We start from the raw sequence: 115343 nt of genomic DNA on the forward strand, positions 1-115343 counted from the left end.
AGCTCTTCTGGCGTCCGGAAGCGATTCGCAAAAAATCTGGCGAACTGACTGAAATGCGTATGGAAATTACCGCCAACGCGAAAGGGCTCACGGTCCACAACCCTACGCCGTACTACATCACGCTGGCGTGGCTGAGCAAAAATGCCAAAACCATGCTGCCGGGTTTTGACAGTCTGATGATTGCGCCTTTCGCCACGGCAACTGCCTCTACCGGCGATTACCACGGTAGTTATTACAGCATCGGCTACATCGACGATTACGGCGCACTGAAAAAAGTCGACGTACAGTGCACCGGAACGGCGCAATGTAAGCTTAACGAACGGAAAATCGATAAAGATGCGAAAGCTCACTAGTTTCCTGCTTACATTGCTGCTTACAGCGCTGCCTTTGAAAGAAGCGCTGGCGCTCAACTGCTATCTGGGTGGATCTGGCGGCCCCGTCGAGGAGACAAAAACGATCTCCCCTTTTGCCATACCCAGCAACGCTCAGGTTGGCCAAAAAATATGGGAGTCTGATGACATTAAAATTCCGGTGACGTGTGACAATAACGTCACAAGCGGTTTCAAGCCGGAAGATGTTTTTGCCTGGGTAAACCCTTATCCTGCCGCAACCGATCCCTATTATGAACTGGGCGTCACCTATGAAGGCATAGATTACGATGCCACAGGCCAGCCCAACGGCGTGGATACCCGCCAGTGCCTGGACAACGATAACATCACCATTTACACCCCGGATCAAATCCGCCAGATGGGTTGGGAGAATCGCATCTGCTCTGGCAATCCGGATGATATCCACATTACGCGCACGTTCGTCGCCCGTTTACGACTTTTCGTGAGAATTAAGGCTATGCCGCCACATGGCTATGTCGCTCGCTCAGCGATTACATCGTTGTGCAGTTTGACGGTAAGGGCGGCGTTAATCAGATGGCCGATGCGAAGAACCTTAAGTATCACATCAACGGACTGCAAAACATTACGGTGCTTGATTGCGGGGCGACGTTTACCATTTACCCTGAGAATCAGGAGATCGACTTTGGCACCTTCAGCGCGCGCGACATCGTGAATCAGCAGACGCGTTTGCGCACGTTTTCAATACGAACCACCAAAGTCCAGGATGCCCAGTGCTCGGATGGATTTAAGATGGACTCGTCGTTTTACACAACCGAAACGCTCAGCGCAGACGACACTGCGGTGCTGATAGGGAATGGGTTAAAACTGCGTATTCTTAACGGAACGGCCCCTTACACCTTCAACCAGTACAAAGAGTACGCCGATTTTACGGGCGATAAGATGAATGTTGAGCAAAACTACACAGCTGAACTTTCACGGGAAGAAGGAAAAGCGATTCAGTCCGGGCCGTTCGAAACCGTGGTACTGTTCAAAATTAACTACCACTAGAAACAAAAAAACCGGGTTTCCCCGGCTTTTTTACATCAGCATGTTCAGCTGGCTTTGCGCTCGTGCGCGCGGCGGTACTCAACCAGATCTTCAATCGTCACCACTGGCATATTGTGCAGACGCGCAAAGGTGATGCACTCCGGCGCACGCGCCATGGTGCCATCATCGTTGGTCAGTTCGCACAGCACGCCTGCGGGTTTGAAGCCAGCCAGCGTCACCAGATCGATGGTCGCTTCGGTATGACCACCACGGGTCAGCACGCCGCCCGGCTGCGCGCGCAGCGGGAAGACGTGACCAGGGCGGTGCAGATCGGAAGGTTTCGCACCATCAGCAATCGCTGCACGCACGGTGGTCAGACGGTCAGCCGCCGACACTCCGGTGGTTACGCCATGCGCCGCTTCAATGGTCACAGTGAAGCCGGTACCAAAGGCGCTGGTGTTGTTTTCAACCATCATCGGCAGATCAAGCTGCTGGCGACGGTCTTCGGTGATGCACAGGCATACGATGCCGCTACCGTGACGGATGGTCAGCGCCATCTGCTCAACGGTCATGTTCTCGGCGGCAAAAATCATGTCGCCTTCGTTTTCACGGTTTTCATCGTCAAGCACCATCACACCGCGGCCTTCGCGCAGGGCATCCAGTGCATGTTCAACACGTTGAATTGAAGTGCCAAAAGAGGAAAGTAGCGTCTGATTCATGGTAAAAAAACCTCATTAACTTTATGGTTACCAGAATCAGGGCAGTCTTAGGAGCGCCGTACAAGCGGCAAAAAAATAACGTGAGCGGGCTTTGCCCGACTGGATCGTTACTCTCTCCCATCCGGACTCTAACCGTCGGCCCCGGAATTACACCGGATCTGCTGACCTTTGAGAATTCACCCAAAGCGCTCGCGGGCTTTCAGCGTTAAGCTGATTTACCGCCGGTGGGGAATTTCGCCCCGCCCTGAGAATAAGCGAGATAACTATAACGCTATTGATTACCCTGGGCAATGCATAAGCTTCAAACAATTTTGTTTAACCCGCGGCATGACACGCTACAATAGGCACTAACACCTTTTCATCAAGGGAAACGACAATGATTGACCCAAAGAAAATTGAGCAGATCGCGCGTCAGGTTCATGAGTCCATGCCGAAAGGTATTCGTGAGTTTGGTGATGACGTTGAGAAGAAAATCCGCCAGACGTTGCAGGCACAGTTGGTTCGCCTTGATTTAGTCAGCCGCGAAGAGTTTGACGTGCAGACGCAGGTGCTGCTGCGCACCCGCGAGAAGCTGGCGCTGCTGGAACAACGTTTGACCGAGCTGGAAAACCGCAATGCGCCGGAAGAAGTGAAGCCAGCGCCAGCTATTCCACCGGTGGATGACCAGGCATAAGTGCGGCCTGATGCCCTCACCCCAGCCCTCTCCCACAGGGAGAGGGTGAAAAACGAACGGGCCAACAGGCCCGTTTTTTACTGACTGCCTTTCTGGATCTTCTTAATGATGTTGGTGGTTGAACACCCGTCCTCAAAGTTGAGCACCATTACTTCACCACCATTCGCCCAGACCTCTTCGCTACCTGCGATTTGCTCTGGTTTGTAATCACCGCCCTTCACCAGCAGGTCAGGCAAAATTCCGGCAATCAGGCGCTGCGGGGTGTCTTCTTCAAATGAGACCACCCAGTCCACCGCTTCCAGCGCGCCGAGCACTATCATGCGCTGCTCCAGCGGGTTAACCGGACGCGTTTCACCCTTCAGACGTTTGGTTGAGGCATCGCTGTTGACCGCCACAATCAGGCGGTCGCCCAGCTTGCGCGCATTCGCCAGATACGACACGTGGCCCGCATGCAGGATGTCGAACACGCCGTTCGTCATCACCACTTTTTCACCGCGTTTGCGCGCGGCGGCAACGGCCACTTTCAGCTCGTCTTCGGTCATGACGCCAAAGCCGGTATCCGCACGCCCACGCACCGCGTTTTCCAGCTCAATTGGCGAAACGGTGGAGGTCCCGAGTTTACCGACGACCACGCCCGCCGCGGCGTTCGCGAAGTAGCATGCTTCTTCCAGGGAGTTACCCGCCGCCAGCGTCGCCGCCAGCACGCCAATCACCGTATCACCGGCACCGGTCACGTCGTACACTTCCTGCGCCTGGGTTGGCATATGCAGCGGCGCCTTGCCCGGTTGCAGCAGCGTCATGCCCTGCTCGGAACGGGTCACCAGCAGCGCAGACAGCTCGAAATCAGCGATGATTTTCATGCCGCGCTCAACCAGCTCTTCTTCAGTTTTGCACTTGCCCGCCACCGCTTCGAACTCAGAGAGGTTGGGCGTCAGCAGGGTTGCGCCGCGATAGCGCTCGAAATCGGTGCCTTTCGGGTCGATCAGCACCGGAACGCTGGCTTTGCGCGCCAGCTGGATCATGGTCTGCACGCTCGCCAGCGCGCCTTTGGCATAATCAGACAGCACCAGCGCGCCAATATTGCCCAACGCCTGGTTAATGCGCTCGTGCAGCGGCTCGGGATCAACGCCTTCGAACCCTTCTTCAAAGTCGAGGCGGATTAGCTGCTGGTTACGCGACAGCACGCGAAGCTTGGTGATGGTTGGGTGGGTCGGAACAGAAACGAAGTCACACTTCACATTCACGTCCGCCAGCGACTTGCTCAGCGCACGCGCCGCATCGTCAATGCCGGTCAGGCCAACCAGACGCGAATGTGCGCCCAGAGAGGCTATGTTCATCGCCACGTTTGCCGCGCCACCGGGACGCTCTTCAATGGTGTCGACCTTTACCACCGGTACCGGTGCTTCCGGAGAGATGCGGCTGGTCGGCCCATACCAGTAGCGATCCAGCATCACATCACCGACAACCATAACTCCAGCACGTTCAAACTCTGGCAGTGTTACTTTCATTCCTGACTCCAGAAAGATTCACAATTTGCGCGCGATAATATCACACTTGTTTTGTTACGCACGGTTCCACTAGCCACTTCTGCCAGCTTGTAGTCACCTGCGCGCGTTCGTCGGCGAAACAGTCCAGCGCCACATGGCCCGGCTGTTCCTGTAATGCCAGATGGTGCAACTCATCACGCAGTGTGGTGTAGGCGCGGGTTAAGGCCTGCGCCTCCTGCTCATCCATAATGTCGTTCTGCGCCAGCAGTTCCAGTATGCGCACGTTATCCGACCAGCGGGTCAGCTTCGGCTTATCGTGCGCGTGCAGCAGCACCAGGTACTGAGTGATAAACTCAATATCGGTAATCCCGCCTTCATCGGCTTTGATATCAAAGCGATCGCGATGTTTGTTGCCAAGGTGCGCGCGCATCTTCTCCCGCATTTCCCGCACTTCGGTTTGCAGCGTACTGCCCTCGCGCGGGGTCGTCATGACCGCCTTGCGGATCGCATCGAACTGCGTTTTGAGCTGCGGATCGCCATACACCACGCGGGCGCGCACCAGCGCCTGATGCTCCCACGTCCAGGCTTCGTTCTTCTGATAGTCGGCGAAAGCCACCGTCGAGGTGACCAGCATGCCTGCCGCGCCGGACGGGCGCAGACGCGCATCCACTTCATACAGAATGCCGGATGAGGTGCGAGTGCTGAACAGGTGCATGATGCGCTGGGCCAGGCGCAGGTAGAACTGCCGTCCGTCAATCTCACGTTCGCCGTCGGTCATGACGTCTGCCGGACAGTCGTGGAGGAAAATCAGATCCAGATCGGAGCTGTAGCCCAGTTCCCAGCCGCCCAGCTTGCCGTACCCCACCACCGCAAAACCGCGGCCTTCACGGTCAGCAAGGTGCTTCGGCTGGCCGTAGCGGGCTACCATTTGCACCCACGCCTGGTGGACAACCGCGTCGATGATCGCTTCCGCCAGCCAGGTTAAGTGATCGCTCACTTTCATTACCGGCAGGGTACCGGCGATATCTGCCGCCGCCACGCGCAGCATCTGTGCCTGCTTAAACTGACGCAGCGCCTCAAGCTGTTGCTCTTCGTCCTCTTCCGGCACGCGCAGCAGATACTGACGCAGCTCGTCGCGGTAGGCATCCGTCGCCGTCGGCTGATAGAGGGTATTCGGGTCGAGCAGTTCGTCCAGCAGCAGCGGATAACGCGCCAGCTTGTTCGCCACCATCGGCGAGGCGGCGCAGAGGGAAATCAGGTGCTTCAGCGCACCGGGAAACTCGCTTAACAGCTCAAGGTAAGTGGTACGCGTGACGATCCCACTCAGCAGCGGCATCATGCGCGACAGCGGCACCGGCGCATCGTCGCGGGAGCAGACATCGCTCAGCAGATGCGGCATCAGATGATCCAGCACCTGACGACCGCGTGGGCCGATAGCGCGTTTGTTCAGTTCGAGGCGGAAATCGGCAATCAACGCCACCACGCGATGGCGGGCATCGTCGCTTAAGTGCGCCAGCACCGGCGTGGTGTCATCTTCCTGAAGCGCGTCCTGCCACAGTTCGCGCCAGTGCTCGGAGAGCGCATCGTCCTGCGATTCAGTTTCGTCGTCGCCGATCAGATCGTTAAAGATGCGGCGCACGCCCGCCATATGCGCTTCCAGCCGTTGCGTCAGCGCCGCCCAGTCATCCACCCGCATCCCCCAGGCCAGACGCGCCCGGTTCAGCTCATCGCCCGGCAACGTCTGGGTCTGTTCGTCGTTGATACTTTGCAGCAAATTTTCCAGACGACGCAGGAAGAGATAAGAGTCACGCAGCGTTTGCGCGTCGCCTTCCGGCAGCAGATGCAGCTGATCGATAGCGCTTAGCGTCGGCAGCAGCGAGCGGGATTGCAGAGAAGGTTCACGCCCGCCGCGTATCAGCTGGAAGACCTGGACGATAAATTCGATCTCACGAATACCGCCAGCACCGAGCTTGATGTTGTCTTTCAGGCCACGGCGACGCACCTCGCGGGCAATCATCCCTTTCATATTTCGCAGGGACTGGATAACGCTGAAGTCGATGTAGCGGCGGAACACGAACGGGCGCAGCATGGCGCGCAGCTCGTTGGCGTAGGCATCGTCGCTGTCGCCCATGATCCGCGCTTTGACCATCGCGTAACGCTCCCAGTCGCGACCCTGCTCCTGGTAGTAATCTTCCAGCGCGGCAAAGCTCAGCACCAGTGGCCCGCTGTCGCCAAACGGACGCAGGCGCATGTCCACGCGGTAAACAAAACCATCCTGCGTGGGCTGATCCAGCGCCTTAATCAGCCGCTGCCCCAGACGAGTAAAGAACTGGGCATTGTCCAGCTCGCGACGGCCGCCGCGCGTGGAGCCGTTCTCGGGCCAGGCAAAAATCAGATCGATGTCTGAGGAGAAGTTCAGCTCGCAGCCGCCCAGCTTGCCCATCCCCAGGATCAACAGTGGCTGAGGAACCCCTTCCTCGCTGCACGGCGTGCCCCACTCTTTACAGCAGGCGGCGTAGAGCCAGTCCCGCGCGGCGACAATCAGCGTCTGCGCCAGCTCGCTCAACTGCTGCAAGGTGCTCTCTTCACTCACCAGCTCCAGCGCCTGCGCCCAGGCAATGCGTACCATCACCCGGCGGCGGAACTGACGCAGAACGCGCATCAGCGTGGCTTCGTCTGCCACCTCTGCCAGCGCGGTTTGCAGCCAGCCAGCATAATGCCGCCACTCGTCAGCCTGCGGCGGCGCGCTTTCCAGCTCTGCCAGCCAGTCCGGGTTAGCGCTGACGCTCTCCTGTACAAAATCACTGAACGTGAGCACGCTTTTCGCCTGCTCGCTTAACGACGACGCGGGTAACGACTCAGGCAGGCGTTCACAAACGGTCTGCCAGTGCTGCTGTAACTGCGAAGAAAGCGGCATATCAGGGGTTCCTTGCCAGAATTAACGTTTTCCGCTGTGCAGCCAGTACGGATCCTGCGAAATGGCCTCGTTGCGGAAATGCTCGATCTCAATCTGCTGACGGGTCTCGATGGCATGCTTAAGCCCCTGCCAGTTCTCCAGCCAGGCCTGCGCCTTCACGCCCTCATACGCACCCGACAGCAGCAACATGCTGTCGATGTTACGCGCCAGGCGGGGAAGCTGATCGCCATACTGGTCACCCAGCGGATGCGCAAAGGTGGTTCTCAGTTCGGCCGCGTGACGGGAGAGGTGGATATCCGCAAAACGTTTGAAGTTTTCCGCAATTTTGGCCTGCCCTTTCGCATCGAGGAAGGTGCGCCAGCCGCGCGTCACCAGAAATTCGGTCAGCGCCAGTTTCGCGCTGGCGTTTTGCGGGCTGTAGATCGCCGTTTGTGCCGACACGTCGGAAAGCATCAGCGTTTCGGTTTGAGTGAGCAAATCACGTAAGTGAGTGCTGGCTTTACGCGGTACAATGCCGCCAAAGAGCGTCAGGGTATGACGTACCAGCCCCATAGCGGCCAGCACCTGTTTTTTGGCATTTTTCACGTTACGCGCCCACAGCTCCTCGTGGTACTGCCACTGAGAGAGCGCCAGCTCCAGCGCCGCTTCCATGCCCTGCTCAACGGAGGCTTTCGGCACAACGCGCAGAATCGGGGTTTCTCGCAGCACGCGCGGCGCATTCCCGGCGGCCAGGTGATAGCCGCGCGCCGCTTTACTCAGGCTGCCCTGACGCAGCCCAGGCTGGTTCACCAGCTTGCGCGCCAGCTTCAGCACATCGCTCGCGTCGCCATCAAGCAGTTCGAGTTCCAATTCGCAGATCGGCTCCTGCTCTTCACCAGCCTTAATTTCACCCCGATCAAACGCGATCTCAATGCGGCTCTTGCCTTCCGTCACCAGCCATTTCTCGCGCCAGAAATCGGTGCTGAACAGCGGTTGCGCCTCTGCCGACAGCGTTGCGGGCAGCGTTCCTTCCGGCCACACTTCCGCCGGAAAGCGATCCAGCTCAAGTTCTGGCTTACTGATGTCGATATTGTATTCCGGACGCTGGTGTAAACCGCCCACCACGCGACCGGCGATTTTCATCGTCATCTCGTAGCGCCCGTTCGCACCCCGGATGCGCAGGCCCATATCATGGTTGCGCAGCCAGTTGTCCGGCGTTTCGTAATAGATGTTGAGCAGCTGTACGGGTTCATGGTGCTCGCCGGACAGCGTATTCAGATGCTGGCGGAGCGCGTCAGCGCTGTCTTTTTCGACGATAAACTTTAATTCGAACTCTTGTGCCATAGCCTTGTACTTTTGCGTGCGTCACAGACGCGTCGATGAAGGCGAACTTCCTCGCCATTTGTTTGTCAGTACATAGTATTTTGCGCCAAATTGCCACGCAATGAGCAATTTGACGGGCGTAAAAGTTTAAAGCGGTGGAAATCATGACACAGATGATTCCGATTGATGATGAATCCTTTGCGTAGCGACACTGATACCACTACTATCGTTCCACTTTTTATGAAAATAACGACTGATATGCTTAAATTACGCCTGATTGGACTTACTTTACTCGCTTTTAGCGCCGCAACCGCGGTCCACGCTGAAGAGAAACGTTACGTTTCTGATGAACTGAATACCTGGGTACGCAGCGGCCCTGGAGACAATTATCGCCTCGTGGGTACGGTAAATGCCGGCGAGGAAGTGACTCTGCTGCAAACCAATGCAGACACCAATTACGGTCAGGTTCGTGACAGCTCTGGCCGCACCTCATGGATCCCGCTGAAAGAGCTGAGCACGGTGCCAAGCCTGCGCACCCGCGTGCCGGATCTGGAAAATCAGGTGAAAACCCTGACTGACAAGCTGAACAACATCGACGGCACCTGGAACCAGCGCACCGCAGAGATGCAGCAGAAAGTGGCGCAAAGCGACAGCGTGATCGCCGGTCTGAAAGATGAAAATCAGAAGCTGAAAAATGAGCTGATCGTCGCGCAGAAGAAAGTGAACGCCGCGAATCTACAGCTGGATGACAAACAACGCACCATCATCATGCAGTGGTTTATGTATGGCGGCGGAGTGCTGGGCGTCGGTCTGGTGCTGGGTCTGGTGCTTCCTCACCTTATCCCAAGCCGTAAACGTAAAGACCGCTGGATGAACTAACTCGTCTTCTCTGCCACACTTACGTATCATCTTGCGAAAAGAGAAAACGGGAGTGTTGGCGTGAAGAGTTATCTGGTCGGTGGTGCGGTACGTGATGCGTTATTAGGTCTGCCGGTCAAAGATAAAGACTGGGTCGTGGTCGGTGCCACGCCCGAAGCGATGATTGACGCGGGCTACCAGCAGGTAGGCCGCGATTTTCCTGTGTTCCTCCATCCGAAAAGCCGGGAAGAGTACGCCCTGGCGCGAACCGAACGGAAATCCGGTTCCGGTTATACCGGCTTCACCTGCTATGCCGCGCCGGATGTGACGCTGGAGCAGGACTTACTGCGCCGCGATCTCACCATTAATGCCCTGGCGCAGGACGAAAACGGCCATATTATCGACGTCTACGGCGGCCAGAACGATCTGCGCGACCGTCTTTTACGCCATATTTCCCCCGCCTTTTCTGAAGATCCGTTACGCGTACTGCGCGTGGCGCGTTTTGCCGCCCGTTATGCCCATCTCAGCTTCCGCATCGCCGACGAGACGATGGCGCTGATGACGGCCATGACCGACGCGGGCGAGCTGGAACACCTGACGCCAGAACGCGTCTGGAAAGAGACCGAAAACGCCCTGACTACCCGTAATCCGCAGATCTTTTTCCAGGTTCTGCGCGACTGCGGGGCGCTGAAAGTGCTGTTCCCGGAAATAGATGCGCTGTTTGGCGTGCCCGCCCCGGCGAAATGGCACCCTGAAATTGATACCGGCATTCACACCCTGATGACGCTGAGCATGGCCGCTATGCTCAGTCCTGAAGTGGACGTGCGCTTTTCCACTCTCTGCCATGACCTCGGCAAAGGGTTAACGCCAAAGGAATTGTGGCCACGCCATCACGGGCACGGTCCGGCTGGCGTAAAGCTGGTTGAAGGGCTTTGCCAGCGCCTGCGCGTGCCGAATGACATTCGCGATCTGGCAAAGCTGGTCGCCGAGTTCCACGACCTGATCCACACCTTCCCGATCCTGAAACCCGCCACCATCGTCAGGCTGTTTGATAACATCGACGCCTGGCGCAAGCCGCAGCGCGTGGAGCAGATCGCGCTCACCAGCGAGGCTGACGTGCGCGGGCGTACCGGGTTTGAAGCGTCCGATTATCCGCAGGGTCGTTTGCTGCGTGAGGCGTGGGACGTAGCGAAAGCGGTGCCAACGAAAGAGGTGGTGGAGGCAGGGTTTAAAGGCCCGGAGATCCGCGAAGAGCTGACGAAGCGGCGGATTGATGCGGTTGCGGCGTGGAAGGAAAAACGTTGCCCTCAGCCGAAAGACTGAGGGCGGTCGGTCATCAGAAGAAGACCACGTACACGGCAGCCGCGACGATAAAGCGGTAGATCGCGAACGGAATAAACGAAATACGCTTAATCAGTTGCAGGAAGGTTTTGATGGCGATCAGCGCCACAATGAAGGCGGTGATAAAGCCCACGGCGAACATCGGAATGTCACCCACGGTCAGGAAGCCGATGCTTTTGTAGAGATCCAGCGCGGTGGCGCCCATCATCATCGGCACCGCCAGCAGGAACGAGAACTCAGACGCCGCGTAACGGCTCACGCCCATCAGCATCCCGCCGGAAATGGTTGCCCCTGAACGGGAGAAGCCCGGCCACAGCGCCAGACACTGGAAGCAGCCAATCATAAACGCCTGACGATACGTCATATCGTCCAGACCTTCCGCACGCGGGGTTTTTGGCTTCAGCACTTCGGCGGCAATCAGCAGGAAGCCGCCGACAACCAGCGCGTACATCACGTTAATCGGGTTGAAGAGCGATTTAATGGTGTCGTGGAACACCAGCCCCAGCACCACTGCCGGGATCATCCCGAGCAGAATATGAATCAGCGTCAGACGCCCCTTGCCCTCTCCTTCACGCTGCGGCAAACGCCCGAAGTGGATGCCGATCAGACCAAACAGACGACGCCAGAACATCACAACCACCGCCAGGATAGAGCCCAGCTGAATCACCACCTCAAACGTCTTTGCGGTATCGCCTTCAAAGCCCAACAGATGGCCAACGATAATCATATGGCCCGTACTGGACACCGGCAAAAACTCCGTCAATCCTTCGACCACACCCAGTATTGCCGCCACCAGCAGCGAGTGCATATCGCTCATCTATAAACCCCTAAAAAGATATAAAAAAACGGTTGCCGCAACGGCTACCGTGAAACATACAGCTCTAAGACCGATATAACCTAAAATGGTTTAGCTATTATGACGTTAAATCTTTCCTTTCAGATTTGTGCCACGCTCGATAATCACGCCCACGTTGGCGGCGCGCGCCACCGCGCCCGGCTTGCTTAGCTTAATGCGCACCCACGGGGAGTTAAATTTGCTCAGCAGCAGGTCTGCCACCTCTTCCGCCACGCGTTCTACCAGCGCAAATCGTTGCCCTTCCACATGGCCGATGACCGTTTCACTGATGTCGGCGTAGCTCAGACAATCATTCACATCATCGCTTTTCGCTGACTTGCGGTTATCCCAGCCCATTTCGATATCGAACACCAGTTTCTGCTCGATGGTCTGTTCCCAGTCGTAAACACCAATTGTGGTGATTACCGAAAGTTGCTCTATAAATACAATATCCATCACGACCTGCCTGCTTTTTGGCTAAACCGGATACCACTTCCGGCGAATTATGCGTATTATCCACAGATGCTGAGAATACAGATACATTTTCAAAACGGAACAGCGTTATGAGTGCAATCGCGCCTGGAATGATTATCCTCGCCTACCTTTGCGGCTCAATCTCCAGCGCCATTCTGGTCTGCCGCATCGCCGGGTTGCCTGACCCGCGTGAAAGTGGTTCCGGGAATCCGGGGGCGACCAATGTACTACGAATTGGCGGCAAGGGAGCAGCCGTAGCGGTTTTGATTTTTGACGTTCTGAAAGGAATGCTTCCCGTCTGGGGCGCGTATGCGCTCGGCGTCACACCCTTCTGGCTGGGGCTGATAGCCATCGCCGCCTGCGTCGGCCACATCTGGCCTGTTTTCTTTGGTTTTAAAGGCGGTAAAGGCGTGGCCACTGCGTTTGGCGCGATTGCGCCGATCGGCTGGGATCTCACCGGCGTGATGGCGGGCACCTGGCTGCTGACCATCCTGCTGAGCGGTTATTCGTCGCTGGGCGCCATCGTCAGCGCACTGATCGCCCCGTTCTATGTCTGGTGGTTTAAACCGCAGTTTACCTTCCCGGTGTCGATGCTCTCGTGTCTGATCCTGTTGCGCCATCACGACAACATTCAACGCCTGTGGCGTCGTCAGGAAACGAAGATCTGGACGAAGCTCAGACGTAAAAAGAAAGACGCTCAGTAAACCGTTCGTTATGCCTTATAACCAAATGTGATTTTTGTCACCTTCTGCCTGTGGTAACTGTTAGAGACACAACACAACCACACAAAAAGAAAATGGCAGAAATCACAGATTCAACTCCCCTTCCAGCGGCAGCAAACACCCCGGATGGCGATATCAAGTGGGTACGCAGCGCATCGGACGTTTCACGTCTCGTTAATGACGGCTCTCAGGGCCGGGCCAATGCCCGCATCGTGGTCGGTATCGCGCTCGGGGGAATTTTTCTCGATGCCTACGATCTCGGCGCGCTGGCATTCGGCATCAAAGACATCACCCGCGAATTTAACCTGACGCCCGCCGGTACCGGCATGGTGGCTTCAGCCATTACGTTTGGCGCGATTGTCGGGGCGCTGCTCGGCGGCTATCTTACGGATAAAATCGGGCGCTACCGCGTCTTTATGGCCGACATGGTATTCTTTGTCGTTGCCGCTATCGCCTGTGCGCTGGCCCCGAACGAATATGTGCTGGCGGGCGCGCGCTTTGTGATGGGTCTTGGCGTTGGGATCGACCTTCCCGTCGCGATGGCGTTTCTCAGCGAGTTCGCCAGACTGAAAGGCCCGGGGAATAAAGCCTCCAGCGTCGCGATGTGGTGTCCCACCTGGTATGCGGCCATCAGCATCTCTTATCTTCTGGTGCTCTTCTTTTACGCCGTGCTGCCGGAAAGCCACAGCGACTGGCTCTGGCGTCTGATCCTTGGCTTTGGCGCGGTGCCCGCGCTGGTGATTATCGCCATCCGTAGCCGCTATATGAGCGAATCCCCGGTCTGGGCGGCGAATCAGGGCAATCTGAAGGAGGCGGCGTCTATCCTGCGGCAGTCTTACAACATTAATGCCCACGTACCGCAGGATGCGCTCGACCAGCCCGCGCCTGTTGTGAACAAGGCAAAATGGTCGAACTACCTGAACCTGTTCCGCGGTATCTATCTGCGGCGTACCACGCTCGCCACGCTGCTGTCAGTCGTCTCCTCGTTCGCCTATAACGCCGTAGCCTTTGGCCTGCCGGTGATCATCTCCAGCTTCTTTGTGCAGTCGATGCTGACCACCATTCTGATCTCGCTGGCGCTTAATCTGCTGTTCGCGTTTGTCGGCGGGCTGCTGGCGGTGCGCTATGTTCCGCGCTTCGGCGCATGGCGGATGTCACTGGCGGGTTATGCGTGCCAGCTGGCGGCGCTGCTCGGCCTGGCGCTGATTGGCCGCCCTGACGGGGCCACGGAAGGCGTGGTCGCCGTCGCGATGCTGGCGCTGTTCCTGTTTGGCCAGGGTTTTGGTCCGGGTGCGCACACCATGACGTTTGCCTCTCTGAGCTACCCGACCTCGCTGCGCGGCGTGGGTGTGGGGCTTAACCAGACGCTGATGCGCAGCAGTTCAACGCTATCACTGTTTCTGTTCCCGCTGCTGGTCGCCTCGCTGGATACCGCCGTGTTCTGGGTGATTGCGCTGGCGCCGTTTATCGGCCTGGCCTCGCTGCTGGCGATCCGCTGGGAGCCGTCGGGGTATGATGTGGATGCAGAGGATTATCGCTAGCCTTTCTTGCCGGGTGGCGCTGCGCTTACCCGGCCTACATTACTGAAACCGGCTCACATGAGCCGGTTTTTTTATCCATAAGCGACTCATATGACAGCCTTCATTTCCGCCAGGGCATACTGAAACGTATCCCGATAGTGCGGAAGTGGAAGCACCATGTTAGCAACTCAGGTCACTGATAATTCATACAAAGGCTGGCAGGCCTCGCTTGCCCTCCAGTTTTGTCATACCCCTGAGAAAACCCTCCTCCATTCCGCGCGTCACACCGGGCCACTTACCGTTCAGCGTCCGTTTTATCCCGAAGGGGAAACCTGCCACCTTTACCTGCTGCACCCGCCAGGCGGAATTGTGGGCGGGGATACGCTGGATATTTCCGTGCGGCTCGACGCCAAAAGCCATGCCCTCATCACCATGCCCGGCGCCAGCAAGTTCTATCGCAGCAGCGGCCCGCTGGCCTGCCTCAGTCAGCATTTTTACCTCGACGAAGAGGCCACGCTGGAGTGGCTGCCGCAGGACACCATTATTTTCCCCGGCGCTAACGCCGCGCTGCGTTCCGTCTTTCACCTGCACGCCACCAGCACGCTGCTGGCGTGGGAGCTGTACTGTCTGGGCCGTCCGGTGATAAACGAAACCTTCAGCCAAGGCACGCTGGAGAGCCGCCTTGAGGTGTGGGTGGATGGCGAGCCGCGTCTGATTGAGCGACTGCATCTCAGCGGTGGCGATCTGACGCCCGTCGCGGACCATCCGTGGGTCGGCACGCTGCTGTTCTATCCGGCCCGGGAAGCACATCTCGACACGGTGCGCGAGCGGCTCGCCCCGCTGGAAAACTTTGGCGGGGCGACGCTCACCGACGATCTGCTGTCGGTGCGTTTTCTCTCGCACGACAACCTGATTTGTCAGCGGGTGATGCGCGATATCTGGCAGTCGCTTCGCCCGCTTTTAACCCCCAAAACCGCCTGTTCGCCGCGCATCTGGCAGACATAAGAGAAACGCTATGGAACTGACTCCCAGAGAAAAAGACAAGCTGTTGCTGTTCACCGCCGCGCTGGTTGCCGAACGCCGCCTCGCGCGCGGGGTAAAGCTCAACTATCCGGAATCGGTCGCGCTGATCAGCGCCTTTATTATGGAAGGCGCGCGCGATGGCGAAACCGTCGCCTCGCTGATGGAAGCCGGCCGCCACGTCCTGACGCGCGATCAGGTGATGGAGGGCGTACCGGAGATGATCCCGGATATTCAGGTGGAAGCCACCTTCCCGGACGGATCCAAGCTCGTCACCGTCCACAACCCGATCGTGTAAGGAGCGCGTGATGATCCCAGGTGAATACCGGATCCAGTCCGGCAACATTGCTCTCAACGTCGGGCGCGAAACCCGAAGTGTGATAGTGGAAAACCACGGCGACAGGCCGATCCAGGTGGGATCGCACTATCACTTTTACGAGGTCAACCCGGCGCTGAAGTTCGATCGCGAGGCCACCCGAGGCTACCGGCTGAACATCCCGGCGGGCACCGCTGTGCGCTTCGAGCCCGGCCAGAAGCGGGAAGTGACGCTGGTGCAGGTGACGGGCGCACAGCGCATTTTCGGTTTTCGCGGCGAGATCATGGGCGAGGTGAAACATGGCTGAGATTTCACGCCAGGCGTATGCCGATATGTTCGGCCCCACGACCGGGGATAAAGTGCGGCTGGCCGACAGCGAACTGTGGATCGAAGTAGAAGACGATCTCACGATCTACGGAGAAGAGGTTAAATTCGGCGGCGGAAAAGTGATCCGCGACGGCATGGGACAGGGGCAGATGACCGCCGACGACTGCGTGGATCTGGTGCTCACCAACGCGCTGATCGTCGATCACTGGGGGATCGTGAAAGCGGATATCGGCGTAAAAAATGGGCGGATCTTCGCCGTCGGCAAAGCCGGAAACCCGGACATTCAGCCCGGCGTGACGATCCCGATTGGCGCAGCAACGGAAGTGATCGCCGCCGAAGGCAAGATTGTCACCGCTGGCGGGATCGACACCCATATCCACTGGATCTGTCCGCAGCAAGCGGAAGAGGCGCTGGTCTCTGGCGTCACCACCATGATCGGCGGCGGCACCGGGCCCGCGGCAGGTACAAACGCCACCACCTGCACGCCGGGGCCATGGTATATCGCCCGCATGTTGCAGGCTGCCGATACGCTGCCGGTGAATATTGGCCTGCTGGGCAAAGGGAACGGTTCAAACCCGGACGCGCTGCGCGAGCAGATCGCGGCAGGTGCCATCGGGCTTAAGATCCACGAAGACTGGGGTGCGACGCCTGCGGCCATCAACTGCTCGCTGGAGGTCGCTGAAGAGATGGATATCCAGGTGGCGCTGCACAGCGACACGCTGAACGAGTCCGGTTTTGTCGAAGATACTCTGGCCGCCATCGCCGGGCGCACCATCCACACCTTCCACACCGAAGGGGCGGGCGGCGGCCATGCGCCAGATATCATCATCGCCTGCGCGCACCCGAATATTCTGCCCTCCTCCACCAACCCGACGCTGCCCTACACGGTCAACACCATCGACGAGCACCTGGACATGCTGATGGTTTGCCATCACCTCGACCCGGATATCGCCGAGGACGTGGCGTTTGCCGAATCCCGCATTCGCCGGGAGACCATCGCCGCCGAAGACGTGCTGCACGATATCGGCGCGTTCTCACTCACCTCGTCAGATTCACAGGCAATGGGCCGCGTGGGGGAAGTGATTATTCGCACCTGGCAGGTCGCGCACCGCATGAAGGTTCAGCGCGGCGCGCTGCCGGAAGAGACCGGCGATAACGACAACTTCCGGGTGAAGCGCTATGTCGCCAAATACACCATTAACCCGGCGCTGACCCACGGCATCGCCCATGAAGTGGGCTCGATTGAGGGGGGCAAGCTGGCGGACCTGGTGGTCTGGTCCCCGGCGTTCTTCGGCGTCAAGCCCGCCACCATCGTCAAAGGTGGGATGATCGCCTGCGCACCGATGGGCGATATCAACGCCTCGATCCCCACGCCGCAGCCGGTGCATTACCGCCCGATGTTTGGATCGCTGGGCGCCGCGCGCCACGCCACGCGGCTGACGTTTATCTCGCAGGCCGCCAGTGCGAACGGCATCCCGCAGCAGCTCAACTTGCAGAGCGCCACGGCGGTGGTGAAAGGTTGCCGGACGGTGAAAAAGGCGGACATGATCCACAACGCTCTGCAACCGAACATCACCGTCGACTCGCAAACCTACGAGGTGCGCGTCGACGGCGAACTGATTACCAGCGAACCGGCTGACGTTCTGCCGATGGCACAACGCTATTTCCTGTTTTGAGGAGTGATGATGATTTATCTGACCCAACGCCTGGACCACGCACACCCGACTACCGCCAGCGTCACGCTGCCGATTGACGTGCGGGTGAAAAGCCGCGCCCGCGTGGCCCTGAACGACGGTCGCGAAGCCGGGCTGATGCTGCCGCGCGGTTTGCTGCTGCGCGGCGGCGATCTGCTGACCACCGACGACGGCAGCGAGGTGATCGAAGTGATCGCGGCCCCGGAGTCGGTTTCCGTGGTGCGCTGCGCCGATCCGTTCCTGCTCGCCCGCGCCTGTTACCACCTGGGCAACCGTCACGTGCCGCTGCAAATTATGCCCGGCGAGCTGCGCTACCACCACGACCACGTTCTTGACGATATGCTGCGTCAGTTCGGGCTGGAGGTGACCTTCGCCAGCCTGCCGTTTGAACCGGAAGCGGGGGCTTACACCAGCGATGCCCACAGCCATGGCCACTCCCACTCTCATTCACATTAAGGACTCATCATGCGCAAGTATTTACCGCTGTTTCTGCTGGCCTTTTCCGTTCCGGCGCTTGCCCATCCGGGCCACGGGACCGACAGCTTCCAGGCCGGATTTCTCCATCCGCTGACTGGGCTGGATCACCTGCTGATGCTGACGGGGGCTGGCGTGCTGTCCGCCCTGAGCGGCCGCAAGCTGCTGCTGCCGTTAGCAACGCTCGGCATGATGCTTGCTGGCGCCGTTGCGGGCAGCCTGCTCGGCGGTTTTAGCGGCATGGAGATGCTGATTATCGCCTCGCTGGCGGTCTGCGGCGTAATGATGTTTAAGACTGAAAATCGCCTGCTGCTGGCGGTGCCAGCCCTGGCGATGTTCCACGGCTGGGCGCACGGCGTGGAGATGTCCGGCCACAGCTTCTGGCTCTTCACCAGCGGGTTTATGTTCGCCAGCGCCACGGTGCTGTGCGCCAGTTTCGCCGCAGGCTTGCTGCTGCGCCGTCACGACGGCCTGCGTAAAACCTTCGGTGGCGGGCTGATCGTCTCTGCCCTGCTGGCGCTGATGAGCTGATGGAGCACGCCCGCCAGCGGCTGCGCCTGATGCAGCTCTCCAGCAGTAGCCTGCCGGTCGGATCGTTTACCTGGTCGCAGGGGCTGGAGTGGGCTGTCGAGGCCGGGTGGGTCACGGACGCTGAGGCCTTCAGGCGCTGGCAGATCCAGCAGATGGAGCAGAGCTTTTTCTGCGTCGACCTGCCGCTGTTTATCCGCCTTTATCGTGCCTGCGAGAAGCAGGACGTCGCGACAGCAAAACGCTGGACGGCATACCTGCTCGCCTGCCGGGAAACGCGCGAGCTGCGCGATGAAGAACGCAACCGTGGCGCGGCCTTTACGCGCCTGATTAAAAGCTGGGAACCCGCCTGCCCGCCAGAATGGTTGCCGCTGTTGACGCAGAGCCAGCTCTGCGGCATGGCGTGGCTCGGCGTGCGCTGGGGCATTAGCACGCGTGAGCTGGCGCTGAGCCTGGGCTACAGCTGGATTGAGAGCGCGGTGATGGCGGGCGTCAAGCTGGTGCCGTTTGGGCAGCAGGCCGCACAACAGCTGATTATCGACCTGAGCGACCATTTTGCCGCCGGGTTTGAACAGGCATTTTTACGTGGCGACGACGCGCTGGGGGCCGCTACGCCGCTGTCCGCCATCGCCTCCGCGCGCCACGAAACCCAATATTCACGACTATTCCGTTCCTGAGGAGTCAATATGGCTGATTACAAACATCCCCTGCGCGTGGGCGTGGGCGGCCCGGTAGGGTCGGGCAAAACCGCCCTGCTGGAAGCGCTCTGCAAGGCGATGCGCGATACCTATCACCTGGCGGTGGTGACTAACGATATCTACACCAAAGAGGATCAGCGCATCCTGACCGAGGCGGGTGCGCTGGAGCCAGAGCGCATCGTGGGCGTGGAAACGGGCGGCTGTCCGCACACCGCCATCCGCGAAGATGCTTCAATGAACCTGGCGGCGGTGGAAGCACTCAGCGAGAAGTTCGGCAATCTGGATCTGATCTTCGTCGAAAGCGGCGGGGATAACCTGAGCGCGACCTTTAGCCCGGAGCTGGCGGACCTCACCATCTACGTCATCGACGTGGCCGAAGGGGAAAAAATCCCGCGCAAGGGCGGGCCGGGGATCACCAAATCCGATTTTCTGGTGATTAACAAAACCGATCTCGCGCCGTACGTCGGCGCCTCGCTGGAGGTGATGGAGCGCGACACCAACCGCATGCGCGGCGAGCGTCCGTGGACCTTTACTAACCTGAAAGCGGGAGACGGTCTGGGAACGATCATTGCGTTTCTGGAAGAGAAAGGGATGCTGCGGGTGTAGTGCGGGTTATTGCCGGGTGGCGGCTTCGCCTGACCCGGCCTACGGTTTTGTAGGCCCGGTAAGCGCAGCGCCACCGGGCAAAAAAACTCACGCCTCCGGCAGCTCCGCCAGCGGCCAGCGCGGACGCACGGACACGCTCAGGTCAGCCGTTGCGCCAGCGTTCAGGCGCACCATCCCGGCGTAGGCGATCATCGCCCCGTTATCGGTACAAAATTCAGGACGCGCGTAGAACACTTCCCCACGACGCTTTTGCATCATCTCTGCAAGCTTCGCGCGCAGCGTACGGTTGGCGCTCACGCCGCCTGCCATCACCAGGCGCTTAAAGCCGGTCTGATCCAGCGCGCGTTTGCACTTGATCATCAGCGTATCCACCACCGCATCTTCGAACGCACGAGCGATGTCGGCACGCGTCTGCTCGCTGTCGTCGTTATTGCGGATGGTGTTCGCCGCGAAGGTTTTCAAACCGGAGAAGCTGAAATCCAGCCCCGGACGATCAGTCATCGGCCGTGGGAAGACAAAGCGCCCTTCCGTGCCCTGTGCGGCCATTTTCGAGAGCATCGGGCCGCCCGGGTAATCCAGCCCCAGCAGCTTGGCGGTTTTGTCGAAGGCTTCACCGGCTGCATCGTCAATTGACTCGCCCAGCAGCTCATACTTGCCAATACCCGTTACGCTGATCAGTTGGGTATGACCACCGGAAACCAGCAGCGCCACAAACGGGAACGCTGGCGGATTGTCTTCCAGCATCGGCGCCAGAAGGTGCCCTTCCATATGGTGAACCGGAATGGCCGGAACATCCCACGCGAAGGCCAGTGAACGCCCTACCGTTGCGCCGACCAGCAGCGCGCCGACCAGGCCCGGTCCTGCGGTATAGGCCACGGCATCAATATCTTTTGCACTCAACCCGGCCTCTTTCAGCGCCGCCTGGATCAGGGGAACCGTTTTACGCACGTGGTCACGAGAGGCCAGTTCAGGCACGACGCCGCCGTAGTCAGCGTGCAATTTCACCTGACTATACAGTTGGTTGGCCAGAAGCCCTTTTTCGTCGTCGTAAATCGCGATGCCGGTTTCATCGCAGGATGTTTCAATACCCAGTACACGCATGACTTGTTTTACCTCGTTTCAATACCGCGCAGTGTAGAGCTTGGGCGGATTGTTGTAAAACTTTGTTCGCCCCAGGAAGAAGCCTCGTGTATACTCCTCACCCTTATTAAAGTCCCTTTCAAAATCGCATCGGTGCTTTACAAAGCAGCAGCATTTGCAGTAAAATTCCGCACCATTTTGAAATAAGCTGGCGTTGATGCCAGCGGCAAACCGAATTTATTAAAGGTGAGAGTTACATGCCGGTAATTAAAGTACGTGAAAACGAGCCGTTCGACGTAGCACTGCGTCGCTTCAAACGTTCATGCGAGAAAGCAGGTGTTCTGGCTGAAGTTCGTCGTCGTGAGTTTTATGAAAAACCAACGACCGAACGTAAGCGCGCTAAAGCTTCCGCTGTGAAACGTCACGCGAAGAAACTGGCTCGCGAAAACGCACGCCGTACTCGTCTGTACTAATCTGTTGAGGGCCACAGCCCTCAATTGACAGACAGAGTTGTAGTCGTAAGGCCGTGCTTCCGGAAGGAATGCGCGGCTTGTTTTCGTTTATAAGTCGCTTAAATTTTTGGGGCATATGGCCGGAAGAATCCCACGCGTTTTCATCAATGACCTGCTTGCCAGAACCGACATCGTCGATCTCATCGACGCGCGGGTGAAGCTAAAAAAGCAGGGCAAGAACTACCATGCGTGCTGTCCGTTCCATAACGAAAAAACCCCCTCTTTCACCGTAAACGGTGAAAAGCAGTTCTACCATTGCTTCGGCTGTGGCGCACACGGTAATGCCGTCGATTTTTTGATGAACTACGACAAGCTCGAGTTCGTTGAAACCGTCGAAGAGCTGGCGGCGATGCATAACCTTGAAGTGCCGTATGAAGCGGGCAGTGGGCCAAGTCAGATCGAGCGCCATCAGCGGCAAACGCTGTACCAACTGATGGATGGCCTGAATTCGTTTTACCAACAGTCTCTTAAGCACTCTGCGGCTGAGCCTGCGCGTCAGTATCTGAACAAGCGCGGACTGAGCGACGATGTGATTGCGCGTTTCGCTATTGGTTACGCCCCGCCCGGCTGGGACAACGTGTTAAAGCGTTTTGGCGGCAATAGCGAAGATCGTAAATCCCTCATCGACGCAGGCATGCTGGTCACCAACGACCAGGGACGAAGCTACGACCGCTTCCGTGAACGGGTGATGTTCCCGATCCGCGACAAGCGTGGCCGGGTGATAGGTTTTGGTGGTCGCGTGCTGGGTGATGCCCTGCCGAAATACCTTAACTCCCCGGAAACCGATATTTTCCATAAGGGCCGCCAGCTTTACGGTCTTTATGAGGCACAGCAGGATAATGCGGAACCTCCGCGTCTTCTGGTCGTCGAAGGCTATATGGATGTTGTTGCGCTGGCGCAGTACGACATTAACTATGCCGTTGCGTCGCTGGGAACGTCCACCACGGCGGACCATATCCAGCTGCTGTTCCGCGTCACCAACAACGTGATTTGCTGTTACGACGGTGACCGCGCAGGACGCGACGCCGCCTGGCGAGCGCTGGAAACCGCGTTGCCGTATATGACCGACGGGCGTCAGCTACGCTTTATGTTCCTGCCCGACGGTGAAGACCCGGATACGCTGGTGCGTAAAGAGGGCAAAGCGGCGTTTGAAGCGCGGATGGAGCAGGCTCAGCCGCTCTCCACGTTTCTGTTTAACAGCCTGATGCCGCAGGTTGATTTGAGTACCCCTGACGGGCGCGCGCAGCTCAGCACGCTGGCGCTGCCGTTAATCAGCCAGGTGCCCGGCGAAACGCTGCGCATCTATCTGCGTCAGGAGTTAGGCAACAAGCTCGGCATTCTGGATGACAGCCAGCTTGAACGTTTAATGCCGAAACAGGCTGAAAACGGCACGGTACGCCCCGCGCCTCAGCTAAAACGCACAACCATGCGTATACTGATAGGGTTGCTGGTACAAAACCCCGAACTTGCTCCGCAAGTGCCGTCGCTGGCGGGTTTGAACCACGAAAAATTGCCCGGGCTTGGCTTATTTTCAGAATTGGTCAACACTTGTTTGTCTCAGCCAGGTCTGACCACCGGACAACTTTTAGAGCATTATCGCGGCACAAAAGAGGCCGCTACCCTTGAAAAACTGTCGATGTGGGACGATATAGCAGATAAGGATATCGCAGAAAAAACGTTCACCGACTCACTCAACCATATGTTTGATTCGATGCTTGAGTTGCGCCAGGAAGAGTTGATAGCTCGCGAGCGCACCCATGGCCTAAGCAGCGAAGAACGCCGGGAGCTCTGGATTATTAACCAGGAACTGGCGAAGAAATAAAAAATTTAACGGCTTAAGTGCCGAATATCGATCGGGAAGCCCCCGGCAGCCGCACTGAGAGGCAGCGGCAAAAATATAAGTACGCCCTCGCTTTAAAGGTTGGCAGCCCATCGCCGACACCAATCAAACGAATTAAGTGTGGATACCGTCTTATGGAGCAAAACCCGCAGTCACAGCTGAAACTTCTTGTCCAACGCGGTAAGGAGCAAGGCTATCTGACCTATGCCGAGGTCAATGACCATCTGCCGGAAGATATCGTCGATTCAGATCAGATCGAAGATATCATCCAAATGATCAATGACATGGGCATTCAGGTGATGGAAGAAGCACCGGATGCCGATGATCTGTTGCTGGCTGAAACCTCCAACAACACTGACGAAGATGCGGAAGAAGCTGCTGCACAGGTCCTGTCCAGCGTGGAATCTGAAATCGGGCGTACCACTGACCCGGTCCGCATGTACATGCGCGAAATGGGTACCGTTGAACTGTTGACCCGCGAAGGCGAAATTGACATCGCAAAACGCATCGAAGACGGGATCAACCAGGTTCAGTGCTCTGTTGCCGAATACCCGGAAGCGATCACCTATCTGCTGGAGCAGTACGATCGCGTTGAAGCAGAAGAAGCGCGTCTGTCCGATCTGATCACTGGCTTTGTCGACCCGAACGCTGAAGAAGATATGGCGCCAACCGCCACTCACGTCGGTTCTGAGCTGTCTCAGGAAGAGATGGATGACGACGAAGACGAAGATGAAGAAGAAGACGACGACAGCAGCGATGACGACAACAGCATCGACCCTGAACTGGCGCGTGAGAAATTTGCCGAGCTGCGTACCCAGTACGAAGTGACGCGTGACACCATCAAAGCGAAAGGCCGCAGCCATGCCGCCGCTCAGGAAGAGATCCTGAAGCTGTCTGAAGTGTTCAAACAGTTCCGCCTTGTGCCAAAACAGTTCGACTACCTGGTGAACAGCATGCGCGTGATGATGGATCGCGTACGTACCCAGGAACGTATCATCATGAAGCTGTGCGTTGAACAGTGCAAAATGCCGAAGAAGAACTTCATCACCCTCTTCACCGGCAACGAAACCAGCGAAACCTGGTTCAACGCCGCTATCGCGATGAACAAGCCGTGGTCTGAAAAGCTGCACGACGTGAAAGAAGACGTACAGCGCGGCCTGCAAAAATTGCATCAGATTGAAGAAGAGACCGGCCTGACCATCGAGCAGGTGAAAGACATCAACCGTCGTATGTCCATCGGTGAAGCGAAAGCCCGCCGTGCGAAGAAAGAGATGGTTGAAGCGAACTTACGTCTGGTTATCTCTATCGCCAAGAAATACACCAACCGTGGCCTGCAATTCCTGGATCTGATTCAGGAAGGCAACATCGGTCTGATGAAAGCGGTAGATAAGTTTGAATACCGTCGTGGTTACAAGTTCTCCACCTATGCTACCTGGTGGATCCGTCAGGCGATCACCCGCTCTATCGCAGACCAGGCGCGCACCATCCGTATTCCGGTGCATATGATTGAGACCATCAACAAACTCAACCGTATCTCTCGCCAGATGTTGCAGGAGATGGGCCGCGAGCCGACGCCGGAAGAGCTGGCTGAACGCATGCTGATGCCGGAAGACAAGATCCGTAAAGTGCTGAAAATCGCTAAAGAGCCAATCTCCATGGAAACGCCAATCGGTGATGATGAAGATTCGCATCTGGGTGATTTCATCGAGGATACCACCCTCGAGCTGCCGCTGGACTCTGCCACCACCGAGAGCCTGCGTGCCGCTACGCACGACGTGCTGGCTGGCCTGACCGCCCGTGAAGCCAAAGTGCTGCGTATGCGTTTCGGTATCGACATGAACACCGACCACACGCTGGAAGAAGTGGGTAAACAGTTTGACGTGACCCGCGAACGTATCCGTCAGATCGAAGCGAAGGCGCTGCGTAAACTGCGCCATCCGAGCCGCTCTGAAGTGCTGCGTAGCTTCCTGGACGATTAATCGGTCCTGAAATGAAAAAGCTCCCAATCGGGAGCTTTTTTTTGTTTATTCCCTCTCCCTGTGGGAGAGGGTCAGGGTGAGGGCATCAGGCCGCAGAGGAGCTAAAGCCCCCTCACCACAAGCGCCTCATCAAGTTCCCGATACGCCTCCACCAGCTTGTCCAGCGTCGCCCTGTTCAGCCCGCTGGGGTTCGGCAACACCCAAACCTGCGTTACGCCAATGGTAATGTTCTGCTTACCCCACTTCACACCGCGCTGGCTGAACGCCTGCTCGTAGGCCTGCTTGCCGAGGATCGCCAGCGCCGCGGGCTGATAGTCTTCAATTTTCGCGATCAGCTCACGCCCGCCAGCGCGCAGCTCATGCAGATTCACTTCGCTCGCCTGCACCGTGGGTCGCTCGACCAGCATGGTGATGCCACAGCGCGTATCCAGCAGCTGCTGCTCTTCTTCCGGCTTAAGCTGTTTGTCGGTAAATCCGGCCTGGTGGATCACCTTCCAGAAGCGATTTCCCGGATGAGCAAAGTGAAAACCGGTGTGCGCCGATGACTTGCCCGGATTAATACCGCAGAACACCACCCGCAGGCCAGGGGCCAGAATATCGTTGATCATCTCTACTCCTGTCTATGCATCTTAAGATAAGTATAAAGGATTGATTATGCGTTGTTTATAAAAACAGCAGGCAGGTGTGAATGGCTGGATTGCTGAGGGGAGTTACTTTATAATTCACCGCCACGGCCCCTTAGCTCAGTGGTTAGAGCAGGCGACTCATAATCGCTTGGTCGCTGGTTCAAGTCCAGCAGGGGCCACCAAATTTTAGCTTTAGAATCATCCAGTTAAGCCACTCGATTGAGTGGCTTTTTTGTAAGTAATCCACCACACGTAGCCCGGCCTGCCGCTTCCCCTCACAAACCCTAAAAACTAAAGAAATCCCCCATCGCGCCGATCATCATCCGTGTGTATTATTTCCTGTAGCTTTTACAACAACTAACCTTAACTCAAATACTTAAGCGCCAGAGCGAAAGGCATCATGAGCACACCGATCAAACGGCTAGAAATCATTAAAAATGCCATTGAGCTGGAAGATGACGACATCATCCGGAGCCAGTTGAAACGTCTCAAAGAGGAAGCCTTTGACGATGAACTCCTGTCCATCGTCGCGGCGCTTGAGCAGAAAAACTACACCGCAGCCCTTCGCGCTATCACCACCTGGCTGCAAAGCCAGCGCGCCGTTACCCCGTGGCGTGACCCGCAACTGGCGGCCAGCAAGCTGGAGCTAAAAGCCCTGGAAGAGCGTCTGCGCGATCTGATTGATCGTCGTAACGCCCGGTACAGCAGCTTGATGAGTTCAACGATCTCTATTTCTCCCGCCTCGGGCCGTTGATGCAGCAGATCCTCGCCCTGCGTAAAACGCTGGCGGAGCTTAACCTGCGTCGTCAGCAGGCGGAGACGCGTCGTCGGGAAGAGGATTACCGCCGCTGCCAGAGCTATATGGCGCAGGCCGTAGAGGTTCTGACAACGCTCACCCGGCGCTGGCGAGATCTGCCTGCGGATTCCGTTCAGGCGGCAGAGGCGCGCAAGCATCTTCAGCAGCAAAGTAATCTGATTGCCAACCTGCTGGCCGAAGCGATGGAGCTGGAGACCGGTTTAACGCGTGAAGAAGAGCCAGCACGTCAGGCGCGCGATGAGGCCAACGAAGAGTACAAGAAGTATCGCGAACAGCATCATGATGCCGAAGTGCGCCTGCGTAAAGGCAAGGATCTCTCTGAAGAGGATCGGAACGAGCTGAAGCGGCTCTGGCGTCAGGCGAGCAAGTTATGCCACCCGGATCTGGTTGCCGATGATTTAAAAGAAGAAGCCAACAGGATGATGGTGCAACTCAACCAGGCCAAACAGCGCGGCGACGTGAAGGCCATTCGCTTGCTGGTCGCCCGTCTGCAACAAGGGTTTGAACCGATGATGGCGAGCGACAGGCTGAACGACCTGGAACGTATTCGTAAAAAGATGGCGCAGGTGCGTGAGCAAATCGACACCCTGGTGAACGAGCTGGCAGAGCTGGAGAAAGAAGAGTCCTGGCTGCTCGTCTCGTCGCTCAGCAATATGGAAGCCTACTTTGCCCAGCAGGAGAAAGCGCTGAAAGAGGTATGCGCCTCGCTCGAACATCAGGTGAGCGAAGCGCAGCTGGATCCCGCTGCCTGATTATTTGGCGTGCCAGTACGCGCTGGCACGCACCAGCTGCGGGTCAATTGCGTCGGTTTCAAACTGACGGCTCAGGCGTTTCACCCCCTTCCCCTCCCCGGTCAGCCAGATAAAGTAATCCTCTTCCGGCACGGCCAGCGCTGCAAGATGGTCGGCTACCGCCTGCTCGTTGTGGCCAATAACCCAGGTGATGTTGAACCCGCTCAGGTGCGCCAGATAGTCCTGGTACGTCGCATCGCCCACGGTGACGATGGCGTGGATCGCCGGGCGAACAGGCAGTTTTGCGATGCTTTCTAAACGGCGGCGCAGCGCGGGCATGCCCGACTCGTCGCACACGTACAGCTGCCAGGCGTAATCTTCCGGCACCACCAGCGAACCACGCGGACCGCCGATGGTCAGCTTGTCGCCCACCTTCGCCTCTACCGCCCAGTTGCTGGCAATGCCACCATCATGAACGAAGAAATCGAGCGCCAGCTCATGTTTTTCGTCATCGTACAGCGGGGTATAGTCACGCGCCTGCGGACGCACGCCGTCGCCCCAGTCGATGCCTTCATCAGTCACCACAGGCGGCACGAAAGTGGTGCCCGGTGCCGGGAAAAAGACTTTGGTATGGTCGTCAAAGCCGCGAGAGCTAAAGCCCTCCAGCGCCTCGCCGCCTAGCACAATGCGCTGAAATCCTGCACTGACTCGCTCAGTGCGCATCACGTTCAGCTCACGAAAACGCAGGTCATTGCGGACACGTTGAGGGTAACGGGTAGATGCCATGTTGATGCCCTTCTCAGGTGAATACGATATATCGGAATGAATTTTTAATGATAATGATTGCTATTAACTCAGAAATCAAGATTTTTTAGATTGCATCTGAATATATCTTAGATATAGTTTAGATATATCAAATTGAGGAAGAAACATGCGACACGAACACGACGGCGGCGGACGCCGGCCACGATTTTTTGGTCATGGCGATCTGCGGCTGGTGATCCTGGATATCCTGACCCGCAACGCGAGCCATGGTTATGAGCTGATCAAAGAGATCGAGAACCTGACGCAGGGACATTACACGCCAAGCCCTGGCGTGATCTATCCGACGCTGGATTACTTGCAGGATCAGGCGCTTATCACCATTACCGAAGAAGAGAACGGCCGTAAGCGGATTGCGATTAACTCCGCCGGAGAACAGTGGCTGGAAGATAACCGGGAACAGCTGGAGCAGATCCAGACGCGTATTAAGGCGCGCTCCGTCGGTTTCCAGCTGCGCAAAAACCCGCAGATGAAGCGGGCGCTGGATAACTTCAAAGCGGTTCTGGATCTGAAGGTTAATCAGGGAGAGCTCAGCGACGCGCAGTTAAAACAGATTATCGGCGTGATTGACCGCGCGGCACTGGAGATCTCCCAGCTGGATTAAGCCAGCACGCCGTCGCTCACGCGGAACACGCGGACCAGCTCTTTCAGGTGCATCGCCTGTTCGTTAAGGGATGCCGCCGCCGCAACGGACTCCTCCACCAGCGCGGAGTTCTGCTGGGTGGTGGCGTCTATCAGGCCAATCGCGCTGTTGATCTGCGAGATGCCTTCCGTCTGTTCGTGGCTGGCCTGGCGAATCTCACGCAGGATGACGTCCATCTCCTCTACGTTGCCGACCATGCCGTTGATAAGCCCGCTGGCCTTCTCCACAAGGTTCATGCCGTCCTGCGTCTGGCTTGTGGAGCTTTCAATCAGCTGGCGGATCTCACTTGCGGATGTTGCACTTTTCTGCGCGAGCTGACGTACCTCGCCCGCCACCACCGCAAAGCCGCGACCATGCTCACCCGCGCGCGCCGCTTCGACCGCCGCGTTCAGCGCCAGAATATTAGTCTGGAAGGCAATGGCGTCGATTAGGTCGATAATGTCGGACATCCTGTTCGATGTTTCGTTGATCAGGCGCATCTTGCTGGTGACCTGCTTCATCATCTCGCCGTTGTTTTTGACCACAGCAGCCGCATCGGCAGACAGGTTCGTCGCTTCTCCGGTGTGGGACGCGGTATTCTTCACCGTGGCGGTAATCTGCTCCATCGACGCAGCCGTCTGTTCAACGGAACTGGCCTGCTCCTCCGTGCGGGCAGCCAGATCCTGGTTGCCCGCGACAATCTGCGCGGCGGCGCTGGAGATGTTTTCCGATCCGGTTTGCACCTGCTGCACAATCTCCAGCAGGCGCGTTTTCATCTCCATCAGTGCGGTGAGTAGCAGTCCGGTTTCATCTTTACCGTGCGAGGTAATGCTGCCGGTGAGATCGCCATCGGCAATGGCCTCCGCAAAATTCACCGCGTCGTTCAGCGGGCGGGTAATGGATCGCACAATGAACCAGCCAGTCAGGCTGGCTGCCGCGACGCTGAAAAGCGTAATCAGGATCAGCAGGAGACGATTGGTGCGGAAATCACCTTCCACCTGCTCGCCCGCACTCTGCATTTCATGGTCCTGGATCGCAATCAACGCCTGCACTTTCGCTTTATAGGACTGTTGCAGGTTCAGGGTGTTGGTCATCATTTCGTTTATCGCGCCCGCACGGTCGTTATTCTGCACGGCCTGCAAAATGCGGTAGCGCGAGTCAAGATATTGCTGGCGCACGCCGTGGATATCGGCCAGCACCTGTTGGGATTTTTTATCCTTGAGAGCGTTGTCCAGCTCGCTCAGGATTGCGGCGATGCGCTCGCTGATCGCCTTCAGACGCTGCTCTGATTGCGCCGTGTACGTCCCCTGTTCGTCCAGCAGCATGAGCTGCTGCGTGCTGATAAATTCCTGGAAGTTGTCGATTAACTGGTTCGCTTTTACCGTCGTTGGATAATCGCTGGTAAGGATGGTTTGCATTCCATTGTTTGCCCGATTCAGGCTCATCAGAGACAAGCTTGCGCTGACGACCATCAGGACAATAAATAATCCAAACGCCAGAAATAATTTCGTGCCGATCTTTACGTCATGTATGAACATATTTACCCCATCGATGTGATTATTTCTCAGACGATCGCTGTTATCGACAGAAAAATCTCTAACTTTATGAATTTGATCGTTTTTTTATTTATCACTTTCAATAAATCCGGGGCGTAGCAATTAAAAATCTGGCGCTTTTTTTAGTTAATTAATATTTCATTAACAACATAACGTATTCTGAAAAACAAAAAAGCCGTTTACCCCGGAGGAATAAACGGCTTTATCGAAGCATGCATTTCTTAATGCAGCACGGTAACCGCATCTTCAAGACGTCCGGCCCGGTGCTTAACCATCGCGGAAATCTGCGCGCTCTCTTCGACCAGGTCAGCATTTTTCTGCGTAATGCTGTCCAGTTCTGCCACGGCACGGGTCAGCTCTGTCAGGCCTGTCGCCTGCTCTGAGGTGGCGTGGCTGATCTGCGCGATAAGCTGCGTGACGTTTTTCACCTGCTCGACAATATCATCCATGGTACGTCCCGCGGCGTGGACCTGATCGGCGCCCGACTGCACTTTGCTGGCGCTGGCGTCGATCAGCTTACGAATATCGTTAGCTGCATTCGCGCTGCGGCTGGCAAGATGACGCACTTCGCCCGCCACCACCGCAAAGCCTTTCCCCTGCTCGCCCGCGCGTGCCGCCTCAACCGCGGCGTTCAGCGCCAGAATATTGGTCTGGAAGGCAATGTCATTGATAAGCGAGGTAATAGAGCCAATGCGCTGGGTACTGTCGGCAATGTCATCCATGGTTTTCACCACGGTCTGCATCACGGTGCCCCCCTGCGTGGCCGCGCTGCTGGCGGCCATCGACAGCTTGTCGACTTCGGCTGCGGTCTCAGAGTTACTCTGCACCGACGCCGCCATCTGGTTCATTGTTGCCACGGTCTGCTGCACGTTAGCCACGGTCTGGCGCGTGCGGTCGTTGAGATCTTCATTGCCCTGCGCCAGCCTGTCGCTGCCGTCGCGCACGCTCACCACCTGGCTGGAGACGTCGTTGATCAGCCAGCGGCACATCAGCCCCAGCTGTCCGACGGCCCGCAGCGTCAGCCCCAGTTCATCGCTGCGGTTAAGATGCTGCACGCTGTTACGCTCTCCGGTAGCGACCCTGAGCGCCTGCCGTGCGACGTTTTCCACCGGGCGGACAATCTGTTGTTCAAACACCAGGGTGCCAAGCAGCATCACCACGGCTGCCGCCACCAGCGAAGCCCAGCCCGCGGCACTGGCAACCAGCGTTGCGGCCATCACCGCAAAAAGTACCGCCATTACGCTGCGCACGCGCCAGCGCAGCGGCATCGCCGGTAATTTGCCGAGCCAGCCTTTGCGCACCACCAGCCCTTTATGAATGCGTTTTTTGCTACGTCCTTCGTTGAGCGCCTTATAAAGCGGCTCCACTGCGGCGACCTCGTCCTCGGTGGCGCGGGTACGAATGGACATATAGCCCGTCATCTGGCCGTTACGCACCATCGGTACCGCATTGGCGCGTACCCAATAGTGATCGCCATTTTTACGTCGGTTTTTGACAATCCCGCTCCAGGGTTCGCCCTTTTGCAGCGTGTACCACATGTCGGCAAAAGCCGCTTTCGGCATATCCGGATGGCGCACAATGTTGTGCGGTTGCCCGAGCAGCTCCTGGAGCGTAAAGCCGCTCACTTGCACAAAGGTGTCGTTAGTGTGGGTCATGTAGCTGTGGAGGTCGGTGGTCGACATAAGCGTGGTGTCATCGTCCAGCGGATATTCATTCTGGGTGACATAGTCAGGAGAGGACATAGTGAGCATCCCTTGCAGGTTATTTGAATGTTAATTTTGTGGCTTATGTTTTTTCGGCGATAAAAAATTTATCTTTAGTTGTTAAATATGATTGAGATCGCAAATCTCGGTTAAACCGCACTTTTCGTGCGTTTTTCTAATTAATTGATTTAAAATACTTTCGAGACGAAACTACCTACAAAGCATGATCCCCCGGCGCACACTTAAGGCGCATTTCCTGCCCTGGGGTAGTGCAATTGACGACACCCCATCCCCGGCTCGTTATCCCTTATCCCGTGCGGCGCGCAATGGCATGATTAAATATTGTGCAAATTTGATTTCACCTGGCGTTTATCCCGATTTTTGTTAAGGCATCTGAGGTGGCGTAATCCCTGCAATAATTAACTCAGTATCATGTGATACGCGATCCCCGGGAGCATATTTTGAACAGGTTACCTTCCAGCGCCTCGGCTCTTGCCTGTACCGCGCACGCACTGAATCTCATTGAAAAGCGAACGCTTGATCATGAGGAGATGAAACAACTTAACCGTGAGGTCATTGATTACTTTAAAGAGCATGTGAATCCTGGTTTTCTGGAGTATCGCAAATCTGTTACCGCCGGCGGGGATTACGGAGCCGTAGAGTGGCAAGCGGGCAGTCTGAATACGCTTGTCGACACCCAGGGACAGGAGTTTATCGATTGCCTGGGTGGTTTTGGTATTTTCAACGTGGGGCACCGTAATCCAGTTGTGGTTTCCGCCGTACAGAATCAACTTGCGAAACAACCTCTCCATAGCCAGGAACTGCTCGATCCGCTTCGCGCCATGCTCGCGAAAACGCTGGCAGCCTTAACGCCCGGCAAACTGAAATACAGCTTCTTCAGCAACAGCGGCACCGAATCGGTCGAAGCGGCGATTAAACTCGCCAAAGCGTACCAGTCGCCACGCGGGAAATTTACCTTTATCGCCACCAGCGGCGCGTTCCACGGGAAATCCCTGGGCGCGCTGTCGGCGACCGCTAAATCCACTTTCCGTAAACCGTTTATGCCGCTGCTGCCGGGCTTCCGCCACGTACCGTTCGGCGACATCAACGCCATGCGCACCATGCTCGGCGAATGCCGTAAAACCGGCGACGACGTGGCGGCGGTGATCCTGGAGCCGATTCAGGGTGAAGGCGGCGTGATCCTCCCGCCGCAGGGCTATCTGCCCGCCGTGCGTCAGCTGTGCGATGAGTTTGGCGCGCTGCTGATCCTCGACGAAGTGCAGACCGGGATGGGGCGCACCGGCAAGATGTTCGCCTGTGAGCATGAGAACGTTCAGCCGGATATTCTGTGCCTGGCAAAAGCGCTCGGCGGCGGCGTGATGCCGATTGGCGCAACGGTCGCCACTGAAGAGGTGTTCTCGGTGCTGTTCGACAATCCATTCCTGCATACCACCACCTTTGGCGGTAACCCGCTGGCCTGCGCGGCCGCGCTGGCGACCATCAACGTGCTGCTGGAGCAAAACCTGCCTGCGCAGGCGGAGCAGAAAGGCGACATGCTGCTGGACGGCTTCCGCCAGCTGGGCCGGGAATACCCGGATCTGGTACAGGATGCGCGCGGGAAAGGGATGCTGATGGCGATTGAGTTCGTTGATAACGAAACCGGTTATAGCTTCGCAAGCGAGATGTTCCGCCAGCGGGTACTGGTGGCGGGAACGCTTAACAACTCGAAAACCATCCGCATTGAACCACCGTTGACGCTCACCATTGAGCAGTGTGAGCAGGTGCTGAAGGCGGCGCGTAAGGCGCTGGCGGCGCTGCGGGTGAGTGTGGAAGAGGCGTAAAAAAAGCCGGGTGGCGCTACGCTTTCCCGGCCTACAACATACTGCATATGCAAGCCCGGTAAGCGTAGCGCCACCGGGCTGCTTTTTATCGGTGAAACTCTGCCACCGTCATGGTGAAGCGAAGCACGGTATCGCTTTCATTGGCATAGCCGTGCGCCGCTTCCGTTTTCGCCACCGCCGACGCCCCGGCAGCTACCTGCGTTACCGTCTCGTCCACCGTCAGGGTTAACATGCCTTCGTTCACGTGCAGCAGCTCAAACGTTCCCGCCGGATGTCCCGGAGAGGTGAACGTTTCTCCCGGATGCATCTCCCACTGCCACAGCTCAATCATATCTGGGCCTGCGGTGCCTGCCAGCAATCTGGCGTAACCGCCCTGTGCGCCCTGCCACAGAACCGGGATCGCCTCTTCCTGAATAATGTGTATCTGCGGCTCGCTGGAGACGTTAACGATATCTGCCACCGAGACGCCAAGCGCGGCGGCCAGTTTACACAGAATGGCAATGCTGGGGTTGGCAGCCCCTTTTTCGATCTCTACCAGCATGCCTTTGCTGACGCTGGCGCGGCGAGAAAGCTCGTCCAGCGACAGTTTTTTCTCTTTCCGCCAGCTGCGGATACGGTTCGCGACGGCCAGGCTTACCTGGGCAACATCGGCACCCGCATCGGTCATTATATTGACTTTATCAGTCATTGGTCACTACCATGGTATAAAACAGTCAATACAGGATTATTTATGTCTCTTGTAACACCGTCAATAGATTCGCGACTTGTCGGGATCGCGCCCGGCTTTCGGGCGCTGAGCATTCTGGTTGAAGCTGCCCCGATTACCCAACCGGAGGTTGCGCCCGCTGCGCTGGCGCAGGCCTGCCAGCAGATGCTCAATGATGATGTGCCCTGGGCAGAAAATCATCTCGCCGCCTGGGATGAGGTGTTTAAAGCCTTTGGTGCAAAACCCAAACGTACGCCCTGCTCGGCCTCGGCCCTGCGCAAGCGCGTGATGAGAGACGGTTCGCTGCCGCCGCTCGACCCGGTGGTGGATATCTATAATGCCATCAGTATCCGCTACGCTATTCCGGTAGGGGGAGAAAATCTGGCGGCTTACTCGGGAGCGCCGCGCCTGACGCTGGCCGACGGCAGCGAGCCGTTTGATACCGTCAAAGAGGGTGAGCCGGTAGTCGAAAATCCGGAGCCAGGCGAAGTTATCTGGCGTGACGATCTTGGCATCACCTGCCGCCGCTGGAACTGGCGACAGGGGATACGCACGCGTCTGGACAGCCAGGCGCAGTCCATGTGGTTTATTCTCGAAAGCCTGCCGTCGATGCCGCTGGCGGCATTACAGGAAGCTGGCGATGAGCTGGTGAGCAATCTGCAAAAGCTGATGCCGGGCGCGACGGCGCGTATTCAGTTGCTGGAGCTGGCGTGAACAACGCCTGGTGGCGCTGCGCTTACCCGGCCTACAAAATCAACACCCCCCGTACCCGTAGGCCCGGTAAGCGCAGCGCCACCAGGCAAAACCGCTACTCCGGCAACAATCCGACAAAGCTGCGTTTTTTGCGCGGCTCCGACATCAGCTCCTCCAGCTTATCCACGCACGCGAGATAGTGCGGGGTTTGCTTATGCGCCAGCACCGCCTCTTCGTCTTTATAGGCTTCGTAGATAAAGAACCGGGTTTTCACCCGCGGGTCCTGCAATACGTCGAAGCGCAGGTTGCCCGGCTCCTTGATCGCCCCCTCGTGGTTGGCGCGAAATACCTCCAGAAACTCGTCCACCCGCTCGGGCTTAATGTTGATCTCCACCAGCGTCACGTTCATTTTGCTTCTCCCTGTTTCTCTTCCTGCCAGAACTGGAACGCATCGCGGGCATTCCAGTTCTCGTGAACCACTTTCTTCACCGCCTTCAGCATGGCGAGCGGCGCGCTGGACTGGAAGATGTTGCGCCCCATGTCCACGCCGGACGCGCCCTGGTCAACCGCCCGCCAGCACATCTCCAGCGCCTCGTGCTCCGGCAGCTTTTTGCCCCCCGCGATAACGATCGGCACCGGGCAGCTGGCGGTCACTTTTTCAAAGCCCTCGTCCACATAGTAGGTTTTGACGAACTGCGCCCCCATTTCGGCGGCGATGCGGCTTGCCAGCGAAAAATACCGAGCGTCACGCGCCATCTCTTTCCCCACGCCCGTCACCGCCAGCGTCGGCATGCCGTAGCGCGCCCCTGCATCGACCAGCTTGATGATATTGTTGATCGACTGATGCTCAAACTCGCTTCCGATGTACACCTGCGCCGCCACCGCGCAGACGTTCAGGCGCAGCGCGTCTTCCATCGCCACCGCCACGCACTCGTTCGACAGTTCGCCCAGAATCGAGTTACCGCCGGAGGCGCGCAGCACCACCGGTTTGTTCGTCGCGGCAGGTACCTGGCTCCTGAGGATGCCGCGGGTACACATCAGCACGTCGGTTTCGCCAAACAGCGGCGCGATGGAGAGATCGATACGCTCAAGGCCGGTGGTCGGTCCCTGAAAGTAACCGTGGTCAAAGGCCAGCATCACCGTGCGGTTGCTCTGCGGGTTGAAAATGCGCGAAAGCCTCGACTGCATACCCCAGTCCAGCGAGCCGCAGCCCTTCAGGGTGTACGGCACATTCTGCTGCGGCGTACCGATGCCAAAATCCTTGCCGTCTTTGATGTCGTCTAAATCAGCCATTTGCTCCCCCGTCAGAAATCGTATTTGCTGATGTTCTCTTTGGTGAACACCACGCGCTCCGGCAGCAGCACGATGCCGTTGCCCTTCGCCTCATACTGGTAGCCCTGCACGCTGTTCGGCTCGACCTTCAGCGTCCCGATATTTTTCACGTCTACGCTGTCGCCGACGTTAAGATCGCCTTTTTTCAGCAAACGATCGGCGACATTGACCGCAATTTTGCCCTGTTGCACCACATCCCACAGGCCGAAGGCTTTCACCGTGCCGCGCTCAACGTACGGGCGCATCACATTCGGCGTGCTGAAGCCGACAATCGCCACCCCTTGCCGTTTCAGGTTTTCCGCCGCCTGTGCCGCGGCCGGCAGGGCGTTGGCGTCCGGGGCGATGATCGCATCCAGATCCGGATAGGCCTTTAAGATCCCTTCGGCGGTTTGCAACGATTTGGTGGCGTCGTTATAGCCAAACTGGGTGGTGACGACCTGCCACTGAGGATGATCTTTCTCGATTTTGGCCTTCGCCTCTTTCACCCACTGGTTCTGGTCGGTGACGGTCGGGCTGGAGTAGAAGAACGCCACTTTCGCGTTCGGTTTGGTGACCTGCTTGCCCGCCATCTCCACCAGCAGGCCGCCCAGCTGTTCCGGCGTCCCCTGATTGATGTAGATGCTGCGGCACTCCGGTTTGGTGTCGGAATCCCAGGTCAGGACCTTGACGCCGCGCTGCATCGCGCGCTTCAGCGCCGGGCAGAGACCGTCCGGTGACACGGCAGAGACGATGATGGCGTTATAGCCCTGGTTAACGAAGTTATTGATGAGCTGCACCTGACCGGAGACGCTCGGCTCGGTCGGGCCGTCGTAGGTCACGTCCACGCCAAGATCTTTCCCCGCCTCTTTCGCACCGTTGCCGCCGCTGGTGAAGAATCCCACGCCTACCAGTTTCGGGATAAAGGCAATGCGGTCCGCCGCCTGCGCCGAAGCGAAGCTGAGGGCCATTGCCAGGACGAGCAGTTTTGTTTTCATCTTACGCTCCGGATAGTTTTCTGAAGAGAGATCGCACCCATTCGCGGTGCAGACTCAGCGAACGCCCCATTACCACCACAACCAGTAGCGCCCCCGACAGCGCGCTCGACACCTGGTTGGGGATGCCGACCATCTGTAATCCCTGCTGGAGATACCCCACCAGCAGCGCCGCCAGCGCCGTACCGACAACAGAACCTGACCCGCCGTAGATATTTGCCCCGCCGAGTACGGCGGCGGTGAGCGCGGGCATCAGCAAATCGCGCCCCAGATCCGAACGCGCAGAGCCGAAATAGGAGACCATCACCAGCGCGGCCACCGCCGACGCCACGCCGACCAGACCGTACAGCGCGTAGGGCATGCCGTTCACCGACAGCGCCGCATAGCGCGCCGCGCGCGGATTCTGGCCGATTAAAAACAGATGGCGGCCAAAGCGCCCGCGATGGGTAATCAGCCAGAAGAAGGCGGTAATCACCGCGAACAGCACCAGCGGGATCGGCAGCCCCAGTACCGTGAGGTTAGCGAAGGCGGTAAAGCTGTCCGGGAAGCCGCCGATGCCCTCGTAGCCCGTCGCCCCCGCCATGCCGGAGAGCAGCAGCGCGCCGCCGCCGTAGAGGTAGAGCGTGCCGAGGGTAATGACTAAAGGGCTAATGCCGGTGTAGTGGATCAGCGCCGCATTCACCAGCCCACACAGCAGGCCAAGCAGCAGCGTCAGCGGAACGGCGATCGTCATGGGCCACCCCGCCTGCATCATCACCCCCAGCGCGATGGCGCACAGGCCGATGGTTGAGCCGAGGGAGATGTCGATCCCGCCGCTGATAATTACAAGCGTAAGCGGCAGCGCCACGATGCCAATGCAGATAAAGTCGCTGGTGCTGAACAGCAGCATGCTGATATCAAGCATGCGCGGGTTGATGGCGCCGAAGAGCAGGATCTCCAGCACCAGTAAAATCAGCAGCGCGCTTTCCCAGTTAAGCCTCATTTACGCCACCTCTTTTTTGCGTTTGGGAAACGGGGTAACGTGCTTTCCCCCTTTGTTACCGGGCTGGAAACGGCTGTATTTCAGCGCCCGCTGATGCCGCGCCAGTGCCTGACGCAGACGCCCGTCGAGCACCAGCACGCCCAGCAGCACCAGCCCGGCGATAAAGTCGTTCCACCACGCCGGGAGCCTGAACAGCACCAGCACGGTATCGATTTGGGTGAGGAAGAACGCGCCGAGGAACGCACCGACCAGCGTGCCGGTGCCGCCCAGCAGCGAGATGCCCCCCAGCACGCAGGCAGCGATGGCTTTCATCTCCAGCCCGCTGCCGGTCTGGTTGGGCACGAAGCCTATCTGCGCGGCAAAGACGATCCCGGCGCAGGCCGCCAGCAGGCCGTTCAGGGTAAAGGCGATCATGCGGGTGCGGTTCACCGCCACGCCCAGCTGGCGCGCGGCGGTGAGGTTATCCCCCACGGCGTAAAAATCCCGCCCAAAGGCGGTGCGCGACAGCGTCCACGCGCCGGTGGCCGCGATAATCAACACCAGCATGCCGAGCGGCGAAATGCCGACGGCGGCAGGCTCAGAGAGGGATTTCAGCCCCGGCGGCAGCCCTTCTATCCACTTCCCGCCGGTCCAGAGCAGCATCGCCCCGCGATAAAGCCCCAGCGTGCCGAGGGTGGCGACAATCGCCGGAATGCGCAGGCCCACCACCAGAAAACCGTTGAACGCCCCGGCCAGCGCGCCGATCGACAGCGCGAAGAGAATGGAAACGGGCAGGCTGTAGCCGCTGTTAAGCGCCACGCCGACGGCAATGGCGGACAACCCGACCGTGGAGCCGACGGAGACGTCAATATTGCGGGTCAGCATCACCAGCGCCGCGCCGATAGCCAGCAGGATCAGGATCTGCGAGCTGGCGAAGATCATCCCCAGCGTCTGTAAGCTCAGGTACGACGGGTTCAGCGCCACCAGCACGGCGAACAGTGCCAGAATGGCGAGAAACGCGCTCAGCTCGCGGTTTTTCAGTAAGATCTTCATGATTGCCCTCCAAACGCCAGCGCCATCATCCGGTCGAGGCTGACGGCGTGGCGCGGCAGCTCGCCGCTGAGCACGCCCTGATGCATTACCAGCACCCGATCCGCGAGGCCGGGAAACTCATCGAGATCGCTTGAAATCATCAGCACCGCCACGTTCTGCGCCGCCACGCTTTTCAGCAGCTGATAAATATCGGCGCGCGCCGAGACGTCCACGCCGCGCGTCGGTTCATCGACGATCAGCAGCAGCGGGTTGGCCTCCAGACAGCGCGCCAGCAGCACCTTCTGCTGATTACCACCGGAGAGCGTGCGCACGGTTTGATCCGCATGGTTGAGCTTGATCCCCAGCGCCCGGTGATAGCGTTCCACTACCGCAGACTCCCGCTTTCGCTGCTGCCAGAGCGACGGCTCGTTCAGCGCCACGGTGTTCCAGCGGATCGGCGCGTCGAGAAACAGGCCGGACACCTGCCTGTCTTCCGGCAGATAGACCAGCCCTTTTTCCAGACGTGAACCCACCGGTTCGGTGGTGATCTCCTGGTTCTCCAGCCAGACGCGCCCCCCGCGAACCGGACGCAGGCCGTAGAGCGTTTCGGCAAACTCGGTGCGCCCGGAGCCTACCAGCCCGGCCAGGCCGACGATCTCCCCGGCGTAGATCTCAAGGCTGAGATCGATAAACCCTTCCCCGGTAAGATCCTCCACCCGCAGCACGGGAAAATCCTGCGCCTGGGTGCGGCGGTTGCCCGGCAGCGCCAGCCACAGCTTTTGCGTATCGCTCAGGGAGGTCTCCCGGCTTACCGGCGTCATGGCGGCGATCAGGGCGTTATCGTCAAACTGCGCGGTTTCGCCGCTGAGCACCACGGCGCCGTCGCGCATCACCGAGACGTGACTCGCCAGCTGCCGAATCTCCGGCAGCTTATGCGAGATAAAAACAATCCCGACGCCAAGATCCTGCAAGGCGCGGATCTGGCGAAACAGCCGTTCGGTTTCACCGGGCGTCAGCGAGGCCGTGGGTTCATCGAGGATCAGAATTCTGGCGTTGCGCATCAGCCCGCGCAGGATCTCCACCATCTGCTGGTCCGCCACTTCCAGGGTGCTGGCCGTTGCGTCGAGATTAAGCTGACATTGCAGCTGCTGGAGTTTCTCCGCCAGCCGCTTTTCCCGATCGCGCTCTCGCGGCAGGCGGAACAGGATGTTTTCCCGCACGGTCAGGTTGGGGAAAAGCAGAGGCTCCTGCGGTACCAGATAAATGCCTAACCGGTGCGCCTGCGCCGGGGTAAACCGTGCAAAAGACTCGCCCGCAACCGAAAGTTCACCGCTATCCGGCGTTTCCACCCCGGCGATGATCTTCATTAGCGTCGATTTTCCCGCGCCGTTACCGCCCATCAGCGCGTGCACCTGCCCCGCAAGCAGCGTGAAATCAATGCCTTTTAAGACCGGCACGCCTGAGAACTGCTTGCTGATATCACGCGCGTCGAGAAGTGGTGTCATCATCGCTCCGCTATTGAACAAATGATTTTTAGATTTAATAATGTTCAAAAGCGTAGACGGTGAACTATATTTACAACCGTGCAGGGATCACAATTTTATCGATTGAGATTTAGATAAACCGGAATCGATCGAAAAGATCCGTTTTGTCGCGTGGCTCACATTTTCACGCCGCGCCATTACGAACATATGATCTAAATTTTTATAAGAGTTCAATTATGAGCGATAAACGCACTGCGGAAGAAGGACGGTTTGCCGGGCTGGCACTGGCGGAAGAGGAGCTGGTGGCACGCGTGGCCTGGTGCTACTACCACGACGGGCTGACCCAGAACGATATCGGCGAACGCCTCGGGCTGCCGCGCCTGAAGATCTCCCGCCTGCTGGAGAAAGGCCGCCAGTCCGGGGTGATCCGCGTGCAGATCAACTCCCGCTACGAGGGCTGCCTGTCGCTGGAAACCGAGCTACAGCAGCGCTTTGGCCTGAAGGTGGTGCGCGTGATGCCTGCCCTAAATACCCCGCCGATGAACGTGCGGCTGGGCATTGGCGCGGCGCAGTCGCTGATGGGCGTGCTGGAGCCCGGCCAGCTGCTGGCGGTGGGGTTCGGTGAAACCACCATGAGCAGCCTGCAACACTTAAGCGGCTTTATCAGCTCGCAGCAGATCCGCCTGGTGACGCTTTCCGGCGGCGTGGGGCCGTATATGACCGGTATCGGCCAGCTGGATGCGGCCTGTAGCGTCAGCATGATCCCCGCCCCGCTTCGCGTCTCATCTGCGGAAGTGGCCGGGATCTTAAAGCGCGAAACCAGCGTGCGGGACGTGATCCTCGCCGCCACCGCGGCTGACGTGGCGGTGGTCGGGATTGGCTCGGTAAACCAGCGCCGCGACGCAACGATCCTGCGCTCCGGCTATATCAGCGAAGGTGAACAGCTGATGTACGCCCGCAAAGGCGCGGTCGGCGACATTCTCGGCTATTTCCTCAATGCCGAAGGGGAATGCGTCGAGGAGCTGGAGATCCACAAAGAACTGCTGGGCGTCACGCTCGATGAACTGGCGCAGCTGCCCACCATTGTCGGCGTGGCCGGAGGGGAAGAGAAAGCCGATGCGATTTATGCCGCACTGAAAGGTCGCCGTATTAATGGCCTGGTGACGGAAGAGACGACAGCCCGCGCGGTGCTGGCTCTGGCCGGATAAGAGCAGCCCTGCGCTAACAGCGAGGCAAGCTTATGAGTTACCTTTTAGCGTTAGATGCAGGGACAGGCAGCGTTCGCGCCGTGATTTTCGATTTACAGGGCAACCAGATTGCCGTTGGCCAGGCCGAGTGGAAGCACCTGAGCGTGGAGAACGTGCCGGGCTCGATGGAGTTCGACCTCGACACCAACTGGCGGCTGGCCTGCCGGTGTATTCAGCAGGCGCTGGAGCGCGCACGGCTTAGCGCGGCGGATATTCAGTCCGTCGCCTGCTGCTCGATGCGCGAAGGGATTGTGCTGTACGACCGCAACGGCGAGGCTATCTGGGCCTGCGCCAACGTCGACGCCCGCGCCAGCCGCGAGGTGGCTGAACTCAAAGAGATCCACGACTACCGGTTTGAATCCGAAGTGTATGAGGTCTCCGGCCAGACGCTGGCGCTGAGCGCCATGCCGCGCCTGCTGTGGCTGGCGCACCACCGTCCGGATATTTACCGCAAGGCTGCGACTATCACCATGATCAGCGACTGGCTGGCGGCGAAGCTCTCCGGCGAGCTGGCGGTCGACCCGTCCAATGCGGGCACCACCGGTATGCTGGATCTCTTCTCCCGCGACTGGCGTCCGGCGCTGCTCGACATGGCCGGGCTGCGCGCCGATATCCTTTCCCCGGTGAAAGAGACCGGCACCGTGCTGGGCGCGATTACCAGACAGGCCGCGCAGCAGTGCGGCCTGCGTGAAGGCACGCCGGTGGTGATGGGCGGCGGCGACGTGCAGCTGGGCTGTCTGGGGCTGGGCGTGGTCCGCGCCGGACAAACGGCGGTGCTGGGCGGCACCTTCTGGCAGCAGGTGGTTAACCTGCCGCAGGTGCGCACCGATCCTGAGATGAACATCCGCGTGAACCCGCACGTCATCCCCGGCATGGTGCAGGCGGAGTCGATCAGCTTCTTTACCGGGCTGACCATGCGCTGGTTCCGCGACGCCTTTTGCGCCGAGGAAAAGCTGATTGCCGAGCGGATGGGGATGGACACCTATTCCCTGCTGGAAGAGATGGCGAGCCGCGTCCCGGCGGGCTCCCACGGCGTGATGCCAATCTTCTCCGACGCGATGCATTTTAAGCAGTGGTATCACGCCGCGCCGTCGTTTATTAACCTCTCCATCGACCCGGAAAAGTGCAACAAAGCGACGCTGTTCCGCGCCCTGGAAGAGAACGCGGCGATCGTCTCGGCCTGCAACCTGGCGCAGATTTCGCGCTTCTCCGGCGTGACGTTTGAGAGTCTGGTGTTTGCGGGCGGCGGGGCCAAAGGCGCCCTGTGGAGTCAGATTTTAAGCGACGTTACCGGCCTGCCGGTGCGCGTGCCGGAAGTTAAAGAGGCAACGGCGCTCGGCTGTGCCATTGCCGCAGGAGCTGGCGCGGGGCTGTTTGCGGATATGGCTTCGACGGGCGAGCGGCTGGTGAAGTGGAGCCGCGAGTTCACGCCAAACCCGCAGCACCGGGAACTGTACGACGGCATGATGCAGAAATGGCAGGCGGTGTACGCCGACCAGCTCGGGCTGGTGGACAGCGGGCTGACCACGTCGATGTGGCAGGCACCGGGGCTGGTGCGGGCATCCCCCTCACCCCGGCCCTCTCCCTAAGGGAGAGGGAGATTAAGTCCCCTCTCCCTTAGGGAGAGGGTTAGGGTGAGGGCATCAGGCCACACCAATATTTGAATCCCATCACATTCACTGCATTCCCCTTTTCCCTTTTACTCCCCGCTGGCTAAATTAGTAACTCATCCGACCACATAACAATAATTTTACACTGGAAGAGACTATGAGCCGCTACCCGTCGTTATTCGCCCCTCTCGATCTGGGGTTCATCACCCTCAAAAACCGCGTGCTGATGGGCTCAATGCACACCGGGCTGGAGGAGCGTCCGGACGGGGCTGAACGTCTGGCAGCCTTCTATGCCGAACGCGCGCGCCACGGGGTGGCGCTGATTGTCACCGGCGGCGTAGCCCCTTCCCCTTCCGGGGTGACGATGGAGGGCGGCGCGGTGTTGAATGATGCGTCACAACTGTCGCACCACCGCATTGTGACCGACGCGGTCCACCGCGAGGGCGGCAAAATCGCCCTGCAAATTCTGCATACCGGGCGCTACAGCTATCAACCGAACCTGGTTGCCCCCTCGGCTATTCAGGCGCCGATTAACCGCTTTACTCCTCACGCCCTTAGCCACGACGAGATCCTGGCGCTGATCGACGATTTTGCCCGCTGCGCCGCGCTGGCAAGGGAAGCAGGCTACGACGGCGTGGAGGTGATGGGCTCTGAAGGATATCTGATTAACGAATTTCTCGCCGCACGCACCAACCAGCGCGACGACGAATGGGGTGGCGACTATGCCCGCCGCATGCGTTTTGCCGTGGAGGTGGTGCGCGCGGTGCGTGAACGTGCGGGTGCGGATTTTATTATCATCTTCCGCCTGTCGATGCTCGACCTGGTGGAAGGCGGCGGCACCTTCGACGAAACCGTGCAGCTGGCGCAGGCAATTGAAGCCGCCGGTGCCACCATTATCAACACCGGGATTGGCTGGCACGAAGCGCGCATCCCCACCATCGCCACGCCGGTGCCGCGTGCGGCGTTCAGCTGGGTAACGCGCAAGCTGAAAGGCAAAGTCTCCGTTCCGCTGGTGACCACTAACCGCATTAACGACCCGCAGGTGGCGGACGATGTGATCTCCCGCGGCGACGCCGATATGGTCTCGATGGCGCGTCCGTTCCTTGCGGATGCCGAACTGCTCTCCAAAGCGCAAAGCGGCCGTGCGGATGAGATCAACACCTGCATCGGCTGTAACCAGGCCTGTCTGGATCAAATCTTCGCTGGCAAAGTCACCTCATGCCTGGTGAACCCCCGCGCCTGCCATGAAACCAAAATGCCGGTGGTTACGACGGTCAATAAAAAACGCCTGGCCGTGGTGGGCGCTGGCCCCGCTGGACTGGCGTTTGCGGTGAATGCCGCCTCACGCGGGCACGGCGTGACGCTGTTTGATGCGCTGGCGGAGATCGGCGGGCAATTTACTATCGCCAGACAGATCCCCGGCAAAGAGGAGTTCTACGAAACGCTGCGCTATTACCGCCGGATGATCGAGCTGACGGGCGTCGAGCTGCGGCTTAACCAGTTTGTCAGCGCGGCGGATCTGATCGGTTTCGACGAGGTGATCCTCGCGAGTGGGATCGCCCCGCGCACCCCTGCGATCGAGGGTATCGATCATCCGAAGGTATTGAGCTATCTGGACGTGCTGCGCGACAAAGCACCGGTTGGCGAGAAGGTGGCGATTATCGGCTGCGGCGGGATCGGTTTTGATACCGCGATGTATTTAAGCCAGCCGGGCGAAGCCACCAGCCAGAACATCGCTGAGTTCTGCGTGGAATGGGGCATTGATACCAGTCTCAGTCAGTCCGGCGGTTTACGCCCGGAAGGGCCGCAGCTGCCGAAAAGCCCGCGTCAGATCGTGATGCTCCAGCGTAAGGCCAGCAAGCCGGGTGAAGGGCTGGGCAAAACCACTGGCTGGATCCACCGCGCCACCCTGCTCTCGCGCGGGGTGAAGATGATCCCGGCGGTGAGCTACCAGAAGATCGACGACGACGGGCTGCATGTGCTGATCGGTGGTGAACCGCAGCTGCTGCGCGTGGATCATGTGATTTTGTGCGCCGGACAGGAGCCAAAGCGCGATCTGGCCGATCCGCTGCGCGAAGCGGGTAAAACGGTGTATTTGATCGGCGGGTGCGACGTGGCGATGGAGCTGGATGCGCGGCGGGCGATTGCGCAGGGCACCCAGCTTGCACTGGTTATTTAGCGACGACGCCCCAGCTTCACCGCTTTCAGCACCACGAATTTGTTATTGGTGGCAATGGTGACGCAGTTGCCGAAAATCTTCTTCAGCTTGTGGAAGTAGTCCAGGTGGCGGTTCGCCACGATATACAGCTCGCCGTTGATTTTCAGGCAGCGGCGCGCGTGGTGGAACATCTCCCACGCGACGTTATCCGTCAGGGCGTGCTTCTGGTGGAACGGCGGGTTACAGAATACCGCGTTGAAGCGGAAAGGCTCTACGCCCGACAGCGCGTTATTGATCATAAACTCGCAGCGATCCAGCGCTTCAGGCAGGTTAGTTTCCACGTTCAGACGGCTGGAGGCCACCGCCATTGGCGATTCGTCGCTGAACACCACGCTGGCCTCCGGGTTCTTCGCCAGCAGCGTCAGGCCAATCACGCCATTGCCGCAGCCCAGGTCGACAATCTCACCCTCAAGATTTTCCGGCAGATGTTCCATAAAGAAACGCGCCCCGATATCCAGACCGGTACGGGAAAAGACGTTCGCGTGGTTGTGGATGGTCCAGTCGGTACCTTCCAGTTTCCAGCTCAGCGTTTCTGGCGCGTCGGCCAGCGCCGGTGCGCTGAAGGTGCAGTTGATCAGGCGTGCTTTTTTCCAGGCAAGCGTCGTGGTGGTCGGGCCGAGGACCTTCTCGAACAGCTCCAGCGTCGAGGTGTGAATATCGCGCGCTTTGGCACCCGCGATAATGCGGGTTTCTGGCGTGACGACTTTACGCAGCGCGCGCAGCTGCTGCTCCAGCAGCGCCATGGTTTTTGGCACCTTAATCAGCACCACGCCCGGCGCCTGCGGGTAGTCCGCGGTGCTGTCGAGGAACTTCACGCTGGACTCTTCGATGTCGTTATGGCGCAGGTTTTCACGCGTCGCCAGTTCGCTTAAGTAAGAATCGCCGATACTGTAAGGCGCATGTTCCGCCAGCGCGCAGGCCAGCGCGCCAAACGCGTCATTCAGGATCAGAACCGGGCCGCTGATTTCAGTCTCATCCAACTGTTGCAGCAGATATTCATCCGCCGCTTCCCACGCCTGAAGCGGGTTCACGTCGTCCGTTTCCGGGAAACGTTTAAGGTTGAGTGAACGGAAACCGTTGTCTAAGTGGCTCATCGGCCCTCCTGAATGGTAAAATTTGGCGTATCCCTGAAAAGGGTGCGTGAGTATACCCGTTTTCACACTATTTTGGGGTTTTGATGAACCAGCTGACTTATCTCCAGGGCTATCCGGAGCATTTACTTTCCCAGGTTCGTGACCTGATTGCCGCGGGAAAGCTCGGTGCGGTGCTGGAAAAACGCTACCCGGGCACGCATGATTTCGCGACTGACAAAGCCCTCTGGCAGTATACGCAGGATCTGAAAAACCAGTATCTTAAGAGCGCCCCGCCGATCAACAAGGTGATGTACGACAATAAGATCCATGTGCTGAAAAACGCGCTCGGCCTGCATACCGCCATCTCCCGCGTGCAGGGCGGCAAGCTGAAGGCTAAAGCGGAGATCCGCGTCGCGACCGTCTTTCGCAATGCGCCGGAAGCCTTTCTGCGGATGATCGTGGTGCACGAGCTGGCGCACCTGAAAGAGAAAGAGCACGACAAAGCCTTCTATTCCCTGTGCTGCCACATGGAGCCACAGTACCACCAGCTGGAGTTTGATACCCGGCTGTGGCTGACGCATTTATCGTTAAAGAGTAATGCGCAGTAGCGCACGCGAAATGTCATGATGACGTGCTACAGTGGTTTTAAGTTCCCTGCTACGGAGTACGTAAACGTTTATGATACGTTTCGCAGTCATCGGTACGAACTGGATCACGCGCCAGTTCGTCGACGCCGCCCACGAAACCGGCAAATATAAGCTCACCGCAGTCTATTCCCGCAGCCTTGAGCAGGCGCAGAGTTTTGCGAATGACTACCTGGTTGAACATCTGTTCACCTCGCTCGATGAGATGGCGCAAAGCGACGCCATTGACGCGGTCTATATTGCCAGCCCGAATTCTCTGCATTTCCCGCAAACGAAGCTGTTCCTCAGCCACAAAAAACACGTGATTTGCGAGAAGCCGCTGGCCTCGAATATTGAGGAAGTGGAAGCCGCCATTGCGCTTGCCCGGGAAAACCAGGTGGTGCTGTTTGAAGCGTTCAAAACCGCCAGCCTGCCGAACTTCCTGCTGTTGCAGCAGTCCCTGCCGAAAATTGGCAAAGTGCGTAAAGCCTTTATCAACTACTGTCAGTATTCCTCGCGCTACCAGCGCTACCTGGACGGCGAAAACCCGAACACCTTTAACCCGGCCTTCTCGAATGGCTCGATTATGGATATCGGTTTTTACTGCCTGGCCTCTGCGGTCGCCCTGTGGGGTGAACCGCACGGCGTAACGGCCACCGCCAGCCTGCTGGAGAGCGGCGTGGATGCACATGGCGTTGTGGTGCTGGACTACGGTGATTTCAGCGTGACGTTGCAGCACTCGAAGGTCAGTGACTCCGTACTGCCAAGCGAAATTCAGGGCGAAGACGGCTCGCTGGTGATCGAAAAAATCTCCGAATGCCAGAAGCTAAGCATCGTTCCCCGCGGCGGCAAAGCGCAGGAGCTGACGCAGCCTCAGCATATTAACACTATGCTCTATGAGGCAGAGGTCTTCGCCCGTCTGGTAGAAGACAACGAAGTGAACCACCCGGGGCTGGCAATCAGCCGCACCACGGCGAAGCTGCAAACGGAGATCCGCCGACAGACTGGCGTGATTTTCCCCGCAGACGGCGTGAATGTGGAAGCCGTCGCGTAAAGCTGTGTAATGAAATCGTGCAGACCATTGACGAAACCGATGGTCTGACATAATTTGTTACCTGCAAAGGGGAGTAACTTCTTCGCCGGTGGATCGTCATTACGATGCGTGCAAAACCGCATCCGGTCGCCGGGCAACCTTCGAGGTTGTAAGTGAGACCTTGCCGGAAGGCGAGGTCTATGCATAAAAAGCTAACGGCTATCGTCTTCTGACCATAGCCGTTTTTGTTTTTTATGTGTAAGGAAAATAGTATGCATTCTGTCGGCACTCCAATGCTGTGGGGCGGATTCGCGGTTGTCGTGCTCATCATGCTGGCGATCGACCTCTTTTTGCAGGGTCGTCGCGGCGAACACGGCATGAGCGTCAAGCAAGCCGCCGTCTGGTCGCTGGTATGGGTTACCCTCTCACTTCTTTTCTGCGCCGCCTTCTGGTGGTATCTGGCCTCAACCGAAGGCCGCGCGGTGGCCGATCCTCAGGCACTCGCCTTCCTCACCGGCTATCTGATTGAAAAAGCACTGGCGGTTGATAACGTCTTCGTCTGGCTGATGCTGTTCAGTTACTTCGCCGTGCCTGCGGCTCTGCAACGCCGCGTGCTGGTGTACGGCGTTCTGGGCGCTATTGTCCTGCGTACCATCATGATCTTCGCCGGTAGCTGGCTGATTACCCAGTTCGAATGGCTGTTGTATGTATTTGGTGCGTTCCTGCTGTTCACCGGGGTCAAAATGGCGCTGGCGAAAGAAGACGATACCGGTATCGGTGATAAGCCGTTGGTGAAGTGGTTCCGGGGTCATCTGCGCATGACGGACAAGATCGAGAGCGAGCATTTCTTCGTGCGTAAGAACGGCCTGCTGTTCGCCACCCCGCTGCTGCTGGTGCTGATTCTGGTCGAGCTGAGCGACGTGATTTTCGCGGTGGACAGTATCCCGGCTATCTTCGCAGTTACCACCGACCCGTTCATCGTTCTGACCTCGAATCTGTTCGCCATCCTCGGCCTGCGTGCGATGTACTTCCTGCTGGCAGGCGCGGCAGAGCGCTTCTCAATGCTGAAGTACGGCCTGTCGGTGATTCTGGTGTTTATCGGTATCAAGATGCTGATCGTCGATTTCTACCATATCCCGATCGCCATTTCGCTCGGCGTGGTGTTTGGCATTCTGCTGGTGACGCTGATTATCAATACCTGGGTTAACCGCCAGCACGATAAGAAGCAGCAGGTTTAGTGCAACGTTCGGTGCGGGCTGATGCCCTCACCCCAACCCTCTCCCACAGGGAGAGGGGGAAATGCAATGCAGGCCGGGTAAGCGTAGCGCTACCCGGCGCTTTCGTTAACCAATAGTTAAAAAACATGACGCAACACGTAAAATCCAGCATTTTACGCTTCCCTCCTTTCACGTATTCCCTATACTCGACCAGGCAAACATTTACTTACATCCGGAAATAAATGTGACTTAGAGCACATCCAGGATGGAACGCAATTTCACTCAGGAATAACGTATGAGCACACAATCACGCGGTCTGTTCGCGCGCCTGGCGCAGGGCAGTCTTGTAAAACAAATTCTGGTCGGGTTGGTACTGGGTATTCTGCTGGCCATGGTGTCGAAACCTGCCGCGGAGGCCACGGGGCTGCTCGGGACGCTGTTTGTGGGCGCCCTGAAGGCCGTCGCCCCGGTACTGGTGCTGATGCTGGTGATGGCGTCGATTGCCAACCACCAGCACGGACAAAAAACCAACATTCGCCCTATTCTGTTCCTGTATCTGCTGGGAACCTTCTCTGCTGCCTTAACGGCCGTTGTGTTTAGCTTCCTGTTCCCGTCCACGCTGCACCTGACCAGCGCGGCCGGTGATATCACCCCGCCGTCCGGGATTGTGGAAGTCCTTCGCGGCCTGCTGATGAGCATGGTCTCTAACCCCATCACCGCACTGATGAGCGGAAACTACATTGGCATCCTGGTCTGGGCGATTGGTCTGGGCTTCGCGCTGCGTCATGGCAACGAGACCACGAAAAACCTGGTCAACGATTTGTCCAATGCCGTGACTTTCATGGTGAAGCTGGTGATTCGCTTTGCACCAGTCGGTATCTTTGGTCTGGTTTCTTCGACGCTGGCCACTACCGGTTTCGACGCACTGTGGGGCTACGCGCAGCTGCTGGTCGTCCTGGTCGGCTGTATGCTGCTGGTGGCGCTGGTGATCAACCCGCTGCTGGTGTTCTGGCAGATCCGCCGCAACCCGTATCCGCTGGTGCTGACTTGCCTGCGCGAGAGCGGCGTGTATGCCTTCTTTACCCGCAGCTCGGCGGCGAACATTCCGGTCAACATGGCGCTGGCGGAGAAGCTGAACCTGGATCGCGATACCTATTCCGTGTCGATCCCGCTGGGTGCGACCGTGAACATGGCGGGTGCGGCGATCACCATCACCGTGCTGACGCTGGCGGCGGTGCATACGCTGGGTATTCCGGTGGATCTGCCAACCGCGCTGCTGCTGAGCGTCGTTGCATCACTGTGTGCCTGTGGCGCATCCGGCGTGGCGGGCGGATCGCTGCTGCTGATCCCGCTGGCCTGTAACATGTTCGGTATCCCGAACGAGATTGCCATGCAGGTTGTCGCGGTCGGCTTCATTATCGGCGTATTGCAGGATTCCTGCGAGACTGCGCTGAACTCCTCTACCGACGTGCTGTTTACCGCCGCAGCCTGTCAGGCGGAAGATGCGCGTTTAGCGAAGAACGCCCTGCGCAGTTAAAAAGAAAAGCCCGGTGGCGGCTACGCCTTACCGGGCCTACAAGGTAAATGCAAAACGGCAACATGTGTTGCCGTTTTTAGTGTTTGCACCCTCTCCCTGTGGGGAGGGTTGGGGTGAGGGCACCAGCCCGCACCCAGCTTACAGCGTCACACCACTCTTAAAAATCGCCAGCTCGCGGAAGTCGTTCTTCTCGTTACAGGTCTGCCTGCCGCTGGCGAACTCTGCGATAGCGTCCACGAACTCGCTCAGCAGCTGCGGCATCGCTTTGCCGTGGATCAGCTGCCCTGCGTCGAAATCGATCCAGTGCTTTTTCTTTGCCGCCAGCTCGCTGTTGGTGGCAATTTTAACCGTCGGCACAAACCCGCCGTACGGCGTACCGCGGCCGGTACTGAACAGCACCATATGGCAGCCCGCCCCCGCCAGCGCGCTGGTGGCGACCGCATCGTTACCCGGTGCGCTCAGCAGGTTCAGGCCGTGGGTTTTCAGGCGTTCGCCGTAGCGCAGAACGTCCACCACCTGGCTGGCCCCCGCTTTCTGGGTGCAGCCGAGGGATTTCTCCTCCAGCGTGGTGATTCCGCCCGCCTTGTTCCCCGGCGACGGGTTCTCGTAAATCGGCTGATTGTGGGCAATGAAGTACTGTTTGAAGTCGTTCACCATGGTGACGGTCTTCTCAAACGTCTCTTCGTCGCGACAGTGGCTCATCAGAATGCGCTCTGCGCCGAACATCTCCGGCACTTCGGTCAGCACCGTGGTGCCGCCGTTGGCAATCACGTAATCCGAGAAGCGGCCCAGCATCGGGTTAGCGGTAATGCCGGAAAGCCCGTCAGACCCGCCGCACTCCAGGCCAAACTTCAGTTCGCTCAGCTTGCCCGGCTCGCGCTTGTCGTGACGCATCACCTCGTACAGCTGGTGCAGTTGTTCAACGCCCGCTTCCACTTCGTCGTCCTGGTGCTGACACACCATAAAGTGCACGCGCTCAGGATCGAACTCGCCCAGCGTATCGCGGAAGGCGTCAACCTGATTGTTTTCACAGCCGAGGCCAATCACCAGCACCGCCCCCGCGTTCGGGTGGCGCACCATATTTTGCAGCATGGTGCGGGTATTGATGTGGTCGTCGCCCAGCTGGGAACAACCATAGGTGTGGCTGAACAGATGCACGCCGTCGGTGCCTTCAGCATTGTTAGTCTCTTTCAGGAAACGCGTCTGAATTTGACGCGCGATCCCGTTCACGCAGCCGACGGTCGGGAGGATCCACAGTTCATTGCGGATCCCCACCTCGCCGCTGGCGCGGCGGTAGATCTGCACCTCACGATCGGCCGCCTGTCCTTCTTCTGCCTGGAAGTCAGGTTGATAGCTGTACTCGTCCAGATCGCTGAGATTGGTGCGGGTATTGTGGGAATGAATGTATTCACCCGGCGCAATATCCGCCAGCGCATGACCGATGGGCAAACCGTACTTCACCACGTTCTCCCCTTTCGCGATGGGGATCAGGGCAAACTTATGTCCACGTCCAATGGCCTGGCGTAACGTCACCGACTGGTTGTCGAAGGTCACTTCCGTCCCTTCGGCTAAATCGGCCAGCGCGACGGCAACGTTATCCAGCGAATGGATTTTGATGTATTGCATATCAACCTCAAACGGCCTTAGTTCAGTTCAATGGCGAAGTAGTCACGCGCATTGTTAAAGCAGATGTTTCTCACCATTTCGCCCAGCAGCTGGATATCCGCTGGCGCTTCGCCCGCGTGCACCCAGCGGCCGATCATCTGGCACAGAATGCGGCGGAAATATTCATGGCGGGTATAGGAGAGGAAACTGCGGCTGTCGGTCAGCATGCCAACGAAGCGGCTCAGCAGGCCGAGCTGCGCCAGCTGCGTCATCTGACGCTCCATGCCGTCTTTCTGATCGTTAAACCACCAGCCGGAACCGAACTGCATCTTGCCCGGCATCCCTTCGCCCTGGAAGTTGCCGATCATGGTGCCCAGCACTTCGTTATCGCGTGGGTTCAGGCAGTAAAGGATGGTTTTTGGCAGCAGGTTTTGCTCGTTCTGTTTGCTCAGCAGTTTTGACAGCTCTTCCGCCATCGGACGGTCGTTGATGGAGTCAAAGCCCACGTCCGCGCCCAGCAGTTTGAACTGACGCTGGTTGTTATTACGCAGCGCGCCGATGTGATACTGCTGAACCCAGCCGCGGCGGGCATATTCCGCACCGAGGAATACCAGTACCGCCGTTTTAAACTGCGCCACTTCGTGCTCACTCAGGGCTTCGCCGGAGAGACGACGCGCCAGAATGCTGTCCAGCTCAGCTTCGCTGGATTCCGCGAACAGCACTACGTCCAGCGCGTGGTCAGACACTTTACAGCCGTGTGCGGCAAAGTGATCCAGACGCTTGGTCAGCGCGGTTTGCAGATCGCCAAAGCGACGGATATCGGTGTCAGACACTTCCGCCAGCTTCGCCATGTAGTCGTTAAAGGTCGGCAGCTCGATGTTGAAGGCTTTATCCGGGCGCCAGCTTGGCAGCACTTTGATGTCAAACGTGCTGTCCTTCGCGACAACCGCGTGGTGCTCCAGAGAGTCGACAGGATCGTCGGTGGTGCCCACCATCTTCACGTTCATCTGCTTCATGATGCCGCGCGCCGAGAAGCTATCCTGCGCCAGCAGGTCGTTGCACTGATCCCAGATTTCATCCGCCGTGGCGGGAGAGAGCAGCTTGCCGGTGATACCAAACGGACGACGCAGTTCGAGGTGCGTCCAGTGGTATAACGGGTTACCGATGGTGTGGGGAACAGTAGCGGCCCAGGCGTCAAACTTCTCGCGATCGGTCGCGTCGCCGGTACACAGGCGCTCGGCCACGCCGTTGGTGCGCATTGCGCGCCACTTATAGTGGTCACCCTTCAGCCAGATATCATACAGGTTTTTGAAACGGTAATTTTCGGCAACCTGCTGCGGCGGTAAATGGCAGTGGTAGTCGAAAATCGGCTGGTCTTTTGCGTAGTCGTGGTACAGGCGGCGAGCAAATTCGGTATCTAACAGAAAATCGTCGGTCATAAACGGTGTCATTATCGTCTTCCTCATTACGGGAGCGTCAGAAAGCTTATGTTCAGATGCTGCAAAGTTATCACACCAATTTCCAGAGTCCGACGTTTTTTTCGTGAGTTAGATCAATAAACGTCGACAAATAAATTACCCTCAAAGGGGTAAACCCTCTCCCAGGCCGCGCCAGTTCTGGCTTTGCGCGTGCCGCATAATGTCCCTACAAAGATTCACACTTTTGTGATGTCACTCACCTTTTAAAGTTGTATGACAAGTTATCTTTTCGCCGTCGCAAACTATAAGCCGACGGAATGCATTACCGGTGTTTGATACATCGGATTTAACGGTACGGAAGCCGACTTAGCACGATTACTAATGGCAAGGTTCGGGCCGTTCCGGGACAGGTTCCCGGTTACGCCCCTCCCGTTACAGAACAGCTCCCGGCAACGGTTGAGTTGTTGCCGTGTCCCGACACGGAAATAACATAACGATGAGGTTTTACATGCGTAAAATTAAAGGGTTACGTTGGTACATGATCGCACTGGTGACGCTCGGCACCGTGCTGGGCTACCTGACACGTAACACCGTGGCAGCAGCGGCGCCAACGTTGATGGAAGAGTTACATATCTCCACGCAGCAATACTCTTACATCATTGCGGCTTACTCTGCCGCTTACACCGTAATGCAGCCTGTTGCAGGTTATGTTCTTGATATTCTGGGTACAAAAATTGGTTATGCCTTCTTCGCTGTAGCCTGGGCCGTCTTCTGTGGGGCGACCGCGCTGGCCGGCAGCTGGGGCGGACTGGCGCTGGCGCGTGGTGCGGTAGGTGCTGCCGAAGCGGCGATGATCCCCGCGGGTCTGAAAGCCAGCTCTGAATGGTTCCCGGCAAAAGAGCGTTCTATCGCTGTCGGTTACTTCAACGTGGGCTCCTCCATCGGGGCGATGATTGCTCCGCCACTGGTGGTGTGGGCGATTATGATGCACAGCTGGCAGATGGCGTTCATCATCTCCGGTGTGCTGAGCTTTGCCTGGGCCATGGCGTGGCTGATTTTCTATAAACACCCGCGCGACCAGAAAAAGCTGTCTGACGAAGAACGTGACTACATTATTAATGGTCAGGAATCCCAGCATCAGACCGACAACGGCAAAAAGATGTCCGTCTGGCAGATCCTGGGCACCCGTCAGTTCTGGGGTATCGCCCTGCCACGCTTCCTGGCAGAACCGGCCTGGGGTACGTTTAACGCCTGGATCCCACTGTTCATGTTTAAAGTGTACGGCTTTAACCTGAAAGAGATCGCGATGTTCGCCTGGATGCCAATGCTGTTTGCAGACCTGGGCTGTATCGTCGGCGGCTACCTGCCACCGCTGTTCCAGCGCTGGTTTGGCGTGAACCTGATTGTGTCCCGTAAGATGGTGGTCACCATGGGCGCCCTGCTGATGATCGGCCCGGGTATGATCGGCCTGTTCACCAGCCCTTACGTGGCTATCGCCCTGCTGTGTATCGGGGGCTTTGCTCACCAGTCTCTGTCCGGTGCGCTGATTACGCTCTCGTCCGACGTGTTTGGTCGTAACGAAGTCGCCACCGCCAACGGCCTGACCGGGATGGCCGCCTGGACCGCAAGTACCCTGTTTGCGCTGGTGGTCGGCGCGCTGGCGGATACGATTGGTTTCAGCCCACTGTTCGCGGTACTGGCTGTCTTCGACCTGTTGGGTGCGGTGGTTATCTGGACGGTGCTGAAAAGCAAATCCGCAGATGAACTTGCGAAAGAGTCCCTCGGGGGACCGGCGACGCAGAGTTAGCGTTGTTTTGCCGGGTGGCGGCTCCGCCTTACCCGGCCTACAAAATCCAATAAAATAGTAGGTCGGGTAAGCGTAGCGCCACCCGGCAAGAACGACGCAAAAGCCGCCTCCGGGCGGCTTTTTTGATGGCGAAATCTGGAGACTGGCACGCAAAAGTGGTATAACAAATCATTCGCCGTACCCTGCCTGGAGCGCATATGGAAATCACCGAATCACGTCGTTTATATCAACAACTTGCCGCCGAGCTGAAAGATCGCATCGAGCAAGGGGTCTATCTTGTCGGTGATAAACTTCCCGCTGAGCGTTTCATTGCGGATGAAAAAAGCGTCAGCCGCACGGTGGTCCGCGAAGCCATCATCATGCTGGAAGTGGAAGGGTATGTTGAGGTACGCAAAGGTTCCGGCATTCATGTGATTTCCAGCCAGGCGAAACACTCCCCCACCCCGGACGAAAGTCTGGAATTTGCCAGCTACGGTCCGTTTGAGCTTCTCCAGGCTCGCCAGCTGATTGAAAGCAACATTGCGGAATTTGCTGCGACGCAGGTGACCAAGCAGGACATCATGAAGCTGATGGAAATCCAGGATCACGCACGTAAAGAAAAATGTTTCCGCGATTCTGAATGGGACCTGCAATTCCACGTCCAGGTCGCCCTTGCGACTCAGAACACGGCGCTGGCGGCAATCGTTGAAAAAATGTGGACTCAGCGCGTTCACAACCCGTACTGGAAGAAATTGCACGATCACATTGATTCCCGCACGGTAGATAACTGGTGTGACGATCACGACCAGATTCTTAAAGCCCTGATTCGTAAAGATCCGCATGCGGCGAAACTGGCAATGTGGCAGCATCTGGAGAACACCAAACAGATGCTGTTTAATGAAACAAGTGATGACTTTGAATTTAACGCTGACCGCTATCTTTTTGCCGATAATCCGGTCGTTCACCTCGATACCGCGACCAATCTCGCAAAATAACGCCCCGAACTGCTGGCAGGCGCACCGCCGCGCCTTCCGGCCAGACAGGGTAAGAAAACCTATATAGTGTCAGCCTTTGTAAAATTTCTCGCTCCCCTCCGTGGCTTACGCCAAAATCGTGTTTCCCCTCAAATTCTGTGACGCAGAACGTCGGGCTTTGTTACAATTGGATTCACTTCGTTATTTTGTAAGTTAGTGCTTGCTAACCAGCCAATTAACAGGGAACAGTGTTGGCCACACATCAATGTGTCCGCGAGCGACCATAATGAAATCATAACAATGTCGCCGTGCTGTATTTCCCGAATTACAGGCGTGACGTTAACCGATTTCCAGGAACACTGAATGGAACTTTTGACCCAACTACTGAACGCCCTCTGGGCTCAGGATTTCGAAACGCTGGCCAACCCGTCCATGATTGGCATGCTCTACTTTGTATTATTTATGATCCTGTTCCTTGAGAACGGTCTGCTGCCTGCTGCCTTTTTACCGGGCGACAGCCTGCTGGTACTGGTCGGGGTGCTTTGTGCAAAAGGGGCGATGGCTTTCCCGCAAACGGTCCTGCTTTTAACCATTGCCGCCAGCCTGGGCTGCTGGGTGAGTTACATTCAGGGGCGATGGCTGGGTAACACGCGAATCGTTCAGAACTGGCTTTCGCACCTTCCGGCCCATTACCACCAGCGAGCGCACCACCTTTTCCATAAGCATGGGCTTTCCGCCTTGCTGATCGGCCGCTTTATCGCATTTGTACGCACCCTACTGCCCACCATTGCGGGCCTGTCCGGTCTGAGCAGCACGCGCTTCCAGTTCTTTAACTGGATGAGCGGCTTGCTGTGGGTGCTGATCCTGACCACGCTCGGCTACGCGCTGGGTAAAACGCCGGTCTTTATGAAATACGAAGACCAACTGATGTCTTGCCTGATGCTGCTGCCCGTCGTTCTGCTGGTGTTTGGCCTGGTCGGGTCCCTGGTCGTACTGTGGAAGAAGAAATACGGAGCCAGGGGTTAACGATGGTTATCTCCCCGCTCGCGCTGCGCCGCTTCTCTTACGCCATCGTCGCGCTGATGATGTTCAGCGCTCTTATCCTGCTGTGGTCTGCGCTACAGCATCAGGAGTCGACGCTGGCTATCCGTCCTGTGAGCCAAGGAACCAGCGTGCCGGATGGTTTTTCCATCTGGCATCATCTCGACGCAAACGGGATTCGCTTTAAGAGCATCACGCCGCAAGACGATGTGCTGCTGATAAAATTTGACTCCAGTGCGCAAAGCGCCGCGGCGAAAGCCGTGCTGGACCGCACGCTGCCGCAGGGTTACATCATTGCGCAACAGGATGATGACAGCCACGTCGCCTCCTGGATGTCACGGTTACGCGACACGTCGCATCGATTTGGTTAACGACTAATATTCCGAATATTTTCACCTACTTTGGTGAAACTCCCGTTTACTTACTATGCTTAAGTACGCGGAGCACCCCTCAGATGTTCTCCGCTTAGTTCTGGAACACGGCTTACGCCGTAACACAATGGAAGGTTTCTATAATGAAATACCGCATCACCCTGGCTCTGGCCCTTTTTTCTTTAAGCACAGCTTCCTTCGCTATGTCTCTTTGTCAGGAGAAAGAACAGGATATCCAACGCGAAATCAGTTATGCCGAAAAGCATAACAATCAGCACCGGATCGACGGACTGAAAAAAGCGTTGAGCGAAGTGAAAGACAACTGTACGGACAGCAAGCTGCGTGCCGATCATCAGGAAAAAATCGCTGAACAGAAGGACGAGATAGCCGAGCGCCGTCAAGACCTGCAAGAAGCGAAAGAGAAAGGTGATGCGGAAAAAATTGCCAAGCGCGAGAGGAAGTTGCAAGAGGCGCAGGACGAACTGAAAGCGCTGGAAGCTCGCGATTATTGAGTTAACGGAAATCTCAACAGGAGAGAATCATGTCAAAAGATACAACTTCAGAAAATCTGCGCGCTGAACTGAAATCCCTGGCGGACACCCTGGAAGAGGTGCTGAACTCTTCTGCCGATAAATCGAAAGAAGAAGTCAGCAAACTGCGCAGCAAAGCGGAGCAGGCACTGAAAGAGAGCCGTTACCGTCTGGGTGAAACCGGTGATGCACTGGCGAAACAGACCCGCGAAGCGGCTGCGCGCGCAGACGAATATGTACGTGATAATCCATGGACGGGTGTGGGTATTGGCGCCGCAGTGGGTGTGGTGCTGGGTGTCCTGCTGACGCGTCGTTGATTATGGAAGATCCACGTCACGCACAAGGGCCTGCTAAAAACGTCCTCGGCATTGGCCAGCGTATTCTTACGACGCTGGTCGGGATTGCCGAAACGCGCGTCCGGCTTGCGGTAGTGGAGCTGGAAGAGGAGAAAGCCAACCTCTTCCAGATGCTGCTCATGCTTGGGCTTACGATGCTCTTTGCCGCGTTTGGTCTGATGAGCCTGATGGTGTTAATCATCTGGGCTATCGATCCACAGTATCGTCTGAACGCGATGATTGCGACTACCGTGGTTCTGCTGGTGGCGGCGCTGATAGGCGGTATCTGGACCCTGCATAAAGCGCGCACGTCGACCTTCCTGCGTCATACGCGCCAGGAGCTGGCCAACGACCGCGCCCTGCTGGAGGATGATAAGTCGTGAGCGACAAAGCCGAACGTCAAAAGCGGAAAGCGTATCTGTTGAGCCAAATCCAGCAGCAGCGACTGGATCTGTCTGCCAGCCGTCGCGACTGGGTTGAAGCCACGCATCGGTTTGACCGCGGCTGGAACACGGTCCTGAGCCTGCGTTCATGGGCGCTGGTCGGCAGCAGCGTGATGGCGATCTGGTCGGTTCGGCATCCTAACATGCTGATCCGCTGGGCACGTCGCGGCTTTGGCGCCTGGAGCGCCTGGCGTCTGGTGAAAACCACGCTGCGACAGCAGCAGTTGCGGTGAAAAAAGCAAAACGGTAACCCTGGTTACCGTTTTTTGTTTTTGCCCCCTCTCCCTGTGGGAGAGGGATGGGGTGAGGGCACCAGCCCGCACGCTCCCTTACTCAATATCTTTGAAGAAGATTAACAGTTTTCCTTGCTAACAATTGCCATCCGCCCCGTTTACACTCCTCTCCATCGACAGCAAAGACGCGGTATCTACCCGAATTTGCAAGCAAATAACGTTTAGCCGCTGATGTGGTTTCCTGGAGAGTAAAATGAAAAAATTAGAAGATGTTGGTGTACTGGTAGCGCGTATTCTGATGCCAATTCTGTTCATCACCGCAGGCTGGGGCAAAATTACCGGCTATGCGGGCACTCAGCAGTATATGGAAGCGATGGGCGTGCCGGGGTTCCTGCTGCCACTGACCATTCTGCTTGAGTTCGGCGGCGGCCTGGCAGTGCTGTTCGGTTTCCTGACACGCACCACGGCGCTGTTCACCGCAGGCTTTACCCTGCTGACCGCGTTCATCTTCCACAGCAACTTTGCGGAAGGCGTGAACTCCCTGATGTTCATGAAAAACCTGACCATCGCGGGTGGCTTCCTGCTGCTGGCTATCACGGGCCCGGGCGCCTACAGCATCGACCGTCTTCTGAATAAGAAGTGGTAAGCACGCTATACTGATTACATTCAAAGCGAGGAGACATCTCCTCGCTTTTGCTATCTGACGGAGGAGAAAAAAATGGGACAACTCGTAGACGGCGTCTGGCAGGATGTCTGGTATGACACCAAATCCACCGGTGGACGCTTTAAGCGCTCTGTTTCGGCCTTCCGTAACTGGCTGACCGCCGACGGCGCACCCGGCCCGAGCGGCGAAGGCGGCTTCGCGGCGGAGAAAGATCGTTATCATCTGTACGTTTCTCTCGCCTGTCCGTGGGCGCACCGCACGCTGATTGTGCGCAAGCTTAAAGGCCTCGAATCGTTAATTCCGGTTTCGGTGGTCAACCCGCTGATGCTGGAAAACGGCTGGACGTTCGACAGTGACTTCCCTGCCGCGACGGGTGATGAGCTTTATCATCACGATTTCCTGTATCAGCTCTATCTGCGCGCCGATCCGCACTACACCGGACGCGTAACGGTGCCGGTGCTGTGGGACAAGAAAAACCAGACGATCGTCAGCAATGAATCCGCTGAAATCATTCGCATGTTCAATACCGCGTTTGACGCGCACGGCGCCCGCGCCGGGGATTACTACCCGGTTGAGCTGCGCGAGAAAATTGACGAGCTGAACGGCTGGATCTACGACAACGTCAACAACGGCGTCTATAAAGCGGGCTTTGCCACCAGTCAGGAAGCGTACGACGAAGCGGTCGGCAACGTGTTTGGATCCCTGGAGCGCCTGGAGCAGATCCTCGGCCAGCATCGTTATTTAACGGGCGATCGCCTCACCGAAGCAGACATCCGCCTGTGGACGACGCTGATCCGCTTCGATCCGGTGTATGTCACCCACTTCAAGTGCGACAAGCATCGCATCAGCGATTATCTGAACCTGCACGGTTTCCTGCGCGACATCTATCAGATGCCGGGGATTGCGGAGACGGTCAATTTTGACCATATTCGCACCCATTATTTCCGCAGTCATAAGACCATCAACCCAACGGGCATTATCTCCATTGGCCCGTGGCAGGACCTGGATGAACCGCACGGGCGCGACGTGCGTTTCGGATAATTATTTAGGGAATCAATTGATTCCCTTTTTTAATTCACAGCATACATCTATCCTTACCTCGATCGCTTAGAAAACAAGTGATTGACTGATTAAGAGGCAAGGAAAAATGGACTGGTATTTAAAGGTACTGCGCAACTATTTTGGTTTTGGTGGCCGTGCCCGCCGTAAAGAGTACTGGATGTTCGTTCTGGTGAACTTCGTCCTGATTATGGTGCTGGGCATTGTGGACAAGATCCTCGGCTGGGAACGCGAGGGGGGTGAAGGCATTCTCACCACCATTTATGGTGTGTTAGTTCTGCTGCCTTCATGGGCCGTACTGTTTCGTCGTCTCCACGACACCGATCGTTCGGCGTGGTGGCTGCTGTTGCTGTTGATCCCGCTTATCGGCTGGATCGTGATTTTGATTTTCAACTGTCAGAGCGGAACGCCGGGCGAAAACCGCTTTGGTCCGGATCCTAAGGCAAGCGCGTAAATTCTGCCCGGTGGCGCTTACGCTTACCGGGCCTACGCTTATTTGTTGTGGTGGGCAAAGAGCTTGGGAATTTCACGCAAACACCACGATTTGGCTTCGCCCATGCTATCGCGACGCCACGCCATAATAATATCCACTTCGCTGGTGTATTCCGGGCTGACGACGCGCAGCCGCCCTTCTGCAATGTCCTTTTCGACAAACGGGTACGGCATAGTCGCCACGCCCAGCCCCGCCAGGAGCGCCTGACGCTTATCTTCCAGCGACGTTACCGTCAGTCGCGGCTGTTTATCCAGCAACTGTACCGTTAACACCGGGCGCTCTCGGGCGGTATCCGCGACCGCCACGCCGCGGTATTTCACGCGCGTGACCTCAGAGAGCGGCTCCGGCTCCTGATGGATAGGGTGATCCGGCGCGGCGACGTAGACGTTCATCACGCTGTAGAGCTTGCGCGAATTGATTTCTGACGATGAGCGGAAATGCATGTCTGGCGCAATCACGATATCCGCCCTGCCCGTCTCAAGACGCTCCCATGCCCCGGCCAGCACCTCGGTGATGATCGACAGCTGGGTATTGGCTTTCGCGGCCAGTTTGTCCACCAGCGGAAACAGCGCTTCGGTGGGCACCAGCGCTTCGGTCACTAACGTCAGATGGGTTTCCCAGCCGCGGGCCAGCGCTTCGGCATCGGTCGTCAGCTTATCCGCCGCTTCCAGCAATACGCGGCCGCGCTCCAGCAGCATCCGCCCAACGTTGGTGAATTTTGTTCGATGACCGGAGCGATCGAAGAGCACAACATCCAGCTCCTCTTCCAGCTTTTGCATGGTGTAGCTCAGCGCAGACGGAACGCGCCCCAGTTCATCTGCCGCCGCGGCAAAACTGCCGCGCCTGTCAATCGCGTCCATGACGCGAAGCGCCTCAAGCGTCAATGCTCTCTCTTTAGCCATCTCGTTCTCATTCAGGAAATTTGAACATACCAGGCAGAATATCTGGCTAACAATGCAGCGTCCATACCTTTACCATTGATTTAGTGTAAAGAGAGGTCAAGTTTATGATTACGACAAGAACAGCGAAACAGTGCGGACAAGCCGATTTCGGTTGGTTGCAGGCCCGCTACACCTTTTCCTTTGGACACTACTTTGACCCTAAACTCCTCGGTTACGCTTCACTGCGTGTATTGAATCAGGAAGTGCTCGCCCCGGGCGCGTCCTTCCAGCCGCGCACGTACCCGAAAGTCGATATCCTGAACCTGATCCTGGAAGGCGAGGCAGAATACCGCGATAGCGAGGGCAATCATGTCCAGGCGAAGGCTGGCGAGGCGCTGTTAATTTCTACTCAGCCAGGTATTAGCTACAGTGAGCATAACCTCAGCAAAGATAAAACGTTGACCCGCATGCAGCTGTGGCTGGATGCCTGTCCGGAGCGGGAAAATCCGCTGGTGCAAAAGATCGATCTGAAGGGCGATCAACAGCAGCTGATTGCCTCGCCAGACGGCAGCAAAGGCAGCTTGCAGTTGCGCCAGCAGGTGTGGCTGCATCATATCGAACTGAAAAAAGGTGAACAGGCGAGCTTCCAGCTTCATGGCCCGCGTGCCTATTTGCAGTCCATTCACGGAACGGTGCATGCGGTCACGCATACGGAAGAGAAAGAAGCGCTCACCTGCGGTGACGGGGCGTTTATTCGTGACGAAGCGAATATCACTCTGGTTGCCGATACGCCGCTGCGCGCGCTGTTGATTGATTTGCCGGTTTAAGATCAACACGCCCCTCGCTCGATCGGTTCCCTCTCCCTATGGGAGAGGGTTAGGGTGAGGGGTAACGGGTTGGATTAAATCACAACACCTTACTCGCCATAATCTCAATGATCTGCCGGTCCGTCGCCTGCATTGAGCGGCACGCCAGGGCGCACAGGTTAGAGATCGACTGTTCCACGTCGTGCGCCACAATCCCCTCGTTACCCGTCACGGCAGTATCATCCAGCGCCATCATCACGGCTTTCCAGGCGCTGGTGACGCTGGTCGAGACCTTCATTGCACAGCTGTTAGAAGCCCCATCGCAGATCATCCCGCTCACGTCGCCGATCATACTGCCGATCGCCATGGCAATGGTCTGGTAAGATCCGCCCATCAGCCACGCCATCCCCGCCGCTGCCCCCATTCCGGCGGTTGTCGCCGCGCACAACGCGGACAAGCGCGGAAGCTGGTAATGGATATAGATAGCCGACAGATGCGAGAGCATCAGCGCCCGCGCCAGCCGTTCGTCATCAGCCTGAACGTGCTCAGCCACCACCACTACCGGCATGGTGGCGGTGATGCCCTGGTTCCCGGAACCCGAGTTGCTCATCGCTGGCAGCGTCGCGCCTCCCATGCGGGCATCCGAGGCTGCGCTGGTGCGGATAATAATGTCTGAACCCAGATCCTGCGCCATCCAGCCGCGTGCGCGCTGTTTATTGAGCGTCGCGCCAATATGCAGCCCCCAGTTGCCACGCAAACCTTCGCGGGAGAGCGCATCGTTCAGCCGCCCCGCATCGAGGATAAAGCGGATCGCGTCGAACGGCACCTGCTCCACAAACTCAAGGATCTGTGACAGCGTGGTGGTCGAGAGTACCGCCAGCGGATCGTCGTTGTTCTGGCTCTGACGATCGTCAAGCCTGAAGCACGTTTCGCCCTGACAAACTACCTCCACCACGCGAGTGTGCCCGCCAGCGATGGTCACCATCGCCGAGGATTCACCGGCGTAAACGCAGGCGCGTGAATAAAGGATCTCATCGCACGGCTCCTGCAATTTTACCTGCACCAGACCCGCGTTCAGCAATGCTTTGGCGCGCGTTAGCGCCTCGGCCGACGCGTCTTTCAACACCTCCAGCCCGGCGTGTGCATTACCGCCTGTCGCCCCCAGCGCGGCCGCGATGGGTAAACCGACCATACCGGTGCCGGGCACCGTTACGCCAAGCCCGTTTTTCATCAGGTTCGGCGATACCCACGCCTCGATACGCGTTACCTCACCGGAAAGCTGTCCGGCAGCCATCGCACACGCCAGCGCCAGCGAGACGGGTTCGGTACAGCCCAGCGCAGGCTTTACCTCTTCCTGCACGGCGCGAATAAAATGGTTCCATAAAGGATTAATTTGCTCAGACATCGTTACGACCTTATTTAACCTCATGAGAAGGCGAGGAAAGGAGAAACACAAAGCAGCAGCCCGGTAATTACGATAATTACCAGCGATACGCCTTTATATTTATGAAGTGCGGGCACTTTGTAGACCAGCCACGCCGGAATTAAGCAGCCCACCATCCCGAAAATAGGGCTACAGATGGAGGTGAAGCTCAGCACCGGCGCGTTTAATACAATCGCGCTCCAGGCCAGCAGGATGGCGAACAGCATAATTCCGCGCTGGACGGCATTTTCATTGATTTTTTCCGCCGGCATTTTGCGGCGCAGGATGTTCATCACGATGCCCTGCGTCGCCTCACGAAAGCCGAGATAGACGCCAAAGAACGCGGTCATCACGGCGAAAATGTTGAGGATCACGCTGACGATTTTGACCCAGCCCGCACCGTCACCGCTGATGAACTGTGCTGCGATTGCCAGGGCGGAAATATTCTGCTCGTAGGCTTTTACCGCCTCGTCGTGCCCCATCGCCAGCGTGAAGGAGACCGCGTAGAAAAAGACCGTCACAAACAGCACGCCAAAGGCGATATTCATTGCCCGCAGCGCTTTATGACGCGCCACCTCTACGGATTTTTCCCGTGAACGATAGGAAATCACCATCGGGCTTAAAGTCTGAATAAACAGAATGGAGGTTAAGGTGAAAGGCAGCGTAATAATGGCGTTTTTAATCAGCAGCCCCATCGGCGGCAGCATACCGACGTTGGCTAAATGCCAGAGGCCAATCATCGAAAGACCCAGCGCCGCCACTACAAATAATTTGGTCAGCACCATCAGGCTGGAGACTTTAAACAGCAGTTTTTCTCCGCGCGACGAGATGGCGACCAGAATGCAGATCAGGAATAAGCCGTAGAACGGATTTTCCGACAGCAAACCGTCGGTTACGCCGAAGGTGTGCAAATAGGAGGCGCTGTCGTTGGTGATAGCCGTGGAATAGACAAACATCCAGATCACCAGCATCACGAAATAAAGCGCACCCAATAAGATGCCCCAGTTTTTACCTAAATAACCGCTAATGACGCTCGGGTAATCTTTGCATTCCGGTGATTCCGCCAGCGTATTAATAAACAGGCGCTGGAACAGGTACATAGCCGGATAACCAATTATCGACGAGAGTAAAAACACCCACAGCCCCATTAACCCGACCTGCACCGGAAGAAAAACGATGCCCGCGCCGATAGCCATCCCGATACTCATGATGACCCAGCCCGTATCGGTGCTGTCAAATTTGATCGCCTCTCGCCATTCGCTTTCGCTCATTCCCGCCCGCCTTGCCGCAGGGGAATCACTCACAATCACACTGCTGTTTGTTGCCATATTCATTGGGCACTCGCTTATTTTGTAGGGTAACTGGTTGTTTTTATAAGATTCCGATCGCCAGCGATTGCGAGTCAGAAGGTGCAGGTGTGAGTTATTGATATGGGGAGATCATATCCGGAGAGCGGGAGAAAAAAGTCACAAGTTTAATGAGGCTTTTCTGCGTTTGGAGGAAAGTTTTCTTATGTCGGAGTTATTTGGGCATCATTTTTCTAAAAGTGACGGCGATCAACCTACAAATATCTCGCATCTGATCCTGAAGAAAATCGCTCTACATTCGCATTAACCATATAGTTACTGCTTTGCTTATATTGTCAACTTAGTCAGTACATCCATATATCCAATCAAGCGCGGATAGAGAGATGCCAGTTTGAATATTCTCAACTTCAAATATTCATATGGTGAATTGTTCCTTCTTATTTGCGCAGCAAAAAGGCCCCCCTTTTAAAAAATTACGTTATTTACAACAAATTTGCGTTATGTAACTATCGCGTCGTTTATTATCCACAGTAAGATAAAGGTCTTTGTTATGGATAACTGGCTGGCGCTCTTCGACGGACAGACCCGTTACACCCTGGACATTACGGACTCCCGCGTCACGCCCGACGTGCTGCGGTTTAAGGGCCGCGAGGCGCTCAGCGAGCCCTTCCGATGGACCATCGACTTCACCACACCGCAGGATAACCTCACCCCCGAAGAGGTACTGATGAAGTACGCCACCCTGCGCATGCGCAGCGGGAAGGCAGTGCACGGCATCATCACCCGTCTGGAGTGGCTTTCCACCACCGCCGACCAGTCGCATTACCAGGTGGAGCTGAGCTCCCGTCTGGCACTGCTCAGCCGCACCCGCCAGTGCCGCATTTTCCAGCACCAGTCCGTACCGGAGGTGGTGGAGCAGGTGCTGCGCAGACACGGGCTGGATGGGCCGGACTTTGAGTTTCGTCTGGAGCGCAGCTATCCGGCGCGTGAACTTATCACCCAGTGGCGGGAGACGGATTTACAGTTTATCCAGCGCATTCTGTCAGAGGTGGGGATTTACTGGCGTACGGAGATGGATGATGTGCGCGGTCTGGATACGTACATTTTTGCCGACAGCCAGCTGAACTATCACTTTGATGTGCGCCTGCCGTACCGCGAGCCGTCGGGTCTGTTCGACGGCGCAGCAGAATCCGTCTGGGATGTGCGCACCTGGCACAGGATTGTCACCAGCACCGTCGCCACACGGGATTACAACTACCGGACAGCCACCACGCCGATGGATGCGACGGTCAGCGTACGCAGTGATGCGGTGACGACGGGTGAGCACTACCGCTACGCCGCGCCGTACCGCACGGCAGGGGACGACAGCGACCCGGAGCCGGAAACCGAATCCGGCGCATTTTATGCCCGGATTCATCACGAGCGGGAACTCATCAAATCAGCCCGCATTCACCTGTTCAGCAATGCTGCCCACCTCACGCCCGGGCAGGTGCTGGAGCCGCAGGGCGATGTCATTGATGCCCTGAAAGAGGGTGTTGTCCTCACGCTTGTGACCTTCCGGGGGGCCCGTGATTCCCGCCTGCACGTGTCGGTGTGGGGCATGCCTTACACCGAACGGTACTGTTTCCGCCCTGCGGACATCCCGCGTCCGGAAATCCACGGCACGCTTCCGGCCCGGGTCGAGAGCCGGGAGAAAAATGATATTTACGCTCACCTTGACGAGCAGGGCCGCTATCGGGTGAAGCTCGACTTCGACCGGGAGGGGACGGAAGCCGGTTACAGCTACCTGTGGCTGCGGATGGCGAAACCGTATGCCGGTGACACGCTGGGCTGGCACACGCCGCTCACCGACGGGACCGAAGTGGCGATAGCATACAGCAACGGTGATATTGACCTGCCGTATATCGCATATGCCCTGCACGATTCTGAACATCCGGACCCTGTCTCCCGCGACAACCACACCCGCAACGTGCTGCGCACTCCGGCGAACAACAAGCTGCGGATGGAGGATAAGCGCGGTGAGGAGCACGTCAGGCTCGCCACGGAATACGGCAAAACGCAGCTGAACAGCGGGCATCTGGTGGACGCGCAGGAGCAGCCCCGGGGCAAAGGCTTTGAACTCCGGACCGATGAGCACGGCGTTATTCGCGTCGCAAAGGGGCTGTTTGTCACCGCGGACGGGCAGCAGAAGGCCGCAGGCGGGGTGCTGGAGATGAGCACGGCACTCAGGGAGATCGACGTCTGCCTGAAACAGCTTCAGCAGCTGGAGATGGCGGCAGAGCAGGCGCAGGCGCTGAAGGCGGATATCGACAGCCAGATACAGATGTTTGAGCAGCGCCTGAAGCCCCTTAACGAAACCCTGCTGTTCTCTGCCCCGGAAGGCGTTGCCGTGACCAGCGGGGAGCACATGCAGATGACAGCCACAAAAAACGTTGCCATTAACGCCGGAGGGGATATCAGTGCCGGTGTCATGGGCAACATGACGGCGCTGGCGGGTGAAGAACTCGGGCTGTTTGCCAGAACGGGCCAGCTGAGCCTGAAAGCCAGTGAAGGCCCGGTGGAGATGCAGGCGCAGAACGGGAGAATGCAGCTGTTCGCGGAGAAGAAGCTCACCCTGTCGTCTGCGAGTGACATCACGTTTGCGGGCAAGAAGCGCATCACGCTCATCGGGGGCGGGAGCTACCTGCGGCTGGAGGCCGGGAAGGTGGAGTATGGTACGACAGCGACCTACCTGCGCCGGGTGAGAAGAACGATGAAAACCGGACCAGCTTCATTGCCATTAAATTTGCCTTTAATGCCCCTGGTCGACCTGTTTACCTCCCGGCTTGCAAACCCGCCAGCGGGAGCTTCGCAGGAACAGGACAAGCCACAAGAACAGGATAAGACAAAGCTGAAACCTGTGCTCCGTATTTCAGACGCTCCAGGAATCAATGGGGTAGTTCAGCCTGGCTGTAAATGGCAGATTGTTCTGGCAGATTCTTATATGCAGGCCGTTACAACGGATGAGGTACTGATGAATGGACAATCTGATTCGGAGGGGCAAGTATTACAGTCAGAAGACCAGCAATATCAACTAACTGAACTGGCGAAACAATATGCAAACCAGTTATGGCTGGTTGTCGGTCATCGGGCCCACCGTCTCTATTTCAATGTGATTCCTGCTGCCACTGATGAGGATGTAAAAGATTTTTGTGCGCAGGATACGATGGGATTCCATCGTATCTTTAACCGTATTTCCGGAAATATACTTCCGGGCGAAAAACTGAAACAGTGTATAAAGACCGAGCAGCAGGTGAGCGGAGTAATGCTAGAGTCACTCAGGGAGAGTAAATAAAATGGTATCGCTTAAACTTGACGACGGTATGAACCGGTGCAGTGTTTATTTTGATGACAAAAGTGAAGAAAGCTACACCGCAACGGCTACTCATAATCATTGGGTACATTACACCAGTGGTCCGGAAAGGCAGTCAGAGAATTTTGCTGAGTATACAGAGGGCAATGTCGTGCAGGCTTTCCTTGGTGGAAAGGAGTATTTTTCTGCGCTTCTGGCAGCTTTTAAGCAGGCAAAAAAGTGCATTTTTATTACTGGCTGGCAGGTGAACTGGGACGCCCAACTGGCGGAGGGGATACGGCTGGTTGATACCCTGCTGGAGTCTGTACAGACAACTTCTGGTTTACAGGTTTATATTATGCCGTGGGAGAACCCGGCGCAGGTTGAGACGTATGCTGCGGCAACGGAACGGGTATTTGCTGCGATGAATACCCATCTCGGACGACAGGCTTTTTATGTTCAGCGTGCGGGTTCTAAATCCGGAGTGATGTTTTCGCATCATCAGAAATGCGTGATTGTCGATGAAAAACTGGCATTTGTCGGCGGAATTGACCTGGCCTATGGACGCTATGATGACCATTATGGTCTGCAGGCAAACGCAGACGGACGACAGGGCATGAATATGTACAATTCCTGTATTCCACCCATTGTTCATCGTCCAGGTTATGACCCGATGAACGAATATGTTATTCCAGTAGGGAAATATTCGCAGGAACAGCTACAGGGTGAGTTTAAACGAGCGGAAAAACGACAGACGGACAGCGTTCAGCACATTATTGATACAGTTTTAAAACATGAACTCTGGCAGTCTCAAGGGAGTTCGAAGGACAGCGTTTATCTGGATCCGACAATACAACAATACAACCCCGGATGCCCTGGCAGGATTATCAGGTACAAATTGAGGGGCCTGCGGTGGATGATCTGGTCAGAAACTTTGTACTGCGCTGGAACAGTTATTCACACCGCTGGCCTGACAATCCTCTACAGACCCGTGTACCTGAACTTGATATCCCTGCAGTACCATCCATAAAAAAGGGAAGCTGTCAGATACAGGTATTGCGCAGTGCCTCATTGAGTATGCGACTTGATGAACATAAAAATATGCCGGAAATTGCGCCGAAAGCGCGACTGAAACTGGATGATATCCTGCGCAGTCTCCATCTGCTCATCAGTAAGGCGGAGCATTATATTTATATAGAGAATCAGTTTTTTGTGTCGGCATTTGAGAAATCATCTATTGGTGAAAATGAGCCCTTGAGTCCAGTGGCAAAAAGTATTACCCCTACCCTGAGTGCTTGGGCAACCCGGCTATTGCCGGACGATGAAATGCCGCAAAACCCGGTAGCGGAATGGCTGGGGGACAGAATTAAGCGTGCGATTTTTAGTCATGTTGCGCAACCGTTTCATGTCTATATCGTACTGCCTGTATATCCGGAAGGGCGGCTTGATGACCCGGCTATCGTGGCGCAAATTCATCTGACCCGGCAGTCACTGGTATTTGGTTCTCACAGTCTGCTGAACCGCATCCGCCGTAGTTTGTGGGTGAAGCAACAACTTGAAGTGCAGGCGGTACCCCGCAAAGAATGGAGCAGGAAAATAGAGAAACTAGAAGAGCTATGTGGAACGGAATATACCAGTATTCCACTTGAAGTATGCGATCAATACGTGACGTTATTAAATCTGCGTGACCATGATGAACTAAACGGAATGGCGGTGACAGAGCAGATTTATGTACACAGTAAACTGACGATTGTGGACGACCGCTATGTGCTGGTGGGGAGCGCGAATATTAATGACAGAAGTCTGTTGGGTGACAGGGACTCTGAGCTGGCGGTACTGATATCGGATACTGAACATGGCTATACCGATCTGGATGGCAGTGGAACTACAGTTCCCTACCGTAATTTTGCTCGTAAGTTGCGGCAAAAGGCGTGGCGTAAATGGCTGGGGAGTGCGGCTGGGGAATGTGCAGAAGCGCTGGATAAGCCAGCACTAAAAGCCAGTTGGGAGAAGATTCAGGCTCTGGCGAGGGAAAACGCAATAATTTATGAGAGTGTATTTAATTTTATCCCACGAAATGATTTCATAAAAGATGAATCTGATGATGGCAATTACAGGAAAGAAAATAGCGAGCAGGGAGTAAAGATGAGGGCATCGTTATGGCCTGTAGCAGCAGCTAATTCACGAGACGTCCTTTCTAACGAAGGTAGTATGCCGTTTTCTTTTTCGTTTTGGAAAGAATATTCATTATATAATTACAATTTAAATAATATAAAAGGCTTTATAACTGCACTTCCTATTTACTGGTCGGAAGGTGAAAACAACTTAATTCCTTATAATACGCGGTTGATTGCCAGTAATTCTATACAGGCAGATGATGAAGTTCAAATTGCAAATAACGATAATATAAGGGATTCACAGGAAAGCTAGTTATGAAAAAATTTCCATTGTTAATTTTATGGGGTGGTTTTCTTGTTTCACCTGTGACATTTTCCCAGAAATGGAATAGCGAGTGTGTAAGTTATTATCAGATGCAATTACCTGATGGATTGGATGTGGGATTATATCCTATAGAAGGATTTACTAATCCGGAGGAACAACCAGAAGGTAATGGCTTTTTTATTACCAGTCGATATGCACGTAATGGTATAACATTTGGTGATAAATATAACAGAGCAAAAGCAGATTCTATTCAAGCGCAATTTTCTTCGCTTTATTACGGTAATTATGAGTTGGATGTTTCCTCTGAAGAGAAAACTCCGGTTGATTTCTCTGCGTATAAAGAAAGAGTTGCTGATAGTATAAATTTCGTTATTGAAGTTGCCAGGAAATATGAAGAGCGTGATTTAAAGTTACTTAATAAGCCAATGGAAACAAAGGCGGAGTTTAACAGGAAGCATGAATACATCTTAAAAGATTATCCTAATTCTTTCGTGAATTATGACTACAGAGGATATACGGTTTACATAAATAGCGGAAAGCGCCTGTATCATTTTTGGGGGAGGAATGCCAAAGATTCAGGAGAAAAATCCCAGACTACTGAGATGCAGGTGCGGAAATCCGAACCTGAAGTTCTTTCTCTTCTAAATCGTTTCAGACCACGTAAGTTATACGAAGTCCCAACAGAGCAAGGGTTTTGCCTTCCCTACGGCTTTATCGCGGGTGATTCCGGTCATGAGCCTCGTAATATTGGGATAACATACCGGCTTCAAAATCACCCGGATGTGACCATATTTTTTCAGGATCTGGGGATGAAGCCAAAGGCGGGAAAAGAAGATGACCTGAATGAAAAAGATTATGTAATCTGGCTCTGGAACTGGCAATACCAGTGGTCAGCAGTTTCAAAAGAGCTGATAAAACCAAAGTGGCGTTCAATAGAAATGGATGGACGTAAGGGGGTTGGTACATTTGTGAAATCTGTCTACAAAGACGGTGGACTCAATTACGGCTATGTTGCTTATGTACAGGGAGATCGACAAGCCAGAAATCTGAAGCCAGATTTATTACTCTACGTGATGCAGGACAGTCGACAGGCGAGAGGTAACCCGCCAATGGACAAGGATGAGTTGGAAAAACTGGCAGAACATATTGTCAGTTCTATTAAGAGGCGGTAATTCATTTTTTACTGCCTCCACAATTATTTATCCCTTTATTTTCGCCCGCATTACTATTAATGCCGCTGGCGACGATGGTGAGAGTCTGGCAGCTCAGGGGGCGTAAAGTGGTTGATGCCGCCAATTACCAGACACTTCTGCGCTAGGCCGATACGGTCCTAAAGGACGAGGTGCTGGCGTCAAAAGAACTGCCGGTGATGCCCGGTGGCAGCGTGACGCTCAATATGCTCATGGATGAAGATGCTCAGTTCCAGCCTGGCGCTGCTGGGATACACCCGGCAGTGCGCCGTATTTCAGAACCAGTCCGTGCCGGAGGTGGTGGAGCAGGTTCTGCGCAGACACGGGCTGGAGGGACCTGATTTTGAATTCCGGCTGGAGCGCAGCTATCCGGCGCGGGAGCTGATAACCCAGTGGCGGGAGACGGATTTACAGTTTATCCAGCGCATTCTGTCAGAGGTGGGGATTTACTGGCGTACGGAGATGGATGATGTGCGCGGTCTAGATACATACTTTTTTGCCGACAGCCAGCTTAACTACCGGTTTGATGTGTGCCTGCCGTACCGCGAGCCGTCGGGTCTATTTGACGGGGCGGCAGAATCGGTCTGGGATGTGCGGACCTGGCACAGGATTGTCACCGGCACCGTCGCCACACGGGATTACAACTACCGGACTGCCACCACGCCGATGGATGCGACGGTCAGCGTGCGCAGTGATGCGGTGACGACGGGCGAACACTACCGCTACAAATGCGCACCGCCTGGCGGGAGATCCAGCAGGCGACGGATATGACGCTGGAGATGTTAAACCGGGTGGACTGGGTACAGGTGCTGACCGATGCGGCAACCGCCATAGCGGTTATTCTGGTGGCGGTCGGCGTGGGGCGCTGGGCATTCCTGAAGCCATTATCGGCGCGTTTTTACTGATTGTACGCCTGGCGATAAGCGCCTGGGGGACGCTGGCGGCGATCCTCGGCGCAGGAACCACCGTGGCGGTAGCCCCGTAATAAGGAGTGATGATGTTAAAGGATCTGGTCGAAAAGTGGCTTCCGGAAGCATCGGTAAAATACAAGTACGGCAGCCCGGCGGTGAACCTCGGGTTGATAATCACCGTGTTCGTTAAAAACGGCCATACGCCGGAGGTTCGCCGAAAAATGGTGGAGTGTGTCGATCGTTATTACGGGGAATTTAAGCCGTATCTCAGGAAAACGCTGCCGGTAAAGAAATGGACCAGAATCACCGAAAACAATTATGCCAGACAGAAGCAGGCTATTCTAAACTCCACGCCTGAGGAAATTTTTGACTGGGTACTGAGTTCTGCAACTGAGTCATATCTGGCACCGGCTTACGAAATTCTTATCATGGGGAAACGAATATTCCATAACGAAAATGATCGCTCAGTCATAAAACTCGCTTTCCCCCTTTCCCTGCTGAAAGAGCCGGACGGTAAGGAACGGTATGAAAACTGGCTGCTTTGGCTGTGCGACACCTTCGAAGTGGAAAGCGGCTGTGCTGAGCTGTCGTTCGTTCTGCCCTACGCCTTTGAACAGATGTTCCCTTATGAATATGCCCTGGCTCAGCGTTTTTCCGGCGTGATGGTGGATTCGCTGGGTACCCCTGCGGGGAAGCGGTCGAAGGCCTCAAAGGTGCCTGCTGGTAAACCATTCTGGGCACGCCATGGCTGGAAAAGCTCGGAGGGGAAGACGCCGTCGCGCGGCGTCTGGTGAAAACACCGGAAATCGGCCTGCTCTCTTATAACAACGGGGTAATTCTGAAAGCCGGTGAGCTTCCTCCGGATCTGGGTGAGATGAGAACCAAAGGCTTACCCCCTTACTGGTAAAGGTGAACCAGATTATTCGTCCGGTTCGTTATGACGGCCATAAAGGGCTCCATTTCTATTCCGGATACGAAAACCACCAGTTTGATGAAGAATCCTCCATGAAGTGATTTGCCCGCTTCGATGAGGCCAGCGCCCTGCTGGAATGAAAAAAGCCCCCTTTTAACAAAGGGGGCTGTCAACCCTATTTCTTATTTACATCGCCTGCGTAAACGTCCTCGAAATCACATCCTGCTGCTGCTCGCGCGTCAGAGCATTAAACCGCACCGCATAGCCTGAAACGCGGATCGTCAGGTTCGGATAGTTCTCCGGATGGGCGATGGCATCCAGCAGCATCTCCCTGTTCATCACGTTGACGTTCAGGTGCTGACCGCCCTCAATGGTCGCTTCGTGGTGGAAGTATCCGTCCAGCAGCCCGACAAGGTTGGTTTTGCGCACCGGCTCGTCCTTGCCCAGTGCCTGCGGCACGATGGAGAAGGTGTAGGAAATCCCGTCTTTGGCATAGGTGAACGGCAGCTTGGCGACCGAGGTTAACGACGCCACCGCCCCTTTTCTGTCGCGCCCGTGCATCGGGTTGGCGCCAGGCGCAAACGGCGTGCCGCCGCGACGTCCGTCCGGCGTGTTGCCGGTCTTCTGGCCGTAAACCACGTTTGAGGTGATGGTCAGGATCGACTGGGTCGGTACCGCGTTGCGGTACGTCGGCAGCGCCTGGATTTTCTTCATAAAGCGCTCAACCAGATCGCAGGCGATACTGTCCACGCGATCGTCGTTGTTGCCGTACTGCGGATAGTCGCCTTCGATGACGAAATCGACCGCCAGACCAGTGTGGTCGCGCACCGGTTTTACCGTGGCGTACTTGATGGCCGACAGGGAATCCGCCGCCACCGACAGCCCGGCAATGCCGCAGGCCATGGTGCGGTAGACGTCCCGGTCGTGCAGCGCCATCAGCGAGGCTTCGTAGCTGTATTTATCATGCATGTAGTGAATGAGATTCAGCGCGCTGATGTACTGCACCGCCAGCCAGTCCATGAAGTGATCGAGGCTCGCCATCACGGTGTCGTAATCCAGTACCTCATCCAGCAGCGGCTCGGTTTTCGGCCCTACCTGGATCTTCAGCTTCTCATCCACCCCGCCGTTGATTGCGTACAGCAGCGTTTTCGCCAGGTTGGCGCGTGCGCCGAAGAACTGCATCTGCTTGCCGATCACCATCGGGCTGACGCAGCAGGCAATGGCGTAGTCGTCGCTGTTGAAGTCGGCGCGCATCAGATCGTCGTTCTCGTATTGCAGCGAGGAGGTGACGATCGACACCTGCACGGCGTATTTCTTGAACGCGATCGGCAATTGTTCGGACCAGAGGATCGTCAGGTTTGGCTCCGGCGCAGGCCCCATGGTATGCAGGGTATGCAGGTAGCGGAAGCTGTTTTTGGTCACCAGCGTGCGCCCGTCCAGCCCCATGCCGCCAATCACTTCCGTGGCCCAGATCGGATCGCCGGAGAAGAGCGTGTCGAACTCCGGCGTGCGCAGAAAGCGTACCATGCGGATCTTCATGATGAAGTGGTCGATCAGCTCCTGGGCCTGCACCTCATTCAGCCTTCCTGCCTGCATGTCGCGTTCAATGTAGATATCGAGGAACGAGGCCGTGCGCCCCAGCGACATCGCCCCGCCGTTCTGGGATTTCACTGCGGCAAGGTAGGCAAAGTAGACCCACTGCACCGCTTCCTGCGCATTCATCGCCGGACGTGAAATATCAAAGCCATAGTTCGTCGCCATCTGCTGGATCTGGAGCAACGCACGTTTATGCTCCGCCAGCTCCTCGCGCAGGCGGATCGTGGCCTCCAGATCTTCTCCGCGCTCCAGTTTCCCCTGGAGATCGGCGAACTGAAGTTCACGCTCGCGCACCAGATAGCTGATGCCGTACAGCGCCACGCGGCGGTAGTCGCCGATGATGCGTCCGCGCCCGTAGCCGTCCGGCAGACCGGTCAGCACCCCCGATTTGCGGCAGCGCATCATCTCCGGGGAGTAAACGTCAAACACGCCCTGGTTGTGGGTTTTGCGCAGGTCGGTAAAGAGATATTCAAACTGCGGATCCATCTCGCGACCGTAGGCTTCGAACGAGCTGCGGATCATGTTGATCCCGCCGTACGGATGCAGGGCGCGCTTGAGCGGCTTGTCGGTTTGCAGGCCGACGATCGTCTCCAGCTCCTGATCAATATAGCCCGGCCCGTGCGCGGTAATGGTAGTGGCGATGTTGGTGTCGAAATCCACCGGAGCGTGGGTGGCATTCTCCTGACGAATGCCGACCATCACCTTCTGCCACAGCGCCGTCGTTGCTGGCGTCGCCTGCGCGAGGAAAGCTTCATCGCCTTCATAAGGGGTGTAGTTATGCTGAATAAAATCGCGCACGTTGATGGCGTTTTTCCATTCTTCACCACGAAACCCGGCCCATGCGTCGCTGTAAGGCGCGACGCCCGTATCGATTGTTACTTTCATCAGATTCTCGCTTTATCAGGCGTAAGCCGCAGCCGGAGTAACCTTCCCAAGACGGAGGGCGTCCAGCGCGATCATTTTTTCTTCATTGGTAGGGATCACCGCACAGGCCGCGCGGGACGACTCGGTGGAGATCACGCGCTCGCCCGCGCTGCCCGGCAGGACATTTTTGGACTCGTCGAGGATGATGCCAAACACCTTCAGATGCTCCGCCACCAGCGCGCGGATAAGCACGGAGTTCTCACCGATCCCGCCGGTAAACACCACGCCATCCAGACGGTGCAGGGACGCGGCATGACCGGCGATATGCCGCGCAATCCGGTGGACAAAGGTCTTTATTGCCAGCCGCGCCCGCTCGTTGCCGTCATGCCAGGCTTTCTCCAGCGCGCGCAAATCGGAGGAGATACCGGAGATCCCCAGCAGCCCGGACTCTTTGTTGACCACGCGCTCCAGATCCTCGAACGACTGGCCGGTCTGCCGGGCAATCCACGCCATCGCGCCAAAATCCACGTCTCCGCAGCGCGTGCCCATCACCAGTCCTTCAAGCGGCGTCATCCCCATGGACGTGTCCACGCTTACGCCGTTACGCACCGCGCAGATGGACGCCCCGTTGCCGAGATGGGCAATCACCAGGCCGCTGTCATCGGGAGAGAGCCCGAAAAGCGCGTGCGCCTGCGCCGACACATAGCGGTGAGAGGTGCCATGGAAACCGTAGCGGCGCACGCCCAGCTCTTCAAAATAGCGGTACGGCAAGCCGTACAGATACGCCTGCGGCGGCATGGTCTGGTGGAAGCTGGTATCAAATACCGCCACCTGCTGCACGCCGGGGAACAGGCGCTCGGCGGCTTCCACGCCGCTCAGGTTGGCGTAGTTATGCAGCGGCGCCAGCGGGGAGACCTGGCGGATCTGCGCCATCACCTCTTCCGTGATCAGGGTCGACTCGCTGAAGAGGTCACCGCCGTGGGCAATGCGATGGCCAATCAAAGCCACGCTGCCCATCAGGTTGCGTTTCTCCAGCTCCAGGGCGATGGCAGCCAGCGCCCCTTCGTAGTCCTGGTGAGCCAGTCTGACCGGCTCACCCCCATTCACGGAAATAAAGGCTTTTTCATTGTTGATGCCGTCCGCAATGCCCGTCATCAGGGCATCGCAGCCTGCGGCGTCCAGCACCGAGAACTTAACAGAGGACGATCCGCAGTTAATGACCAGTACTACCGGAAACTCAATCATGGTATGGCTCCGCTCTTCCTGAGCTTTGGTTTAAAACAGTTTGTACACGATGTTCAGAATGGTCAGCAGTCCGACCACGGTTACGAAGATGTTCTCGGTCCGGCCTTTGTATTTCGCCAGCGCCGGTGCCTTGCGGATGGCGTACATCGGCAGCAGGCACAGCAGAGAGGCGATAATTGGCGCGCCCATGGCTTCAATGAGGTCCAGAATGTTCGGGTTGGCGTAGGCCACAATCCAGGTGGAGCCCATGATGAAGACCATGCTGATGGTGTTCAGCTTGCCGACGGAGACGTTCTTCTTGTCGCCCTTGTAGCCGAACTTGATGATCAGGCCGTTCAGCCCCTCCAGCGTGCCCAGATAGTGGCCGAAGAAGGATTTAAAGATAGCGACCAGCGCGATGATGGACGCGCCGTACTCCAGCACGGTGGCGAACGTGGATTTACTGCCTGACATCGACGCAAAGTGGTTCGCCAGGTAAGAGAGCACCGGAATGTTCTGCGCTTTGGCGTCCGCCATGTTCTGCGGAGAGAGTGTAAACAGGCAGCTAAAGGCGAAGAACATCACCACCGCCACCATCAGCAGGCTGGCGCGACCGATGATTTTGGAACATTTCTGCTCGGTAAACTCTTTCCCGAACTCCGGTTCGTACTCTTCGCGCTTGGAGACCACAAACGAGGAGACGATAGGCGAGAAGTTGAAGGAGAAGACCATGATGGAGATCCCCAGCCACACCGTGACCAGAATGCCGTCATGACCGGTGAAGGCGATATCGCTCAGGTTAACCTGGTCGATCACCGCCGAGTTCCAGTACGGGATCAGCGAGAGAGAAATCAACACCAGGCTGGCGATGAACGGGAACACCAGGTAGCTCATCACTTTCACCATCAGGTCTTTACCGAACCAGATAACAAAGGCCATCAGCAGCAGCAGGAACAGCGCCACTACGCCGCGGTTCAGGGCGGGCATCTGGAGCTGGTTTTCCCAGAAGGTCATAAAGGTGTTGGTAATAGTGACGCCGTAAATCCACAGCAGCGGGCAAATGGCAAAGAAGTAGAGGAAGGTGATTACCACCCCGCCGGTCTTACCAAAATGCTCCTCCACCGTTTCGGTGATGTTGCCGGAGACGTTACTGCCGGACAAACACAGACGCGCCAGCGCGCGGTGGCAGTAAAAGGCAATCGGGAACGCGAGTACCAGCATCAGCAGGATGGGGATCAAGCCGCCAAAGCCTGCACGGATAGGGAAGAACAGCACGCCTGCGCCAATGGCGGTACCAAACAGGCCGAGCGTCCAGGTGGTATCAGATTTACGCCAGGAGGACGTTTTTGTCTGGCCAACGATAATGCTTTCTGTGTTGCTCATAAGTCATCCTTTATGCGTCAACGAAGCCGGTAATTTGGGAAACACGGGAGAGATCGATATTGCCGCCGGAAATAATGCAGACGGTTTTACGGCCCTGGATATAGTGGTCCAGCTTGCCGCTTAATAACGCCGCGCAGGCCAGCGCGCCAGCACCTTCCGTGACCACTTTATTTCGCTGAATAAGCGCGATCATGCTGTTGCGAATCTCGTCTTCGCTGACCAGCACAATGTCATCGACTAATTCACGAACAATTTCGAAGGTTAATTTACCCGGGCGAGACACGTCGCAGCCGTCGGCTAATGTGCCGGTAATGCGGTGGTTCGTTATTTCACTGGCCTGATACGATGCCGCCATTCCGTGCACGTTTTCAGACTGCACGCCGATAATATTGATAGTTGGGTTGATGGATTTAATTGCTGTCGCAATACCGGCAATTAAACCGCCGCCGCCGATGGGGACAATCACGTTATCCACGTCATATAAATCTTCGAGGATCTCCAGGCCGATGGTGCCCTGACCGGCGATCACTTTCGGATCGTCGTAAGGCGGGATAAAAATGCGCCCTTCCATCTCGACGATTTCGCTCACTTTGGCGATGGTGTCGTTAAAGTTCTCGCCGTGTAGCACCACTTCGGCAGAGTAGTCGCGCGTGGCGGCAACCTTGGATTTCGGCGCGCCCATCGGCATCACTACTTTGCCGTCGATGCCGAGCATGGCGCAGGAGAGAGAGACCCCCTGCGCGTGGTTCCCTGCGGAACAGGCCACCACGCCCTTGCGTTTTTCCGCATCGGTCAGCGAGCTTAATTTATTAAACGCCCCACGTATTTTAAACGAACCGGTACGCTGCATATTTTCAAATTTCAGGAATATCTCACCCTTACACCGTTCGCTCAGATAATTTGAGCGCGGCATACCGGTTTTATAGATCTTTCCCGCCAGTCTTTTTCTGGCGTCCTGAATATCTTCAATGGTCACCGGGAGATCGTAAGTAATGTGCATAATATCCTCGTTATAATAATTCATTGTTTTCAGGCAAAGTCAGGGTAACAGAGCGTTAAAAAGCGTCGCTCCGGGTGTTTTAAATCATCATTATTTCTATCGTCGTTTTTCGGTATTCATCGACGAATATTGTTTTGCCAGTTCAACTAATACTGACGCCGATTTTTTAATACTGTAATTTTTTGACCACACGGCGGCATAACGCGCCACGGGTAATTCATCTTCCACCGGCAGAACAATGAACTGGTCCGAGCCGAATGGCGCAATCATGTCACGGGGGATCACCGTCAGGTAATCGGCATTGAGGACAAGGTTATAGATGGTGACGACGGAATCGGTCTGGACGATGTTTTCAATGCTGATGTGGTTGTCTTGCAGGGTGGTCAGAAGTTCGTTGTAGTAGCCCATATCGGTTTGCGGCATCACCCACTGCTCGTGCGTGAGCGATGCCAGTCTGGTCGGGCCGGTGCACGTTCGTGATTTACTCGCCACCAGCACAAACTCGGATTCAAACAGTGGCTCAACGTGAAGATCCTGAAGCTGCATCCCGTCGCTCAGCGTACCGATGGCGAAATCCAGCCGGCCATCGCGAATGGCGGGCAGGAATGAAGAGAGCTGCGCTTCATACATTGAGACGCGTGCCTTCGGGAACACTGCCTTGAATTTTTTGATCATCCCGGACAGGAAGGTGAAGCCAATCAGCGACGGATAGCCGAAGGAGACGTCCATGACGGTACTGAAACTGAGGCTGTTGATCTCGCTTACCATGTTTTTCATTTCGCGGGTGATCGACTCAGCGTAGGACAGCAGCACCTGACCGGCAGCAGTGAGTTTTACGCCGGTGTTTTTACGCACCATCACTTCCACCCCAAAGTAAGATTCGATGTCGCTGATGATTTTGCTGACGGCAGGTTGCGTCAGCCCCAGTTGTCTTGCAGCAGAACCTATGGAGCCACTTTTGATGACTTCCTGAAATACCACGAGGTGCTGAGTTTTCGGTAGAATAATAGTATTCATAATATTCTGCGCTTATTTCCCTATGACGCAGCGGATTCTACCCAATATTGTTTTAGGGGGTATGTGCTGTTACTCACAATTTGCCAGGACGCTCTGTTTTCAGTCGCACCAGAAAACTATTTATATTTTTATAAATCAAAGATTTATCACAATAAAAATACGCATTTACGCTGACATTGATCAATAAAAAACGCGGTAATAAATTTATTTTATGGCAATAACCAGCGTGAATTTTTTTGCCTTAAAAATATTAATAAAGGCTATCTTTCAGGCAATTAAAGGTTAATAAAACACCATTATTCCTTTAAAACATTTTTGTGGTTTATCAACTTTACCAGGAGTATTTATTCACTTTCCGGTTAAAGAGTGGGATATATCACACATTCACCAGAAGAATGTTTTTAGATTCAATATTAAATTATCAAATGAATAACATTCGGCATCACTGACTAAACATTTACAACATCTGCTCAACACTAAATTTTTCTAATTTTATAGCGTTAAATTTTGTGATTACGATCATGCGCAGCAGATGAGAGGAACACGCAGCCGAACAAATAGTGAAACGTGCTTAGCGTCGCAAAATTGAGAATTGATGTCGTTTGGCGCTTCGCTTACCCGACCTGCAACCTTCAGAAAGCAAAAACCCCGCCGAAGCGGGGTTTGGTAAGAAGTTGAAGCTGACCGATAAGCCGGGTTCTGTCGTGGACAGTCATTCATCTAGGCCAGCAATCGCTCACTGGCTCAAGCAGCCTACCCGGGTTCAGTACGGGCCGTACCATGTGAACCCCTATTTGGCCTTGCTCCGGGTGGAGTTTACCGTGCCACGGACTGTTACCAGCCGCGCGGTGCGCTCTTACCGCACCCTTTCACCCTTACCTGATCCCGCTTGCGCGGGCCATCGGCGGTTTGCTCTCTGTTGCACTGGTCGTGGGTTTCCCCCCCAGGCGTTACCTGGCACCCTGCCCTATGGAGCCCGGACTTTCCTCCCCTCCGCCCGTCTCCCCCGAAAGGGACGACGACGAAGCGGCGACTGTCTGGTCAGCTTCGGCGCGCAGTATAGAGGGTTTGCGCGTCGCTGTCACCCCTGGCTACGCATGCCTACCTGCAATGTGGCCGCGATATTCCGCGAGGCGCGGTAAATGTTGTCATACGCTCCCTGGAACGCCTCTTCCAGTGAGCCGATGCGGGTCAGTACGCTGAACACCGCATCGATGCCGTACTGATGCACCACACCCACATCCTGCGTCAGACTTCCGGCAATCCCTATCACTGGCTTATGGTATTTTTTGGCGACGCTCGCCACGCCGACGGGCACTTTGCCATTTATGCTCTGGCTGTCGATGCGCCCTTCCCCCGTCAGCACCCACGTGCAGTCGTGAATATGTTCTTCAAGATTGAGCGCCTGAGTGACAATCTCAATGCCGCTTTTCAGCTCTGCGCCCAGGAAGGCCATCAGCGCCGCGCCCATGCCGCCCGCGGCGCCAGCCCCCGGAACCCGGTTGACGTCAATGCGCAGCGTTTTTTTGATCACTTCGGCATAGTGGCTAAGACTGGCGTCGAGTTCGAGGATCATCTCCTCCGTGGCGCCTTTTTGCGGTCCAAAGATACGCGACGCGCCGCTTTCACCGACCAGCGGATTCGTCACGTCACAGGCGACACGGATTGCGCACCCCTGAAGACGCGGATCGAGATCCGAAATATCAATCCGGTTAAGCGCCATCAGGCTGCCGCCGCCGTAGCCGATCTCCGTCCCGTTCGCATCCGTAAACTTCGCGCCCAGCGCCTGCATCATGCCTGCGCCCCCATCGTTGGTTGCGCTCCCGCCGATACCGATAATGATGTTGCGCGCGCCTTTATCCAGCGCGCGGAGGATCAGCTCCCCCGTCCCGCGCGACGTCGTGACCAGCGGGTTACGCTGCGCGGGAGGAACAAGCACCAGGCCGCTGGCGGCGGCCATCTCGATAAACGCGGTGGTACCGTCGCCCGAGATCCCCCAGCTGGCCTTCACCTTTTCCCCTAACGGGCCGGTGACGACAGCCTGCTGCCAGGTGCCCTGCGTAGCGGCGATCATCGCTTCAACCGTACCTTCTCCGCCGTCAGCAACGGGAACAGACACGTAATGAGCGTAGGGGAAAATTTCCCGAAATCCTTTTTCTATCGCCTGCGCCACCTCAGTGGCAGACAGGCTTTCTTTATAAGAGTCTGGCGCGATTACGATTTTCATAGTTGTATGCCTGAGCCGTAGGCCCGGTAAGCGTAACGCCACCGGGCGGGACGTCATTAGCGAGCAATTTCAACCTTCGCCAGCTTTTCGTAATAGCACGCTAACGCGCTGTGATCGGCGGTGCCCAGACCATCCGCACGCAGCGCCTGCATCATCTCCATGACGGCGGCAGTCAGCGGCAGCTGCGCCCCCACGCCGTGGGAGGTATCCAGCGCATTCGCCAGATCCTTAATGTGCAGATCGATGCGGAAGCCCGGCCTGAAGTTACGATCCATCACCATCGGCGCCTTGGCATCCAGCACGGTGCTGCCCGCCAGACCACCGCGAATGGCCTGATAGACCAGATCCGGATTAACGCCCGCTTTGGTGGCCAGCGTTAGCGCCTCCGACATAGCCGCGATGTTCAACGCCACAATCACCTGGTTTGCCAGCTTGGTGACGTTGCCTGCGCCAATTTCACCGGTGTGCACCACGGAGCCAGCCATGGCTTTCATCAGGTCGTAGTATTTGTCGAACACGGCTTTATCGCCCCCTACCATCACCGACAGGGTGCCGTCGATGGCTTTCGGTTCGCCGCCGCTGACCGGCGCATCCAGCATCTCCACGCCCTTCGCTTTCAGCTCCTCGCTGATTTCGCGGCTTGCCAGCGGTGCGATAGAACTCATGTCGATCACCACCAAACCCGGCTTCGCGCCATCGATAATGCCGTTCTCACCCAGCGCCACCTCTTTCACGTGCGGGGAGTTTGGCAGCATGGTGATAATCACGTCGCACTGCTCAGCAATTGCTTTTGCGGTTGTCGCCGTTTCTGCGCCAGCCGCAATCACCTCTGCCACCGCGTCTGAATTACGATCTAAAACCACCAGTGAGTAACCTGCTTTGATGAGGTTTTTGCTCATTGGTTTGCCCATGATACCCAGGCCAATAAAACCCACTTTCAGCGTCATAATCTGTTTCCTCAATGATGGTTATTTTTTAAAAGCGTCCGCTAATTTCTGCGTGGCGGCGCGGAATACGCCGAGATCGCTGCCGACGGCGACAAACGTTGCGCCCCATTCCAGGTAACGGCGGGCATCGGCTTCCACTGGCGCCAGAATGCCGCACGGTTTACCGTGCGCTTTGGCACGGGCAAAAATGTGCTGAATTGCGCGCTGCACATCCGGATGGCTGGCGTTACCCAGATGACCAAAGGCGGCCGCCAGATCGCTCGGGCCGACGAAAATGCCGTCGACGCCCTCCGTCGCGGCAATAGCGTCGACGTTATCGACCCCCTGCTGGCTCTCGATCTGAACCAGAATGGTGATGTTCTTGTTGGACTGGGAGAAATAGTCCGGCACGGTGCCAAACATGTTGGCGCGGTGCGAGACGGACACGCCGCGGATCCCTTCCGGTGGATAGCGGGTCGCCGCCACGGCCAGCACCGCTTCTTCTTCCGTTTCAACAAACGGGATCAGAAAGTTGTAGAAGCCGATATCCAGCAGACGCTTGATGATCACCGGCTCGTTGGTGGGCACACGCACCACCGGCGCGCTGTGGCTGCCTTTCAGCGCCATCAGCTGCGGAATAAACGTGTTGATATCGTTTGGCGCATGTTCGCCGTCCAGCACCAGCCAGTCGAACCCGGCCAGGCCCAGCACTTCGGTGCTGATGGGGTTGGCCAGCGCAGACCAGCAGCCAATCTGAATCTGGTGCGCCGCGAGGGCCGCTTTAAATTTATTCGGGAAGATGTCGTTACTCATTACTTATACCTTTTTTAATTCCGCAGTTTTAGCCAGTAACTTTTCTTATTTATTCCGACTCAGCGTCAGCGTTATATTTATTTTCCTGACTGAATTTTGGCGTTATAAAATCGTCATTCAGTATAATCGTCACCACCCGGCAGCACATTGTCTCAATGCTCAATTATGCAGCGGGAGTAACACGCTATTTTGAGCATTTGCCCAATGCAGTGGGCGCTGATGCACAGAATCAACGATTAGTGTTTCGGGAGCGATCGCGATCACATTCTCACTTTTCCTCTCCTGACATTCTTTATTTCCTCAATAAGAAACGATTAACCATCTGGCTATATTTAGTATCAGATATTTTGCTGGAGAAGAGTGAACAATGGCCGATATTGAAATTCGACAGGCGTCGCCGACGGCGTTCTATATAAAAGTGCACGATACTGATAACGTGGCGATTATTGTCAACGACAATGGCTTAAAAGCTGGCACCCGCTTTCCGGATGGCCTGGAGCTGATTGAGCACATTCCGCAGGGGCATAAAGTCGCACTGGTCGATATCCCGGCTCACGGTGAAATCGTGCGCTACGGCGAAGTCATCGGCTATGCGGTGCGCGCTATCCCGCAGGGTAGCTGGATTGAGGAGTCGCTGGTTGAGCTGCCCACCGCCCCGCCGCTGGAGACGTTGCCGCTGGCTACCCGCGTCCCTGAGCCGTTGCCTCCGCTGGAGGGTTATACCTTCGAAGGTTACCGCAATGCGGATGGCAGCGTGGGAACCAAAAACCTGCTTGGCATCACCACCAGCGTGCATTGCGTGGCGGGCGTAGTGGATTACGTTGTGAAAATTATTGAGCGCGATCTGTTGCCGAAATACCCCAACGTTGACGGCGTGGTGGGTCTTAACCACCTGTACGGCTGCGGCGTGGCGATCAACGCGCCGGCAGCGGTCGTGCCGATCCGTACGATTCACAATATCGCCCTTAACCCAAACTTTGGCGGTGAGGTAATGGTGATTGGTCTCGGCTGTGAAAAATTGCAGCCAGAACGCCTGTTGCAGGGTACTGAGGATGTGAAAGCCATTCCGGTTGACGATGCCAGTGTTGTGCGTCTTCAGGATGAACACCATGTCGGCTTCAGATCGATGGTCGACGACATTTTACAGGTGGCAGAGCGCCATCTGGAGAAGTTGAACAAACGCCAGCGTGAAACCTGCCCGGCCTCTGAACTGGTCGTTGGGACACAGTGTGGCGGCAGCGATGCGTTTTCCGGCGTCACCGCTAACCCGGCGGTAGGTTATGCCTCCGATCTGTTCGTGCGCTGCGGCGCCACGGTGATGTTCTCCGAAGTCACCGAAGTACGTGATGCTATCCACCTGCTCACGCCGCGCGCCGTCAACGAAGAGGTGGGCAAACGCCTGCTGGAGGAAATGGCCTGGTACGATAACTATCTCGACATGGGCAAAACTGACCGCAGCGCCAACCCGTCTCCGGGTAACAAGAAAGGCGGCCTTGCGAACGTGGTGGAAAAGGCCCTCGGGTCGATTGCCAAATCCGGCCAGAGCGCGATTGTGGAAGTGCTCTCACCTGGCCAGCGACCAACCAAACGCGGCCTGATTTACGCGGCAACGCCTGCCAGTGATTTCGTTTGCGGCACCCAGCAGGTGGCTTCCGGCATTACGGTACAGGTCTTTACCACCGGGCGCGGCACGCCGTACGGCCTGATTGCGGTACCGGTGATCAAAATGGCGACCCGCACCGAGCTGGCAAACCGCTGGTATGACTTAATGGATATCAACGCGGGCACCATCGCCACCGGGGAAGAGAGTATTGAAGAGGTGGGCTGGAAGCTGTTCCACTTCATTCTGGATGTGGCAAGCGGGCGGAAGAAAACCTTCTCCGATCAATGGGGATTGCATAACTCGCTGGCGGTGTTTAACCCGGCGCCGGTGACGTGATTGTCCCTCACCCTGCCCTCTCCCCTATGGGGCTGAGGGTTCCCCACAAAATAATGCCTGCACAGACGGCCCCCTCTCCCTTGAGGGAGAGGGCTGGGGTGAGGGGAAACATACGGCTCTGGTGGTCATTCCGTTCACTTTATGTTCCTTGCTACTCTGTCACGACATGACCGGTGAACGTGCCAGGGTGGCTCAGTCGCCACCACCCTGGCGACCCGGGCTTCCGGCGGAAAATCGCCGCTTCGCGGTGCCTTCGGCTTATTCCTTCCGGCTTATCGGGGACGGGCGGAGGTAACATCCCTGTAAAGCCCGCCCTCTCGGCGCATCCCTGCGCCTCGCCCCGGCCTACAGGAAACGCCTCAGCGATTTACAGCCGGACCGAGGCATCGCTGAAAGCCCTCAGTTATTCTGAGGCAACGTTATAGTTTTTGCTTTCAAATTACTGGGGAACCCTCTCCCCTATGGGGAGAGGGTTAGGGTGAGGGGAAAAGCCTCTTTAGACCAGCACCACATCGATCCCGCTTTTGCGTAACCCTTCCAGGCTTTCCGCAGGAATGCCTTCATCAACGATAATCATGTCGATTCGATGGGTATCAATAATTTTATGCAGGCTTGAACGATTAAACTTGCTGGAGTCCGTGACAACGATAATACGCTCCGCCACCTCGCACATTTTGCGGTTCAGACGGGCTTCATCCTCGTTATGCGTACTCACCCCCCGGTCGAGATCGATGGCATCGACGCCCAGAAACAGCAGGTCAAAATGGTAATTCTGTAAGGACTGCTCCGCCTGGTCGCCGTAGAAGGACTGTGACTGACGGCGCAAATGCCCGCCGGTCATCAGCAGCTCTACGCCTTCCGCTTCCAGCAACGCGTTTGCCACGTTCATCCCGTTGGTCATGGCAATGACATCGGTGTGCTGGCGCAGCATGCGGGCAATTTCAAAGGTCGTGGTGCCGGAGTCCAGAATAATGCGGTGACCCGGCTTCACCAGTTCAACCGCCGCCTGCGCGATGCTGCGCTTCACTGCCGTATTAAGGGAACTTTTGTCCTCAACGGATGGCTCCACGCCGGGGGCATTGCCTTCGCAAATCAGCGCGCCGCCGTAAGCGCGAACGGCAATCCCCTGCTTTTCCAGAAAGGCCAGATCGTTACGGATCGTCACCGTCGACACGCCGAATAAAAGAGAAAGATCGTTAACCTGCACGCTTCCCTGCGCCCGCAACCGCTGAATGATCTGCTCTCGCCTTTCACTGGTGCCGGTGATGCGCTTCTCTGCGGATGAATCGGTGCTGCTCATACGAGCTCCTTAGTAAATAAACTTTCGTTTCATTTCGTTTTTCTTATTAACGCCTTTCTTTTGAGGGAATGCAAGCCCTGTATGGTAGGCGGACGCAAGCTTAATCGCCGCTGAAACCTTTCATTATGTTTCTTTTGTGAAACAGATCGGAAAACTATTATCTTTCGTTTTATTTTTACATCACCATAATGCAGTATCAAATGAAACAAAACGAAAGATGAATGCCAACACCATCCGAAATGGAGAGGAAAGTGAAACATCTGACAGAAATGGTGGAACAACATAAACGGGGGAATACAAACGGGATTTATGCCGTCTGTTCCGCACATCCACTGGTACTTGAAGCTGCAATACGTTACGCCCATTCACAACAGACGCCTCTGCTGATTGAAGCCACCTCAAACCAGGTGGATCAGTTTGGCGGCTATACCGGTATGACGCCCGCCGATTTTTATGGGTTTGTCTGCAAGCTGGCGGGATCCCTCGGTTTCCCCACCTCACAGCTGATCCTTGGCGGCGATCATTTAGGTCCAAACCGCTGGCAAAACCTGCCAGCTTTGCAGGCGATGGCGAACGCCGACGATCTGATCAGAAGCTACGTGGCGGCCGGATTTAAAAAAATTCACCTCGATTGCAGCATGTCCTGCGAAGACGACCCGGTTCCTTTAACCGATGCAATCGTTGCCGGGCGTGCCGCTCGGCTGGCTAAAATTGCCGAAACCACCTGTCTCGAGCAATTTGGCGTAGCCGATCTGGTCTACGTTATCGGCACGGAAGTTCCGGTTCCCGGTGGGGCACACGAGACGCTGACCGAGCTTGAGGTCACCACGCCAGAGGCGGCACGCGCCACGCTTGAGGCACACCGCCACGCATTCGAGAAGGAAGGGTTAAGCGACATCTGGCCGCGCATTATTGGCCTGGTCGTTCAGCCTGGCGTTGAGTTCGACCATGCGCACGTTTGTGACTATCAACCGCATAGAGCCGTCGCGCTGAGCAAGATGGTTGAAGCCTACGACACGCTGGTATTTGAAGCACACTCTACCGATTACCAGACGCCGCAGGCGCTGCGCCAGTTGGTGAAAGATCACTTCGCCATTCTGAAAGTCGGCCCTGCGCTAACCTTCGCGCTGCGCGAAGCGCTGTTCTCACTGGCAGCAATTGAAGAAGAGCTGCTGCCGGCAAAAGCCTGCTCTAGGCTGCGTCACGTCCTGGAAAACGTGATGCTCGATCGCCCGGAATACTGGCAAAGCCACTATCACGGCGACGGCAATGCCCGTCGCCTGGCCCGCGGTTACAGCTATTCCGACCGCGTGCGCTATTACTGGCCAGACAGCCAGATTGACGACGCCTTTGAGCGGCTGGTACGCAACCTGGCGGATGAACCGATCCCGCTGCCGCTGATCAGCCAGTATCTGCCGTTGCAGTACAGCAAAGTTCGCGATGGCGCTCTCAGCTCCACACCACGGGAACTCATCCTCGACCACATTCAGGACATACTCCAGCAGTACCATGCCGCCTGCGAAGGCGTAACGACTCAACACGCATAATTAAAAAGAGGAAAACGCTATGCCAAACATTGTCTTATGCCGCATTGATGAACGCCTGATCCACGGTCAGGTGGGCGTACAGTGGGTGGGGTTTGCGGGGGCGAACCTGGTGCTGGTGGCAAATGACGAGGTTGCAGACGATCCGGTTCAGCAAAACCTGATGGAGATGGTGCTTGCGGAAGGCATCGCCGTGCGTTTCTGGTCTCTGCAAAAAGTGATCGACAACATTCATCGCGCCGCCGACCGGCAGAAAATTCTGCTGGTCTGTAAAACACCGGCTGATTTTTTAACGCTGGTCGAGGGCGGCGTGCCCATCACCCGTATTAACGTCGGAAATATGCATTACGCCAGTGGCAAACAGCAAATTGCCAAAACGGTATCTGTAGACGCGAACGATATCGCCGCGTTTAACGGCCTGAAGGCGGCCGGAGTGGAATGCTTCGTTCAGGGCGTTCCAACAGAGACTGCTTTGGATCTCTTTAAACTGCTCTGAGGGATTCACAATGGAAATCAGTCTGTTGCAGGCTTTCGCGCTGGGGCTTCTCGCCTTTATAGCGGGCCTGGATATGTTTAATGGCTTAACACACATGCACCGTCCAGTGGTGCTCGGGCCACTGGTTGGCCTGATTCTGGGCGATTTGCACACCGGAATTCTGACCGGCGGTACGTTAGAACTGGTCTGGATGGGACTCGCGCCGCTGGCGGGCGCGCAGCCGCCAAACGTGATTATCGGCACCATCGTTGGCACCACATTTGCCATTACTACAGGCGTGAAGCCGGATGTCGCCGTTGGGGTCGCCGTGCCGTTTGCCGTGGCGGTTCAGATGGGGATCACCTTCCTCTTCTCGGTGATGTCCGGCGTGATGTCCCGCTGCGATCGCATGGCGGCTAACGCAGACACCCGTGGTATTGAACGGGTCAACTATCTGGCACTGCTGGCGCTCGGCGTCTTCTACTTCCTGTGCGCATTTCTGCCCATCTACTTCGGGGCTGAACATGCGAAAACCGCCATTGACGTGCTGCCGGAACGTCTGATCGACGGTCTCGGCGTCGCGGGCGGCATCATGCCAGCGATCGGCTTCGCCGTGCTACTGAAGATCATGATGAAAAACGTTTACATCCCTTACTTCATTATCGGCTTTGTCGCCGCGGCCTGGCTGAAACTCCCGGTGCTGGCGATTGCCGCGGCTGCACTGGCGATGGCGCTGATCGACCTGCTGCGCAAATCGCCTGAACCCACGGCGCCTGCGGCCCAGAAAGAGGAATTTGAAGATGGCATCTAATCACACCACCCTGCCGGGCGTGTCTGAAAGTGAAGAGACACTGCTGACCGGCGTGAATGAAAACGTCTACGAAGATCAGAGTATTGGCGCTGAGCTAACGAAAAAGGATATTAACCGTGTCGCCTGGCGTTCCATGCTGCTACAGGCCTCGTTTAACTACGAGCGTATGCAGGCCTCCGGCTGGCTGTATGGGCTACTGCCCGCGCTGAAAAAGATCCACACCAATAAGCGGGACCTGGCGCGCGCCATGAAAGGCCATATGGGCTTCTTTAACACCCACCCGTTCCTGGTGACCTTCGTCATCGGCATTATTCTGGCAATGGAGCGTTCCAAGCAGGATGTGAACAGCATCCAGAGCACTAAAATTGCCGTCGGCGCACCGCTCGGTGGCATTGGTGACGCCATGTTCTGGCTGACCCTGCTGCCCATCTGCGGGGGGATTGGCGCCAGCCTGGCGCTACAGGGATCCATTCTTGGCGCGGTGGTCTTTATCGTTCTGTTTAACGTGGTGCATCTCGGCCTGCGTTTTGGTCTGGCGCACTATGCCTACCGAATGGGTGTCGCCGCGATCCCGCTGATCAAGGCCAACACCAAAAAGGTTGGTCATGCTGCGTCCATTGTCGGAATGACAGTGATTGGCGCGCTGGTGGCAACCTATGTGCGCCTGAATACCACACTCGAGATTAAAGCCGGGGATGCGGTCGTCAAACTGCAAACCGATGTGATCGACAAACTGATGCCCGCCTTTCTGCCGCTGGTCTACACCCTGATTATGTTCTGGCTGGTACGCCGTGGCTGGAGCCCACTGCGCCTGATTGGTATCACCGTGGTGCTGGGCGTTGTCGGTAAATTCTGTCACTTCCTGTAAAAAGCAAAGAGGTTGCGATGTTAGGCATTATTTTGACGGGTCACGGCGGTTTTGCCAGCGGGCTGCAACAGGCGATGAAGCAAATCCTCGGCGAACAGCCGCAGTTTATCGCCATCGATTTTCCGGAAAGCTCCACCACTGCGCGGCTGACCGCGCAGCTTGAGCAGGCAGTGAATGAACTGGATGCAGAGCACGATATCGTGTTTCTCACCGATCTTCTCGGCGGTACGCCGTTTCGTGTGGCCTCTACCCTCGCGATGCAGCGCCCCGGCAGCGAAGTGATCACCGGCACCAATCTCCAGCTTTTGCTGGAGATGGTTCTGGAGCGCGACGGATTAAGCAGTGAAGCCTTTCGTTTGCAGGCGCTGGAGTGCGGCCATCGCGGCCTGACCAGCCTGGTGGATGAACTTGCACGCTGTCGCGAGGAAGCGCCCGCCGAGGAAGGGATATGAGCCAGCTGCTGCGCGCGCGTCGTCTGCTTACCAGGCAAGGCTGGCTGGATGACCATCAGCTGCGTATGGATAGAGGCGTCATCACCGCCATCGAGCCGATTCCGGCAGGGGTTAACACCCGCGAGGCAGACCTGCTTTGCCCGGCATACATTGATATCCACGTCCACGGCGGCGCGGGTGTGGATGTGATGGATGATGCTCCCGACGTGCTGGACCGGTTAGCCATACATAAAGCGCGTGAAGGCGTAGGGGCGTTTCTGCCTACCACCGTCACCGCTTCGCTGGAGGCGATCCATGGCGCGTTACGGCGCATTGCCCGGCGCTGTCATGCCGGTGGCCCCGGCGCGCAGCTCCTGGGCAGCTATCTGGAAGGCCCGTACTTTACACCGCAGAACAAAGGGGCGCACCCGCCAGAACTGTTTCGCGAGCTGGATCTCGCGGAACTTGATGAGCTGATTGCGGTTTCGCAGAACACGCTGCGGGTGGTGGCGCTTGCTCCGGAAAAAGTGGATGCCCTGAAGGCGATCCATCACCTCAAGCAAAAAGGGATACGCGTCATGCTGGGCCACAGCGCCGCTACATACGCGCAAACCCTGGCCGCATTTGATGCAGGCGCAGACGGGCTGGTGCACTGCTACAACGGCATGACGGGATTACACCACCGGGAGCCGGGCATGGTTGGCGCCGGGCTTACGGACCCACGCGCGTGGCTGGAGCTTATTGCCGACGGGCATCACGTTCATCCTGGAGCCATGCGGCTATGTTGTTGCTGCGCGAAGGATCGTACGGTGCTGATTACCGATGCCATGCAGGCGGCGGGTATGCCTGTTGGGCGCTATACGTTGTGTGGTGAAAATGTCGAGATGCAGGGCGGCGTTGTTCGCACGGCCTCGGGCGGGCTGGCGGGCAGCACGCTCGCGCTGGATGCCGCCGTGCGAAATATGGTGGAGCATACGGGGGTCGCCCCAGAAAACGCTATCCATATGGCCTCGCTGCATCCCGCCCGTCTGCTCGGTATGGATCACCTGCTGGGATCGTTAGCACCAGGCAAACGCGCCAATATTATTGCGCTCGATGCGGGTTTACACCTCCGGCAGATCTGGATCCAGGGTCAGGCTCTTTCCCTGTAGCCCCTTCACAGTGTGCTCTGTTGGCCTTACGGAAGACGATCGTAAGGCCTTTCTTTTCCTTTCCTTGATCTTCGCCTTTCCTTTCGCGATCACACTTTTCGTTTTATTTCTTTTTCGCCATTGAACTTTCGATTTCTTTTCTATAGATTTTCTTTAACTGCTAAAGTAAACAAGTGAAACGAAACGAAAGATAGCGACACATTTGCCAGCGTCTGATGTGGAATTCACACGACTAAGGACTGAGTTATGCCACAAACCACTACCACCACCGGCACCTGGACCGAAAAAGAGATCCGCCAGCAGCCAGCCAGCTGGCTTCGCTCGCTCAACAATATTGATAATCTGCGCGCGTCGATCGACAGTTTTCTGACGCCACTGTTGCGCAAGCCCGATCTGCGGATCGTTCTGACCGGCGCGGGTACGTCTGCGTTTATCGGCGACATCATTGCGCCATGGCTTGCCAGCCACACGAGAAAAAATATCACCGCGATACCTACGACCGATCTGGTCACCAACCCGATGGATTACTTCAGCCCTGCGCACCCGCTGCTGCTGGTCTCTTTCGCCCGTTCTGGCAATAGCCCGGAGAGCGTCGCTGCCGTTGAGCTGGCGAATCAGTTTGTTCCGGAGTGCTACCACCTGTCGATCACCTGTAATGAAGCGGGCAGCCTGTATCAGAATGCCGTCGACAGCGATAACGCCTGCGCTTTGCTCATGCCAGCCGAAACGCACGATCGCGGGTTCGCGATGACAAGCAGCATCACCACCATGATGGCGAGCTGCCTGGCGGTATTCGCACCGGAAACGATCAACAGCAAAACGTTCCGCGACGTGTCCGATCGCTGTCAGGCGATCCTCACGTCGCTTGGCGATTTCAGCCCCGGCGTCTTTGGTAACGAACCGTGGAAACGCATTGTTTATCTGGGCAGCGGTGGATTACAGGGCGCCGCACGGGAGTCAGCGTTGAAGGTGCTGGAGCTGACCGCCGGCAAGCTGGCGGCATTCTACGATTCGCCAACGGGTTTCCGTCACGGGCCTAAGTCGCTGGTGGACAACGAAACGCTGGTCGTCGTGTTTGTCTCCAGCCATCCGTACACGCGTCAGTACGATCTGGATCTGCTCGCCGAGCTGCGACGCGATCGTCAGGCTATGCGCGTGGTAGCCATTGCAGCCGAAACGGATCCGGTCATTGAAGCTGGCCCGCATATCCTGCTGCCGCCTTCCCGTGTATTTAACGATATGGAGCAGGCGTTCTGCTTCCTGATGTACGCCCAGGTCTTCGCACTGACCCAGTCTCTGCACGTTGGCAATACGCCGGATACGCCATCCGCCAGCGGTACGGTTAACCGTGTGGTCCAGGGCGTCGTTATTCATCCGTGGCAGGCTTAAGAGGACAGGCTCATGAGTATTATTTCTACCAAATATCTTTTACAGGACGCACAGGCGAAGGGCTTTGCCGTTCCGGCCTTTAACATCCATAACGCCGAGACGATCCAGGCGATCCTCGAAGTCTGTAGCGAAATGCGATCGCCGGTGATCCTCGCGGGTACGCCGGGGACGTTTAAACATATTGCGCTGGAAGAGATTTACGCCTTGTGCAGCGCGTATTCCCTTACTTATGACATGCCGCTGGCGCTACACCTCGATCACCACGAATCGCTGGACGACATTCGCCGCAAAGTCCATGCCGGCGTACGTAGCGCAATGATCGACGGTAGCCATTACCCCTTCGAACAAAACGTCAAGCTGGTGAAATCGGTCGTCGATTTCTGCCACCTCAACGACTGTAGCGTCGAGGCCGAACTGGGCCGACTGGGTGGGGTGGAAGATGACATGAGCGTCGACGCCGAAAGCGCGTTCCTGACCGACCCGCAGGAAGCAAAACGCTTTGTCGAACTGACAGGCGTGGACAGCCTCGCCGTCGCCATCGGTACCGCGCACGGTCTCTATACCAAACGCCCAAAAATCGACTTCCAGCGGCTGGCCGAGATCCGCGAGGTAGTGACAGTGCCGCTGGTGCTGCATGGTGCAAGCGATGTGCCGGATGAGGATGTGCGCCGCACCATTGAGCTGGGCGTCTGCAAAGTTAACGTCGCAACAGAGCTGAAAATCGCCTTCTCTGACGCAGTCAAAGCCTGGTTTGCCGAGAACCCACAGGGCAACGATCCGCGCTTCTACATGCGCGTCGGCATGGATGCCATGAAAGAGGTGGTCAGAAGCAAAATCACCGTTTGCGGCTCGGCGAACCGGCTGCTGCTTCCGGCTGAAGCCTGAACCCATCGCGCATAACGCTAGTACCTAAAAAAATAACTATAAGCCTCGCAAATATGAAGGCGCGTCCTTAAGCCGGACAGCGCCTTCCATTATCCTAAAAATCCGAGGAGTCCCTACATGACACAGGAAAAGTCGTTTAAATCGAAAGCGTGGGAGTTTTTCCAGAGCCTGGGAAAGACGTTTATGTTCCCAGTCTCGCTGTTGGCCTTTATGGGGTTGTTGTTAGGTATCGGTAGTTCTGTCACCAGCCCTTCCACCATCAAAAGTTTTCCCTTTCTGGGCGGCGAGTTAACGCAGCTCACCTTTGGTTTTATCGCCATGGTCGGCGGCTTTGCTTTTACCTATCTGCCGCTGATGTTTGCCATGGCGATCCCGATGGGCCTTGCCAGACGTAATAAAGCGGTGGGCGCTTTTGCCGGATTCGTTGGCTACATGCTGATGAACATGAGCATCAACTACTACCTGACCGCCACCCACCAGCTTGCGGATGCCGCCACCATGAGACAGGTGGGACAATCCATCGTGCTTGGTATTCAAACGCTGGAGATGGGCGTGCTCGGCGGCATTGTGGTAGGGGTGATCACCTACTTCCTGCACGAACGCTTCCAGGACACGGTGCTGCACGACGCGTTTGCCTTCTTTAGCGGCATTCGTTTTGTACCGATTGTTACCGCCCTCACCCTGTCGCTGGTCGGCTTGTTCATCCCCCTGCTGTGGGAATATGTGGCAATGGGCATTGCCGGGATTGGTCATATCATCCAGAGCACCAGCGTCTTTGGGCCGTTCCTGTATGGCGTGGGCGTACTGCTGCTCAAACCTTTTGGCCTGCACCACATCCTGCTGGCGATGGTGCGCTTCACCCCGGCGGGCGGCATTGAGATGGTTAACGGCCAGGAAGTGGCCGGTGCGCTGAACATTTTCTACGCCGAGCTGAAAGCTGGCCTGCCGTTTAGCCCGCACGTTACGGCATTTTTATCGCAAGGGTTTATGCCGACCTTTATCTTCGGCCTGCCTGCCGTGGCTTACGCTATCTACCGCACCGCGCGCCCGGAAAACCGTCCGGTGATTAAAGGGCTGCTGCTTTCTGGCGTGCTGGTTTCAGTTGTCACGGGTATTTCAGAGCCGATTGAGTTCCTGTTCCTGTTTATTGCCCCTGTGCTTTACGCGTTTCATATCGTTATGTCTGGCCTGGCGCTGATGGTGATGGCGCTCCTCGGCGTCACTATCGGCAACACCGACGGCGGCATTCTGGATCTGCTGATCTTCGGCGTCATGCAGGGGATGGCGACCAAATGGTATCTGCTGTTCCCGGTGGGTATGGCCTGGTTTGCTATCTACTTCTTCGTCTTCCGCTGGTACATCCTCAGGCACGATATTAAAACGCCGGGCCGTGAGGTTGACGCGCAGGGTGCGCTCCAGGCGGTGGAAGCCAATACCCGGGCACGTGGAAAATCAAAATACGATCATGGGCTTATTCTTCGCGCGCTTGGCGGTAAAGAGAATATTGAGTCGCTCGACAACTGCATCACCCGCTTACGTCTGGTGGTGAAAGATATGGGGCTTATCGACCAGCAGGCGCTGAAGGCCGCGGGCGCCTTGTCAGTCGTGGTGCTTGATGCCCACAGCGTTCAGGTGATCATCGGCCCGCAGGTGCAGAGCGTCAAATCCGGCATTGAAGCCTTAATTTAACAGGGGGACGTTGTGTTTGATTTCGACAGAATCATTGAGCGTAAAAGCGATAAATGCCGTAAATGGGATCATGCGTTTGTGTGCTCGCGTTTCGGTGATGTCCCGGAGGGATTTATCCCGCTGTGGATAGCAGACATGGATTTCACCTCGCCACCCGCCGTGATTGAAGGCTTCCAGCGCATCGTGGAGCATGGCACCTTCGGTTACACCTGGTGCTTCGACGAATTCTACGATGCGGTCATCGCCTTCCAGCGCACCCGACATCAGGTTGAGGTGCATAAGTCATGGATCACCCTGACCTACGGCACCGTTTCCACGCTGCACTATACGGTTCAGGCGTTCTGCAAACCCGGCGACTGCGTGATGATGAACACCCCGGTGTATGACCCGTTTGCGATGGCGACACAGCGACAGGGCGTGCGGGTGCTTGCAAATCCGCTGAGCGTGAAGGAAAACCGCTATCACCTGGATTTTAATCTGATTGAAGTTCAGCTCAAAACTCACCGTCCAAAACTGTGGTTCTTCTGCTCGCCGCATAACCCTTCGGGCCGAATCTGGCGCGCGGATGAGATACGCCAGGTGTCCGATCTCTGTAAGCGCTACGGCACGATTCTGGTGGTTGATGAGGTTCACGCCGAGCACATTCTGGACGGTACATTCGTCAGCTGTCTGACTTCGGGCTGTGCCGCCCAGGACAACCTGATTGTGCTGACCTCCCCCAATAAAGCGTTCAACCTTGGCGGGCTAAAAACATCCTACTCGATAATTCCAGACGATTCGCTGCGCCAGCGTTTCCGCCAGCAGCTGGAGAAGAACTCCATTACCTCGCCCAATATCTTCGGCGTGTGGGGAATTATTCTGGCCTATCAGCAGGGTCTGCCATGGCTCGACGCGCTGAATGGTTATCTGCGCGGCAATGCCCGCTACCTTGCGGATGCCATCCAGACCCACTTCCCTGCATGGAAGATGATGAACCCAGAGTCGTCGTATCTCGCCTGGATAGACGTCAGTGCGGACGATCGCAGTGCGACGGCGCTAACCCAACATTTCGCCAAACAGGCTGGCGTGGTCATCGAAGATGGCAGCCACTACGTACAAAACGGCGAAAACTACCTGCGTATTAACTTCGGCACCCAGCGCTACTGGCTGGAACAGTCCATCAACCGAATGCTGAAGCATTACTGATAAGGAACTTACCCCGATGAAAAAAAAGCTCACTCTCTCGCTGCTGGTTCTCTGCGTTTCTCACGGCGCGGCGGCAGCAAACTACGCGCTCAGTAACGACAATATTGCCCTTTCGTTTGATGATGCAAATGCAACGGTAGTAGTAACGGACAGCAAAGCTAACCATCCGCTCACGCCCCTGGAGCTGTTCTTTCTGACGCTGCCGGATGAAACAAAAATCCACACCGCTGATTTCAAAATCAAGCACGTCGAAAAGCAGGACAATGCGATAGTCATCGACTTTACGCATCCGGATTTTAACGTAACGGTGAAACTGAACCTGGTGAAGGGAAAATACGCCAGCATCGGCTACACCATCGCCGCCGTCGGGCAGCCGCGGGACGTAGCGAAAATTACCTTCTTCCCGACGAAGAAGCAGTCTCAGGCACCTTACGTTGACGGGGCGATTAACAGCTCGCCAATCGTGGCCGACTCGTTCTTCATCCTGCCAGACAAACCGATTGTGAATACTTACGCTTATGAAGCCACCACGAACCTCAACGTGGAGCTGAAAACGCCAATTCTGCCTGAGACACCGGTTAGTTTTACCACCTGGTTCGGCACTTTCCCGGAAACTAATCAGCTGCGCCGCAGCGTAAACCAGTTTATCGATGCCGTGCGTCCGCGGCCTTATAAGCCTTATCTGCACTACAACGGCTGGATGGACATCGGTTTCTTTACCCCTTACTCCGAGCAGGATGTCATTGGGCGGATGGACGAATGGAATAAAGAATTTATTGCCGGACGCGGGGTGGCGCTGGACGCGTTCCTGCTGGACGATGGCTGGGACGATCGCACCGGACGCTGGCTTTTTGGCCCGGCATTCAGCAACGGTTTTGGCAAAGTCAGGGAAAAAGCCGATAGCCTGCACAGCTCGGTTGGGCTGTGGCTTTCTCCGTGGGGCGGATACAACAAGCCGCGCGATATTCGCGTCTCGCATGCAAAAGAGTATGGTTTCGAAACCGTAGACGGCAAGCTGGCGCTGTCGGGGCCGAACTATTTTAAAAACTTTAACGATCAGATCATTAAGCTGATCAAAAACGAGCACATTACCTCGTTCAAGCTCGACGGAATGGGTAACGCCAATTCGCATATCAAGGGCAGCCCATTTGCATCGGATTTTGACGCATCCATTGCCCTGCTGCACAACATGCGCAGCGCAAACCCGAACCTGTTTATCAACCTGACCACCGGCACCGACGCCAGCCCGTCCTGGCTGTTCTATGCTGATTCAATCTGGCGTCAGGGCGATGATATCAACCTGTACGGCCCCGGCACGCCAGTGCAGCAGTGGATGACCTACCGCGATGCCGAAACCTGGCGATCCATCGTGCGCAAAGGTCCTCTGTTCCCGCTGAACTCACTGATGTACCACGGGATCGTCAGCGCAGAGAACGCTTACTATGGACTCGAGAAAGTGCAAACAGACAGCGATTTTGCCGATCAGGTCTGGAGCTACTTCGCAACCGGAACTCAGCTTCAGGAGCTGTACATCACGCCGTCCATGCTGAATAAGGCGAAGTGGGATACCCTGGCGCAGGCGGCGAAATGGTCGCGTGAGAATGCCAGCGTGCTGGTGGATACTCACTGGATTGGCGGTGACCCAACTTCGCTTCAGGTTTACGGCTGGGCCTCATGGAGTAAAGACAAAGCGATTTTTGGCCTACGCAACCCGTCGGATAAGCCGCAACGTTACTACCTGGATTTAACCAAAGATTTTGAGATCCCGGCAGGAGAGCGTTCGCAGTTTACCCTGAAAGCCGTGTACGGCAGTAATTCGACCGTACCAGAGGAGTATAAAAACGCTGTGGTAATTACGCTGCAACCGCTGGAAACGCTGGTATTTGAGGCGATGCCGGGGAAATAGTGAGGCTCTGACACGGTGTAGGCCGGGTAAGGCGAAGCCGCCACCCGGCAAAACAGGCGGCAGGGTCTTACTCCCCCTGCTGCTCCAGCGCATATTTATACAGCGCATTTTTCTTCACGCCGTGGATCTCCGCCGCCAGCGCCGCCGCTTTTTTCAGGGGGAGTTCAGCCTGTAGCAGAGCCAGCGTACGCAGCGCATCGGCAGGCAGAGCGTCTTCCTGCGCTTTGTGCCCTTCAACAATCAGCACCATTTCGCCCTTGCGGCGGTTTTCATCCTCTTTCACCCACGCCAGCAGTTCGCCAACCGGCGCACCGTGAATGGTTTCCCACGTTTTGGTCAACTCGCGCGCCAGCACCACGTAGCGCCCTTCGCCCCAGACGGTCACCATATCTTCCAGGCTTTCCAGCAGACGGTGAGTTGATTCGTAGAAGATCAACGTACGCGGTTCAGCTTCCAGATCCTTTAACACATCGCGACGGCCTTTGGATTTAGCAGGCAGGAAGCCTTCGTAGCAGAAACGATCGGATGGCAGACCCGCAGCGCTTAACGCCGCAATCGCCGCGCACGGCCCGGGCAGCGGCACAACGCGGATGCCTGCTTCACGGCAGGTGCGTACCAGATGGTAGCCCGGATCGTTGATCAGCGGCGTTCCCGCATCGGAGACCAGCGCGATGTTCTGCCCTTCTTTAAGCTTCGCCACCAGCGTTTCGGCTTTTTGTTGCTCATTGTGATCGTGCAGGGCAAACAAACGGGCGTTAATGGCAAAGTGTTGTAGCAGTAAACCGGTATGACGGGTGTCTTCAGCAGCAATTAAATCAACAGCTTGCAATACGGTGAGCGCACGTTGGGTAATATCAGACAAATTCCCGATAGGAGTAGGTACAATATAAAGCTGGCCTTGAGAATTATCTGCCGTTTCGTGTTGTTTCATTGTTTCGTCCGTATTGCCGATTTAATATTGAGCATTGCGTAAAAAAATCACTGGATACAGTATGGTACCGTTAACGTTTCTTCGAAAAAAAGCCGCGCACAGCGTGCCCCTCCTGCTGGCAGCCCTGATCTTTACCGGCTGCGGCACCCAGGCACCTGACCAGAGCACTGCTCATATGCAGGGATCCGCTCAGGCTGATTCTGGCTTTTATCTGCAACAAATGTCGCAGAGTACAAATGATACCAGGATCAACTGGCAATTACTCGCCATTCGTGCACTGCTGAAAGAAGGGAAAACCCAGCAGGCCGCCGAGCTGTTCAGCCAGCTGCCGCAGGATCTTAACGACACTCAGCGCCATGAGCAGACGCTGCTGTCAGCAGAACTGAAGGTCGCGCAAAAAGATTACGACGGCGCGAAGAAGATCCTCGGCACCATCGATCTCAGCACGCTGGATAAAAACCAGCAGGCCCGTTTCTGGCAGGCCGGTATCACCGCTGAGCAGGGTCGCCCTTCCCTGACGCTACTCCGCGCGCTGATTGCCCAGGAGCCCCTGCTCGCGGGTGCGGACAAGCAAAAAAATATTGATGCAACCTGGCAGGCGCTCGCCTCCATGACCCAGGATCAGGCCAAAGCGCTGGTAATCAACGCCGATGAAAATGTTCTGCAAGGCTGGCTGGATCTGCAACAGATGTGGTTCAACAACCGCAGCGATCCGAACATGCTGAAAGCTGGCATTACCGACTGGCAAAAGCGTTACCCGCAAAACCCGGGAGCGAAAATGCTGCCAACGCAGCTGGTGAACGTGCAAAACTTTAAGCCCGCCTCCACCAGCAAAATCGCCCTACTGCTGCCGTTAAACGGTCAGGCAGCGGTGTTTGGTCGCGCCATTCAGCAAGGTTTCGAAGCCGCGAAAAACGGCACTACCGCCGTCAGCGGTAGCGCGGTTCCGACCCAGGCAGCACAGGCGGCGAATGTGAATGACGTTGTCAGCCCGTCCGCCGCCGAAACCAGCGACCTGACCACCGCGCAAACCCCTGCGCAGGGCACCATGCAGAATCCGGTTACCGCCCCAACGACGCAGCCCGCTCCCCCTGCGCCTGCGACAACACAGGCCCCGGCTGAAACACCGGCGCCCGCGACGGCAGAACAACCTCAGCCGCAAACCGCGCAGCCGGAACAGCAGCCAGCAACCCAGCCGCAGGCTGTGGCCACCACCAGCGCTAACCCTGGTGCAGAGTTGAAAATCTACGACACCAGCGCCCAGCCGCTTGACCAGGTGCTGGCGCAGGTTCAGCAGGACGGGGCCAGCATCGTTGTCGGCCCGCTGTTGAAAAACAACGTGGAAGCGCTGATGAAGAGCAACACCACGCTGAACGTGCTGGCGCTTAACCAGCCTGAGCAGGTTCAGAACCGCGCCAATATCTGTTACTTCGCCCTCTCTCCGGAGGATGAAGCCCGCGATGCGGCCCGTCATATTCACGAGCAGGGCAAGCAGGCGCCGCTGCTGCTGATCCCACGCAGCACGCTGGGCGATCGCGTTGCCAACGCGTTTGCGCAAGAGTGGCAGACCCTTGGCGGTGGCGTGGTGTTGCAGCAGAAATTTGGCTCAGCTGCCGAACTGAGAGCGGGCGTGAACGGCGGGGCAGGTATTGCCCTCAACGGTAGCCCGGTATCCGCCAGCCTGCCGCAGCAGCAGAGCGTCACCATCGGCGGTCTGACGATCCCAGCGCCCCCTACCGACGCGCAAATCAGCGGCGGCGGTAAAGTGGATTCGGCGTACATCGTCGCTACGCCGGAAGAGATCGCCTTTATCAAACCGATGATCGCCATGCGTAACGGCAGCCAGAGCGGCGCAACGCTCTACGCCAGCTCACGCAGCGCACAGGGTACCGCAGGCCCGGATTTCCGTCTGGAAATGGAAGGACTGCAATACAGCGAGATCCCGATGCTGGCAGGCAGCAACCCGCAGTTGATGCAGCAGGCGCTGGGCGCGGTGCGCAATGACTATTCCCTGGCGCGTCTGTACGCGATGGGCGTCGATGCCTGGGCGCTGGCAAACCACTTCACCCAGATGCGCCAGGTACCGGGCTTCGAGCTTAACGGGAATACCGGCGATCTGACCGCCGATCAGGATTGTGTGATTAACAGGAAGTTATCATGGCTCAAATACCAGCAGGGGCAGATTGTCCCGGCCAGTTAAGCCGTAAACAGACCGGCGACGCGTGGGAGTTAAAGGCGCGTCGCTGGCTTGAAGGCAAAGGACTGCGCTTTGTCGCCGCCAACGTTCGCGGGCGCGGCGGCGAGATTGACCTGATCATGAAAGACGGTCAGACCATCGTGTTTGTTGAAGTTCGCTACCGACAGTCGTCCCGTTTTGGCGGTGCTGCCGCCAGCGTGACGCTCGCCAAACAACAAAAATTATTACAGACTGCCCACTTGTGGCTTGCCCGCCATAATGGGAGTTTTGATACTGTGGATTGCCGTTTCGATGTGGTAGCCTTCACCGGAAATGCGATCGACTGGCTTAAAAACGCGTTTGGCGAAGACGCATAAATAAGATTTTAAAGGGATACCGTGCTCGAACGAATTAAAGTGTGCTTCACAGAAAGCATTCAAACGCAGATTGCCGCGGCGGAAGCCCTTCCGGACGCGATCTCGCGTGCAGCGATGACACTGGTTCAGTCGCTGCTCAACGGCAACAAAATCCTCTGTTGTGGCAATGGCACGTCCGCCGCCAACGCACAGCATTTTGCTGCCAGCATGATCAATCGCTTCGAAACCGAGCGCCCAAGCTTACCTGCCATTGCACTAAACACCGATAACGTGGTCTTAACTGCGATTGCCAACGATCGTCTGCATGACGAAATCTACGCCAAGCAGGTGCGCGCCTTAGGCCATGCCGGAGACGTGCTGCTGGCGATCTCCACGCGCGGTAACAGCCGGGATATCGTTAAAGCGGTTGAAGCGGCAGTGACCCGGGATATGACGATTGTCGCCCTGACCGGTTACGACGGCGGTGAGCTGGCTGGCCTGCTGGGGCCGCAGGATGTGGAGATCCGCATTCCTTCGCACCGTAGCGCCCGCATCCAGGAGATGCATATGCTCACGGTGAACTGCTTATGCGATCTGATCGATAACACGCTTTTCCCTCACCAGGATGATTAAGGAGTTCTCATGAAGGTTTTATCGGCCCTTGCAGTCGTGATGTCTGCATTACTGCTTCAGGGATGCATCGCTGCCGCTGTAGTCGGTACCGCAGCGGTCGGCACCAAAGCAGCGACCGATCCGCGTACCGTTGGGACGCAGGTGGATGACGGTACGCTTGAGCTGCGCGTAAACAGTGCACTGTCGAAAGACGAGCAGATCAAGAAGGAAGCACGCATCAACGTGACGGCTTATCAGGGCAAAGTGCTGCTGGCAGGCCAGGCGCCAAATCCTGAACTCGCCTCGCGCGCCAAACAGATCGCGATGGGTGTGGAAGGCACGGCGGAAGTGTATAACGAGATCCGCCAGGGCCAGCCGATTGGTCTCGGCACCGCGTCATCTGATACCTGGATCACCACCAAAGTGCGTTCCCAGCTGCTGGGTACCGACCAGGTGAAATCCTCAAACGTGAAAGTGACCACGGAGAACGGCGAAGTGTTCCTGCTGGGTCTGGTGACGGAACGTGAAGGGAAAGCGGCAGCGGATATCGCCAGCCGGGTGAGCGGCGTGAAGCACGTCACCACCGCGTTTACTTATATTAAGTAATTCACACCTGACTACAGGCCCGGTAAGCGCTAGCGCCACCGGGCTTTTTTTCACACAAGCGCCATACTCCCCACAATCACTCCACTCAACGCCACCAGCCCCGCAGTCAGACACAGCGCTTTCGCCGGGAATGACTTACGCAGCATGATAAGCGACGGCAGGCTCACCGCCGGCAGCGTGATGAGCAGCGCCAGCGCTGGTGCGGTCCCCATACCGGCCATCATCATGGTCTGAATAATTGGGATCTCCGCCGCGGTTGGGATCACGAACAGGCAACCGGCCACCGCCATCGCAATCACCCACATCAGCGTGTTGTCGATAGCGCCATCCGCATGCGGGAACAGCCAGACGCGCGCGGCCCCCAGCACCAGTACGGCCAGGATATAGACCGGAATGGTGCTCCAGAAAAGCTGCCACAGCGCTTTGCCCCAGCGAGCAAAGAAACTGCCCTGCGGCTCGCTGACGTCCAGCTCAACGGAAGCAGACCCGGCCTCGTTGTCTTTCACCAGGTGCTGCACCAGCGTAGCGACAAGCACCACCGTCAGCAGGCCAGCCGCCAGACGGATAAACGCGAAATGCCAGCCGAGAACGAAGCCCATAAACACCAGCGTTGCCGGGTTCAGCAGTGGGTTACCCATCCAGAAGGCAAGCGCGCCGCCCATCGACACGCGCTGTCGGCGCATACCCGCCGCCACCGGTGCGGCGCAGCAGGAACACATCATGCCCGGCAGGGAGAAAATCGTCCCCAGCAGCGTGCCCTGCAAGCGCGGCTGTCCCAGGGTTTTCACCAGCCAGTTACGCGGGATAAGTACCTGAATCAGCGAGCCCAGCAATACGCCCAATACTGCCGCTTTCCAGACGGCAAGAAAATAGACCATTGCGTAATCCCACGCCGCGCGTAGCGGGCTGGAATCGGCCTGCGCGAGAATCGATTTACCGATGCTGTGGGTGTCGGCGGCGGTGAAGGCTTTACCGTAGTACGGCTGCCATTTCACATACCAGAGGCCAATGATGACCACGAGAAAGAAGAGTGCGGGCTTCCACCACTGAACAGGTGTTGCCGCCTGAGATGAAGACTGACCAGTCATACCATTCCCCGGAAGGTGTTATTTAATAAGCCGGGGAAGTTTACGCCTCGCCCTGCGCGATTTCACGCAGTTTTGCCGAAGGGATAATATTAACCCCCTCCTGCGACGGAGCCAGCGCCTCTTTTAGCATCGCCAGCGCGACATCGCGCGCCTCGATGGACTTCCAGTTACCCGGCAGAATGCGAAACAGCGGAGCGAAAAAAGACTCGTTAAAACGACGTTCGTCACGGTGCCCCATCAGCATGGAAGGCCGCGCGATGGTCAGGCGCTCCCATTTCTGCGCGATTAACGCCTCTTCCATTTTGCCCTTCACCTGGTTGTAAAAAAACGGCGAGCCTGCGTTCGCGCCGTGCGCGCTGACCACCAGGAAATGTTTTGCGCCCAGCTTTTTCGCCGTCAGGGCGGTATCCACCACCAGCGTGTAATCCGCATGGACAAAAGCTTCTTTACTGCCCGCTTCCCGTCGGGTGGTGCCAAGGCAGCAAAAGGCGATATCAATGGGATCCTGCACCTGCGCCAGCGCGTCGGTGAGCTGTGGATCGTGCGGGTTATAGACGCCGGTGATATCCAACAGCGGGCGACGCGTCGGGGCGGCGATATAGTTGATATGCCGATCCTGGATCAGCAGCCGCAGCAGATGTCCACCCACCAGCCCGGTTGCGCCGGTAATCAGTACCTGACTCATCTTATCCCCTTTACAGAATTGTCCGTTTGCGTTCTGGGCCTGCTCTACCACACTTAAAAGTCTGTTACCGGTAAGTATTTACCACAAACGGGAAAAAAACAGTCTGAAGCGAAAACAACGGAGGAAGCATGGGTAAAAAAATCGCAGTCTTGATTACCGACGAGTTTGAAGATTCAGAATTTACGTCGCCAGCAGAGGCATTCCGCAAGGCGGGCCACGAAGTGGTCACCATCGAGAAAGAAGCGGGTAAAACCGTGAAGGGCCATAAGGGCGAAGCCAGCGTGACCATTGACGAATCCATTGATAACGTCAGCCCGTCGGATTTCGACGCCCTGCTGTTACCGGGCGGCCATTCACCGGATTCCCTGCGCGGAGACGAGCGTTTCGTCACCTTTACCCGTGACTTCGTCGGCACCGGTAAACCGGTATTTGCCATTTGCCACGGTCCGCAGCTGCTGATCAGCGCCGGGGTGGTGCGCGGGCGTAAGCTCACCGCGGTGAAGCCGATCGTTATCGATCTGAAAAACGCGGGAGCCGAGTTCTACGATCAGGAAGTGGTGAACGATAACGATCAGCTGATCACCAGCCGTACACCGGACGATCTGCCGGCGTTTAACCGTGAAGCGCTACGCCTGCTCGGCGCGTAGCCAGTGCAGCTTTTTACCAAAGCCCAGGGTGTTGTCGGTAAATTTCAGCTCATCAAGGCGGATTTCCCACACCGGGGCTTTTAGCGCCGCAGCCACCGGGAAGCGGCGCGTATAGCGTTTACGTTGCGCGTCGCTCTCCTCCCCTTCCAGGCGACGAATTTCACCTTTGAACTGGACCCCGCGGATCAGCGCAACGGTTTTAGGCTGACCGTTTACCGTACCTGCCACTTTTGCCTGTTGGCCCGTAATCTGCGCATGCCGCGTTTTGTCTTCGCTCATCACGTAAAAGGCCACACGCTCGGGATCGTAGTAATAAAAGGCATTTGCGCACCACATCTCCTCGTCTTTACAGACGCACCAGGTCACGACATGCTGCTTTGCCAGCCAGCGGTTAATGGCGGCCAGTGTTTCCATTTTCGCTCTCTCTCATGCTATGGTGCGTTCACCTTAACATACTGAATCTGTTTACCGTGTGCTGGTTTCTCTATCTTGTCCGAACCGCTGATAACGCACTCTACACCGGGATCACTACCGATGTGGCACGGCGTTTTTTACAACATCAAACGGGGAAAGGGGCGAAAGCACTACGGGGGAAAGGTGAACTTCAGTTAGCGTTTTCAGCCGCCGTGGGCGACAGATCCCTGGCGCTCAGGCTGGAATACCGCATCAAGCAGCTGACAAAGCGCCAGAAAGAGCGTCTCGTCAACGGGGACGGCTCTTTCGAGGCGCTACGCGAAAGCCTGCTTAAAAACGATTGAAATGATCGTGGTACTCCACCAGACCGGTAACGCCGTCGAGCGCATCATCCGCCAGAGGATGCACCTGGAAAGATGTTTCCGTGCCCGGCCAGTGGCAGCGCAGATCGTATCTGGACGCTGGCTCAAAACCTAAACGTTCGTAGAACGCCGGATCGCCCAGAACGACGACAGCGGCATAGCCAAATTCATTCAGGGAATCCAGCCCTTCATAGACCAGCTGGCGCGCCAGGCCCTGGCCACGGTAGTTTTCATCCACCGCCAGCGGCGCCATGCCGACCCACTGTAACTCTTCACCCTGCACAATCACCGGGCTGAAGGCCACGTAGCCGACCACCTGCCCTTCATCGTCAGTGGCAACCAGGCCCAGCGTAATCAGGCCATCTTCGCGAAGATCGTGAACCAGTTGGGCTTCGGCGTCGCCTGCAAAAGAGCGGCGTAACAACGCATCGATACCCGGCGCATCAATCCCAATTTCGACTCGAATCAGCATGGTTCACCTACTGAAGTGTGTTTACTGTCCGGCGGGGTTTTTAGCCCGGCCTCAACGAAATCTGCCATTTGCATCAACATCATACGCAGCGCTTTCGGCATCTGCTCCAGTTCAATGGCATCCATTAAATTTTTGACGTACAGACCGAGCTCCGTGTCGCCTTCAATCACCAGACGACGCTGGAAGAAGAGGGTGTCCGGATCCTGTTTGCGCGCGGCGATCATCAGCAGATCGCTGGCATCCGCGCTAAAGCTGACATCCGCCTCGGCGGTTTCACGGACGATAAGCCGATCGTTCTCAACGGAAGTAAACCAGCGCAACCCGATATCGCGCACTTCAATCTTTAACCAGCGGCCTTCCAGAAACTCCAGCTCACCGTCCTGTAGCGCCTGGCGGAACTGCCAGCTCAGTACCTGTTCCAGCACCTGGCGTTTAAGCGCGAACGGCGCCAGTTTTACCGGCACGCTCAGCATTGATGGACCAAATTGTACGAGACGTGAACGCAGTTTATCCAGCACGAGCTTTACTCCCTGATAGCTATAGTCCTGCTATTTTGCCATATCCCGACAAGAAGATAGCGGCGTAAATCAACAAACCGTTGTCCGGTGTACCTCATTATTGGTGCCATCAATACGCCATTAGCTGCCTTAAATCAAAAATTGTCGCGTATGGGTTAATTAAAATCCCAGCTCGTTAACATTTTTTACGATCCCTGCGATCGACAACATCGGGATAAATTATGGAGCTGCTCTGCCCTGCCGGAAACCTTCCGGCGCTTAAGGCGGCCATCGAAAATGGGGCCGATGCGGTCTATATCGGGCTGAAAGATGATACCAACGCCCGCCATTTTGCGGGTCTTAACTTTACGGAGAAAAAGCTTCAGGAAGCCGTTAACTTCGTCCACCAGCACCGGCGCAAACTGCACATCGCCATCAATACCTTTGCCCATCCTGATGGCTATGCCCGCTGGCAGCGCGCCGTGGATATGGCGGCCCAGCTGGGCGCCGATGCGCTGATCCTGGCCGATCTCGCCATGCTTGAGTATGCGGCAGAACGTTATCCGCATATTGAGCGCCATGTCTCTGTTCAGGCATCGGCCACCAATGAAGAGGCCGTCCGTTTTTATCATCGACACTTTGACGTGGCTCGCGTAGTGCTGCCGCGCGTACTCTCTATTCATCAGGTTAAGCAACTGGCGCGCGTCACGCCAGTGCCGCTGGAGGTTTTTGCCTTCGGCAGCCTGTGCATCATGGCTGAAGGCCGCTGCTATCTTTCCTCGTATTTGACCGGCGAATCGCCAAATACCGTCGGCGCCTGCTCGCCTGCCCGCTTCGTTCGCTGGCAGCAAACGCCGCAGGGACTGGAGTCACGCCTGAATAATGTGTTAATTGACCGCTATCAGGACGGTGAAAACGCGGGCTACCCGACGCTGTGCAAAGGCCGATATCTGGTGGACGGCGAGCGCTACCACGCGCTGGAGGAGCCCACCAGCCTCAACACGCTGGAACTGCTGCCAGAGCTGCTGGCCGCCAATATTGCCTCGGTGAAAATCGAAGGCCGCCAGCGCAGCCCGGCCTACGTGAGCCAGGTGGCAAAGGTGTGGCGTCAGGCCATCGACCGCTGCATGGCGGACCCGCAAAACTACGCTCCGCAGGCGGCATGGATGGAGACGCTCGGCGCGATGTCCGAAGGCACCCAAACCACGCTCGGCGCGTATCACCGTAAATGGCAGTGATATAATCATGAAATATTCATTAGGGCCGGTGCTTTACTACTGGCCAAAAGAGACGCTGGAAGATTTTTACCAGCAGGCGGCTAACAGCAGCGCCGATGTGATTTACCTCGGCGAAGCGGTGTGCAGCAAGCGCCGCGCCACCAAAGTGGGCGACTGGCTGGATATGGCGAAAAGCCTGGCCGGCAGCGGCAAGCAGGTGGTGCTCTCGACGCTGGCGCTGGTGCAGGCGTCCTCTGAACTGGGCGAGCTGAAGCGCTACGTCGAAAACGGTGAGTTCCTGCTGGAGGCGAGCGACCTGGGCGTGGTGAACATGTGCGCCGAACGTAAGCTGCCGTTTGTCGCCGGACATGCCCTGAACTGCTATAACGCCGTGACCCTGCGCCTGCTGCTCAAACAGGGGATGACCCGCTGGTGCATGCCGGTTGAACTCTCCCGCGACTGGCTGGCCAACCTGCTTACACAGTGCGAAGAGCTGGGCATTCGCAACAAGTTTGAAGTGGAAGTTCTGAGCTATGGGCATCTGCCGCTGGCCTACTCTGCCCGCTGCTTCACCGCACGTTCCGAAGATCGTCCGAAAGACGAGTGCGAAACCTGCTGTATTAAGTATCCGAACGGGCGCAGCATGCTGTCGCAGGAGAATCAGCAGGTGTTTGTTCTCAACGGTATTCAGACCATGAGCGGCTATGTCTATAACCTGGGCAACGAGCTGGCGTCGATGGACGGGCTGGTCGATATGGTGCGCCTGTCACCGCTGGATACCGGCGTGTTCGCGATGCTGGACGCATTCCGCGCTAACGAAAATGGCGCTGCTCCGCTGCCTCTGACGGCAAACAGCGACTGCAACGGTTACTGGCGACGTCTCGCCGGGCTGGAATTGCAGGCATAAAAAAGGCTCACTTTGTTAACAACGGTTATCATTTTTTAATGCAGTATTAAAGATTGACCGTCGACAAAGTGAGCTGTTATGACTGACAAAACCATTCCGTTTTCGGTGCTGGATCTGGCGCCGATCCCACAAGGCTCCTCGGCCAGAGAAGCCTTCACGCACTCTCTCGATCTTGCTCAGCTTGCCGAAAAGCGCGGCTATCACCGCTACTGGCTGGCGGAGCACCACAATATGGTGGGCATCGCCAGCGCCGCCACCTCGGTGCTGATTGGCTATCTGGCGGCGAATACCACCACACTGCACCTGGGCTCCGGCGGTGTGATGCTGCCGAACCACGCCCCGCTGGTGATCGCCGAGCAGTTCGGCACGCTGAATACCCTCTATCCGGGCCGTATTGATTTAGGGCTTGGCCGTGCGCCGGGCAGCGATCAGCCGACCATGCGCGCCCTGCGCCGCCATATGAGCGGCGATATCGACAACTTCCCGCGCGATGTGGCGGAGCTGGTGGGCTGGTTCGACGCGCGTGACCCGAACCCGCACGTGCGCCCGGTACCGGGTTACGGCGAGAAGATCCCGGTATGGCTGTTGGGCTCAAGCCTCTACAGCGCGCAGCTTGCCGCCCAGCTGGGGCTGCCGTTTGCGTTTGCCTCGCATTTCGCACCGGATATGCTGCATCAGGCGCTGCATCTCTACCGCACGCACTTCAAACCGTCCGAGCGTCTGGAGAAACCGTACGCGATGGTCTGTATCAACATTATTGCCGCCGACAGCAATCGCGACGCGGAATTCCTGTTCACCTCCATGCAGCAGGCGTTTGTGAAGCTGCGTCGCGGTGAGACGGGCCAGCTTCCGCCGCCGGTGGAGAATATGCATCAGCTGTGGTCGGCCTCCGAGCAGTATGGCGTGCAGCAGGCTCTGAGTATGTCGCTGGTAGGTGATAAGGCGAAAGTGCGTCACGGGCTGGAGGCGGTGCTGCGTGAAACCCAGGCGGATGAGATTATGGTTAACGGCCAGATTTTCGATCACCAGGCGCGTCTGCATTCGTTTGATTTGGCAATGCAGGTGAAAGAGGAGTTGGTGGGGTAGTTTTTTGCTATGCCCGGTGGCGCTTCGCTTACCGGGCCTACGGGATCGCGTAGGCCGGATAAGGCGTAGCCGCCATCCGGCACAAAAACTTACTGATATACCGGCAACAGGTTAAAACTCGACAGCACGTGGACCACCGCGTTGCCGATACCAAATACTAGAATCAGCGCAATCATCAGCTTTCCGCCCCAGACGCGGAATTTCGGGCTGCCGAAGCGCTTACGTGATTTGCGCGCCAGCAGCGCCGGTACAATCGCCGCCCAGATGGTGGCCGCCAGTCCCGCATAGCCGATGGCGTACAGGAAACCGTTCGGCCACAGCAGGCCGCCCACAATCGGCGGCAGGAAGGTCAACAGCGCCGTTTTGAAGCGCCCCGTCGCAGAGTCATCAAAACCAAACAGATCCGCCAGGTAGTCAAACAGGCCCAGCGTCACGCCGAGGAATGAACTCGCCACCGCAAAGTTCGAGAAGACCACCAGAAGCAGATCCAGGCTGCGGCTGTTCAGCACGCCGCTCAGCGCCTGTACCAGCACATCAATGTTACCGCCCTTCTGCGCAATGCCGATAAATTCCGGACGCGGGATGTTACCCATCGTCCCCAGCAGCCAGATCACATACAGCGCCAGCGCCAGCAGCGTGCCGTAAACCAGGCATTTCACGATGGTGCGCGGATCCTTGCCGTAGTACTTCATCAGGCTCGGTACGTTACCGTGGTAGCCAAACGACGCCAGACAGAACGGCAGGGTCATCAGCAG

104 protein-coding genes, 1 tRNA gene, 1 other RNA gene, 6 pseudogenes and 1 riboswitch (2 of these 113 only partly in view) are annotated in these 115343 nt (G+C 56.8%); of the genes and pseudogenes, 71 read left to right on the forward strand and 41 right to left on the reverse strand.

Features of this window, described 5'->3' with window-relative positions:
- Nucleotides 1–353, forward strand: partial view of a fimbrial biogenesis chaperone gene (locus tag O1724_RS19755; RefSeq protein ID WP_023323755.1) — the 3' portion only. Its footprint begins 409 nt before the window's first position; the window shows 353 of its 762 coding nt (coding positions 410–762); its start codon lies off the left edge, out of view; it ends in the stop codon at nt 351–353.
- A pseudogene (locus tag O1724_RS19760) lies at nt 337–1397 on the forward strand (fimbrial protein). The gene O1724_RS19755 and the pseudogene O1724_RS19760 overlap by 17 nt, the downstream one beginning before the upstream one ends.
- Nucleotides 1398–1441: 44 nt before the next feature.
- Here O1724_RS19760 and ribB read toward each other — a convergent pair.
- Complete coding sequence (gene ribB / locus O1724_RS19765; protein ID WP_045335738.1) at nt 1442–2095, reverse strand: 3,4-dihydroxy-2-butanone-4-phosphate synthase; 654 nt, start codon at nt 2093–2095, stop codon at nt 1442–1444.
- Nucleotides 2096–2200: 105 nt separating this feature from the next.
- Nucleotides 2201–2351, reverse strand: a riboswitch (FMN riboswitch).
- Between the two features lie 120 nt (nt 2352–2471).
- Here ribB and ubiK point away from each other — a divergent pair.
- Nucleotides 2472–2768 carry a ubiquinone biosynthesis accessory factor UbiK gene (gene ubiK / locus O1724_RS19770; RefSeq protein WP_003862539.1) on the forward strand — a complete coding sequence of 99 codons (297 nt, stop codon included), beginning with the start codon at nt 2472–2474 and terminating at the stop codon, nt 2766–2768.
- Between the two features lie 77 nt (nt 2769–2845).
- On the opposite strand, the gene hldE is transcribed toward ubiK, so the two are convergent.
- The 3 genes from hldE to O1724_RS19785 are packed head-to-tail and all read right to left on the reverse strand — an operon-like array spanning nt 2846 to nt 8495.
- A complete protein-coding gene (hldE, locus tag O1724_RS19775) occupies nt 2846–4276 on the reverse strand; it encodes a bifunctional D-glycero-beta-D-manno-heptose-7-phosphate kinase/D-glycero-beta-D-manno-heptose 1-phosphate adenylyltransferase HldE (RefSeq protein WP_045335739.1) in 1431 nt (476 codons plus the stop codon).
- Between the two features lie 40 nt (nt 4277–4316).
- Nucleotides 4317–7172: a bifunctional [glutamate--ammonia ligase]-adenylyl-L-tyrosine phosphorylase/[glutamate--ammonia-ligase] adenylyltransferase gene (glnE, locus tag O1724_RS19780; protein ID WP_126297269.1), complete on the reverse strand. Its 2856-nt coding sequence runs from the start codon at nt 7170–7172 to the stop codon at nt 4317–4319.
- A 21-nt stretch (nt 7173–7193) separates the two neighbouring features.
- Complete coding sequence (locus O1724_RS19785; RefSeq protein WP_126297270.1) at nt 7194–8495, reverse strand: CYTH domain-containing protein; 1302 nt, start codon at nt 8493–8495, stop codon at nt 7194–7196.
- A gap of 237 nt (nt 8496–8732) precedes the next feature.
- Between O1724_RS19785 and O1724_RS19790 the strand changes: the two genes are divergently transcribed.
- Together O1724_RS19790 and O1724_RS19795 are read left to right on the forward strand one after the other, a co-directional pair.
- Entirely contained in the window at nt 8733–9353 is a 621-nt protein-coding gene (locus tag O1724_RS19790) for a TIGR04211 family SH3 domain-containing protein (protein ID WP_001303390.1), read from the forward strand.
- 60 nt (nt 9354–9413) lie between these two features.
- Entirely contained in the window at nt 9414–10655 is a 1242-nt protein-coding gene (locus O1724_RS19795) for a multifunctional CCA addition/repair protein (protein WP_003862543.1), read from the forward strand.
- A gap of 13 nt (nt 10656–10668) precedes the next feature.
- Here the strand turns inward: O1724_RS19795 and bacA are convergent, their stop codons facing one another.
- Nucleotides 10669–11490: an undecaprenyl-diphosphate phosphatase gene (gene bacA, locus O1724_RS19800; RefSeq protein ID WP_003862545.1), complete on the reverse strand. Its 822-nt coding sequence runs from the start codon at nt 11488–11490 to the stop codon at nt 10669–10671.
- A 105-nt stretch (nt 11491–11595) separates the two neighbouring features.
- Entirely contained in the window at nt 11596–11964 is a 369-nt protein-coding gene (gene folB / locus O1724_RS19805; RefSeq protein ID WP_003862547.1) for a bifunctional dihydroneopterin aldolase/7,8-dihydroneopterin epimerase, read from the reverse strand.
- Nucleotides 11965–12071: 107 nt separating this feature from the next.
- Here folB and plsY point away from each other — a divergent pair, with 107 nt between their 5' ends.
- The 10 genes from plsY (at nt 12072) to ureG (ending at nt 19887) form a co-directional block, all read left to right on the forward strand.
- Nucleotides 12072–12686 carry a glycerol-3-phosphate 1-O-acyltransferase PlsY gene (plsY, locus tag O1724_RS19810; protein WP_003862548.1) on the forward strand — a complete coding sequence of 205 codons (615 nt, stop codon included), beginning with the start codon at nt 12072–12074 and terminating at the stop codon, nt 12684–12686.
- A gap of 92 nt (nt 12687–12778) precedes the next feature.
- Nucleotides 12779–14245, forward strand: coding sequence for an MFS transporter (locus O1724_RS19815; protein WP_032607929.1), 1467 nt, complete (start codon nt 12779–12781; stop codon nt 14243–14245).
- Nucleotides 14246–14401: 156 nt separating this feature from the next.
- Complete coding sequence (locus O1724_RS19820) at nt 14402–15229, forward strand: urease accessory protein UreD (RefSeq protein WP_003862554.1); 828 nt, start codon at nt 14402–14404, stop codon at nt 15227–15229.
- Between the two features lie 10 nt (nt 15230–15239).
- Nucleotides 15240–15542 carry an urease subunit gamma gene (locus O1724_RS19825; RefSeq protein ID WP_003862556.1) on the forward strand — a complete coding sequence of 101 codons (303 nt, stop codon included), beginning with the start codon at nt 15240–15242 and terminating at the stop codon, nt 15540–15542.
- 10 nt (nt 15543–15552) lie between these two features.
- Nucleotides 15553–15867 carry an urease subunit beta gene (locus O1724_RS19830; protein WP_003862557.1) on the forward strand — a complete coding sequence of 105 codons (315 nt, stop codon included), beginning with the start codon at nt 15553–15555 and terminating at the stop codon, nt 15865–15867.
- Nucleotides 15860–17563 carry an urease subunit alpha gene (ureC, locus tag O1724_RS19835; RefSeq protein ID WP_126297271.1) on the forward strand — a complete coding sequence of 568 codons (1704 nt, stop codon included), beginning with the start codon at nt 15860–15862 and terminating at the stop codon, nt 17561–17563. Before O1724_RS19830 ends, ureC begins: the two co-directional genes overlap by 8 nt.
- A gap of 9 nt (nt 17564–17572) precedes the next feature.
- Nucleotides 17573–18037, forward strand: coding sequence for an urease accessory protein UreE (gene ureE / locus O1724_RS19840; RefSeq protein ID WP_045895132.1), 465 nt, complete (start codon nt 17573–17575; stop codon nt 18035–18037).
- A 9-nt stretch (nt 18038–18046) separates the two neighbouring features.
- On the forward strand, nt 18047–18586 hold the full coding sequence (locus O1724_RS19845) for a HupE/UreJ family protein (RefSeq protein WP_045335748.1): 540 nt from the start codon (nt 18047–18049) through the stop codon (nt 18584–18586).
- Complete coding sequence (locus O1724_RS19850; protein ID WP_032607933.1) at nt 18586–19260, forward strand: urease accessory protein UreF; 675 nt, start codon at nt 18586–18588, stop codon at nt 19258–19260. Before O1724_RS19845 ends, O1724_RS19850 begins: the two co-directional genes overlap by 1 nt.
- A 9-nt stretch (nt 19261–19269) precedes the next feature.
- Nucleotides 19270–19887, forward strand: a complete 618-nt coding sequence (ureG, locus tag O1724_RS19855) for an urease accessory protein UreG (protein ID WP_022651876.1) — start codon at nt 19270–19272, stop codon at nt 19885–19887.
- 87 nt (nt 19888–19974) lie between these two features.
- Here the strand turns inward: ureG and tsaD are convergent, their stop codons facing one another.
- A complete protein-coding gene (tsaD, locus tag O1724_RS19860; RefSeq protein WP_022651877.1) occupies nt 19975–20988 on the reverse strand; it encodes a tRNA (adenosine(37)-N6)-threonylcarbamoyltransferase complex transferase subunit TsaD in 1014 nt (337 codons plus the stop codon).
- Nucleotides 20989–21224: 236 nt separating this feature from the next.
- Between tsaD and rpsU the strand changes: the two genes are divergently transcribed.
- From rpsU to rpoD, 3 genes are all read left to right on the forward strand, one after another.
- Nucleotides 21225–21440 (forward strand): 30S ribosomal protein S21, encoded by a 216-nt coding sequence (rpsU, locus tag O1724_RS19865; RefSeq protein ID WP_001144069.1) that lies wholly within the window; start codon nt 21225–21227, stop codon nt 21438–21440.
- Nucleotides 21441–21555: 115 nt separating this feature from the next.
- Nucleotides 21556–23301: a DNA primase gene (gene dnaG, locus O1724_RS19870; protein WP_126297272.1), complete on the forward strand. Its 1746-nt coding sequence runs from the start codon at nt 21556–21558 to the stop codon at nt 23299–23301.
- A 152-nt stretch (nt 23302–23453) separates the two neighbouring features.
- On the forward strand, nt 23454–25298 hold the full coding sequence (gene rpoD, locus O1724_RS19875) for an RNA polymerase sigma factor RpoD (RefSeq protein WP_006812010.1): 1845 nt from the start codon (nt 23454–23456) through the stop codon (nt 25296–25298).
- A gap of 101 nt (nt 25299–25399) precedes the next feature.
- Here rpoD and mug read toward each other — a convergent pair whose 3' ends face one another.
- Entirely contained in the window at nt 25400–25906 is a 507-nt protein-coding gene (mug, locus tag O1724_RS19880; RefSeq protein ID WP_032607936.1) for a G/U mismatch-specific DNA glycosylase, read from the reverse strand.
- A 124-nt stretch (nt 25907–26030) separates the two neighbouring features.
- Here mug and O1724_RS19885 point away from each other — a divergent pair.
- Nucleotides 26031–26106 (forward strand) — tRNA-Ile (locus tag O1724_RS19885).
- A 218-nt stretch (nt 26107–26324) separates the two neighbouring features.
- A pseudogene (locus O1724_RS19890) lies at nt 26325–27493 on the forward strand (DNA repair protein).
- Here O1724_RS19890 and O1724_RS19895 read toward each other — a convergent pair.
- A complete protein-coding gene (locus O1724_RS19895; protein ID WP_023323763.1) occupies nt 27494–28258 on the reverse strand; it encodes a siderophore-interacting protein in 765 nt (254 codons plus the stop codon). It abuts the pseudogene before it with no gap.
- 145 nt (nt 28259–28403) lie between these two features.
- Between O1724_RS19895 and O1724_RS19900 the strand changes: the two genes are divergently transcribed.
- Nucleotides 28404–28898 carry a PadR family transcriptional regulator gene (locus O1724_RS19900; protein WP_126297273.1) on the forward strand — a complete coding sequence of 165 codons (495 nt, stop codon included), beginning with the start codon at nt 28404–28406 and terminating at the stop codon, nt 28896–28898.
- On the opposite strand, the gene O1724_RS19905 is transcribed toward O1724_RS19900, so the two are convergent.
- Together O1724_RS19905 and O1724_RS19910 are read right to left on the reverse strand one after the other, a co-directional pair.
- Nucleotides 28895–30454, reverse strand: coding sequence for a methyl-accepting chemotaxis protein (locus O1724_RS19905; protein ID WP_022651882.1), 1560 nt, complete (start codon nt 30452–30454; stop codon nt 28895–28897). The two genes, O1724_RS19900 and O1724_RS19905, sit on opposite strands and share 4 nt — an antisense overlap.
- 239 nt (nt 30455–30693) lie before the next feature.
- Nucleotides 30694–32214, reverse strand: coding sequence for a methyl-accepting chemotaxis protein (locus O1724_RS19910; RefSeq protein WP_058652650.1), 1521 nt, complete (start codon nt 32212–32214; stop codon nt 30694–30696).
- 422 nt (nt 32215–32636) lie between these two features.
- On the opposite strand from O1724_RS19910, the gene ygjG reads away from it, so the two are divergent.
- Nucleotides 32637–34016, forward strand: a complete 1380-nt coding sequence (ygjG, locus tag O1724_RS19915; protein WP_022651884.1) for a putrescine aminotransferase — start codon at nt 32637–32639, stop codon at nt 34014–34016.
- 85 nt (nt 34017–34101) lie between these two features.
- Here the strand turns inward: ygjG and O1724_RS19920 are convergent, their stop codons facing one another.
- Nucleotides 34102–34704 (reverse strand): helix-turn-helix domain-containing protein, encoded by a 603-nt coding sequence (locus O1724_RS19920; protein WP_023314879.1) that lies wholly within the window; start codon nt 34702–34704, stop codon nt 34102–34104.
- A gap of 42 nt (nt 34705–34746) precedes the next feature.
- Here O1724_RS19920 and O1724_RS19925 point away from each other — a divergent pair, with 42 nt between their 5' ends.
- Nucleotides 34747–35436 (forward strand): B3/B4 domain-containing protein, encoded by a 690-nt coding sequence (locus O1724_RS19925; protein WP_003862604.1) that lies wholly within the window; start codon nt 34747–34749, stop codon nt 35434–35436.
- Nucleotides 35437–35530: 94 nt separating this feature from the next.
- On the opposite strand, the gene lsrG is transcribed toward O1724_RS19925, so the two are convergent.
- The 6 genes from lsrG to lsrA are packed head-to-tail and all read right to left on the reverse strand — an operon-like array spanning nt 35531 to nt 41216.
- Nucleotides 35531–35824: a (4S)-4-hydroxy-5-phosphonooxypentane-2,3-dione isomerase gene (gene lsrG, locus O1724_RS19930; RefSeq protein WP_003862606.1), complete on the reverse strand. Its 294-nt coding sequence runs from the start codon at nt 35822–35824 to the stop codon at nt 35531–35533.
- A complete protein-coding gene (lsrF, locus tag O1724_RS19935) occupies nt 35821–36708 on the reverse strand; it encodes a 3-hydroxy-5-phosphonooxypentane-2,4-dione thiolase (RefSeq protein ID WP_126297274.1) in 888 nt (295 codons plus the stop codon). The genes lsrG and lsrF overlap by 4 nt, the downstream gene beginning before the upstream one ends.
- Before the next feature lie 11 nt (nt 36709–36719).
- A complete protein-coding gene (lsrB, locus tag O1724_RS19940; protein WP_045335760.1) occupies nt 36720–37721 on the reverse strand; it encodes an autoinducer 2 ABC transporter substrate-binding protein LsrB in 1002 nt (333 codons plus the stop codon).
- Nucleotide 37722: 1 nt separating this feature from the next.
- Nucleotides 37723–38700, reverse strand: coding sequence for an autoinducer 2 ABC transporter permease LsrD (lsrD, locus tag O1724_RS19945; RefSeq protein WP_126297275.1), 978 nt, complete (start codon nt 38698–38700; stop codon nt 37723–37725).
- The gene (gene lsrC, locus O1724_RS19950; RefSeq protein ID WP_023314884.1) at nt 38701–39732 is read right to left on the reverse strand and encodes an autoinducer 2 ABC transporter permease LsrC; all 1032 of its coding nucleotides are present in this window, start codon (nt 39730–39732) and stop codon (nt 38701–38703) included.
- On the reverse strand, nt 39729–41216 hold the full coding sequence (gene lsrA / locus O1724_RS19955; protein ID WP_126297281.1) for an autoinducer 2 ABC transporter ATP-binding protein LsrA: 1488 nt from the start codon (nt 41214–41216) through the stop codon (nt 39729–39731). The genes lsrC and lsrA overlap by 4 nt, the downstream gene beginning before the upstream one ends.
- 215 nt (nt 41217–41431) lie before the next feature.
- On the opposite strand from lsrA, the gene lsrR reads away from it, so the two are divergent.
- The 3 genes from lsrR to O1724_RS19970 all read left to right on the forward strand — a co-directional run bounded on the left by lsrR (nt 41432) and on the right by O1724_RS19970 (nt 46231).
- Entirely contained in the window at nt 41432–42403 is a 972-nt protein-coding gene (gene lsrR / locus O1724_RS19960; RefSeq protein WP_126297276.1) for a transcriptional regulator LsrR, read from the forward strand.
- Between the two features lie 32 nt (nt 42404–42435).
- A complete protein-coding gene (lsrK, locus tag O1724_RS19965; RefSeq protein WP_045343358.1) occupies nt 42436–44031 on the forward strand; it encodes an autoinducer-2 kinase in 1596 nt (531 codons plus the stop codon).
- Between the two features lie 178 nt (nt 44032–44209).
- On the forward strand, nt 44210–46231 hold the full coding sequence (locus O1724_RS19970) for an NADPH-dependent 2,4-dienoyl-CoA reductase (protein WP_126297277.1): 2022 nt from the start codon (nt 44210–44212) through the stop codon (nt 46229–46231).
- Here O1724_RS19970 and rlmG read toward each other — a convergent pair.
- Nucleotides 46228–47364, reverse strand: a complete 1137-nt coding sequence (gene rlmG / locus O1724_RS19975; protein WP_045332921.1) for a 23S rRNA (guanine(1835)-N(2))-methyltransferase RlmG — start codon at nt 47362–47364, stop codon at nt 46228–46230. The two genes, O1724_RS19970 and rlmG, sit on opposite strands and share 4 nt — an antisense overlap.
- An 83-nt stretch (nt 47365–47447) precedes the next feature.
- Between rlmG and O1724_RS19980 the strand changes: the two genes are divergently transcribed.
- The 4 genes from O1724_RS19980 (at nt 47448) to sstT (ending at nt 51753) form a co-directional block, all read left to right on the forward strand.
- Nucleotides 47448–47951 (forward strand): YgjP-like metallopeptidase domain-containing protein, encoded by a 504-nt coding sequence (locus O1724_RS19980; protein WP_003862622.1) that lies wholly within the window; start codon nt 47448–47450, stop codon nt 47949–47951.
- Between the two features lie 70 nt (nt 47952–48021).
- Nucleotides 48022–49020: a Gfo/Idh/MocA family protein gene (locus O1724_RS19985; RefSeq protein ID WP_003862623.1), complete on the forward strand. Its 999-nt coding sequence runs from the start codon at nt 48022–48024 to the stop codon at nt 49018–49020.
- 251 nt (nt 49021–49271) lie between these two features.
- Complete coding sequence (locus tag O1724_RS19990; RefSeq protein WP_003862625.1) at nt 49272–50237, forward strand: TerC family protein; 966 nt, start codon at nt 49272–49274, stop codon at nt 50235–50237.
- Nucleotides 50238–50511: 274 nt separating this feature from the next.
- Nucleotides 50512–51753, forward strand: coding sequence for a serine/threonine transporter SstT (gene sstT, locus O1724_RS19995; RefSeq protein WP_003862628.1), 1242 nt, complete (start codon nt 50512–50514; stop codon nt 51751–51753).
- A 138-nt stretch (nt 51754–51891) separates the two neighbouring features.
- On the opposite strand, the gene O1724_RS20000 is transcribed toward sstT, so the two are convergent.
- On the reverse strand, nt 51892–53379 hold the full coding sequence (locus O1724_RS20000) for a UxaA family hydrolase (RefSeq protein WP_003862630.1): 1488 nt from the start codon (nt 53377–53379) through the stop codon (nt 51892–51894).
- A 17-nt stretch (nt 53380–53396) separates the two neighbouring features.
- Nucleotides 53397–54809, reverse strand: a complete 1413-nt coding sequence (gene uxaC / locus O1724_RS20005; RefSeq protein ID WP_023323772.1) for a glucuronate isomerase — start codon at nt 54807–54809, stop codon at nt 53397–53399.
- Nucleotides 54810–55284: 475 nt separating this feature from the next.
- On the opposite strand from uxaC, the gene O1724_RS20010 reads away from it, so the two are divergent.
- The 11 genes from O1724_RS20010 to O1724_RS20060 all read left to right on the forward strand — a co-directional run bounded on the left by O1724_RS20010 (nt 55285) and on the right by O1724_RS20060 (nt 62666).
- Complete coding sequence (locus O1724_RS20010; protein ID WP_126297278.1) at nt 55285–56583, forward strand: MFS transporter; 1299 nt, start codon at nt 55285–55287, stop codon at nt 56581–56583.
- A gap of 197 nt (nt 56584–56780) precedes the next feature.
- Nucleotides 56781–57557, forward strand: coding sequence for a transcriptional regulator ExuR (gene exuR / locus O1724_RS20015; protein WP_003862635.1), 777 nt, complete (start codon nt 56781–56783; stop codon nt 57555–57557).
- A 342-nt stretch (nt 57558–57899) separates the two neighbouring features.
- Nucleotides 57900–58562, forward strand: coding sequence for a DedA family general envelope maintenance protein YqjA (yqjA, locus tag O1724_RS20020; protein WP_003862638.1), 663 nt, complete (start codon nt 57900–57902; stop codon nt 58560–58562).
- 2 nt (nt 58563–58564) lie between these two features.
- The gene (mzrA, locus tag O1724_RS20025) at nt 58565–58948 is read left to right on the forward strand and encodes an EnvZ/OmpR regulon moderator MzrA (RefSeq protein ID WP_003862640.1); all 384 of its coding nucleotides are present in this window, start codon (nt 58565–58567) and stop codon (nt 58946–58948) included.
- Between the two features lie 143 nt (nt 58949–59091).
- A complete protein-coding gene (locus O1724_RS20030) occupies nt 59092–59460 on the forward strand; it encodes a DUF1090 domain-containing protein (RefSeq protein ID WP_017382428.1) in 369 nt (122 codons plus the stop codon).
- Between the two features lie 29 nt (nt 59461–59489).
- The gene (locus tag O1724_RS20035; RefSeq protein ID WP_003862645.1) at nt 59490–59795 is read left to right on the forward strand and encodes an ElaB/YgaM/YqjD family protein; all 306 of its coding nucleotides are present in this window, start codon (nt 59490–59492) and stop codon (nt 59793–59795) included.
- A gap of 2 nt (nt 59796–59797) precedes the next feature.
- On the forward strand, nt 59798–60196 hold the full coding sequence (locus O1724_RS20040) for a phage holin family protein (protein ID WP_003862647.1): 399 nt from the start codon (nt 59798–59800) through the stop codon (nt 60194–60196).
- Nucleotides 60193–60489, forward strand: a complete 297-nt coding sequence (locus tag O1724_RS20045) for a YqjK-like family protein (protein WP_003862649.1) — start codon at nt 60193–60195, stop codon at nt 60487–60489. Before O1724_RS20040 ends, O1724_RS20045 begins: the two co-directional genes overlap by 4 nt.
- A gap of 253 nt (nt 60490–60742) precedes the next feature.
- Nucleotides 60743–61135: a DoxX family protein gene (locus O1724_RS20050; RefSeq protein ID WP_003862651.1), complete on the forward strand. Its 393-nt coding sequence runs from the start codon at nt 60743–60745 to the stop codon at nt 61133–61135.
- A gap of 72 nt (nt 61136–61207) precedes the next feature.
- Entirely contained in the window at nt 61208–62194 is a 987-nt protein-coding gene (locus tag O1724_RS20055) for a glutathione S-transferase family protein (protein WP_003862653.1), read from the forward strand.
- A 106-nt stretch (nt 62195–62300) separates the two neighbouring features.
- Nucleotides 62301–62666, forward strand: coding sequence for a DUF805 domain-containing protein (locus O1724_RS20060; RefSeq protein WP_000384149.1), 366 nt, complete (start codon nt 62301–62303; stop codon nt 62664–62666).
- A gap of 38 nt (nt 62667–62704) precedes the next feature.
- Here the strand turns inward: O1724_RS20060 and yhaJ are convergent, their stop codons facing one another.
- Entirely contained in the window at nt 62705–63607 is a 903-nt protein-coding gene (gene yhaJ, locus O1724_RS20065) for a DNA-binding transcriptional regulator YhaJ (protein ID WP_045335772.1), read from the reverse strand.
- 104 nt (nt 63608–63711) lie between these two features.
- Here yhaJ and O1724_RS20070 point away from each other — a divergent pair, with 104 nt between their 5' ends.
- A complete protein-coding gene (locus O1724_RS20070) occupies nt 63712–64413 on the forward strand; it encodes a pirin family protein (RefSeq protein ID WP_003862658.1) in 702 nt (233 codons plus the stop codon).
- A gap of 79 nt (nt 64414–64492) precedes the next feature.
- Here the strand turns inward: O1724_RS20070 and O1724_RS20075 are convergent, their stop codons facing one another.
- Both O1724_RS20075 and O1724_RS20080 read right to left on the reverse strand, forming a co-directional pair.
- Complete coding sequence (locus O1724_RS20075) at nt 64493–65797, reverse strand: L-cysteine desulfidase family protein (RefSeq protein WP_022651889.1); 1305 nt, start codon at nt 65795–65797, stop codon at nt 64493–64495.
- A 20-nt stretch (nt 65798–65817) separates the two neighbouring features.
- Nucleotides 65818–67149, reverse strand: coding sequence for an SLC5/6 family protein (locus tag O1724_RS20080; protein ID WP_022649483.1), 1332 nt, complete (start codon nt 67147–67149; stop codon nt 65818–65820).
- A 523-nt stretch (nt 67150–67672) separates the two neighbouring features.
- On the opposite strand from O1724_RS20080, the gene O1724_RS20085 reads away from it, so the two are divergent.
- The 8 genes and pseudogenes from O1724_RS20085 to O1724_RS20120 all read left to right on the forward strand — a co-directional run.
- Complete coding sequence (locus O1724_RS20085) at nt 67673–70456, forward strand: type VI secretion system Vgr family protein (protein WP_479983904.1); 2784 nt, start codon at nt 67673–67675, stop codon at nt 70454–70456.
- Nucleotide 70457: 1 nt separating this feature from the next.
- Complete coding sequence (locus O1724_RS20090) at nt 70458–71483, forward strand: phospholipase D-like domain-containing protein (protein WP_139158039.1); 1026 nt, start codon at nt 70458–70460, stop codon at nt 71481–71483.
- A complete protein-coding gene (locus tag O1724_RS20095; protein WP_176691027.1) occupies nt 71366–72883 on the forward strand; it encodes a phospholipase D-like domain-containing protein in 1518 nt (505 codons plus the stop codon). Before O1724_RS20090 ends, O1724_RS20095 begins: the two co-directional genes overlap by 118 nt.
- 2 nt (nt 72884–72885) lie before the next feature.
- Nucleotides 72886–74067, forward strand: coding sequence for a T6SS immunity protein Tli4 family protein (locus O1724_RS20100; RefSeq protein WP_170227492.1), 1182 nt, complete (start codon nt 72886–72888; stop codon nt 74065–74067).
- A 62-nt stretch (nt 74068–74129) separates the two neighbouring features.
- Nucleotides 74130–74318 (forward strand): annotated as a pseudogene (locus tag O1724_RS20105) (type VI secretion lipoprotein TssJ); the annotation flags it as partial.
- Nucleotides 74311–74811 (forward strand): annotated as a pseudogene (locus tag O1724_RS20110) (contractile injection system protein, VgrG/Pvc8 family); the annotation flags it as partial. The pseudogenes O1724_RS20105 and O1724_RS20110, both read left to right, overlap by 8 nt.
- A pseudogene (locus O1724_RS20115) lies at nt 74811–75070 on the forward strand (VRR-NUC domain-containing protein); the annotation flags it as partial. The pseudogenes O1724_RS20110 and O1724_RS20115, both read left to right, overlap by 1 nt.
- A gap of 9 nt (nt 75071–75079) precedes the next feature.
- A pseudogene (locus O1724_RS20120) lies at nt 75080–76007 on the forward strand (DUF3396 domain-containing protein); the annotation flags it as partial.
- A gap of 88 nt (nt 76008–76095) precedes the next feature.
- Here O1724_RS20120 and pflB read toward each other — a convergent pair.
- The 9 genes from pflB to garL form a co-directional block, all read right to left on the reverse strand.
- Nucleotides 76096–78390 carry a formate C-acetyltransferase gene (pflB, locus tag O1724_RS20125; RefSeq protein ID WP_126297463.1) on the reverse strand — a complete coding sequence of 765 codons (2295 nt, stop codon included), beginning with the start codon at nt 78388–78390 and terminating at the stop codon, nt 76096–76098.
- 15 nt (nt 78391–78405) lie between these two features.
- A complete protein-coding gene (tdcD, locus tag O1724_RS20130; RefSeq protein WP_072139522.1) occupies nt 78406–79614 on the reverse strand; it encodes a propionate kinase in 1209 nt (402 codons plus the stop codon).
- Nucleotides 79615–79644: 30 nt separating this feature from the next.
- Nucleotides 79645–80976 (reverse strand): threonine/serine transporter TdcC, encoded by a 1332-nt coding sequence (gene tdcC, locus O1724_RS20135; RefSeq protein ID WP_003862666.1) that lies wholly within the window; start codon nt 80974–80976, stop codon nt 79645–79647.
- 10 nt (nt 80977–80986) lie between these two features.
- Nucleotides 80987–81976 (reverse strand): bifunctional threonine ammonia-lyase/L-serine ammonia-lyase TdcB, encoded by a 990-nt coding sequence (gene tdcB, locus O1724_RS20140; RefSeq protein ID WP_045897637.1) that lies wholly within the window; start codon nt 81974–81976, stop codon nt 80987–80989.
- 96 nt (nt 81977–82072) lie between these two features.
- A complete protein-coding gene (tdcA, locus tag O1724_RS20145; RefSeq protein WP_126297462.1) occupies nt 82073–82993 on the reverse strand; it encodes a transcriptional regulator TdcA in 921 nt (306 codons plus the stop codon).
- 672 nt (nt 82994–83665) lie between these two features.
- An RNA gene (gene rnpB / locus O1724_RS20150) (RNase P RNA component class A) lies at nt 83666–84042 on the reverse strand.
- 32 nt (nt 84043–84074) lie between these two features.
- A complete protein-coding gene (gene garK, locus O1724_RS20155) occupies nt 84075–85220 on the reverse strand; it encodes a glycerate 2-kinase (RefSeq protein ID WP_045897635.1) in 1146 nt (381 codons plus the stop codon).
- A gap of 56 nt (nt 85221–85276) precedes the next feature.
- Entirely contained in the window at nt 85277–86167 is an 891-nt protein-coding gene (gene garR / locus O1724_RS20160) for a 2-hydroxy-3-oxopropionate reductase (RefSeq protein WP_032660438.1), read from the reverse strand.
- A gap of 21 nt (nt 86168–86188) precedes the next feature.
- Complete coding sequence (gene garL / locus O1724_RS20165; RefSeq protein WP_045332928.1) at nt 86189–86959, reverse strand: 2-dehydro-3-deoxyglucarate aldolase; 771 nt, start codon at nt 86957–86959, stop codon at nt 86189–86191.
- Between the two features lie 367 nt (nt 86960–87326).
- Here garL and garD point away from each other — a divergent pair, with 367 nt between their 5' ends.
- Nucleotides 87327–88898, forward strand: coding sequence for a galactarate dehydratase (garD, locus tag O1724_RS20170; protein ID WP_126297461.1), 1572 nt, complete (start codon nt 87327–87329; stop codon nt 88896–88898).
- A 496-nt stretch (nt 88899–89394) separates the two neighbouring features.
- Here garD and O1724_RS20175 read toward each other — a convergent pair whose 3' ends face one another.
- Nucleotides 89395–90198, reverse strand: coding sequence for a DeoR family transcriptional regulator (locus O1724_RS20175; RefSeq protein WP_032607968.1), 804 nt, complete (start codon nt 90196–90198; stop codon nt 89395–89397).
- A 239-nt stretch (nt 90199–90437) separates the two neighbouring features.
- Between O1724_RS20175 and kbaZ the strand changes: the two genes are divergently transcribed.
- From kbaZ to O1724_RS20230, 11 genes are all read left to right on the forward strand, one after another.
- Nucleotides 90438–91745 carry a tagatose-bisphosphate aldolase subunit KbaZ gene (kbaZ, locus tag O1724_RS20180; protein ID WP_126297108.1) on the forward strand — a complete coding sequence of 436 codons (1308 nt, stop codon included), beginning with the start codon at nt 90438–90440 and terminating at the stop codon, nt 91743–91745.
- 19 nt (nt 91746–91764) lie between these two features.
- Entirely contained in the window at nt 91765–92238 is a 474-nt protein-coding gene (gene agaV / locus O1724_RS20185; protein WP_003861728.1) for a PTS N-acetylgalactosamine transporter subunit IIB, read from the forward strand.
- 10 nt (nt 92239–92248) lie between these two features.
- On the forward strand, nt 92249–93028 hold the full coding sequence (agaW, locus tag O1724_RS20190) for a PTS N-acetylgalactosamine transporter subunit IIC (RefSeq protein WP_003861730.1): 780 nt from the start codon (nt 92249–92251) through the stop codon (nt 93026–93028).
- Nucleotides 93018–93896, forward strand: coding sequence for a PTS N-acetylgalactosamine transporter subunit IID (gene agaE, locus O1724_RS20195; protein WP_022651905.1), 879 nt, complete (start codon nt 93018–93020; stop codon nt 93894–93896). Before agaW ends, agaE begins: the two co-directional genes overlap by 11 nt.
- 17 nt (nt 93897–93913) lie before the next feature.
- Nucleotides 93914–94348, forward strand: a complete 435-nt coding sequence (agaF, locus tag O1724_RS20200) for a PTS galactosamine/N-acetylgalactosamine transporter subunit IIA (protein ID WP_003861734.1) — start codon at nt 93914–93916, stop codon at nt 94346–94348.
- Nucleotides 94345–95478 (forward strand): N-acetylglucosamine-6-phosphate deacetylase, encoded by a 1134-nt coding sequence (gene nagA / locus O1724_RS20205; RefSeq protein WP_126297106.1) that lies wholly within the window; start codon nt 94345–94347, stop codon nt 95476–95478. The genes agaF and nagA overlap by 4 nt, the downstream gene beginning before the upstream one ends.
- A 246-nt stretch (nt 95479–95724) precedes the next feature.
- Nucleotides 95725–96867, forward strand: coding sequence for an SIS domain-containing protein (locus O1724_RS20210; protein ID WP_126297105.1), 1143 nt, complete (start codon nt 95725–95727; stop codon nt 96865–96867).
- A 12-nt stretch (nt 96868–96879) separates the two neighbouring features.
- A complete protein-coding gene (gene kbaY, locus O1724_RS20215) occupies nt 96880–97752 on the forward strand; it encodes a tagatose-bisphosphate aldolase subunit KbaY (RefSeq protein ID WP_047654234.1) in 873 nt (290 codons plus the stop codon).
- Nucleotides 97753–97869: 117 nt separating this feature from the next.
- Entirely contained in the window at nt 97870–99441 is a 1572-nt protein-coding gene (gene malX / locus O1724_RS20220; RefSeq protein ID WP_048210672.1) for a maltose/glucose-specific PTS transporter subunit IIBC, read from the forward strand.
- A 12-nt stretch (nt 99442–99453) separates the two neighbouring features.
- Nucleotides 99454–100626, forward strand: a complete 1173-nt coding sequence (locus tag O1724_RS20225; RefSeq protein WP_023314897.1) for a MalY/PatB family protein — start codon at nt 99454–99456, stop codon at nt 100624–100626.
- A gap of 16 nt (nt 100627–100642) precedes the next feature.
- Entirely contained in the window at nt 100643–102532 is a 1890-nt protein-coding gene (locus O1724_RS20230; protein ID WP_126297104.1) for an alpha-galactosidase, read from the forward strand.
- Nucleotides 102533–102599: 67 nt separating this feature from the next.
- Here the strand turns inward: O1724_RS20230 and rsmI are convergent, their stop codons facing one another.
- Nucleotides 102600–103463: a 16S rRNA (cytidine(1402)-2'-O)-methyltransferase gene (rsmI, locus tag O1724_RS20235; protein ID WP_000809144.1), complete on the reverse strand. Its 864-nt coding sequence runs from the start codon at nt 103461–103463 to the stop codon at nt 102600–102602.
- Between the two features lie 61 nt (nt 103464–103524).
- On the opposite strand from rsmI, the gene O1724_RS20240 reads away from it, so the two are divergent.
- Genes O1724_RS20240 through dolP form a run of 4 tightly spaced genes read left to right on the forward strand, consistent with a single transcriptional unit; the run spans nt 103525 to nt 107213 of the window.
- Nucleotides 103525–105663, forward strand: coding sequence for a penicillin-binding protein activator (locus O1724_RS20240; protein ID WP_032607976.1), 2139 nt, complete (start codon nt 103525–103527; stop codon nt 105661–105663).
- Nucleotides 105621–106016 carry a YraN family protein gene (locus O1724_RS20245; protein WP_003861751.1) on the forward strand — a complete coding sequence of 132 codons (396 nt, stop codon included), beginning with the start codon at nt 105621–105623 and terminating at the stop codon, nt 106014–106016. The genes O1724_RS20240 and O1724_RS20245 overlap by 43 nt, the downstream gene beginning before the upstream one ends.
- 21 nt (nt 106017–106037) lie before the next feature.
- The gene (diaA, locus tag O1724_RS20250) at nt 106038–106628 is read left to right on the forward strand and encodes a DnaA initiator-associating protein DiaA (protein WP_003861754.1); all 591 of its coding nucleotides are present in this window, start codon (nt 106038–106040) and stop codon (nt 106626–106628) included.
- A gap of 9 nt (nt 106629–106637) precedes the next feature.
- The gene (dolP, locus tag O1724_RS20255; RefSeq protein WP_003861756.1) at nt 106638–107213 is read left to right on the forward strand and encodes a division/outer membrane stress-associated lipid-binding lipoprotein; all 576 of its coding nucleotides are present in this window, start codon (nt 106638–106640) and stop codon (nt 107211–107213) included.
- 50 nt (nt 107214–107263) lie between these two features.
- On the opposite strand, the gene O1724_RS20260 is transcribed toward dolP, so the two are convergent.
- Nucleotides 107264–108301 carry a permease gene (locus O1724_RS20260; protein WP_045895488.1) on the reverse strand — a complete coding sequence of 346 codons (1038 nt, stop codon included), beginning with the start codon at nt 108299–108301 and terminating at the stop codon, nt 107264–107266.
- A gap of 40 nt (nt 108302–108341) precedes the next feature.
- Nucleotides 108342–108986 carry an NAD(P)H-binding protein gene (locus O1724_RS20265; RefSeq protein WP_023304489.1) on the reverse strand — a complete coding sequence of 215 codons (645 nt, stop codon included), beginning with the start codon at nt 108984–108986 and terminating at the stop codon, nt 108342–108344.
- Between the two features lie 128 nt (nt 108987–109114).
- On the opposite strand from O1724_RS20265, the gene O1724_RS20270 reads away from it, so the two are divergent.
- Nucleotides 109115–109633: a type 1 glutamine amidotransferase domain-containing protein gene (locus O1724_RS20270; RefSeq protein ID WP_126297103.1), complete on the forward strand. Its 519-nt coding sequence runs from the start codon at nt 109115–109117 to the stop codon at nt 109631–109633.
- On the opposite strand, the gene O1724_RS20275 is transcribed toward O1724_RS20270, so the two are convergent.
- Nucleotides 109613–110047 (reverse strand): YhbP family protein, encoded by a 435-nt coding sequence (locus tag O1724_RS20275; protein ID WP_126297102.1) that lies wholly within the window; start codon nt 110045–110047, stop codon nt 109613–109615. The genes O1724_RS20270 and O1724_RS20275 overlap by 21 nt on opposite strands.
- Before the next feature lie 14 nt (nt 110048–110061).
- Here O1724_RS20275 and O1724_RS20280 point away from each other — a divergent pair, with 14 nt between their 5' ends.
- Complete coding sequence (locus tag O1724_RS20280) at nt 110062–110391, forward strand: GIY-YIG nuclease family protein (RefSeq protein WP_003861768.1); 330 nt, start codon at nt 110062–110064, stop codon at nt 110389–110391.
- Here the strand turns inward: O1724_RS20280 and O1724_RS20285 are convergent.
- Both O1724_RS20285 and ubiT read right to left on the reverse strand, forming a co-directional pair.
- The gene (locus O1724_RS20285) at nt 110378–110881 is read right to left on the reverse strand and encodes a GNAT family N-acetyltransferase (protein WP_003861769.1); all 504 of its coding nucleotides are present in this window, start codon (nt 110879–110881) and stop codon (nt 110378–110380) included. The two genes, O1724_RS20280 and O1724_RS20285, sit on opposite strands and share 14 nt — an antisense overlap.
- Entirely contained in the window at nt 110875–111399 is a 525-nt protein-coding gene (gene ubiT, locus O1724_RS20290) for a ubiquinone anaerobic biosynthesis accessory factor UbiT (RefSeq protein ID WP_003861771.1), read from the reverse strand. Before ubiT ends, O1724_RS20285 begins: the two co-directional genes overlap by 7 nt.
- Before the next feature lie 221 nt (nt 111400–111620).
- Between ubiT and ubiU the strand changes: the two genes are divergently transcribed.
- The 3 genes from ubiU to O1724_RS20305 all read left to right on the forward strand — a co-directional run bounded on the left by ubiU (nt 111621) and on the right by O1724_RS20305 (nt 114588).
- Nucleotides 111621–112616 (forward strand): ubiquinone anaerobic biosynthesis protein UbiU, encoded by a 996-nt coding sequence (gene ubiU, locus O1724_RS20295; protein WP_022649510.1) that lies wholly within the window; start codon nt 111621–111623, stop codon nt 112614–112616.
- 7 nt (nt 112617–112623) lie between these two features.
- Nucleotides 112624–113502, forward strand: a complete 879-nt coding sequence (locus tag O1724_RS20300; RefSeq protein WP_126297101.1) for a U32 family peptidase — start codon at nt 112624–112626, stop codon at nt 113500–113502.
- A gap of 78 nt (nt 113503–113580) precedes the next feature.
- A complete protein-coding gene (locus O1724_RS20305; protein WP_045347165.1) occupies nt 113581–114588 on the forward strand; it encodes a luciferase-like monooxygenase in 1008 nt (335 codons plus the stop codon).
- 89 nt (nt 114589–114677) lie between these two features.
- On the opposite strand, the gene mtr is transcribed toward O1724_RS20305, so the two are convergent.
- A protein-coding gene (gene mtr, locus O1724_RS20310; RefSeq protein ID WP_126297100.1) for a tryptophan permease crosses the window boundary here: on the reverse strand, nt 114678–115343 show its 3' portion. The gene runs 579 nt beyond the window's last position; the window shows 666 of its 1245 coding nt (coding positions 580–1245); its start codon lies beyond the right edge, outside the window; it ends in the stop codon at nt 114678–114680.

This window comes from Enterobacter cloacae complex sp. HYC074_NIDB (assembly GCF_056673345.1).

Excerpts from the sequence above, each read along its gene's own strand:
- ribB (WP_045335738.1), bottom strand. The coding sequence starts at position 2,095 with ATGAATCAGACGCTACTTTCCTCTTTTGGCACTTCAATTCAACGTGTT.
- ubiK (WP_003862539.1), top strand. The coding sequence starts at position 2,472 with ATGATTGACCCAAAGAAAATTGAGCAGATCGCGCGTCAGGTTCATGAG.
- hldE (WP_045335739.1), bottom strand. The coding sequence starts at position 4,276 with ATGAAAGTAACACTGCCAGAGTTTGAACGTGCTGGAGTTATGGTTGTC.
- glnE (WP_126297269.1), bottom strand. The coding sequence starts at position 7,172 with ATGCCGCTTTCTTCGCAGTTACAGCAGCACTGGCAGACCGTTTGTGAA.
- O1724_RS19785 (WP_126297270.1), bottom strand. The coding sequence starts at position 8,495 with ATGGCACAAGAGTTCGAATTAAAGTTTATCGTCGAAAAAGACAGCGCT.
- O1724_RS19790 (WP_001303390.1), top strand. The coding sequence starts at position 8,733 with ATGCTTAAATTACGCCTGATTGGACTTACTTTACTCGCTTTTAGCGCC.
- bacA (WP_003862545.1), bottom strand. The coding sequence starts at position 11,490 with ATGAGCGATATGCACTCGCTGCTGGTGGCGGCAATACTGGGTGTGGTC.
- folB (WP_003862547.1), bottom strand. The coding sequence starts at position 11,964 with ATGGATATTGTATTTATAGAGCAACTTTCGGTAATCACCACAATTGGT.
- plsY (WP_003862548.1), top strand. The coding sequence starts at position 12,072 with ATGAGTGCAATCGCGCCTGGAATGATTATCCTCGCCTACCTTTGCGGC.
- O1724_RS19815 (WP_032607929.1), top strand. The coding sequence starts at position 12,779 with ATGGCAGAAATCACAGATTCAACTCCCCTTCCAGCGGCAGCAAACACC.
- O1724_RS19820 (WP_003862554.1), top strand. The coding sequence starts at position 14,402 with ATGTTAGCAACTCAGGTCACTGATAATTCATACAAAGGCTGGCAGGCC.
- O1724_RS19825 (WP_003862556.1), top strand. The coding sequence starts at position 15,240 with ATGGAACTGACTCCCAGAGAAAAAGACAAGCTGTTGCTGTTCACCGCC.
- O1724_RS19830 (WP_003862557.1), top strand. The coding sequence starts at position 15,553 with ATGATCCCAGGTGAATACCGGATCCAGTCCGGCAACATTGCTCTCAAC.
- ureC (WP_126297271.1), top strand. The coding sequence starts at position 15,860 with ATGGCTGAGATTTCACGCCAGGCGTATGCCGATATGTTCGGCCCCACG.
- ureE (WP_045895132.1), top strand. The coding sequence starts at position 17,573 with ATGATTTATCTGACCCAACGCCTGGACCACGCACACCCGACTACCGCC.
- O1724_RS19845 (WP_045335748.1), top strand. The coding sequence starts at position 18,047 with ATGCGCAAGTATTTACCGCTGTTTCTGCTGGCCTTTTCCGTTCCGGCG.
- O1724_RS19850 (WP_032607933.1), top strand. The coding sequence starts at position 18,586 with ATGGAGCACGCCCGCCAGCGGCTGCGCCTGATGCAGCTCTCCAGCAGT.
- ureG (WP_022651876.1), top strand. The coding sequence starts at position 19,270 with ATGGCTGATTACAAACATCCCCTGCGCGTGGGCGTGGGCGGCCCGGTA.
- tsaD (WP_022651877.1), bottom strand. The coding sequence starts at position 20,988 with ATGCGTGTACTGGGTATTGAAACATCCTGCGATGAAACCGGCATCGCG.
- rpsU (WP_001144069.1), top strand. The coding sequence starts at position 21,225 with ATGCCGGTAATTAAAGTACGTGAAAACGAGCCGTTCGACGTAGCACTG.
- dnaG (WP_126297272.1), top strand. The coding sequence starts at position 21,556 with ATGGCCGGAAGAATCCCACGCGTTTTCATCAATGACCTGCTTGCCAGA.
- rpoD (WP_006812010.1), top strand. The coding sequence starts at position 23,454 with ATGGAGCAAAACCCGCAGTCACAGCTGAAACTTCTTGTCCAACGCGGT.
- mug (WP_032607936.1), bottom strand. The coding sequence starts at position 25,906 with ATGATCAACGATATTCTGGCCCCTGGCCTGCGGGTGGTGTTCTGCGGT.
- O1724_RS19895 (WP_023323763.1), bottom strand. The coding sequence starts at position 28,258 with ATGGCATCTACCCGTTACCCTCAACGTGTCCGCAATGACCTGCGTTTT.
- O1724_RS19900 (WP_126297273.1), top strand. The coding sequence starts at position 28,404 with ATGCGACACGAACACGACGGCGGCGGACGCCGGCCACGATTTTTTGGT.
- O1724_RS19905 (WP_022651882.1), bottom strand. The coding sequence starts at position 30,454 with ATGTTCATACATGACGTAAAGATCGGCACGAAATTATTTCTGGCGTTT.
- O1724_RS19910 (WP_058652650.1), bottom strand. The coding sequence starts at position 32,214 with ATGTCCTCTCCTGACTATGTCACCCAGAATGAATATCCGCTGGACGAT.
- O1724_RS19920 (WP_023314879.1), bottom strand. The coding sequence starts at position 34,704 with ATGACTGATAAAGTCAATATAATGACCGATGCGGGTGCCGATGTTGCC.
- O1724_RS19925 (WP_003862604.1), top strand. The coding sequence starts at position 34,747 with ATGTCTCTTGTAACACCGTCAATAGATTCGCGACTTGTCGGGATCGCG.
- lsrG (WP_003862606.1), bottom strand. The coding sequence starts at position 35,824 with ATGAACGTGACGCTGGTGGAGATCAACATTAAGCCCGAGCGGGTGGAC.
- lsrF (WP_126297274.1), bottom strand. The coding sequence starts at position 36,708 with ATGGCTGATTTAGACGACATCAAAGACGGCAAGGATTTTGGCATCGGT.
- lsrB (WP_045335760.1), bottom strand. The coding sequence starts at position 37,721 with ATGAAAACAAAACTGCTCGTCCTGGCAATGGCCCTCAGCTTCGCTTCG.
- lsrD (WP_126297275.1), bottom strand. The coding sequence starts at position 38,700 with ATGAGGCTTAACTGGGAAAGCGCGCTGCTGATTTTACTGGTGCTGGAG.
- lsrC (WP_023314884.1), bottom strand. The coding sequence starts at position 39,732 with ATGAAGATCTTACTGAAAAACCGCGAGCTGAGCGCGTTTCTCGCCATT.
- lsrA (WP_126297281.1), bottom strand. The coding sequence starts at position 41,216 with ATGACACCACTTCTCGACGCGCGTGATATCAGCAAGCAGTTCTCAGGC.
- lsrR (WP_126297276.1), top strand. The coding sequence starts at position 41,432 with ATGAGCGATAAACGCACTGCGGAAGAAGGACGGTTTGCCGGGCTGGCA.
- lsrK (WP_045343358.1), top strand. The coding sequence starts at position 42,436 with ATGAGTTACCTTTTAGCGTTAGATGCAGGGACAGGCAGCGTTCGCGCC.
- O1724_RS19970 (WP_126297277.1), top strand. The coding sequence starts at position 44,210 with ATGAGCCGCTACCCGTCGTTATTCGCCCCTCTCGATCTGGGGTTCATC.
- rlmG (WP_045332921.1), bottom strand. The coding sequence starts at position 47,364 with ATGAGCCACTTAGACAACGGTTTCCGTTCACTCAACCTTAAACGTTTC.
- O1724_RS19980 (WP_003862622.1), top strand. The coding sequence starts at position 47,448 with ATGAACCAGCTGACTTATCTCCAGGGCTATCCGGAGCATTTACTTTCC.
- O1724_RS19985 (WP_003862623.1), top strand. The coding sequence starts at position 48,022 with ATGATACGTTTCGCAGTCATCGGTACGAACTGGATCACGCGCCAGTTC.
- O1724_RS19990 (WP_003862625.1), top strand. The coding sequence starts at position 49,272 with ATGCATTCTGTCGGCACTCCAATGCTGTGGGGCGGATTCGCGGTTGTC.
- sstT (WP_003862628.1), top strand. The coding sequence starts at position 50,512 with ATGAGCACACAATCACGCGGTCTGTTCGCGCGCCTGGCGCAGGGCAGT.
- O1724_RS20000 (WP_003862630.1), bottom strand. The coding sequence starts at position 53,379 with ATGCAATACATCAAAATCCATTCGCTGGATAACGTTGCCGTCGCGCTG.
- uxaC (WP_023323772.1), bottom strand. The coding sequence starts at position 54,809 with ATGACACCGTTTATGACCGACGATTTTCTGTTAGATACCGAATTTGCT.
- O1724_RS20010 (WP_126297278.1), top strand. The coding sequence starts at position 55,285 with ATGCGTAAAATTAAAGGGTTACGTTGGTACATGATCGCACTGGTGACG.
- exuR (WP_003862635.1), top strand. The coding sequence starts at position 56,781 with ATGGAAATCACCGAATCACGTCGTTTATATCAACAACTTGCCGCCGAG.
- yqjA (WP_003862638.1), top strand. The coding sequence starts at position 57,900 with ATGGAACTTTTGACCCAACTACTGAACGCCCTCTGGGCTCAGGATTTC.
- mzrA (WP_003862640.1), top strand. The coding sequence starts at position 58,565 with ATGGTTATCTCCCCGCTCGCGCTGCGCCGCTTCTCTTACGCCATCGTC.
- O1724_RS20030 (WP_017382428.1), top strand. The coding sequence starts at position 59,092 with ATGAAATACCGCATCACCCTGGCTCTGGCCCTTTTTTCTTTAAGCACA.
- O1724_RS20035 (WP_003862645.1), top strand. The coding sequence starts at position 59,490 with ATGTCAAAAGATACAACTTCAGAAAATCTGCGCGCTGAACTGAAATCC.
- O1724_RS20040 (WP_003862647.1), top strand. The coding sequence starts at position 59,798 with ATGGAAGATCCACGTCACGCACAAGGGCCTGCTAAAAACGTCCTCGGC.
- O1724_RS20050 (WP_003862651.1), top strand. The coding sequence starts at position 60,743 with ATGAAAAAATTAGAAGATGTTGGTGTACTGGTAGCGCGTATTCTGATG.
- O1724_RS20055 (WP_003862653.1), top strand. The coding sequence starts at position 61,208 with ATGGGACAACTCGTAGACGGCGTCTGGCAGGATGTCTGGTATGACACC.
- O1724_RS20060 (WP_000384149.1), top strand. The coding sequence starts at position 62,301 with ATGGACTGGTATTTAAAGGTACTGCGCAACTATTTTGGTTTTGGTGGC.
- yhaJ (WP_045335772.1), bottom strand. The coding sequence starts at position 63,607 with ATGGCTAAAGAGAGAGCATTGACGCTTGAGGCGCTTCGCGTCATGGAC.
- O1724_RS20070 (WP_003862658.1), top strand. The coding sequence starts at position 63,712 with ATGATTACGACAAGAACAGCGAAACAGTGCGGACAAGCCGATTTCGGT.
- O1724_RS20075 (WP_022651889.1), bottom strand. The coding sequence starts at position 65,797 with ATGTCTGAGCAAATTAATCCTTTATGGAACCATTTTATTCGCGCCGTG.
- O1724_RS20080 (WP_022649483.1), bottom strand. The coding sequence starts at position 67,149 with ATGAATATGGCAACAAACAGCAGTGTGATTGTGAGTGATTCCCCTGCG.
- O1724_RS20085 (WP_479983904.1), top strand. The coding sequence starts at position 67,673 with ATGGATAACTGGCTGGCGCTCTTCGACGGACAGACCCGTTACACCCTG.
- O1724_RS20090 (WP_139158039.1), top strand. The coding sequence starts at position 70,458 with ATGGTATCGCTTAAACTTGACGACGGTATGAACCGGTGCAGTGTTTAT.
- O1724_RS20100 (WP_170227492.1), top strand. The coding sequence starts at position 72,886 with ATGAAAAAATTTCCATTGTTAATTTTATGGGGTGGTTTTCTTGTTTCA.
- pflB (WP_126297463.1), bottom strand. The coding sequence starts at position 78,390 with ATGAAAGTAACAATCGATACGGGCGTCGCGCCTTACAGCGACGCATGG.
- tdcD (WP_072139522.1), bottom strand. The coding sequence starts at position 79,614 with ATGATTGAGTTTCCGGTAGTACTGGTCATTAACTGCGGATCGTCCTCT.
- tdcC (WP_003862666.1), bottom strand. The coding sequence starts at position 80,976 with ATGAGCAACACAGAAAGCATTATCGTTGGCCAGACAAAAACGTCCTCC.
- tdcB (WP_045897637.1), bottom strand. The coding sequence starts at position 81,976 with ATGCACATTACTTACGATCTCCCGGTGACCATTGAAGATATTCAGGAC.
- tdcA (WP_126297462.1), bottom strand. The coding sequence starts at position 82,993 with ATGAATACTATTATTCTACCGAAAACTCAGCACCTCGTGGTATTTCAG.
- garK (WP_045897635.1), bottom strand. The coding sequence starts at position 85,220 with ATGAAAATCGTAATCGCGCCAGACTCTTATAAAGAAAGCCTGTCTGCC.
- garR (WP_032660438.1), bottom strand. The coding sequence starts at position 86,167 with ATGACGCTGAAAGTGGGTTTTATTGGCCTGGGTATCATGGGCAAACCA.
- garL (WP_045332928.1), bottom strand. The coding sequence starts at position 86,959 with ATGAGTAACGACATCTTCCCGAATAAATTTAAAGCGGCCCTCGCGGCG.
- garD (WP_126297461.1), top strand. The coding sequence starts at position 87,327 with ATGGCCGATATTGAAATTCGACAGGCGTCGCCGACGGCGTTCTATATA.
- O1724_RS20175 (WP_032607968.1), bottom strand. The coding sequence starts at position 90,198 with ATGAGCAGCACCGATTCATCCGCAGAGAAGCGCATCACCGGCACCAGT.
- kbaZ (WP_126297108.1), top strand. The coding sequence starts at position 90,438 with ATGGAGAGGAAAGTGAAACATCTGACAGAAATGGTGGAACAACATAAA.
- agaV (WP_003861728.1), top strand. The coding sequence starts at position 91,765 with ATGCCAAACATTGTCTTATGCCGCATTGATGAACGCCTGATCCACGGT.
- agaW (WP_003861730.1), top strand. The coding sequence starts at position 92,249 with ATGGAAATCAGTCTGTTGCAGGCTTTCGCGCTGGGGCTTCTCGCCTTT.
- agaE (WP_022651905.1), top strand. The coding sequence starts at position 93,018 with ATGGCATCTAATCACACCACCCTGCCGGGCGTGTCTGAAAGTGAAGAG.
- agaF (WP_003861734.1), top strand. The coding sequence starts at position 93,914 with ATGTTAGGCATTATTTTGACGGGTCACGGCGGTTTTGCCAGCGGGCTG.
- nagA (WP_126297106.1), top strand. The coding sequence starts at position 94,345 with ATGAGCCAGCTGCTGCGCGCGCGTCGTCTGCTTACCAGGCAAGGCTGG.
- O1724_RS20210 (WP_126297105.1), top strand. The coding sequence starts at position 95,725 with ATGCCACAAACCACTACCACCACCGGCACCTGGACCGAAAAAGAGATC.
- kbaY (WP_047654234.1), top strand. The coding sequence starts at position 96,880 with ATGAGTATTATTTCTACCAAATATCTTTTACAGGACGCACAGGCGAAG.
- malX (WP_048210672.1), top strand. The coding sequence starts at position 97,870 with ATGACACAGGAAAAGTCGTTTAAATCGAAAGCGTGGGAGTTTTTCCAG.
- O1724_RS20230 (WP_126297104.1), top strand. The coding sequence starts at position 100,643 with ATGAAAAAAAAGCTCACTCTCTCGCTGCTGGTTCTCTGCGTTTCTCAC.
- rsmI (WP_000809144.1), bottom strand. The coding sequence starts at position 103,463 with ATGAAACAACACGAAACGGCAGATAATTCTCAAGGCCAGCTTTATATT.
- O1724_RS20240 (WP_032607976.1), top strand. The coding sequence starts at position 103,525 with ATGGTACCGTTAACGTTTCTTCGAAAAAAAGCCGCGCACAGCGTGCCC.
- O1724_RS20245 (WP_003861751.1), top strand. The coding sequence starts at position 105,621 with ATGGCTCAAATACCAGCAGGGGCAGATTGTCCCGGCCAGTTAAGCCGT.
- dolP (WP_003861756.1), top strand. The coding sequence starts at position 106,638 with ATGAAGGTTTTATCGGCCCTTGCAGTCGTGATGTCTGCATTACTGCTT.
- O1724_RS20260 (WP_045895488.1), bottom strand. The coding sequence starts at position 108,301 with ATGACTGGTCAGTCTTCATCTCAGGCGGCAACACCTGTTCAGTGGTGG.
- O1724_RS20265 (WP_023304489.1), bottom strand. The coding sequence starts at position 108,986 with ATGAGTCAGGTACTGATTACCGGCGCAACCGGGCTGGTGGGTGGACAT.
- O1724_RS20270 (WP_126297103.1), top strand. The coding sequence starts at position 109,115 with ATGGGTAAAAAAATCGCAGTCTTGATTACCGACGAGTTTGAAGATTCA.
- O1724_RS20275 (WP_126297102.1), bottom strand. The coding sequence starts at position 110,047 with ATGGAAACACTGGCCGCCATTAACCGCTGGCTGGCAAAGCAGCATGTC.
- O1724_RS20280 (WP_003861768.1), top strand. The coding sequence starts at position 110,062 with ATGCTATGGTGCGTTCACCTTAACATACTGAATCTGTTTACCGTGTGC.
- O1724_RS20285 (WP_003861769.1), bottom strand. The coding sequence starts at position 110,881 with ATGCTGATTCGAGTCGAAATTGGGATTGATGCGCCGGGTATCGATGCG.
- ubiU (WP_022649510.1), top strand. The coding sequence starts at position 111,621 with ATGGAGCTGCTCTGCCCTGCCGGAAACCTTCCGGCGCTTAAGGCGGCC.
- O1724_RS20300 (WP_126297101.1), top strand. The coding sequence starts at position 112,624 with ATGAAATATTCATTAGGGCCGGTGCTTTACTACTGGCCAAAAGAGACG.
- O1724_RS20305 (WP_045347165.1), top strand. The coding sequence starts at position 113,581 with ATGACTGACAAAACCATTCCGTTTTCGGTGCTGGATCTGGCGCCGATC.